This window comes from Rhodanobacter sp. sgz306013, from assembly GCF_057031145.1.
In genome coordinates, this window is record NZ_JBXCIJ010000002.1 from 1 (window position 1) to 111,193 (window position 111,193).

General features: G+C 67.9%; 108 protein-coding genes, 1 tRNA gene and 1 pseudogene (1 of these 110 cut by a window edge). 56 read left to right on the forward strand and 54 right to left on the reverse strand.

Annotation, left to right across the window (positions count from 1 at the left end):
- The coding region (locus AC2EWF_RS04995; RefSeq protein WP_483638267.1) for a hypothetical protein at positions 1-196 on the forward strand (196 nt) is incomplete at its 5' end.
- Between the two features lie 539 nt (positions 197-735).
- Here the strand turns inward: AC2EWF_RS04995 and glmS are convergent.
- The 5 genes from glmS to AC2EWF_RS05020 all read right to left on the reverse strand — a co-directional run bounded on the left by glmS (position 736) and on the right by AC2EWF_RS05020 (position 5,981).
- Complete coding sequence (gene glmS, locus AC2EWF_RS05000) at positions 736-2,565, reverse strand: glutamine--fructose-6-phosphate transaminase (isomerizing) (RefSeq protein ID WP_483638268.1); 1,830 nt, start codon at positions 2,563-2,565, stop codon at positions 736-738.
- Positions 2,566-2,668: 103 nt separating this feature from the next.
- Positions 2,669-4,039, reverse strand: a complete 1,371-nt coding sequence (locus AC2EWF_RS05005; RefSeq protein WP_483638269.1) for a pyridoxal-phosphate dependent enzyme — start codon at positions 4,037-4,039, stop codon at positions 2,669-2,671.
- 174 nt (positions 4,040-4,213) lie between these two features.
- Positions 4,214-4,441, reverse strand: coding sequence for an HP1242/YdcH family protein (locus AC2EWF_RS05010; RefSeq protein WP_483638270.1), 228 nt, complete (start codon positions 4,439-4,441; stop codon positions 4,214-4,216).
- Positions 4,442-4,725: 284 nt separating this feature from the next.
- Positions 4,726-5,334: a hypothetical protein gene (locus AC2EWF_RS05015; RefSeq protein WP_483638271.1), complete on the reverse strand. Its 609-nt coding sequence runs from the start codon at positions 5,332-5,334 to the stop codon at positions 4,726-4,728.
- Positions 5,331-5,981 (reverse strand): DUF4398 domain-containing protein, encoded by a 651-nt coding sequence (locus tag AC2EWF_RS05020; protein WP_483638272.1) that lies wholly within the window; start codon positions 5,979-5,981, stop codon positions 5,331-5,333. Before AC2EWF_RS05020 ends, AC2EWF_RS05015 begins: the two co-directional genes overlap by 4 nt.
- An 82-nt stretch (positions 5,982-6,063) precedes the next feature.
- On the opposite strand from AC2EWF_RS05020, the gene AC2EWF_RS05025 reads away from it, so the two are divergent.
- A complete protein-coding gene (locus AC2EWF_RS05025) occupies positions 6,064-7,188 on the forward strand; it encodes a PilT/PilU family type 4a pilus ATPase (RefSeq protein WP_483638273.1) in 1,125 nt (374 codons plus the stop codon).
- A 194-nt stretch (positions 7,189-7,382) separates the two neighbouring features.
- Here the strand turns inward: AC2EWF_RS05025 and maiA are convergent, their stop codons facing one another.
- Positions 7,383-8,045 carry a maleylacetoacetate isomerase gene (maiA, locus tag AC2EWF_RS05030; protein ID WP_483638274.1) on the reverse strand — a complete coding sequence of 221 codons (663 nt, stop codon included), beginning with the start codon at positions 8,043-8,045 and terminating at the stop codon, positions 7,383-7,385.
- Between the two features lie 116 nt (positions 8,046-8,161).
- Between maiA and AC2EWF_RS05035 the strand changes: the two genes are divergently transcribed.
- Both AC2EWF_RS05035 and AC2EWF_RS05040 read left to right on the forward strand, forming a co-directional pair.
- Positions 8,162-9,343 carry a phosphoglycerate kinase gene (locus tag AC2EWF_RS05035; protein ID WP_483638275.1) on the forward strand — a complete coding sequence of 394 codons (1,182 nt, stop codon included), beginning with the start codon at positions 8,162-8,164 and terminating at the stop codon, positions 9,341-9,343.
- Positions 9,343-9,975 carry an HAD hydrolase-like protein gene (locus tag AC2EWF_RS05040; RefSeq protein WP_483638276.1) on the forward strand — a complete coding sequence of 211 codons (633 nt, stop codon included), beginning with the start codon at positions 9,343-9,345 and terminating at the stop codon, positions 9,973-9,975. Before AC2EWF_RS05035 ends, AC2EWF_RS05040 begins: the two co-directional genes overlap by 1 nt.
- A 143-nt stretch (positions 9,976-10,118) precedes the next feature.
- Here AC2EWF_RS05040 and tkt read toward each other — a convergent pair whose 3' ends face one another.
- A complete protein-coding gene (tkt, locus tag AC2EWF_RS05045; protein ID WP_483638277.1) occupies positions 10,119-12,119 on the reverse strand; it encodes a transketolase in 2,001 nt (666 codons plus the stop codon).
- A 254-nt stretch (positions 12,120-12,373) separates the two neighbouring features.
- Between tkt and AC2EWF_RS05050 the strand changes: the two genes are divergently transcribed.
- Positions 12,374-12,985: an outer membrane beta-barrel protein gene (locus AC2EWF_RS05050; RefSeq protein WP_483638278.1), complete on the forward strand. Its 612-nt coding sequence runs from the start codon at positions 12,374-12,376 to the stop codon at positions 12,983-12,985.
- A gap of 243 nt (positions 12,986-13,228) precedes the next feature.
- Positions 13,229-13,822, forward strand: a complete 594-nt coding sequence (locus AC2EWF_RS05055; RefSeq protein WP_483638279.1) for an outer membrane protein — start codon at positions 13,229-13,231, stop codon at positions 13,820-13,822.
- Positions 13,823-13,916: 94 nt separating this feature from the next.
- On the opposite strand, the gene AC2EWF_RS05060 is transcribed toward AC2EWF_RS05055, so the two are convergent.
- From AC2EWF_RS05060 to AC2EWF_RS05100, 9 genes are all read right to left on the reverse strand, one after another.
- Positions 13,917-14,921 (reverse strand): class I fructose-bisphosphate aldolase, encoded by a 1,005-nt coding sequence (locus tag AC2EWF_RS05060; RefSeq protein ID WP_483638280.1) that lies wholly within the window; start codon positions 14,919-14,921, stop codon positions 13,917-13,919.
- Positions 14,922-15,050: 129 nt separating this feature from the next.
- Positions 15,051-15,491 carry an energy transducer TonB gene (locus AC2EWF_RS05065; RefSeq protein WP_483638281.1) on the reverse strand — a complete coding sequence of 147 codons (441 nt, stop codon included), beginning with the start codon at positions 15,489-15,491 and terminating at the stop codon, positions 15,051-15,053.
- A gap of 36 nt (positions 15,492-15,527) precedes the next feature.
- A complete protein-coding gene (locus tag AC2EWF_RS05070; protein WP_483638282.1) occupies positions 15,528-16,079 on the reverse strand; it encodes a hypothetical protein in 552 nt (183 codons plus the stop codon).
- 32 nt (positions 16,080-16,111) lie between these two features.
- Positions 16,112-17,584 carry a pyruvate kinase gene (pyk, locus tag AC2EWF_RS05075; protein WP_483638283.1) on the reverse strand — a complete coding sequence of 491 codons (1,473 nt, stop codon included), beginning with the start codon at positions 17,582-17,584 and terminating at the stop codon, positions 16,112-16,114.
- A 111-nt stretch (positions 17,585-17,695) separates the two neighbouring features.
- Positions 17,696-18,514 (reverse strand): S1/P1 nuclease, encoded by an 819-nt coding sequence (locus tag AC2EWF_RS05080; RefSeq protein ID WP_483638284.1) that lies wholly within the window; start codon positions 18,512-18,514, stop codon positions 17,696-17,698.
- A gap of 51 nt (positions 18,515-18,565) precedes the next feature.
- Positions 18,566-21,808 carry an efflux RND transporter permease subunit gene (locus AC2EWF_RS05085; RefSeq protein WP_483638285.1) on the reverse strand — a complete coding sequence of 1,081 codons (3,243 nt, stop codon included), beginning with the start codon at positions 21,806-21,808 and terminating at the stop codon, positions 18,566-18,568.
- Positions 21,805-22,905, reverse strand: coding sequence for an efflux RND transporter periplasmic adaptor subunit (locus AC2EWF_RS05090; protein WP_483638286.1), 1,101 nt, complete (start codon positions 22,903-22,905; stop codon positions 21,805-21,807). The genes AC2EWF_RS05085 and AC2EWF_RS05090 overlap by 4 nt, the downstream gene beginning before the upstream one ends.
- 18 nt (positions 22,906-22,923) lie before the next feature.
- Positions 22,924-23,136, reverse strand: a complete 213-nt coding sequence (locus AC2EWF_RS05095) for a YgaP family membrane protein (RefSeq protein ID WP_483638287.1) — start codon at positions 23,134-23,136, stop codon at positions 22,924-22,926.
- A gap of 31 nt (positions 23,137-23,167) precedes the next feature.
- On the reverse strand, positions 23,168-24,454 hold the full coding sequence (locus AC2EWF_RS05100) for an NAD(P)/FAD-dependent oxidoreductase (RefSeq protein WP_483638288.1): 1,287 nt from the start codon (positions 24,452-24,454) through the stop codon (positions 23,168-23,170).
- A gap of 165 nt (positions 24,455-24,619) precedes the next feature.
- On the opposite strand from AC2EWF_RS05100, the gene AC2EWF_RS05105 reads away from it, so the two are divergent.
- Positions 24,620-24,991: an ArsR/SmtB family transcription factor gene (locus AC2EWF_RS05105; RefSeq protein ID WP_483638289.1), complete on the forward strand. Its 372-nt coding sequence runs from the start codon at positions 24,620-24,622 to the stop codon at positions 24,989-24,991.
- Here the strand turns inward: AC2EWF_RS05105 and AC2EWF_RS05110 are convergent.
- On the reverse strand, positions 24,937-25,821 hold the full coding sequence (locus tag AC2EWF_RS05110) for an MBL fold metallo-hydrolase (RefSeq protein WP_483638290.1): 885 nt from the start codon (positions 25,819-25,821) through the stop codon (positions 24,937-24,939). The two genes, AC2EWF_RS05105 and AC2EWF_RS05110, sit on opposite strands and share 55 nt — an antisense overlap.
- Before the next feature lie 77 nt (positions 25,822-25,898).
- On the opposite strand from AC2EWF_RS05110, the gene AC2EWF_RS05115 reads away from it, so the two are divergent.
- Positions 25,899-26,339: a beta-lactamase hydrolase domain-containing protein gene (locus AC2EWF_RS05115; RefSeq protein ID WP_483638291.1), complete on the forward strand. Its 441-nt coding sequence runs from the start codon at positions 25,899-25,901 to the stop codon at positions 26,337-26,339.
- Between the two features lie 98 nt (positions 26,340-26,437).
- The gene (gap, locus tag AC2EWF_RS05120) at positions 26,438-27,439 is read left to right on the forward strand and encodes a type I glyceraldehyde-3-phosphate dehydrogenase (RefSeq protein WP_483638292.1); all 1,002 of its coding nucleotides are present in this window, start codon (positions 26,438-26,440) and stop codon (positions 27,437-27,439) included.
- A gap of 115 nt (positions 27,440-27,554) precedes the next feature.
- Here the strand turns inward: gap and fdxA are convergent, their stop codons facing one another.
- A complete protein-coding gene (gene fdxA / locus AC2EWF_RS05125) occupies positions 27,555-27,878 on the reverse strand; it encodes a ferredoxin FdxA (RefSeq protein ID WP_483638293.1) in 324 nt (107 codons plus the stop codon).
- A 178-nt stretch (positions 27,879-28,056) separates the two neighbouring features.
- Between fdxA and ccoN the strand changes: the two genes are divergently transcribed.
- The 8 genes from ccoN (at position 28,057) to AC2EWF_RS05165 (ending at position 34,663) form a co-directional block, all read left to right on the forward strand.
- Positions 28,057-29,520 carry a cytochrome-c oxidase, cbb3-type subunit I gene (gene ccoN, locus AC2EWF_RS05130; protein WP_483638294.1) on the forward strand — a complete coding sequence of 488 codons (1,464 nt, stop codon included), beginning with the start codon at positions 28,057-28,059 and terminating at the stop codon, positions 29,518-29,520.
- A 218-nt stretch (positions 29,521-29,738) separates the two neighbouring features.
- Positions 29,739-30,386, forward strand: coding sequence for a cytochrome-c oxidase, cbb3-type subunit II (gene ccoO, locus AC2EWF_RS05135; protein WP_483638295.1), 648 nt, complete (start codon positions 29,739-29,741; stop codon positions 30,384-30,386).
- Complete coding sequence (locus AC2EWF_RS05140) at positions 30,383-30,565, forward strand: cbb3-type cytochrome oxidase subunit 3 (protein WP_483638296.1); 183 nt, start codon at positions 30,383-30,385, stop codon at positions 30,563-30,565. The genes ccoO and AC2EWF_RS05140 overlap by 4 nt, the downstream gene beginning before the upstream one ends.
- Positions 30,562-31,473 carry a cytochrome-c oxidase, cbb3-type subunit III gene (gene ccoP, locus AC2EWF_RS05145; protein WP_483638297.1) on the forward strand — a complete coding sequence of 304 codons (912 nt, stop codon included), beginning with the start codon at positions 30,562-30,564 and terminating at the stop codon, positions 31,471-31,473. The genes AC2EWF_RS05140 and ccoP overlap by 4 nt, the downstream gene beginning before the upstream one ends.
- Positions 31,474-31,537: 64 nt before the next feature.
- On the forward strand, positions 31,538-31,678 hold the full coding sequence (locus AC2EWF_RS05150) for a hypothetical protein (protein ID WP_483638298.1): 141 nt from the start codon (positions 31,538-31,540) through the stop codon (positions 31,676-31,678).
- A complete protein-coding gene (locus tag AC2EWF_RS05155) occupies positions 31,675-34,065 on the forward strand; it encodes a heavy metal translocating P-type ATPase (RefSeq protein ID WP_483638299.1) in 2,391 nt (796 codons plus the stop codon). The genes AC2EWF_RS05150 and AC2EWF_RS05155 overlap by 4 nt, the downstream gene beginning before the upstream one ends.
- Entirely contained in the window at positions 34,062-34,259 is a 198-nt protein-coding gene (gene ccoS / locus AC2EWF_RS05160) for a cbb3-type cytochrome oxidase assembly protein CcoS (RefSeq protein ID WP_483638300.1), read from the forward strand. Before AC2EWF_RS05155 ends, ccoS begins: the two co-directional genes overlap by 4 nt.
- The gene (locus AC2EWF_RS05165; RefSeq protein ID WP_483638301.1) at positions 34,256-34,663 is read left to right on the forward strand and encodes a group III truncated hemoglobin; all 408 of its coding nucleotides are present in this window, start codon (positions 34,256-34,258) and stop codon (positions 34,661-34,663) included. Before ccoS ends, AC2EWF_RS05165 begins: the two co-directional genes overlap by 4 nt.
- Before the next feature lie 88 nt (positions 34,664-34,751).
- On the opposite strand, the gene tpx is transcribed toward AC2EWF_RS05165, so the two are convergent.
- The 5 genes from tpx to AC2EWF_RS05190 form a co-directional block, all read right to left on the reverse strand.
- Positions 34,752-35,252 carry a thiol peroxidase gene (tpx, locus tag AC2EWF_RS05170; RefSeq protein ID WP_483638302.1) on the reverse strand — a complete coding sequence of 167 codons (501 nt, stop codon included), beginning with the start codon at positions 35,250-35,252 and terminating at the stop codon, positions 34,752-34,754.
- Between the two features lie 22 nt (positions 35,253-35,274).
- Complete coding sequence (locus tag AC2EWF_RS05175) at positions 35,275-35,727, reverse strand: CopD family copper resistance protein (RefSeq protein ID WP_483638303.1); 453 nt, start codon at positions 35,725-35,727, stop codon at positions 35,275-35,277.
- Between the two features lie 9 nt (positions 35,728-35,736).
- Positions 35,737-36,975 (reverse strand): NnrS family protein, encoded by a 1,239-nt coding sequence (locus tag AC2EWF_RS05180; protein WP_483638304.1) that lies wholly within the window; start codon positions 36,973-36,975, stop codon positions 35,737-35,739.
- Positions 36,976-37,052: 77 nt separating this feature from the next.
- Complete coding sequence (locus tag AC2EWF_RS05185; protein WP_483638305.1) at positions 37,053-37,814, reverse strand: helix-turn-helix domain-containing protein; 762 nt, start codon at positions 37,812-37,814, stop codon at positions 37,053-37,055.
- Positions 37,815-37,929: 115 nt separating this feature from the next.
- Positions 37,930-38,706: a ferredoxin--NADP reductase gene (locus AC2EWF_RS05190; protein WP_483638306.1), complete on the reverse strand. Its 777-nt coding sequence runs from the start codon at positions 38,704-38,706 to the stop codon at positions 37,930-37,932.
- A 204-nt stretch (positions 38,707-38,910) separates the two neighbouring features.
- Here AC2EWF_RS05190 and AC2EWF_RS05195 point away from each other — a divergent pair, with 204 nt between their 5' ends.
- The 5 genes from AC2EWF_RS05195 to AC2EWF_RS05215 all read left to right on the forward strand — a co-directional run bounded on the left by AC2EWF_RS05195 (position 38,911) and on the right by AC2EWF_RS05215 (position 43,184).
- Complete coding sequence (locus AC2EWF_RS05195; RefSeq protein WP_483638307.1) at positions 38,911-39,669, forward strand: TMEM175 family protein; 759 nt, start codon at positions 38,911-38,913, stop codon at positions 39,667-39,669.
- A 40-nt stretch (positions 39,670-39,709) separates the two neighbouring features.
- Positions 39,710-40,702 carry a tRNA dihydrouridine(20/20a) synthase DusA gene (dusA, locus tag AC2EWF_RS05200; RefSeq protein ID WP_483638308.1) on the forward strand — a complete coding sequence of 331 codons (993 nt, stop codon included), beginning with the start codon at positions 39,710-39,712 and terminating at the stop codon, positions 40,700-40,702.
- Positions 40,703-40,784: 82 nt separating this feature from the next.
- Positions 40,785-41,117 (forward strand): PepSY domain-containing protein, encoded by a 333-nt coding sequence (locus AC2EWF_RS05205; RefSeq protein ID WP_483638309.1) that lies wholly within the window; start codon positions 40,785-40,787, stop codon positions 41,115-41,117.
- Positions 41,117-41,809, forward strand: a complete 693-nt coding sequence (locus AC2EWF_RS05210; protein ID WP_077483026.1) for a response regulator transcription factor — start codon at positions 41,117-41,119, stop codon at positions 41,807-41,809. Before AC2EWF_RS05205 ends, AC2EWF_RS05210 begins: the two co-directional genes overlap by 1 nt.
- Positions 41,775-43,184, forward strand: a complete 1,410-nt coding sequence (locus tag AC2EWF_RS05215) for an ATP-binding protein (protein ID WP_483638310.1) — start codon at positions 41,775-41,777, stop codon at positions 43,182-43,184. Before AC2EWF_RS05210 ends, AC2EWF_RS05215 begins: the two co-directional genes overlap by 35 nt.
- An 81-nt stretch (positions 43,185-43,265) precedes the next feature.
- On the opposite strand, the gene AC2EWF_RS05220 is transcribed toward AC2EWF_RS05215, so the two are convergent.
- Positions 43,266-43,604, reverse strand: a complete 339-nt coding sequence (locus tag AC2EWF_RS05220) for a hypothetical protein (protein WP_483638311.1) — start codon at positions 43,602-43,604, stop codon at positions 43,266-43,268.
- Positions 43,605-43,783: 179 nt separating this feature from the next.
- Between AC2EWF_RS05220 and AC2EWF_RS05225 the strand changes: the two genes are divergently transcribed.
- The 8 genes from AC2EWF_RS05225 (at position 43,784) to AC2EWF_RS05260 (ending at position 51,427) form a co-directional block, all read left to right on the forward strand.
- A complete protein-coding gene (locus AC2EWF_RS05225) occupies positions 43,784-44,773 on the forward strand; it encodes a biotin--[acetyl-CoA-carboxylase] ligase (protein ID WP_483638312.1) in 990 nt (329 codons plus the stop codon).
- Positions 44,770-45,519 carry a type III pantothenate kinase gene (locus tag AC2EWF_RS05230; RefSeq protein ID WP_483638313.1) on the forward strand — a complete coding sequence of 250 codons (750 nt, stop codon included), beginning with the start codon at positions 44,770-44,772 and terminating at the stop codon, positions 45,517-45,519. The genes AC2EWF_RS05225 and AC2EWF_RS05230 overlap by 4 nt, the downstream gene beginning before the upstream one ends.
- Positions 45,520-45,552: 33 nt before the next feature.
- A complete protein-coding gene (locus AC2EWF_RS05235) occupies positions 45,553-46,227 on the forward strand; it encodes an SPOR domain-containing protein (RefSeq protein ID WP_483638314.1) in 675 nt (224 codons plus the stop codon).
- 42 nt (positions 46,228-46,269) lie between these two features.
- A tRNA-Thr gene (locus AC2EWF_RS05240) sits at positions 46,270-46,342 on the forward strand.
- 76 nt (positions 46,343-46,418) lie between these two features.
- Positions 46,419-47,333: an arginase gene (gene rocF / locus AC2EWF_RS05245; RefSeq protein WP_483638315.1), complete on the forward strand. Its 915-nt coding sequence runs from the start codon at positions 46,419-46,421 to the stop codon at positions 47,331-47,333.
- A gap of 32 nt (positions 47,334-47,365) precedes the next feature.
- Positions 47,366-48,715: a tryptophan--tRNA ligase gene (locus AC2EWF_RS05250; protein ID WP_483638316.1), complete on the forward strand. Its 1,350-nt coding sequence runs from the start codon at positions 47,366-47,368 to the stop codon at positions 48,713-48,715.
- A gap of 10 nt (positions 48,716-48,725) precedes the next feature.
- Positions 48,726-49,073: a hypothetical protein gene (locus AC2EWF_RS05255; RefSeq protein ID WP_483638317.1), complete on the forward strand. Its 348-nt coding sequence runs from the start codon at positions 48,726-48,728 to the stop codon at positions 49,071-49,073.
- Positions 49,074-49,192: 119 nt separating this feature from the next.
- Positions 49,193-51,427, forward strand: coding sequence for a DUF5916 domain-containing protein (locus AC2EWF_RS05260; protein ID WP_483638318.1), 2,235 nt, complete (start codon positions 49,193-49,195; stop codon positions 51,425-51,427).
- 6 nt (positions 51,428-51,433) lie between these two features.
- Here the strand turns inward: AC2EWF_RS05260 and AC2EWF_RS05265 are convergent, their stop codons facing one another.
- The 5 genes from AC2EWF_RS05265 to hppD form a co-directional block, all read right to left on the reverse strand.
- On the reverse strand, positions 51,434-51,817 hold the full coding sequence (locus tag AC2EWF_RS05265; protein WP_483638319.1) for a VOC family protein: 384 nt from the start codon (positions 51,815-51,817) through the stop codon (positions 51,434-51,436).
- 73 nt (positions 51,818-51,890) lie between these two features.
- Positions 51,891-52,877: a fumarylacetoacetate hydrolase family protein gene (locus tag AC2EWF_RS05270; protein WP_483638320.1), complete on the reverse strand. Its 987-nt coding sequence runs from the start codon at positions 52,875-52,877 to the stop codon at positions 51,891-51,893.
- Between the two features lie 68 nt (positions 52,878-52,945).
- On the reverse strand, positions 52,946-54,238 hold the full coding sequence (hmgA, locus tag AC2EWF_RS05275) for a homogentisate 1,2-dioxygenase (protein ID WP_483639113.1): 1,293 nt from the start codon (positions 54,236-54,238) through the stop codon (positions 52,946-52,948).
- Between the two features lie 5 nt (positions 54,239-54,243).
- On the reverse strand, positions 54,244-54,657 hold the full coding sequence (locus AC2EWF_RS05280) for an endonuclease domain-containing protein (RefSeq protein WP_483638321.1): 414 nt from the start codon (positions 54,655-54,657) through the stop codon (positions 54,244-54,246).
- A 52-nt stretch (positions 54,658-54,709) separates the two neighbouring features.
- Complete coding sequence (gene hppD, locus AC2EWF_RS05285; RefSeq protein ID WP_483638322.1) at positions 54,710-55,804, reverse strand: 4-hydroxyphenylpyruvate dioxygenase; 1,095 nt, start codon at positions 55,802-55,804, stop codon at positions 54,710-54,712.
- A gap of 330 nt (positions 55,805-56,134) precedes the next feature.
- On the opposite strand from hppD, the gene AC2EWF_RS05290 reads away from it, so the two are divergent.
- Positions 56,135-56,599, forward strand: a complete 465-nt coding sequence (locus AC2EWF_RS05290; RefSeq protein ID WP_483638323.1) for a MarR family winged helix-turn-helix transcriptional regulator — start codon at positions 56,135-56,137, stop codon at positions 56,597-56,599.
- Between the two features lie 143 nt (positions 56,600-56,742).
- On the opposite strand, the gene AC2EWF_RS05295 is transcribed toward AC2EWF_RS05290, so the two are convergent.
- Both AC2EWF_RS05295 and AC2EWF_RS05300 read right to left on the reverse strand, forming a co-directional pair.
- Positions 56,743-58,251, reverse strand: coding sequence for a peptide MFS transporter (locus tag AC2EWF_RS05295; RefSeq protein WP_483638324.1), 1,509 nt, complete (start codon positions 58,249-58,251; stop codon positions 56,743-56,745).
- 65 nt (positions 58,252-58,316) lie between these two features.
- A complete protein-coding gene (locus AC2EWF_RS05300) occupies positions 58,317-59,165 on the reverse strand; it encodes a tryptophan 2,3-dioxygenase (protein ID WP_483638325.1) in 849 nt (282 codons plus the stop codon).
- A gap of 272 nt (positions 59,166-59,437) precedes the next feature.
- Between AC2EWF_RS05300 and pdhA the strand changes: the two genes are divergently transcribed.
- The 5 genes from pdhA (at position 59,438) to AC2EWF_RS05325 (ending at position 65,088) form a co-directional block, all read left to right on the forward strand.
- A complete protein-coding gene (gene pdhA / locus AC2EWF_RS05305) occupies positions 59,438-60,523 on the forward strand; it encodes a pyruvate dehydrogenase (acetyl-transferring) E1 component subunit alpha (RefSeq protein WP_483638326.1) in 1,086 nt (361 codons plus the stop codon).
- Between the two features lie 3 nt (positions 60,524-60,526).
- Entirely contained in the window at positions 60,527-61,507 is a 981-nt protein-coding gene (locus AC2EWF_RS05310) for an alpha-ketoacid dehydrogenase subunit beta (RefSeq protein ID WP_483638327.1), read from the forward strand.
- A 169-nt stretch (positions 61,508-61,676) separates the two neighbouring features.
- Complete coding sequence (locus AC2EWF_RS05315) at positions 61,677-63,041, forward strand: dihydrolipoamide acetyltransferase family protein (RefSeq protein WP_483638328.1); 1,365 nt, start codon at positions 61,677-61,679, stop codon at positions 63,039-63,041.
- Between the two features lie 889 nt (positions 63,042-63,930).
- Complete coding sequence (locus tag AC2EWF_RS05320) at positions 63,931-64,392, forward strand: YehS family protein (protein WP_483638329.1); 462 nt, start codon at positions 63,931-63,933, stop codon at positions 64,390-64,392.
- A gap of 207 nt (positions 64,393-64,599) precedes the next feature.
- The gene (locus tag AC2EWF_RS05325) at positions 64,600-65,088 is read left to right on the forward strand and encodes a DUF456 domain-containing protein (RefSeq protein ID WP_483638330.1); all 489 of its coding nucleotides are present in this window, start codon (positions 64,600-64,602) and stop codon (positions 65,086-65,088) included.
- Here the strand turns inward: AC2EWF_RS05325 and trhA are convergent.
- Positions 65,085-65,747: a PAQR family membrane homeostasis protein TrhA gene (gene trhA / locus AC2EWF_RS05330; protein ID WP_483638331.1), complete on the reverse strand. Its 663-nt coding sequence runs from the start codon at positions 65,745-65,747 to the stop codon at positions 65,085-65,087. The two genes, AC2EWF_RS05325 and trhA, sit on opposite strands and share 4 nt — an antisense overlap.
- Positions 65,748-66,111: 364 nt before the next feature.
- Here trhA and AC2EWF_RS05335 point away from each other — a divergent pair, with 364 nt between their 5' ends.
- The 4 genes from AC2EWF_RS05335 to cls all read left to right on the forward strand — a co-directional run bounded on the left by AC2EWF_RS05335 (position 66,112) and on the right by cls (position 70,468).
- On the forward strand, positions 66,112-66,762 hold the full coding sequence (locus tag AC2EWF_RS05335; protein WP_483638332.1) for an energy transducer TonB: 651 nt from the start codon (positions 66,112-66,114) through the stop codon (positions 66,760-66,762).
- Positions 66,763-66,943: 181 nt separating this feature from the next.
- Positions 66,944-67,522, forward strand: a complete 579-nt coding sequence (locus tag AC2EWF_RS05340; RefSeq protein ID WP_483638333.1) for a cupin domain-containing protein — start codon at positions 66,944-66,946, stop codon at positions 67,520-67,522.
- Between the two features lie 22 nt (positions 67,523-67,544).
- Positions 67,545-68,909 (forward strand): FAD/NAD(P)-binding protein, encoded by a 1,365-nt coding sequence (locus AC2EWF_RS05345; RefSeq protein WP_483638334.1) that lies wholly within the window; start codon positions 67,545-67,547, stop codon positions 68,907-68,909.
- A gap of 182 nt (positions 68,910-69,091) precedes the next feature.
- Complete coding sequence (cls, locus tag AC2EWF_RS05350) at positions 69,092-70,468, forward strand: cardiolipin synthase (protein ID WP_483638335.1); 1,377 nt, start codon at positions 69,092-69,094, stop codon at positions 70,466-70,468.
- 1 nt (position 70,469) lies between these two features.
- On the opposite strand, the gene AC2EWF_RS05355 is transcribed toward cls, so the two are convergent.
- On the reverse strand, positions 70,470-70,841 hold the full coding sequence (locus AC2EWF_RS05355; RefSeq protein WP_483638336.1) for a hypothetical protein: 372 nt from the start codon (positions 70,839-70,841) through the stop codon (positions 70,470-70,472).
- Between the two features lie 79 nt (positions 70,842-70,920).
- On the opposite strand from AC2EWF_RS05355, the gene pncA reads away from it, so the two are divergent.
- Positions 70,921-71,562 carry a bifunctional nicotinamidase/pyrazinamidase gene (gene pncA, locus AC2EWF_RS05360; RefSeq protein WP_483638337.1) on the forward strand — a complete coding sequence of 214 codons (642 nt, stop codon included), beginning with the start codon at positions 70,921-70,923 and terminating at the stop codon, positions 71,560-71,562.
- A gap of 6 nt (positions 71,563-71,568) precedes the next feature.
- Here the strand turns inward: pncA and AC2EWF_RS05365 are convergent, their stop codons facing one another.
- Positions 71,569-71,757 (reverse strand): CPXCG motif-containing cysteine-rich protein, encoded by a 189-nt coding sequence (locus tag AC2EWF_RS05365; protein ID WP_483638338.1) that lies wholly within the window; start codon positions 71,755-71,757, stop codon positions 71,569-71,571.
- Positions 71,758-71,856: 99 nt separating this feature from the next.
- On the opposite strand from AC2EWF_RS05365, the gene AC2EWF_RS05370 reads away from it, so the two are divergent.
- Positions 71,857-72,126, forward strand: coding sequence for a hypothetical protein (locus AC2EWF_RS05370; RefSeq protein WP_483638339.1), 270 nt, complete (start codon positions 71,857-71,859; stop codon positions 72,124-72,126).
- Here AC2EWF_RS05370 and AC2EWF_RS05375 read toward each other — a convergent pair.
- Together AC2EWF_RS05375 and AC2EWF_RS05380 are read right to left on the reverse strand one after the other, a co-directional pair.
- Positions 72,090-72,566 (reverse strand): putative toxin-antitoxin system toxin component, PIN family, encoded by a 477-nt coding sequence (locus AC2EWF_RS05375; RefSeq protein WP_483638340.1) that lies wholly within the window; start codon positions 72,564-72,566, stop codon positions 72,090-72,092. The two genes, AC2EWF_RS05370 and AC2EWF_RS05375, sit on opposite strands and share 37 nt — an antisense overlap.
- Positions 72,566-73,285, reverse strand: a complete 720-nt coding sequence (locus tag AC2EWF_RS05380) for an HAD family hydrolase (protein WP_483638341.1) — start codon at positions 73,283-73,285, stop codon at positions 72,566-72,568. The genes AC2EWF_RS05375 and AC2EWF_RS05380 overlap by 1 nt, the downstream gene beginning before the upstream one ends.
- A gap of 111 nt (positions 73,286-73,396) precedes the next feature.
- On the opposite strand from AC2EWF_RS05380, the gene AC2EWF_RS05385 reads away from it, so the two are divergent.
- Entirely contained in the window at positions 73,397-74,233 is an 837-nt protein-coding gene (locus AC2EWF_RS05385) for a DUF4377 domain-containing protein (protein WP_483638342.1), read from the forward strand.
- 47 nt (positions 74,234-74,280) lie between these two features.
- On the opposite strand, the gene AC2EWF_RS05390 is transcribed toward AC2EWF_RS05385, so the two are convergent.
- The 3 genes from AC2EWF_RS05390 to AC2EWF_RS05400 all read right to left on the reverse strand — a co-directional run bounded on the left by AC2EWF_RS05390 (position 74,281) and on the right by AC2EWF_RS05400 (position 76,523).
- Entirely contained in the window at positions 74,281-74,655 is a 375-nt protein-coding gene (locus AC2EWF_RS05390) for a YciI family protein (RefSeq protein WP_483638343.1), read from the reverse strand.
- A 75-nt stretch (positions 74,656-74,730) separates the two neighbouring features.
- Positions 74,731-75,654, reverse strand: coding sequence for a M14 family metallopeptidase (locus AC2EWF_RS05395; RefSeq protein WP_483638344.1), 924 nt, complete (start codon positions 75,652-75,654; stop codon positions 74,731-74,733).
- Between the two features lie 251 nt (positions 75,655-75,905).
- Positions 75,906-76,523, reverse strand: a complete 618-nt coding sequence (locus AC2EWF_RS05400) for an OmpH/Skp family outer membrane protein (RefSeq protein WP_483638345.1) — start codon at positions 76,521-76,523, stop codon at positions 75,906-75,908.
- A gap of 388 nt (positions 76,524-76,911) precedes the next feature.
- Here AC2EWF_RS05400 and AC2EWF_RS05405 point away from each other — a divergent pair, with 388 nt between their 5' ends.
- The 6 genes and pseudogenes from AC2EWF_RS05405 (at position 76,912) to AC2EWF_RS05430 (ending at position 82,737) form a co-directional block, all read left to right on the forward strand.
- Positions 76,912-78,105 carry a serine hydrolase domain-containing protein gene (locus AC2EWF_RS05405; protein WP_483638346.1) on the forward strand — a complete coding sequence of 398 codons (1,194 nt, stop codon included), beginning with the start codon at positions 76,912-76,914 and terminating at the stop codon, positions 78,103-78,105.
- A 214-nt stretch (positions 78,106-78,319) separates the two neighbouring features.
- Complete coding sequence (locus AC2EWF_RS05410) at positions 78,320-78,787, forward strand: Hsp20 family protein (protein ID WP_483638347.1); 468 nt, start codon at positions 78,320-78,322, stop codon at positions 78,785-78,787.
- A 238-nt stretch (positions 78,788-79,025) separates the two neighbouring features.
- Positions 79,026-79,510 (forward strand): annotated as a pseudogene (locus AC2EWF_RS05415) (Hsp20/alpha crystallin family protein).
- Positions 79,511-79,890: 380 nt separating this feature from the next.
- On the forward strand, positions 79,891-81,177 hold the full coding sequence (locus AC2EWF_RS05420) for a glycoside hydrolase family 2 (protein ID WP_483638348.1): 1,287 nt from the start codon (positions 79,891-79,893) through the stop codon (positions 81,175-81,177).
- 197 nt (positions 81,178-81,374) lie between these two features.
- Entirely contained in the window at positions 81,375-81,914 is a 540-nt protein-coding gene (locus AC2EWF_RS05425; protein WP_483638349.1) for a DinB family protein, read from the forward strand.
- A gap of 193 nt (positions 81,915-82,107) precedes the next feature.
- Complete coding sequence (locus tag AC2EWF_RS05430; RefSeq protein ID WP_483638350.1) at positions 82,108-82,737, forward strand: GntR family transcriptional regulator; 630 nt, start codon at positions 82,108-82,110, stop codon at positions 82,735-82,737.
- Between the two features lie 135 nt (positions 82,738-82,872).
- Here AC2EWF_RS05430 and AC2EWF_RS05435 read toward each other — a convergent pair whose 3' ends face one another.
- Positions 82,873-84,018 carry an alpha/beta fold hydrolase gene (locus AC2EWF_RS05435; RefSeq protein WP_483638351.1) on the reverse strand — a complete coding sequence of 382 codons (1,146 nt, stop codon included), beginning with the start codon at positions 84,016-84,018 and terminating at the stop codon, positions 82,873-82,875.
- Positions 84,019-84,370: 352 nt separating this feature from the next.
- Between AC2EWF_RS05435 and AC2EWF_RS05440 the strand changes: the two genes are divergently transcribed.
- The 3 genes from AC2EWF_RS05440 (at position 84,371) to AC2EWF_RS05450 (ending at position 86,997) form a co-directional block, all read left to right on the forward strand.
- The gene (locus AC2EWF_RS05440) at positions 84,371-84,514 is read left to right on the forward strand and encodes a benenodin family lasso peptide (protein ID WP_483638352.1); all 144 of its coding nucleotides are present in this window, start codon (positions 84,371-84,373) and stop codon (positions 84,512-84,514) included.
- A 99-nt stretch (positions 84,515-84,613) separates the two neighbouring features.
- Positions 84,614-85,249, forward strand: a complete 636-nt coding sequence (locus AC2EWF_RS05445) for a lasso peptide biosynthesis B2 protein (protein ID WP_483638353.1) — start codon at positions 84,614-84,616, stop codon at positions 85,247-85,249.
- A complete protein-coding gene (locus tag AC2EWF_RS05450) occupies positions 85,249-86,997 on the forward strand; it encodes an asparagine synthase-related protein (protein WP_483638354.1) in 1,749 nt (582 codons plus the stop codon). Before AC2EWF_RS05445 ends, AC2EWF_RS05450 begins: the two co-directional genes overlap by 1 nt.
- On the opposite strand, the gene AC2EWF_RS05455 is transcribed toward AC2EWF_RS05450, so the two are convergent.
- Positions 86,982-89,117: an Atxe2 family lasso peptide isopeptidase gene (locus tag AC2EWF_RS05455; protein WP_483638355.1), complete on the reverse strand. Its 2,136-nt coding sequence runs from the start codon at positions 89,115-89,117 to the stop codon at positions 86,982-86,984. The genes AC2EWF_RS05450 and AC2EWF_RS05455 overlap by 16 nt on opposite strands.
- Positions 89,118-89,181: 64 nt before the next feature.
- Positions 89,182-91,581, reverse strand: coding sequence for a TonB-dependent receptor plug domain-containing protein (locus AC2EWF_RS05460; RefSeq protein ID WP_483638356.1), 2,400 nt, complete (start codon positions 91,579-91,581; stop codon positions 89,182-89,184).
- A 537-nt stretch (positions 91,582-92,118) separates the two neighbouring features.
- On the opposite strand from AC2EWF_RS05460, the gene AC2EWF_RS05465 reads away from it, so the two are divergent.
- On the forward strand, positions 92,119-92,487 hold the full coding sequence (locus tag AC2EWF_RS05465; RefSeq protein ID WP_483638357.1) for a helix-turn-helix domain-containing protein: 369 nt from the start codon (positions 92,119-92,121) through the stop codon (positions 92,485-92,487).
- A gap of 167 nt (positions 92,488-92,654) precedes the next feature.
- Here the strand turns inward: AC2EWF_RS05465 and ssb are convergent, their stop codons facing one another.
- The 4 genes from ssb to acnD form a co-directional block, all read right to left on the reverse strand.
- Positions 92,655-93,179 (reverse strand): single-stranded DNA-binding protein, encoded by a 525-nt coding sequence (gene ssb / locus AC2EWF_RS05470; RefSeq protein ID WP_483638358.1) that lies wholly within the window; start codon positions 93,177-93,179, stop codon positions 92,655-92,657.
- Positions 93,180-93,478: 299 nt separating this feature from the next.
- Positions 93,479-94,663, reverse strand: a complete 1,185-nt coding sequence (prpF, locus tag AC2EWF_RS05475; RefSeq protein WP_483638359.1) for a 2-methylaconitate cis-trans isomerase PrpF — start codon at positions 94,661-94,663, stop codon at positions 93,479-93,481.
- A gap of 28 nt (positions 94,664-94,691) precedes the next feature.
- Positions 94,692-95,276, reverse strand: a complete 585-nt coding sequence (locus tag AC2EWF_RS05480) for a 2'-5' RNA ligase family protein (protein WP_483638360.1) — start codon at positions 95,274-95,276, stop codon at positions 94,692-94,694.
- Positions 95,273-97,867, reverse strand: a complete 2,595-nt coding sequence (acnD, locus tag AC2EWF_RS05485) for a Fe/S-dependent 2-methylisocitrate dehydratase AcnD (RefSeq protein WP_483638361.1) — start codon at positions 97,865-97,867, stop codon at positions 95,273-95,275. Before acnD ends, AC2EWF_RS05480 begins: the two co-directional genes overlap by 4 nt.
- 227 nt (positions 97,868-98,094) lie before the next feature.
- Here acnD and AC2EWF_RS05490 point away from each other — a divergent pair, with 227 nt between their 5' ends.
- Complete coding sequence (locus tag AC2EWF_RS05490; RefSeq protein WP_483638362.1) at positions 98,095-98,382, forward strand: hypothetical protein; 288 nt, start codon at positions 98,095-98,097, stop codon at positions 98,380-98,382.
- Entirely contained in the window at positions 98,379-98,636 is a 258-nt protein-coding gene (locus tag AC2EWF_RS05495) for a hypothetical protein (RefSeq protein WP_483638363.1), read from the forward strand. The genes AC2EWF_RS05490 and AC2EWF_RS05495 overlap by 4 nt, the downstream gene beginning before the upstream one ends.
- Here AC2EWF_RS05495 and AC2EWF_RS05500 read toward each other — a convergent pair.
- Together AC2EWF_RS05500 and AC2EWF_RS05505 are read right to left on the reverse strand one after the other, a co-directional pair.
- A complete protein-coding gene (locus AC2EWF_RS05500; RefSeq protein WP_483638364.1) occupies positions 98,620-101,793 on the reverse strand; it encodes a TonB-dependent receptor in 3,174 nt (1,057 codons plus the stop codon). The two genes, AC2EWF_RS05495 and AC2EWF_RS05500, sit on opposite strands and share 17 nt — an antisense overlap.
- 156 nt (positions 101,794-101,949) lie before the next feature.
- Positions 101,950-102,213, reverse strand: coding sequence for a transposase (locus AC2EWF_RS05505; protein ID WP_483638365.1), 264 nt, complete (start codon positions 102,211-102,213; stop codon positions 101,950-101,952).
- A gap of 427 nt (positions 102,214-102,640) precedes the next feature.
- Between AC2EWF_RS05505 and pdxR the strand changes: the two genes are divergently transcribed.
- Positions 102,641-104,119 (forward strand): MocR-like pyridoxine biosynthesis transcription factor PdxR, encoded by a 1,479-nt coding sequence (gene pdxR, locus AC2EWF_RS05510; RefSeq protein ID WP_483638366.1) that lies wholly within the window; start codon positions 102,641-102,643, stop codon positions 104,117-104,119.
- A gap of 31 nt (positions 104,120-104,150) precedes the next feature.
- Here the strand turns inward: pdxR and AC2EWF_RS05515 are convergent, their stop codons facing one another.
- From AC2EWF_RS05515 to kdpB, 6 genes are all read right to left on the reverse strand, one after another.
- Positions 104,151-104,843, reverse strand: coding sequence for a response regulator (locus AC2EWF_RS05515; RefSeq protein WP_483638367.1), 693 nt, complete (start codon positions 104,841-104,843; stop codon positions 104,151-104,153).
- On the reverse strand, positions 104,840-107,527 hold the full coding sequence (locus tag AC2EWF_RS05520) for an ATP-binding protein (protein ID WP_483638368.1): 2,688 nt from the start codon (positions 107,525-107,527) through the stop codon (positions 104,840-104,842). The genes AC2EWF_RS05515 and AC2EWF_RS05520 overlap by 4 nt, the downstream gene beginning before the upstream one ends.
- 16 nt (positions 107,528-107,543) lie before the next feature.
- Complete coding sequence (gene kdpC / locus AC2EWF_RS05525) at positions 107,544-108,122, reverse strand: potassium-transporting ATPase subunit KdpC (protein ID WP_483638369.1); 579 nt, start codon at positions 108,120-108,122, stop codon at positions 107,544-107,546.
- A gap of 73 nt (positions 108,123-108,195) precedes the next feature.
- Positions 108,196-109,011, reverse strand: a complete 816-nt coding sequence (locus AC2EWF_RS05530) for a TorF family putative porin (RefSeq protein WP_483638370.1) — start codon at positions 109,009-109,011, stop codon at positions 108,196-108,198.
- A gap of 58 nt (positions 109,012-109,069) precedes the next feature.
- Positions 109,070-109,282, reverse strand: a complete 213-nt coding sequence (locus AC2EWF_RS05535; protein WP_483638371.1) for a hypothetical protein — start codon at positions 109,280-109,282, stop codon at positions 109,070-109,072.
- Positions 109,283-109,335: 53 nt separating this feature from the next.
- On the reverse strand, positions 109,336-111,193 hold the 3' portion of the coding sequence (gene kdpB / locus AC2EWF_RS05540; RefSeq protein WP_483638372.1) for a potassium-transporting ATPase subunit KdpB. It continues 215 nt past the right edge of the window; only the last 1,858 of its 2,073 coding nucleotides appear in the window; the start codon falls outside the window, past its right edge; its stop codon occupies positions 109,336-109,338.

The following is a 111,193-nucleotide window of genomic DNA, read 5'->3' on the forward strand; positions in this document are numbered from 1 at the left end:
CGACCGATACGTACGAAAACATGCCAAGCTGTTGGACGTCGGGGCTGCGCATCGGATCAAGCGGTCAGTGATTGAGAGCGTCTATGACCGCGGCGATGCGCGGAGGTTTCTCGACAGCCTGCTAGAGGTCTGCCCCGCCTATAACCTGATCCTGCTTGGTGGCATCGGGGAATGGCGGAAACCATCGCTGACCTGAGTAAAGACGAAAGACGCGTGTCCACAGGGCAGAAAATCGCGTCCAACGGCCATCGTCTCAAAGCAGTGCACATGGGAAGATCGGCACGGCGCAGCGCTTCTCAGCAGCCGGTTAGGATTCGCATTTGATGCCTCCCAGCCATCAGACGCATTGACGTTGCCTCCAAGCCAGTTGGGAAGGTAACCGACGAAGCACCTCCCCAAGGTACTGGCGCAACTGCGTATACAGCGTGCGGCGTCGACACTTAGGGACGAACACCACGCGACACAAGCATCCCTACTGCGTGTGATTCAAGCTCTCGTACTCGTCCATCGGGACTATCCGTTTCGTGTGCTTGGCGGCTCACGTTCGGAGTTTCCCCCGATGGACTCCCGGATTTGTCAAACATCTACGGCCTCCCGGACAGAGCCTGTGGGACTCCCGTGCTGATCTAGCAGCAGCCGCCAGTTCGCAACTTTATTGTCCAAGATCCAACTTTATTGTCCGGGATGGAACTTTATTGTCGGTAGACACCAGGCGCGTACCGCAGTGCAGGCGACTCACTCCACAGTGACGGACTTGGCGAGGTTGCGCGGCTGGTCCACGTCGGTGCCGCGCAGCACGGCGACGTGGTAGGCGAGCAGTTGCAACGGCACGGTGAACACCGCTGGAGCGATGAAGCTGCCGCCGCCGTCGATGCGCAGCAGGTGGCCGCGCGCGGCGTTGCCGTCCATCGGCGCGTCGCTGTCGGCGAACACGATCAGCTCGCCGCCGCGGGCGCGCACTTCCTGCAGGTTGGACTTCAGCTTGTCCAGCAGCGGGCCGTTCGGCGCCACCGCCACCACCGGCATGTCCTCGTCCACCAGTGCCAGCGGGCCGTGCTTGAGCTCGCCCGCGGGATAGGCCTCGGCGTGGATGTAGGAAATTTCCTTGAGCTTGAGCGAGCCCTCCAGCGCCACCGGGAACTGCGCGCCACGGCCGAGGAACAGCGCGTGGTGCCGCGGGATGAAATGCTCGGCCAGTTCCACGATCTGCGGTTCCAGCGCCAGCGCGCGCTCGATCACCCGCGGCAGGGACTGCAGCTGCGCGCACAGGTCGGCGTGGCGCGCATCGTCCAGCCCGCGCTGCCGTGCCAGCCGCAGGGACAGCAGCGCCAGCGCGGCGAGCTGGGTGGTGAACGCCTTGGTCGACGCCACGCCGATCTCGGGGCCGGCGCGCGTCATCAGCTTGAGGTCGGCCTCGCGCACCACCGAGGATTCGGGCACGTTGCAGATCGCCAGCGTGCCAAGGTAGCCGCGGCGACGCGACTCGCGCATCGCGGCTAGGGTGTCGGCGGTTTCGCCGGACTGCGAGATCGCCACGAACAGCGTGCCCTCCGGCACCACCGCCTCGCGGTAGCGGTACTCGCTGGCCACTTCGACGGCGACCGGCAGGCGCGCGTATTCCTCGATCCAGTATTTCGCCACCATGCCGGCGTGGTAGCTGGTGCCGCAGGCGACGATGTGCACGCCGCGCACCTTCGCCAGCAACTCGTCGCCGCCCACGCCGAAGATGTTCGGCAGCACGCCGTGCGCGCCCAGGCGCGACTCCAGCGTGTCGGCCACCGCACGCGGCTGCTCGAAGATCTCCTTCTGCATGTAGTGGCGGTATTCGCCACGCTCCACCGCGTCGGCGGACAACTCGCTCTCGTACACCGAGCGCTCGACCGGACGGCCGTCGAGGCCGAACACCTGCACCTGATCGCGGGTGATCTCGACGACGTCGTCCTCGTCGAGATGGATCATCCGGTTGGTGACCTGGATCAGCGCCTGCGCATCCGAGCCGAGGAAGTGCTCGCCGATGCCAACGCCCACCAGCAGCGGTGCGCCGCGCCGCGCACCCACCACGCGGCCGGGTTCGTCGCGGCTGATCACGGCGATCGCGTAGGCGCCTTCCAGCCCGCGCACCACGGCCAGCACCGCCTCGCGCAGGGTGAGGCCGCCGGCAAGGCGTTCCTCGATCAGCGCGGCGATCACCTCGGTGTCAGTCTCGGAAGTGAACACGTGGCCGCGCGCCTTGAGCTCCTCGCGCAGGCTGGCGTAGTTCTCGATGATGCCGTTGTGCACGATCGCCACGCGGCCGGCGACATGCGGGTGCGCGTTCGCCTCGTTCGGCTCGCCGTGGGTGGCCCAGCGCGTGTGCGCGATGCCGGTGCCGCCGGGGAACGGTGCGGCGAGGTACTGCGCTTCCATCTCGCGCACCTTGCCCTTGGCGCGCACGCGATGGATTTCGCCGCCCTCCAGCACGGCCAGGCCGGCCGAATCGTAGCCCCGGTATTCCAGCGCCTTGAGGCCGGCGATCAGCAGGGGTGCCACGTCACGCTGGGCGGCGGCGGCGACGATTCCACACATGACGGAAGCTCCTGGTTGGTTGGCGCAGGCCGGGCGGGCCGACGCAGACGGCGACTGTGCCGCGCCCGCGTTTCATTCCGCTTTCGACACGCCCCGGAAGCGTTCAGTTCACCTTGCGGCGCAACCAGTTCAGCAAGTCGATGCGGGTGATCAGGCCCATGAACTGTTCGCCGTCCATCACGATCGCCACGTGGCCGCGCTCGAACACCGGCAGCAGCGATTCGATCGGCGAGCGCACGTCGAGCATCTGCAGGTCGGTGATCATCGCCACCGACACCGGATCGCGGAACCGCGTCTCGTCGGCGTGCACGTGCAGCAACACGTCCGACTCGTCGACGATGCCCACCAGCTTGTTGCCGTCCATCACCGGCAGCTGCGAGACGTCGTACAGCTTCATGCGTGTGTAGGCGGTGATCAGCAGCTCGTTCGGGCCGATCACCACGGTGTCGCGCTTGGCGAACGGGCGCAGCAGAAGGTCGCGCAGGTCGCCGTGCTGCTCACGCTCGAGGAAGCCGTTGTCCAGCATCCAGTAGTCGTTGTAGAGCTTGGACAGGTACTTGTTGCCGGTGTCGCAGACCAGGGTCACCACGCGCTTCGGCGCGGTCTGCTCGCGGCAGTACTTCAACGCCGCGGCCAGCAGGGTGCCGGTGGAGGAACCGCCGAGCACACCCTCCTTCGCCAAAAGTTCGCGCGCGGCGAGGAAGCTCTCCTTGTCGGAGATCGCATAGGCCTTCTTCACCCGCGAGAAATCGCTGATGGTCGGCAGGAAATCTTCGCCGATGCCTTCCACCAGCCAGCTGGCCGACTTGGTGGAGAGCGTGCCCTCGTTGATGTACTGGGCGAGGATGGAGCCGACCGGATCGGCGAGCACCATCTCGGTGTGCGGCGACGTCCGGGCGAAGTACTGCGACAGGCCGGTCATGGTGCCGGACGAACCGCAGCCCACCACCACGGCATCGACGCGGCCGTCCATCTGCTCGAGGATCTCCGGCCCGGTGCTCTCGATGTGCGCGCGGGGATTGTCCGGATTGCCGAACTGGTTGATGAAATACGCGCCGGGCGTCTCGCGGGCGATGCGCTCGGCCATGTCCTGGTAGTACTCGGGATGTCCCTTGGCCACGTCGGAGCGGGTGAGCACCACTTCGGCGCCCATCGCCTTGAGGTTGAAGATCTTCTCGCGGCTCATCTTGTCCGGCACCACGAGAATCAAGCGATAGCCCTTGGCCTGCGCCACCAGCGCGAGGCCAAGCCCGGTGTTGCCGGCGGTGCCTTCGACCAGGATCGCGCCGGGCTTGATCTTGCCGGCCCGTTCCGCACCCTCGATCATCGACAGGCCGATGCGGTCCTTGATCGAGCCGCCGGGGTTCGCGCTCTCCAGCTTCAGGAACAGCTCGCACGGCCCGGTGTCGAGTCGCTGCGCGCGCAGCATCGGGGTGTGGCCGATCAGTTCGAGAACGCTTTGCTGCACCGTCATGGGGGCTCCGTCGCATGGCTGGCCGGCGCGCGCCAGCGCAACCGGGAAAAGCCCATGATAGCCGAGCGTTGCGAACAAGCCGGGCAGAAACGGGCCCGGCAGAAACGTCGCGGCCCCGGCGATCTTCCTGGGCGGAAGCTTGCCGGGGCCGTCGGGATCAGGGATCGCGGAGATTCAGCTGGAAAGCTGGCGGCGGCCTTCCCACATGCGCTCCAGGCGCGTCTTGGCGTGCAGCTTTTCCTTCTTCATGCAGGAAAGGGTGACGTCGTCCAGCGGCAGCACGCCGATCTCGGCGTCGTGCACCTTGCTGTCGAGTTCCCGGTGGTGCTGATACAGGCGGCGGAATTCCGCATCCGCCTTCATCAATGCCTCGACGTCATCACGCTGCTGGTTTTCGAACATGATCCAACCTCCTCGTGAGTGAGCATGCGGGCGCAGGAACGCGCCCCTCCGCCGGATCCGATCCGTGCGCGCACGCTCTCGCCCGCCCGAACCGGCTGAGCGGTTGCGGGCGGAACGCTGGCGAGGGAATGGTGCATGGTTCGGACCGGCGGGCATGGAGCGGAACGGCTCCATGGGGTTGACCCTACTCCCCGCGGAAAAGTGCCGCAAGCCTTCGCATCAACGACCGCGGCGAGTTGCCGCGGCGTTGTGAAATCCCCATGAAATACTGTCGGAACAGCTTGTTACGGCTTGCCGCCGCCCTGCTGCATCTGCGCACGCATCGCCTTGGCGGCCTTGGCCGCCAGTTCGGCCTCGCGCTTGGCGGCCCGGGCCACCCGGCTCTGCGCCTCGGCCAGCCTCTTGGCCTTGGCCGCCTCGGCCTGGGCCTGCTCGGCGGCCTGCGAATAGGCCTCGCCCTGCTCCTGCAGGCGCTGCGCCTCTTCCTGCGCCATCTGGTACTGCAGCCGCTGGCGCTCCAGCTCGCGTCGTGCCGTCTCGGCGTCGCGGCGGGTGTTCTCCAGCTGGATCTGGTCATGCTCGCGGTCGAGCTGGGCCAGCTTCAGCTGGGCGTCCTGCAACTGGGCGGAAGCCCGGGCCAGGTCCACCTGTCGCTCGGCGATGTACAGCGCATGCGGCCGTTCTTTCGAATCGGCCTGCGCCAGCTGACTGATCGCGTTGCGCGCCAGCGCCTGTTCGGCCTGGGCGTAGTTGCCCAGTACCGGATCGCTCGCGAGCTGGTTGAGGTTGCCGGTCAGCCGGCTCACATCGATGTCGTCCCGGCGCGCCTGCGCGGTGCCGACGATGCCGAGCGCCATCAGGCTGGCGGCCATCAGGGTGGCGACGCGCTTCATGGCTGGCCTCCCACGGGCTGGAAGCCCTGCGTTGCGTTCGAATCCTGGCCCTGCTGAGGCGGGCTCTGCGCGGGCACGGTCTGGAAACCCTGCCCGGACGGCGGCGCCGACAGCACCGAGGCCGGGGGCGCCGGCATGTCCTCCAGCGGCGCGGCGGGCGGCAACGCCGCCGAGCCGGCCGGGGCGGGAGCCGAACCGGCGGTGGCCGGCATCGGCAGCGGCTTGGCGAACTCCGCCGCCGCCGCCGCCGCGGCCTGTGCGCCCTGCTCGCGCAACTCGGCGTTCGCGTTCATCTTGGACTGGATCTTCGCCCGCGCCGCACCGAGGTTGGCCTTCACCCGCGCCAGCTCGGCATCCGCCCGCGATTCGGCGGCCAGGTCGGCCGCCTGCGCGTACTTGCGGGCGGCCATCGCGCCCTGTGCCTGCTGGAACTTGTCCTGGGCGAAGCCCAGATCCACCGGGTCGTAATCGGCCGCGCCGGCGTCACGCGCGGCCTGCAGCTGCGACTGCGCCAGGTTCATCGCCTCGTTCGGCGGGGGCACGCTGGCGCAGCCGGCCAGAACCAGCAGGGTGGCCAGAGCCAGCCAGCGCGCGGGCTTCCGCGAGCGCGTCGGACGTCCGGCCGACGAAAGGGAGATGTGCACCATCACGCATTCCTGATTAAGCTTCTACGCGTATTGTGGGCGTGCACAATCGCTCATTGCAACGAGCACTGATAGGGGATTCGGCGTGGATATCGGTTACTTCCTCAAGTTGATGGTCGACAAGGGCGCCTCGGACATGTTCCTGTCCACCGGCGCCCCGGTGAACATCAAGGTCGAGGGCAAGCTCTACCCGCTCGGCAACACCGGGCTTCCGGGCGGCATGGTCAAGAAGATCGCCTACTCGCTGATGGACGAGGGCCAGGTGCCGCAGTTCGAACGCGACCTCGAACTCAACATGGCGCTGGCGGTGAAGGAAGCCGGGCGTTTCCGCATCAACGTGTTCAAGCAGCGCGGCGAAGTGGGCATGGTGATCCGCGCCATCAAGAGCGAGATTCCCAACGTCGAGCAGCTGCAGCTGCCGCCGATCTTCCGCGACCTGATCATGGAGCCGCGCGGGCTGATCCTGGTGGTGGGCGCCACCGGCTCGGGCAAGTCGACCACGCTGGCCTCGATGATCGACCATCGCAACACCAACTCCGCGGGCCACATCCTCACCATCGAGGACCCGATCGAATACCTGCACCGGCACAAGCGCTCCATCGTCAACCAGCGCGAGGTGGGCCTGGACACGCACACCTACCACGAGGCGCTGAAGAACGCGATGCGCGAGGCGCCGGACGTGATCATGATCGGCGAGATCCGCGACACCGACACGATGGAAGCGGCGATCTCGTTCTCCGAGACCGGCCACCTCTGCCTGGCCACGCTGCACTCCAACAACGCCGACCAGACGCTGGAGCGCATCCTCAACTTCTTCCCCGAATCGGCGCACAAGAACGTGCTGATGAACCTCGCGCTGAACCTGCGCGCGGTGATCAGCCAGCGCCTCGTAGTAGGCAAGGACGGCCGTCGCATACCCGCGGTGGAAGTGCTGCTGAACACCCCGCTGATCCGCGACATGATCCGCCGCGGCCAGATCCACGAGGTGAAGGAGGCGATGGACCGCAGCCTGCAGGACGGCATGCAGACCTTCGACCAGTCGCTGTACCGGCTGTACAAGGAAGGCCGCATCGAACTGGAGGAGGCGCTCAACAAGGCCGACTCGCGCGACGGCCTGGCGCTGAAGATCCGCCTCGCCGAGGGCGGCGGCAGCTCGGACAGCAACGCGCTGATGGGCGGCAGCAACGATCCCTACGGCATGGGGTTCTGACAGGCCGCCGCAAGCGGCCTGTCAGAAGCGGGCCACGGATGGCCCGCACGTCAGCCAATCGCTGCGCGATTGGCTGACGGAGCCGGGATCGACGACCAATCGATCCCGGCGAGTCATGAGCGTGCAGGACTGCACGCTCATGACATCAGGCAAGCCGTTTTGCTCTGCTATCCGCCGACAGCATGCGACAGCCGCTACGGCGCCGGCGCATCCGCCTGCGCCTCGGGCGCCGCGTCGCGGAACGCCTCCAGCTCCTGGCAGGCGGCGTCTATGCGGACGAGGGTGGGATAGTCGTCCAGCGGCAGCTTCCAGCGCCGCGCGTTGTACACCTGCGGCACCAGGCAGGCGTCGGCCAGTCCCGGCGTGTCGCCGTGGCAGTAGCGGCCGGTGGCCGCGTTGCCGGCCAGCATGGCCTCCAGCGCGGTGAAGCCGATGGCGATCCAGTGCCGCGACCATGCGCCGCGCTGTGCTTCGTCGACGCCCAGCTCGCGTTCCAGGTATTGCAGCACGCGCAGGTTGCCCAGCGGATGGACGTCGCAGGCCACCAGTTGCGCCAGCGACCGCACCCGCGCGCGGCCGCGCGCGTCGGCCGGCAACAGCGGCGGTTCCGGGCGGGTTTCCTCCAGGTATTCCATGATCGCCAACGACTGCGTCAGCACCCGTTCGCCGTCGCGCAGGCTGGGCACCAGCTGCTGCGGGTTCATCGCCGCGTAGCCCGCCGCATGCTGCTCGCCGCCGTCCTTCACCAGGTGCACGGGCCGGCTTTCCCAGGGCAGGCCCTTCAGCCCCAGGGCGATGCGCACGCGATAGGCGGCACTGGAGCGCCAGTAACCGTACAGCACGAGACCGGTAGCCATGGTGCAATCCCCCCCGCGGAAAGTCCGCAGTGTAATTTGCATCGCTCCCGGGCGGGTCGGACAATACGGGGTTGCTGCCGTCTCGGCAGCCCTTTCCGAACCACGGGAGTTCCCACGTGTCCGTCACCCGCATGAGCGACCTCGACCTCCACGGCCAGCGCGTGCTGATCCGCGAAGACCTGAACGTGCCGATCGACGACCACGGCCGGATCACCTCCACCCAGCGCCTCGATGCCGCCCTGCCTACCATCGCGGCCGCGCGCGATGCCGGCGCCAGGGTGATGGTGATGTCGCATCTCGGCCGACCCAGGGAAGGCCAGTTCGACGAGGCCTCCTCGCTCGCTCCGGTGGCCGCGTGGCTGGGCGAGCGGCTCGGCAAGCCGGTGCGCCTGGTGCGCGACTACCTCGACGGCGTGGACGTCGCCGACGGCGAGGTGGTGGTGCTGGAGAACTGCCGCATGAACGTGGGCGAAGGCAAGGACGACGAGGCGCTGTCGAAGAAGTATGCCGCGCTGTGCGACATCTTCGTCATGGACGCCTTTGGCACCGCGCATCGCGCCCAGGCCTCCACCCACGGCGTGATCAGATACGCCCCTGTCGCCGCCGCCGGCCCGCTGCTGTGCGCCGAACTGGACGCGCTGGGCAAGGCGCTGGAGCATCCGGCGCACCCGCTGCTGGCGATCGTGGCCGGTTCCAAGGTATCCACCAAGCTAACCCTGCTGGACAACCTGATCGGCAAGGTGGACCAGCTGATCGTGGGCGGCGGCATCGCCAACACCTTCATCGCCGCACTCGGCCATTCGGTGGGCAATTCGCTGGTCGAGCCCGACCTGATCGACGCCGCGAAGAAGGTGCTCGCCGACGCCAGGCGCCGCGGCGCTGAGGTGCCGCTGCCGGTCGACGTGGTGGTGGCGCCGGCATTCTCCGCCAATGCACCGGCCACGGTGAAGGCCGTGGACGCGGTGCAGGACGACGAAATGATCCTCGACATCGGCCCCGAGACCGCACGCCGCTACGCCGAGCTGATCGCCAGGGCCGGCACCGTGGTGTGGAACGGACCGGTTGGCGTGTTCGAGTTCGATGCGTTCGGCAGGGGCACCGAGACGCTGGCCCGCGCGATCGCCGCCTCGCCGGCGTTTTCGATTGCCGGCGGTGGCGACACGCTGGCCGCCGTGGACAAGTACGGCATCGCCGACAAGGTGTCCTACATCTCCACCGGCGGCGGCGCGTTCCTGGAATTCCTCGAGGGCAAGGAACTGCCCGCGGTGGCCGCATTGAAGGCCCGGGCCGCGAAGTAATGCTCTGCCTGTTCGACCTCGATGGCACGCTGATCGATTCCGAACCGGGCATCACGGCCTGCATCCGGCACGCACTGGCCAAGCTGGGCGTGCCCGCTCCCGCCGACCTGCGGCCGTGGATAGGGCCGCCGCTGCGGCACAGCTTCGCGCCGTTGCTCGGCCACGACGCCGAACGCATCGAGGCGGCGGTGGATTACTACCACGAGCGCTTCGCCACGCTGGGCTGGCGCGAACATGCGGTCTACCCCGGCATCCCGGCGGCCATCGGGCGGCTGCAGGCGGCCGGTCACGCCATGGCCGTGGTCACTAGCAAGCCCGAACGCCACGCGCGGCCGATCATCGAGCACCTGCCGTTCGGCAAGGCATTTGCGCGACTGTACGGCCCCGACCCCTCCAGCCCGCACAGCGAGAAGGCATCGATGATCGCTGCCGCCCTGGCTGATTTCGGCGCGTCGCCCGGGCAGGTCGCGATGATCGGCGACCGCCGTTTCGATGTCGAAGGGGCGGTGGCGAACCGCGTACGCGGCATCGGCGTGCTGTGGGGCTTCGGCAGCCGCGAGGAGCTGGAGCTGGCGGGTGCGCACGAACTGGCGCGCGATCCGCAGCATCTCGCCGAGTTGCTGGCAGCCTAAGCCGCCACGCCTGAGAGCGCGCACCCCACACGGTGGCCTTTGGCTTCGCTCAAGCGCCAGAGCCATCGCGCACAGGGTGCGCTCCTACGGTAAACAAGAACGCCGCGGAAATTCCGCGGCGTTCTTGTCCTGGGACGCGTCAATCAACTGGCGACACGCTTCACAGCATCGACGACGTTGGCCACGGTGAAGCCGAAGTACTCGAACAGCTGCTCGGCCGGCGCCGAGGCGCCGAAGCCGGTCATGCCGATCACCTCGCCGTCCAGCCCCACGTACTTGCGCCAGAAATCGGCGATGCCCGCCTCCACCGCCACGCGCGCACGGCACCAGCCGGGCAGCACGCCTTCGCGATATTCCACCGGCTGCGCGTCGAAGATCTCGGTGCACGGCATCGACACCACGCGCACCGGCACGCCCTGCTGGGCCAGCGTGCGCGCGGCCTCCATCGCCAGCTCCACCTCGGAGCCGGTGGCGATCAGGATGGCCTTGAACTTCGTGTCGGCCGGGTCGGACAACACATAGGCGCCGCGCGCGATGTCGGCCAGCTGCTGCGCGTTGCGCTGCTGGTGCTTGAGGGTCTGGCGCGAGAACACCAGGCAGGACGGGCCGCCCCTGCGCTCGATCGCCGCCTTCCAGGACACCGCCGACTCCACCGCGTCGCAGGGGCGCCATACCCGGTTGTTCGGGATGTAGCGCAGGCTGGCGAGGTGCTCCACCGGCTGGTGGGTCGGCCCGTCTTCGCCCAAGCCGATCGAGTCATGGGTGTAGACGTGGATGGAGTGCGCAGGGATCAGCGCACTCATGCGCACCGCGTTGCGCGCGTAGTCAGAGAACACTAGGAAGGTGGCGTCGTAGGGGATGAAGCCGCCGTGCAAGGCGACGCCCGTACCGATCGCGGTCATGCCGAACTCGCGCACGCCGTAGTGCATGTAATTGGCGTTCGGGTTGGTCTCGGTGACGCTGACCGAGCCCTTCCAGATCGTGAGGTTGGAGCCGGCGAGATCCGCCGAACCGCCCACCAGTTCCGGCAGCAGCGGGCCGAATGCGTCCAGCGTCATCTGCGAGGCCTTGCGGCTGGCCACGTCGGGGCCGTCGGCCTGCAGCTTCTCGACCCAGGCCTGCGAGGCGGCCGCCCAGTTCTCCGGCAGCGTCCCGGCGAGGCGGCGCTGCAGCTCGGCGGCAAGCTCCGGATTCGCCCTAGCGTAGTCGGCAAACAGCGCGTTCCACTCAGCCTCGTGCTTCGCACCGGCGGCCTTGGCGTCCCAGCCGGCGTAGATCTCGGCGGGGATCTCGAACGGGGCGTAGCGCCAGTCCAGCATGTCGCGCGCGGCGGCGACCTCGTCCTTGCCCAGCGCGGCGCCGTGGCTGGATTCCTTGCCTTCCTTGTTCGGCGCGCCGAAGCCGATGATGGTCTTGCACATCACCAGGCTCGGCTTGCCGGTCTCGGCCTTGGCGGCGGCCAGCGCGGCCTTGATCTTCTCCGCGTCGTGGCCGTCCACGTCACGGATCACGTGCCAGCCGCAGGCCTCGAAGCGAGCCGCAGTGTCGTCGGTGAACCAGCCCGGCACCTCGCCGTCGATGGAGATGTTGTTGTCGTCGTAGACCAGGGTGAGCTTGCCCAGCTTCCAGGTGCCGGCCAGCGAGATCGCCTCCTGCGAGACGCCTTCCATCAGGCAGCCGTCGCCGCAGAACACCCAGGTGTGGTGGTCGACCACGTTGAAGCCGGGGCGGTTGAAACGCTCGGCCAGCACCTTCTCGGCCAGCGCGAAGCCCACGCCGTTGGCGATGCCCTGGCCCAGCGGCCCGGTGGTGGTTTCCACGCCCACCGTCTCGTGCGCCTCGGGGTGGCCCGGGGTCTTGGAATGCAGCTGACGGAAACGCTCCAGCTCGCTCATCGGCAAGTCGTAGCCTGTCAGGTGCAGCAGCGCGTACTGCAGCATCGAGCCGTGGCCGTTGGAAAGCAGGAAGCGGTCGCGGTTGAACCACTTCGGGTTGGCCGGATTGTGGCGGTGGAAGTCGTTCCACAGCACTTCGGCGATGTCGGCCATGCCCATCGGCATGCCCGGATGACCGGAATTGGCCTTCTGCACAGCATCCATGGCGAGGGCGCGCACGGCGTTGGCAAGTTGGCGGCGGGTGGGCATCGGCGTTCTCCGGGGCAGGCGGCAGCGAAAAACAGGCATTGTCGCCGATCCGCCCGAAGCTGTCGCGCCGCCATCGCGGACGAGCCGACCCGTGTCTTGACATTAACCTGCACTTAATTCTGAACTTATCGGTATTGAATTCCTTCAGCCGGCGCGCCGTTCAATGCCCCGGCGCCGCCCACGAGCGGTTGCCGAGCCGCGGCATCACCTTTCCCCGAGGCGCCGCGGACTGACCATAACAAGAGGAATTCCCCATGAAAAAGACAGTGCTCGCTCTCACCCTGGCTGCCGCCGGCTTCGTCGCCGTCCCCGCCGCCTTCGCCCAGGACCAGGCCCCGGCCGCCGCCAATGCCCAGCAGGGTTGGTACGTCAGCGCCGACGCCGGCTATGCCAATGTCAGCAAGGGCTCTTATGACGACGGCAAGTTCGCCGGCGGCGTGAAGGGCGGCTACCGCTTCGCCATCACCCCCGCGACCTCGCTGGGGGTGGAAGTGGGCTACCAGTGGCTGGGCCGGCTGTCCGCCCAGAGCCAGTACGCCGACCAGATCGCCGGCAACAGCAAGTCCAAGCTGCGCGGCAGCACGGCCGGCGTGGATCTGCGCTACAGCTTCAACCCGAACTGGTACGGCGAGCTGCGCGGCGGCCTGTTCTATGCCCAGGGTGAAGGCATCACCAGCGGGGCGAACCCGGAATTCCGCCAGTACAACCGCACCAAGTACTACGCGGGTGCAGGCGTGGGCTACAACCTCAGCCAGAACTGGAGCCTGGGTGCGAACTACGACTACTACGCGGGTTCCGACAACGGCGAGCAGCGCGTGCAGCTGGCCACCAGCAAGTACTCGCTGAGCGCCGAATACCGCTTCTGAGTCGTTTCGACGCTTGCCCGGCCTGATCCGGAACGGGCGGAACCTTGCCGCCCGTTCCTCTTTCCGATCAGTAGCTTGTCTGGATAATTAATCGCCACTTAATAGTGAACTAACAAGTATTGAATCTTTTTGGATGCGCAACCATCCAAGGAAGGTGCCCGGTGATTTCCCCAGCGCCAGGCACGCGCCGCCGCTCCATTCCCCAGGACCGGCCGCCGCTTTCCCAATAACAGGAGACTCTCCATGAAAAAGACCTTGATCGCCCTCGCTCTCGCCTCCGCCGGCATGCTGGCCATTCCCGCCGCCTTCGCGCAAAGCGCGCCGGCCGACAACGGCGGCTGGTTCATCAACGGCAACGTGGGCCGCACCGCCATCGACAAGGGGCCGTACAACGGCCACGACACCGGTTATGCGCTGAACGGCGGCTACCGCTGGTCGTTCACGCCGAACTTCTCGCTGGGCGCCGAGGTGGGTTACAACGACCTGGGCAACATCCGCGCGAAGAACATCTTCAACAGCTCGCCGGTGATCGCCCCCGGCAAGTCCCAGCTGCACGGCTGGACCGCCGGCGCGAACGCCCATGTCGATCTCAGCCCGAACTGGTACCTCAGCGGCCGCGCCGGCCTCTACAGCTGGACCGGCCACGGCATGAGCAACGATGTCAACCCGATCAACAAGGGCCTGAGCGACAACAGCTGGTACGCCGGCGCCGGTGTCGGCTACAACATCACGCAGAACGTGAGCGTGGGCCTGAACTACGACTACTTCGACGCGAAGAAGCACAATGTCGACCTCAGCACCGACATGATCTCGGCCAGCGCGGAATTCCGCTTCTGATCCGACGATCCATCGAGGCAAAAGCAGAACGGGCGCCGCGAGGCGCCCGTTCTTTTTCGAATCGCGATTCCGGTCGACCGCGGGAATGCAACCTTCAGCCGTTCCAGCGGCCCAGCGCGGCCAAGCCGTTGTCCCTGGCACGGGCGTGCACGGTCTTCTGCGCCTCGGCGTAGTTGGCATTCATGTCCTTCGCCCACAGCTTCAGCGCGGCCTGCTGCATGGCGCGGCCGTAGGAGAACGACAGCGGCCACGGATGCGGGCCGATGCGGTTCATCGCATTGAGGTGGGCGGTCGACTGCTCGTCGGTCTGGCCGCCGGAGAGGAACACGATGCCGGGCAGCGAAGCGGGCACACAGGTCTTCAGCACGCGCACGGTCGCCTCGGCGACTTCCTCGACGTCGGCCTGCTCGGAAGAATCCTTGCCCGGTATCACCATGCTGACCTTCAGGATGGTGCCTTCCAGCATCACGTTCTGTTCGTACAGCGCGTTGAACAGGCTGCGCAGCACCGCCTCGTGGACCTCGTAGCTCACCTCGATGCTGTGGTCGCCGTCCATGATCACTTCCGGCTCGACCATCGGCACCAGGCCGGCTTCCTGGCACAGCGCGGCGTAGCGGGCCAGCGCGTGGCAGTTCGCCTCGATCGCGGTGGAGCTGGGGTTGTCCTCGGAGATGTTGATCACCGCGCGCCACTTGCAGAACTGGGCGCCCAGCCGGGCGTACTCCTCCAGGCGCGGACGCAGGCCGTCCAGGCCCTCGGTGACCACGTCGCCGGGGAAGCCGGCCAGCGGCACCGGGCCCTTGTCGACCTTGATGCCGGGAATGATGCCGGCCTTCTTCATCACCTGGGTGAACGGCACGCCGTCCTTGGTGGACTGCCGGATCGTCTCGTCGTAGAGGATCGCGCCGGAGATGTGTTCGTTCAGGCCCGGCGTGGTGAGCAGCAGCTCGCGGTAGGCGCGGCGGTTCTCCTCGGTATTCTCGATGCCGACGGCCTCGAATCGCTTCTTGATGGTGTTGGTCGACTCGTCGATGGCGATGATGCCCTTGCCGGGGGCAACCATGGCGAGGGCTACGCTTTCGAGATCTTCAATACTCATGACGGCTCCGTACAGCGAGGCGATACCGGCCCGCTCGGGGTGGGCGCCACCCCGGGCCGGGGCAGCATGGTTAAAGCCGCAGATTATAACGGAACCGCCAGGACCCGCAGGACCGGCCCCGGGCGAGGCTCAGTGGCCGTAGCCGGGCAGCTTGCAGGCGTCCATGAGCTTCTGCCGCGCCGCCGCATCGTCCGGCGAGTTGAACGGCACGATGTAATAAGTCGCGATCGGCTGCCCGATCTTGTTGGTCAGCGAGGGCCCGTAGCGGAAGTTCTTCACTGCGGACAGCGCGGCGGAACCGAGGTCGCTCTTGGGTTCCACCTTGGCCACTTGCACATGCATCGGCACCCCGTCGGAGCCGATCTCGTAGGTCACCGCGACACAGCCGGGCTTGGTGAGGTTCAGCCCCGAATTGGGCATGTCGACGTTCACCTTGGTGTTGAGCCGGATCCAGTAGTGGTACAGATCCTGCGGATCGACCTTGTTCGCCTGCGCCAGTACCGGCGTGGCGCAGGCCAAGGCCGAGACCAGCAGCAGGGGACGGATCAGGCGACGGGCGCACGGGTTCATGGCGGATGCTCCGTTGGAGTTGGGGACGACGACAGTCTAGTCGCGCGGCGTGATCCCGTCGTCACCGGCTGCCTCCGACCGGACCGGATGGGCACGCAGGCGCCATATCAAGCCCGCAAACCCGTGAGCACCCAGCATCAGCGCGAGACCGCCTGCCGTCTGCACGAGATAGAAAATCAGCCAGTGCCATTCCGCCACCGGCAGCAGGCCGGTGGATGGGTCGGCCAGCCGGCTTTTGAAAAACAGCATGGAGAGGCCGTGCCCAAGGCAGCCCGCCACGCCCGACACGACCAGGATCGCGCCGGTCACGGCCAACGCCACTGTCATCAGAGCATCGGCGCTCAGTCCGATCTCGAGTGATTCGTGACCACGCTGACCGACGGCCCAGCCGGCGAGGATGCCTGGCCACAGCCAGAGCGCTCCCGCCACCAGCAGACCGAACAGGGCGAGCAGCACGGCATCGAGTGCGAACCCGCCTTCCGGCGACTGCCACAGGAACACCGGCAAGCGCTCGAATAACCCAACGGCCATCAAGACCGCGCCCAGACGAACGGCAACGCACAGTACCGTGTAGAGCGTGGTCTTCACTGCCATTCCCCGTGCCGCTGCGTACGCAACGGTCAAAGATCGCGCAAGCTGTCCACCGCGCCGCCCGCGCCCACCGCCAGCAGCTTCAGCGTATTGGTCCCGCCCACATGGCCCACCCGGTCGCCGTAGGTGATGACCACGCTATCGCCCTCGGCCAGCTTGCCCTGCCCGAACAGCAGGCGCACCGCGGCGCGGGTGGCGGAAGCCATGCTCTGGTTCTCGCCGTGGCTGAACTCCACCGCCCGCACGTCGCGCAATACCTGCATGCGCCGCCGCGAGGCGGAGAACGGCGACAGGCCGTAGATCGGCACGGCACTGCGGTAGCGCGACAGCCATTGCGCGGTGGCGCCGGATTCGGTGAGCGCCACGATCGCGCGCACGCCGAGCTGGCCGGCCAGCACCATCGCGGCCAGGGCGATGGCCTGGTCGGTACGGCTGAGCCGGGGGCCGCCGTTGACCAGGTCCTCCTTCGGCTCGAACTGGCGCTCGGCGCCCAGGCAGATGCGCGCCATCGCGGCCACCGCCTTGTCCGGATGGGCGCCGGCGGCCGTTTCCTCGGACAGCATCACTGCATCGGTGCCGTCGATCACCGCGTTCGCCACATCCAGCACCTCGGCGCGGGTTGGGATCGGCGAGCGCACCATCGACTGCAGCATCTGCGTGGCGGTGATCACCGCGCGGTTGCGCTGCACCGTCTCGCGGATGATCTTCTTCTGCAGTCCGGGCAGCTCGGCGTCGCCGATTTCCACACCGAGGTCGCCACGCGCGACCATCACCACGTCGGAGGCATCGATGATCTCGCCCAGCACGGGGATCGCATCGGCGCGCTCGATCTTGGAAACCAGCGCGGCGCTGCCGCCGGCCTCTTCCAGCAGCCGCCGCGCCTGGTGCATGTCCTCGGCCGAGCGCACGAAGGAAACGGCGAGAAAATCCGCGCCGATCTCGGCGGCCAGCTTGATGTCGGCCTTGTCCTTGTCCGACAGCGCGGAGACGGACAGCCCGCCCCCCTGGCGGTTGAGGCCCTTGCGGTCCGACAACTTGCCGCCCACCAGCACGGTGCAGCGGATCTCGGTGCCGGCCACCTCGTTCACGGTGAGTGCGACCAGGCCGTCGTCCAGCAGCAGCACGTCGCCGGGCCGCACGTCCTGCGGCAGGCCCAGGTAGCTCACGCCAACGCGGCTGATGTCGCCGGGCGGCGCATCGGCGCGGCAATCCAGCACGAAGGGCTGGCCGACCTCGAGCTGGATCGGGCCGCTAGCGAACTTCTCCACGCGGATCTTGGGGCCTTGCAGGTCGGCCAGCACGCCCACCTCGCGGCCGGCGGCGGCGGCCGCGGCCTTCACCGCGGCGGCGCGGGCGCGGTGGTCGTCCGGCTGGCCGTGTGAAAGATTGAGGCGAACGACGTCAACGCCGTTGGCGATGATGCTCTCGAGCATGCCCGGCGCGTCGGTGGCGGGGCCCAGGGTGGCGACGATCTTGGTGCGGCGTAGCGGCGTATTGGTCATGCGGGGGCCTGATGGGCTATGGACGTCTGAATGCGGTCAACTGCCGTGGAGGCTAACAGATGCCGGACGCCGCGCCAGCCTGCATTCGTATGTAATGCTTCGTCCAATGTCTCAGTTCGTCAAAGCGAGGTTGAGCACCTCGGCCAGCCGGCGCCCGGCGATGCGCAGCCGGTTCTCGGCCTGCGGCAGCTCGGCGTCGACGTAGGCCTGGCCGATCGTGTGGCCGCCCGGATAGAAGCCCGGCCGGGCGGTGATGCGGCAGGACTCTTCAGCCCACTGTGCGTAGGGATCATCCAGCGGCGCGATCGGCGGTGGCAGCGACACCGGGCCCTCGGCGTCGAGTTTTGCCGCGTACGCCTGCCAGTCCAGGCCGCGCGTCTTCAGCATGCCGGAGTCCCAGACCTTGTGCAGGTTGCTGCCCTTGCCCTCGAACTGCACCTGGTACTTGTTGCCGCCGAGGTCGTCGCGGTAGCCCGCGTGCAGCGGCTGGTGCTCGTCGCCCATGAAATGCACCACGAATTTCAGCGCTTCGAGGCGGGCCGCATCCGGCTGGGACTTGTCTCCGAGGATCGCCACGTAATGCGCCAGCCCACCCACCACGCACTCGCCGTCGCGGCAGTCGCGCGGCGGCACGTAGTCGCAGCCCGGGCCGCCGCGAAAGTTGATGTAGTGCAGCTTGCGCGTCTGCTGCCACAGCGCGGCCTGTGCCGGATCGTCCTGGATCTGGTCGGCCCAGCTGGCGACGTCGGCCAGCTGGGTGGTGTGGTCCGCCGCCAGCAGGCGCTCCACCTCGGCCTCGGCGGCAGGGCTCAGGTGCCGCTGCGCCAGCGCAGCGACGATGCTGTGGCCCAGCGGACCCCAGGCCTGGGCGGCGGGAGCGAGGAACACGGTACAGAGGACGGCGGCAAGCAGGCGGCGGCGGAACGGCACAGGGGAACACCTCGGCGGTCGGGGACCGCCTATCCTGCCACCATCCTGCACTCACGCATCGGCCGGAAGTCCCGCCGGCACCCGCCGCGACAGCCACGCGTAGTACAGCAGCGGGATCACCGCCAGCGTCAGCACGGTCGACACCAGGATGCCGAAGATCAGCGACACGGCCAGGCCCTGGAAGATCGGATCGTCGAGGATGAAGAAGCCGCCCAGCATCGCCGCCAGCGCGGTCAGCATGATCGGCTTGGCACGCACCGCCGCCGCGTCGACCACGGCGTCGGCCAGCGGCCGCCCGGCAGCCAGGGCATGGTTGACGAAGTCGATCAGTAGGATCGAGTTGCGCACGATGATGCCGGCCAGCGCGATCATGCCGATCATCGACGTGGCGGTGTACTGCGCGCCGAACAGGGCGTGACCGGGCATGACGCCGATCACTGTGAGCGGGATCGGCGCCATGATGATGAGCGGCACCAGATAGCTGCGGAACTGCCCCACCACCAGCAGGTAGATCAGCACCAGCCCGCCGAGGTAGGCCAGCCCCATGTCGCGGAAGGTTTCGTAGGTGATCTGCCATTCGCCATCCCATTTCACCGCCACGCCGGTGGTGTCCGCCGGCTGGCGGATGAAGGACTGGGACACGGACTGGCCGTCGAGCCTGGCGTGCGCGAGCTTGCCCACCAGCGCGAACATGCCGTAGAGCGGGCTGTCGGTGCTGCCGGCGTCATCGCCGGTGACGGTGGCGTAGGGCAGCAGGTCCTTGTGGTAGACGGCATCCTCCCAGCCCGCTTCGTGCACGCTCGCCACCGCCGAGAGCGGTACCAGGGCCCCGCCCTGGGCGCGCACGCGCAGGGCCAGCAGCCGATCCATGCCGGCCTGGTCGCCGGCGGGCAGGCGCAGGCGCACCGGCACGGCACGGCGGGCATGGCCGTCCATGAGATAGGTGGCGTCGTCGCCGGACAGTGCGGTGCGCAGGGCCTGCACGACAGCCGCCTGGCTGAGGCCCAGCCGCGCGGCGCGCTCGCGGTCTACCGTCACCACGGCGCGCGGCGCGTCGGCTTCCTCGCTGGTGTCCACGTCGACGATGTCGGGGTCGGCGCGGAACATCCGTTCCAGCTGCAGCGCCGCCGTGCGAATGGCGCGCGCGTCCGACCCGTAGACCTCGGCGACGATGGGCGCCATCACCGGCGGGCCGGGCGGCACTTCCACCACCTTCAGCGAGGCGCCGTAGCGGGCCGCGATCTTCGCCAGCGCGGGGCGCGCCGCCAGCGCGATCTGGTGGCTCTGGCGGTGGCGCGCGTCCTTGTCCACCAGGTTCACCTGCAGGTCGCCGACCAGCGGTCCCTGGCGCAGGTAGTACTGGCGCACCAGGCCGTTGAAGGTGATCGGCGCGGCGGTGCCGGCGTAGCCCTGCCAGTCCTCGACCTCGGGAATCGCGGCCACCTGTGCGGCCAGCTCGTGCAGCAGCTGGTCGGTGCGCTGCAGCGTGCTGCCCGCGGGCATGTCCACCACCAGTTCGAATTCGCTCTTGTTGTCGAACGGCAGCATCTTCAGGATCACCACCCGGGCCACCACCAAGCCCACCGAGCCCAGCACCAGCAGGCCCATCCCGGCGAACAGCAGGCGCCGTCGACGACCTGCGCGCGCGCCTTCGAGGAACGGCCGCAGCACGCGCTGGAACAGGCGCAGCGTCCGGCCGCCCGCGGCCTCGTGCGCGGCGACGCCCGCCCCGCCCGTTCCCTCATGCGCGTGGCGGCGCAACAGGCGCAGCGCCAGCCAGGGCGTCACCACCAGCGCCACCGCCAGCGACAGCAGCATGCCGGCCGAGGCGTTGATCGGGATCGGCCGCATGTACGGTCCCATCAGCCCCGACACGAAGGCCATCGGCAGCAACGCGGCGATCACCGTGAAGGTGGCCAGGATGGTGGGACCGCCCACTTCGCTCACCGCCTCGGGGATCGCCTCGCGCAGGCTGGTACCGCCCAGCGCCATGTGCCGATGGATGTTCTCCACCACCACGATGGCGTCGTCCACCAGGATGCCGATGGAGAAGATCAGCGCGAACAGCGAGACGCGGTTGATGGTGAAGCCCATTGCCCACGACGCGAACAAGGTCAGCGCCAGGGTGATGATCACCGCGCTGCCCACCACCACGCCCTCGCGCCAGCCCAGCGCGAACACCACCAGCAGCACTACCGACAGTGTGGCCAGCAGCAGGTGCAGCAGCAGGCTGTCGGCCTTGGCGGTGGCGGTCTGGCCGTAGTCGCGGGTCACCGCCACATGCACGCCGGCGGGTATGTCGGTGTTGCGCAACGCCTGCAGCCGCGCGCGGATCGCCGTGGTGATGTCGGCGGCGTTGCTGCCAGCCTTCTTGGCGACAGCGATGGTGACGGCCGGTGCGTTGCCGGTGGCCGGGCCGGGCTTGCCCGCGGGAGTGCCGAACCAGGCGTAGCTGGCCGGCAGGTCGGCGCCGCGATGGATGCTGGCCACGTCGGAGAGATGCACGGGCGCGCCGTCCTTGAGGCCGATCACCAGGTTCGCCACGTCGCCGGCGCTTGCGAGGAAGCTGCCCGCCGTGACCGGCAGGTCGCGGTTGGCCGCCACCTGGTCACCGGCCTGCGCCACCACGTTGGCGGCCTTGAGCGCGTTCACCAGGTCGCCCACGCCCATGCCGTAGGCGGCGAGCTTGCCGGGATCGAGCTCCACCACCACGGCGCGCTCCGGCGCACCGATGGTGTACACGTCGCGCGTGCCGGGAACACGCTTGAGCTCCGTCTCCAGCGTGCGCGCCACCTCGGCGAGCTGCACCGGGCCGGTGTCCGGACGGTCGCTCCACAGCGTAAGCGCCATCACCGGCACGTCGTCGATGCCCATCGGCCGCACCAGCGGCTGGCCCACGCCGAGGCTCGCGGGCACGAAGTCGCGGTTCTGGTAGATCTGGTTGTACAGCCGCACGATGGCGGTCTGCCGCGGCACGCCCACTTCGTATTCCACCGTGAGCACGGCCACGCCGGGCCGGCTCACCGAATAGACGTGCTTCACGCCCTGCAGCTCGGAGAGCTTCTGCTCCAGGGGATAGGTCACCAGGTTCTCGACGTCGTGCACCGAGGCGCCGGGGAACGGCACCGTGACGTTGGCCATGGTGACGTCGATCTGCGGCTCTTCCTCGCGTGGCGTGATCGCCATCGCGGCCAGGCCGAGCAGCAGCGCCGCCAGCGCCAGCACCGGGGTCAATGGCGAGGACTGGGAGATGCGCGCGATGCGTCCCGCGAAGGACAGGCCCGGCGCGCTCACGGCGTCCCCTTGCCGCGCTGGGCGATCAGCCAGCGTGCGGCAGCATCGGGATCGGCGGCGATGCGTTCGCCGGCTGCGAGCCCCGCCAGCACCGTCGCGCGGTCGCCCTGCACGTCGCCGACGCGCAGCTGGCGCAGCGACACGTCGTGGCCGCCGACCACGTACACGCCGGTCAATTCGCCACGCTGCACCAGCGCGCTTGCGGGTACCGACAGCGGGCCCACGCCGGCAGCCTGGCCCGCGTCGGCACCGGCGAAGGCGAGCTTGACCGTCATGCCCGGATACAGGCCGCGGGTGCCGGGCGGCAGTTCCAGCCGCACCGCCACCGTGTGCGTCGCCGGGTCGGCCACCGGAAACACGGTGAGCCTGGAGGCCGTGATGCGGCGGCCGCCGTCGGCCAGCACCTCGGCGTGGCCCCGGTTGCGCAGCGCCTCGGCCACCGCCTGTGGCAGCTTCGCTTCCACGCGCAGCTGCGCGAGCGAGGCGACGGCGATGAGCTGCTGCGGGAACGGCGGACCGGCCACCGCCTCGCCCACCTGTACGTAACGCTTCGTGACCACGCCGTCGAACGGCGCGCGCACCACGGTGTAATCCTGCTGGGCACCCACCCCGCGCCACTGCTGCTGTGCGGCGTCGAGCTGCGCCTTGGCGGCATTGCGCTCGGCCGACGCCTGGTCGTACGCGGCCCTGGAAACGTAGCCCTGCGGCAGCAACGCCGCGTAACGCCGGTAATTCGCCTCGGCCACCACCAGGGTCGCCTTGGCCGCGGCGATCTGCGCCTGGGCGGCACGCTGGGCGGACAGCTGCTCGACGTCGGTGAAGCGCACCAGCACGTCGCCCTGCTTCACCGTGTCGCCCACGTCGTACGGCAACGCCAGCACGCGGGCATTGGTCTGCGCGGTGAGCACCGCCGCGTCGACCGCCTCCACCGTGCCGTCCCAGCGTTGCTGGCCAGACGCGGTGCCTGCGGCCACTGTCAGCGTGGCGAGGGGCGGTGCGTCGGCATGGCTGGCGGCGGGCACGGCCGGCCGGCCGCCGCAGGCAGCCAGCATGGCGGCCAGCAGGATAGGGACGAACTGCGGGAGGGCGTATTTCACGGCGCGGTTCCGGTGCATTCAGGAGCGGCGCGGGAAGGCGCAGCCGGGCTGCATGCCGAACCGGGCGAGGATGCGCGCCAGCGGGCAAAAGCCGCTGAAGGAAGACTGCAGCAGGTTGGCGCCCACGAACACCGCCAGCCACAGCCAGTACGGCGAGACGAAGTACGCCAGCGCCACGCTGGCAAGGATCATGGTTCCGGCAAAGCCGAGGACGGCGCGGTCGATGTTCATGGAATTGCTCCGGTTGGTCTGGTGTCGCGGGTCAGCGTTGCCCCGCATCCTGTTTCAGCGCGGCGATGCGCAGGAACTTCAGCACCGCGCGCTCGTAGATCGGATGGGTGTTGCCGGTGCGCACCTTGCGCAGGTGGTAGCGCTCGAACGCCAGCTTGGCCAGGTGCACCCATCGGCCCATGCGCGTCCAGGTCACGTTGCGCGGCGGGATCTGCGGCAGCGCCACGAACGCCGCGCCTGTGTCGCCCATGTCGGCCAGGCAGACCGCGTTCCAGGTGGCACGCGCCTCTGCCGGCTTGCCGGCCAGGTCGTCGCGCAGGTTTGCCGCGATCGCGCTCACCATCGACTCGATCATGAAGCCGGTCTTTGGCGCGCCGGTGGGCACCGGCGTGGCTTCCACCGGCGGGATCGCCACGCACACGCCGGCGGCGAACACGTTGCGCCAGGCAGGGTTGCGCTGGTGCTCGTCGATCAGCACGAAGCCCCGCGGATTGACCAGCCCCTCGACGCCGCGCACGGCGGGAATGCCGGTGAAGGCAGGCAGCAGCATGGCGAGCGCGAACGGCAGCTCGCGGGCCTTCGCGGTGCCGGCGGCGTCCAGTTCCTCCAGCAGCAGCTTGCCGGGTTCCGCCGCGGTGACGCGTGCGTTGGCCACCCAGCGGATGTCTCGCTCGCGCAGCGCCGATTCCAGCAGGCCCTTCGAATCGCCCACCCCGCCCAGCCCCAGGTGGCCGATGTAGGGCTCGGGAGTGACGTAGGTGATCGGCACGCGGTCGCGCAACCGGCGCCGGCGCAGATCGGCGTCGACGATCATCGCGAATTCGTAGGCCGGGCCGAAGCAGCTGGCGCCGGGCGCCGCGCCGACCACCACCGGGCCGGGCCGCTCCAGCAGGGCCTGGTAGGCCTGCCAGGTTTCCTCCGCGTGGCCGCCGGTGCAGATCGAATGGGTGTGGCCGCCGCCAGGCCCCAGGCCCGGCACCTCGTCGAAGGCCAGCCGCGGGCCGGTGGCGATCACCAGGTAGTCGTAGGCAAGCTCGCGGCCATCCGCCAGACGCAGCCGGTTCTGCGCCGGCTCTACCGCCGTCGCCGGCACGTCGACGAAATGGATGCCATGGCGGCGCATCGGCTCCGCCACCGCTACCCGGATCTGCTCCGGCTTGCGCCAACCCACGGCGACCCAGGGATTGGACGGGGTGAACTGGAAATACGGCCCGTCGCCGACCAGGGTCACCTCGTGCGCCGTTCCCAGCGCCGCCTTGATTTCGTACGCGGCGGCCGTGCCGCCGAGTCCCGCGCCCAGTATCACGATCTTCGCCATGACGCATTCCTCCTCGCCGATCCCAGCATGGGCCGATGTCCGTGCCGGTCGCTGATGCAGGTCAATCAGCGCTTTCTAAAAACATATCTAAATTAGATTTATCTTAATTAGATGATTGTGCTAAAGTCAAGCACCGAAACCATGGGATCCGTTCCAGAGGGCGCCATGCCGACACCCGCCAAGCACGACCTGACCGCCATGCGCGAGCGCGCCGAGGAGGCGTCGCGGCTGTTGAAGGCGCTGGGCAATCCGCAGCGCCTGCGCGTGCTGTGCCTGCTGGTGGAGCAGGAAATGTCGGTGGGTCAGATCAACGAGCAGTTGCCGGACCTGAGCCAGTCGGCGCTGTCGCAGCACCTGGCCAAGCTGCGCGACGAAGGGCTGGTAAGCACCCGGCGTGAATCGCAGACAATCTGGTACGCGCTCGAGCACGGGCCTACCGAGCAGATCATCGCCACGCTCTACGACATCTATTGCGCCACGGATCAGGCGCCGCTGTGCGCGCCGCCGTCGCGCAATCGCACCGGCAGCCGCAAATAGCTTGTGCCGTTGGACTCCGCCGGCGGCAGCCGCCCGGCGCGGATATTGACCTGCAGCGCGGGCCACAGCAGCCGCGGTACCGCCAGCGAAGCGTCGCGCCTGGTGCGCATGGCCACGAACGCGGCTTCGTCGATGCCTTCATGCAAGTGGATGTTCTGCGCGCGCTGCTCGTCGATCGGGATTTCCGCACGCGCCGTGACGCCGGCCGGCGGGTAATCGTGGCAGAGGAACATTCGCGTCGCCGGCAGGCCATAGAGCCGCTGCACCGAGTGGTACAGCGCGTGCGCATCGCCGCCCGGAAAATCACAGCGCGCCGAACCGCTGGCCGGCGAGAACAGCGTGTCTCCCACGAAGACCGCATCGCCGATCAGGTAGCTCATGCTGTCCGGGGTATGCCCCGGCGTGGCCAGCGCCTGTACCGGCAGACTGCCGATGTGCAGCTGCTCGCCATCGGCCAGCAGGCGATCGAACTGCCTGCCGTCGGCGGCCAAGGCGTCGTCGTCCAGGTTCAGGCGCTCCTTGAAGGTTTGCTGCACGCCAACGATGCCCGCGCCGATCGCCACCCGCGCACCGGTGCGTTCGCGCAGCCAGGCCGCGGCCGACAAGTGGTCGGCGTGTGCATGGGTTTCCAGTATCCACTCGATGCGCAGGTGCGCGGCCGCGGCCGCCGCCAGCAGCTTCGCCGCGCTCTCGCCGCGCACCTCGCCGGAGGCCGCGTCGAAATCCAGCACCGGATCGATCACCGCCGCGGCCGCATCGCCCGGCGCATGCACCAGGTAGGTCCAGGTGGCGGTGTCCTCGTGACGGAAGGGGATGACGTTCGGCTGCATGGTCCGTGGCCTGGGATGCTTGACAATTACATTAGTTTTTTCTAATTTAAAAGTCAATCCGATCCCGCGTACCCGCCATGACCGACTATCTGCCCAACCAGCGCTGTCCGGAAACCCGCCTGTTCTGCGGCGGCCAGCCCGACGAAACCCAACTCGCCGAATTCGCCACGGCCAACCCAGGCGGCTGCGTGATCAACCTGCGTCCGGCGGCGGAAACCCAGGGCTGGAACGAAGCCGCCGTGGCCCGGCACCTGGGTCTCGCCTACGTGCATATCCCGGTGGCTGGCCCGCAGGACCTGACCCGCGCGAACGCCGAAGCCCTCGCTGCAGCGGTCGAGGCCCACGGCGGTGCGCCGATGCTGGTCCACTGCGCCAGCGGCCAGCGCGCGGCCGCGCTGCTGGCGCTGAAAGCCGGCTGGATCGACGGCCGCCGCATCGAGGACGTGCTGGCCACGGGCAGGTCGGCCGGCCTGACCTGGCTGGAACCGCACGTGCAGGCCGTGCTGTCGGCGCCTTGAGCCCACGGACCGCTGCAGGACGCTTCGGCTAGAATGCGCATTTCGGCGGCCGCTCCCGACCGCCACGTGCCCGTCATCGAACCGGAGGAAATGTCCCCATGACCATCAAGGTCGGCATCAACGGCTTTGGCCGCATCGGTCGCAACGTGCTGCGTGCAGCGGTGCAGAACTTCGGCAAGGACATCCAGATCGTGGGGATCAACGACCTGCTGGAGCCGGACTACCTCGCCTACATGCTGAGCTACGACTCCGTGCACGGCCGCTTCAAGGGCGAAGTGTCGATCGAGAACGGGCAGCTGGTGGTCAATGGCAACCGCATCCGCCTCACCCAGGAGCGTGATCCGGCCAACCTGAAATGGAACGAGGTGGATGCCGACGTGGTGATCGAATCCACCGGCCTGTTTCTCACCAAGGAAACCGCGCAGAAGCACCTGGACGCCGGCGCGAAGAAGGTGATCCTGTCCGCGCCGTCCAAGGACGACACGCCGATGTTCGTCTACGGCGTCAACGACAAGACCTACAAGGGCGAGGCGATCGTCTCCAACGCCAGCTGCACCACCAACTGCCTGGCCCCCATTGCCAAGGTGATGCACGACAAGTGGGGCATCAAGCGCGGCCTGATGACCACCGTGCACGCCGCCACCGCCACCCAGAAGACGGTGGACGGCCCGTCCAACAAGGATTGGCGCGGCGGCCGCGGCATCCTGGAGAACATCATCCCCTCCTCCACCGGCGCAGCGAAGGCCGTGGGCGTGGTGATCCCCGAGCTCAACAAGAAGCTCACCGGCATGAGCTTCCGCGTGCCGACCTCGGACGTCTCGGTGGTCGACCTCACCTGCGAGCTGGAGAAACCCGCCACGTACGCGGAGATCTGCGCGGAGATGAAGGCGCAGAGCCAGGGCGCGCTGAAGGGCGTGCTGGGCTACACCGAGGACAAGGTGGTGGCCACCGACTTCCGCGGCGAGACCTGCACCTCGGTGTTCGACGCCGAGGCCGGCATCGCGCTGGACTCCACCTTCGTGAAGCTGGTGAGCTGGTACGACAACGAGTGGGGCTACAGCAACAAGTGCCTGGAAATGGTGCGCGTGGTGGCGAAGTAAGGCTGAATCTGCGCGATCGTCCCTGATCGCGAACATCAAACAGGCGGCCATCCATGGCCGCGCTCTTCAAAGGGAAAAGCCCGCGAAAGCGGGCTTTTCCGTCTCCCCTGCTTTCCTAGCGTTTGAGCAACGGCAGTTTGTCGGGCACGCCATCCCATTCCGGAGCGCCCGCCAGCGCAGGCTTCTTCGCGGTGATTACCGGCCACACCTTGGCCAGCTCGGCATTCAGCGCGAGGAAGCCCTCCTGCCCGGCCGGCACGTCGAGCTCGGGGAAGATCGCGCCCACCGGGCATTCCTCCACGCACAGCGTGCAGTCGATGCATTCGTCCGGGTCGATCACCAGGAAGTTCGGCCCTTCGTGGAAGCAGTCCACCGGGCACACCTCGACGCAGTCGGTGTGCTTGCAATTGATGCAGTTCTCGGTGACGACGTGGGCCATGGGACACAGCTCCGACCGCAGGTTGCGCGCCCGCACAGCATCTTCCGCCGCAGCGGCGCCGGCCATGACCTGGATCAGGGCGCCGCGCCATAGGCAGATTGCCGCAGCATGTTGATCCAGGTCAGCGCGACGCGCGCGGGCCCCCAGGAGAATGCGCGCACCGAAACCGGGGACATCCATGCCCAATACCGAGTACTACAACGACAAGGTTGTACGCCAGTTCCTGCTCGCTGCCGCGGTGTGGGGTGTCGTCGGCATGTCGGTGGGCGTATACATCGCCGCCGAGCTGATGTGGCCTGCGCTGAACTTCGACCTGCCCTGGATCACCTTCAGCCGGCTGCGCCCCGACCACACCTTCGGCGTCATCTTCGCCTTCGGCGGCTCCGCGCTGATGGGCACCTGCTACTACGTGGTGCAGCGCACCGGACATGCCCGGCTGGCCTTCGACCGGCTCGCCGGCTTCACGTTCTGGGGCTGGCAGATCGTCTGCGTGCTGGCCATGGTGTCGATGCCGCTGGGCCTCACCACCAGCAAGGAATACGCCGAGCCGGAATGGTGGATCGCGCTGTTCACCGCGGTGGTGTGGGTGTGCTTCGGCGTGGTGTTCTTCGGTTCCCTGGCGCGCCGGCGCATCAAGCATATCTATGTGGCGAACTGGTACTACGGCGCCTTCATCATCGCGGTGGGCCTGCTGCACGTGGTCAACCACCTGTCGCTGCCGGTGTCGTGGACCAAGTCCTATCCGATCTACTCGGGCACCGTCGACGCGATGGTGGAGTGGTGGTACGGCCACAACGCGGTGGCGTTCTTCCTCACCGCCGGCTTCCTCGGGATGATGTACTACTTCGTGCCGCGCCAGGCGCAGCAGCCACTGTGGAGCTACCGCTTCTCCATCGTCAATTTCTGGGCGCTGATCTCGGTCTACATGTGGGCCGGCTCGCACCACCTGATGTACACCGCCCTGCCCGACTGGGTGCAGTCGGTGGGCATGGCGTTCTCGCTGGTCCTGCTGATGCCGAGCTGGGGTTCGGCGGCGAACGGCCTGCTCACCTTCAACGGCTCCTGGCACAAGGTGAAGAGCGACCCGGCAGTGAAGTTCATGGTGATGGCGCTGGTGTTCTACGCCGCCGCCACCTTCGAAGGCTCGATGATGGCGATCAAGACGGTGAACTCGCTGTCGCACTACACCGACTGGACGATCGCCCACGTGCACTCCGGCTCGCTGGGCTGGGTGGCGATGATCACCATCGGTTCGCTGTACGCGATGGCGCCGCGCGCGCTGGGCCGGCCGGCGATGCATTCGGTGCGTGGCATGAACGTGCACTTCTGGCTGCACATGGCCGGCACCCTGCTGTACGTCGGCGCGATGTGGACTGCCGGCGTCACCGAGGGCGAGATGTGGCGCGCCACCCTGCCCGACGGCTCGCTGAAGTACGGCTTCCTGGACAGCCTCATCGCGGTCAAGCCGATGTACCTGGTCCGATGGCTGGGCGGCGTGCTGATCCTCTCGGGCATGTGGGTGATGGCGTGGAACCTGTGGCACACCGCCGCCGATGCCCGTGCCCGCATCATCAAGCCGATCCCGGTGCCGATCCCGGAGCCGGAACCCCACCAGATCCCGGCGCCGTTGGCTGCTGTCTGATGCGCTCGTCCGTGATCGCTGTTCCAACCGGCTTACCGCTGCGCATAGGCAACTCGATCCCGCAAGTCCACCAGCGGCCATCCATGGCCGCACGGGTCCACCTTGTGCGCTCGTCCGTGATCGCTGTTCCAACCGGCTTTCCGCTGCGGACAGGCAACTCGATCCTGCAAGTCCACCAGCGGCCATCCATGGCCGCACTCTTCAAATAGAACTCAATCATGGCCTACAGGCATTTCGAAGCGATCGAGAAGCACGCCGGCCTGCTCGGCATCGGCATCGCGATCATGGTTTCGCTGGGCGGACTCGCCGAGATCACCCCGTTGTTCGTCGAGGCGCATTCGCTCAAGGCGCCGCCGAACGTGCATCCGTACGATCCGCTGCGGCTGGCGGGCAAGGACGTCTACGTGCGCGAGGGCTGCTACCTCTGCCACTCGCAGATGATCCGCGCGCTCCGCTTCGAGACCCAGCGCTACGGCCACTACTCCACCGCCGAGGAGTCGGTCTACGACCGGCCGTTCCAGTGGGGTTCCAAGCGCACCGGGCCGGACCTCGCCCGCGTGGGCGGCAAGTATTCCGACGACTGGCAGCGCATGCACCTGATGGACCCCCGTAGCGTGGTGCCACAGTCCAACATGCCCGGCTACCCCTGGCTGGCGAAGGCCGGCATCGACGGCGCCGACATCCAGGCGCGCATGCGCGTGCTGCGCAAGCTGGGCGACCCGTACAGCGATGCCGACATCGCCGCCGCGCCGGAGGCCGTCAGGGGCAAGACCGAGATGGACGCACTGATCGCCTACCTGCAAGGCCTGGGTATCAAGAACGAACCGGTCGCCGCGACGCCGGCCAGCGATGGAGGCGCGCCATGAGTCCGTTCTGGGGCCACCTGGCGGGCGTGATGATCGTGCTGATGATGCTGAGCTTCGTCGGCATCTGGATCTGGGCCTGGCGCAAGTACCACAAAGCCGTATTCGACCGGATGGCGCAGCTGCCGATGCAGGACGACGACCCGCCCGCCGACGACGCGACAGGGGAGAGGGCGCGATGAGCACCGGCTGGTCGTTGTGGGTGATGTTCCTGGTGGTGCTGAATCTCGGCATCACCTTCTTCCTGTTCCTGTGGGGGCCGCGCGCGAAGATCCCCACCCGGCCCGACGGCACCAGCGGCCACGTGTGGGCGCACGGCGTGCTGCGCGAAGGCGTGCGGCGGCTGCCGATGTGGTGGCTCGTGCTCTCCGGCGCGATGTTCGTGGCCGCCTTCATCTACCTCCTGCTCTACCCCGGCTTCGGCAACCGCAAGGGCACGCTGGGCTGGACCTCGCACGGCCAGCTGGCCGGCGAGCAGGCCGCCAACGAGGCGAAGCTGGAGCCGCTGATGCAGCGCTTCGCGCTGTACGCGCCCGAGCAACTGGCCGGCGACCCTGCCGCACAGCAGCTCGGCAAGGTGCTGTTCGAGGACAACTGCGCGGCCTGCCACCAGCGCAGCGGCAAGGGCAACCAGCAGCTCGGCGCACCCGACCTCACCGACCAGGACTGGCTGTACGGCGGCAGCGGCAAGGACATCACCACATCGATCCATGACGGCCGCGCCGGCGTGATGCCGCCCTGGGCAAGCCTTGGCGAGGGCACCGTGAAGAACCTTGCGCAGTACGTCCTCGGCCTCTCCGGCTCGCCACACGACGCGAAGATGGCGGCGGCGGCCGAGCCCATCTTCAAGGGCACCTGTGCGGCCTGCCACGGCCCCGACGGCAAGGGCAACCAGGCACTGGGGGCGCCCAACCTCACCGACCACATCTGGCTGCACGGCGGCACGCTTGCAGACATCACCAAGACCATCCACGACGGTCGCCAGGGCCACATGCCGAACTGGGACAAGCGCCTCAGCGCCGGGCAGATCCACGTGCTGGCAGCCTATGTCTACCACCTGTCGCATCCCGATGTCGGTGCCGCGGACTGAACCGTCGCGAACCAGGGCCGGCGGGCCTTGGTACCGGCAGCCGGTCTTATGGCTGGGCATTGCCGTGTTCATCGCCTCGCTGGCGGGCTGCGTGTGGATCATCGTGGCGAGCGCGCGCAGCGCCGACATTCCGCTGGAAACGCCGCACACCGTGTTCGGCGTGCCCGCCAGCGCACGCAGCAGCCACCGCGCAGCCACGCCATGAATGCGCACGCCGTCTGGGCCCATCCGCTGCTGCTCGCCCAGGTACTACGGCCGCGGCGCGACGGCCGCAGCGAAGTGGCGCTGCGCGTGGACGCGCTGACCGAACCGCGCCGCGCACTGGCGCTCGAGCAGGCGATCCGGGCCTTGCCCGGCATCGAGCGCGTGGCCATCCTGCCCGCCGCCAGGCGCCTGCGCGTGGTGTGGGACGCACGCCGGCTCTCGCTGGAGACCCTGGTGGAACGCTGCGCGGCGCTGCATTGCCCGGCCCAGCCGTTGCCCCACGACGATGCCGACGACGTCCGCGCTGCCGAACTGCACGACGCGCTGAAGCGCCTGCTGGTCGCCGGCATGTGCATGATGCAGGTGATGGCCTATGCCTTGGTGATCTACCTTGGCGCGGTCGACTTCGTTGATTTCACCACTCGCGGCCTGTTCCGCTGGCTGGGCTTCCTCACCGCCGTCCCGGTGGTGGCCTATTCCGCCAGGCCCTTCTTCGCGGGCGCCGCGCAGGCGCTGCGCGAACGCCGGCTCGGCATCCACCTGCCGGTGGCGCTGGCGGTGGCGCTGGTATTCCTCGCCAGCGCGTTCAACACGCTGCGCGGCGCGGGCGAAATCTACTTCGACTCGGTGAGCATGTTCGTGTTCCTGCTGCTGGCCGCACGCTACGTGGAGTTGCGTGCGCGCCACCATGGCCATGCGCAGGGCGACGCCGCGATCGACGCCGCCCCGTTGCTGGCGCAGCGCATCGCCGCCGACGGCACGCTGGAAACCGTACCCGCGCTGACGCTGCACGCCGGCGACCGCGTGCACGTCGCCGAAGGCGCCACCGTGCCCGCAGACGGCGTGCTGGAAGCGGATTCGGCGCGGCTGGACGAGGCCCTGCTCAGCGGCGAATCGCGACCCGTCCTGCGTCACCGCGGCGAACGCCTGGTGGCTGGCAGCGTCCTGCTGGACGGACCGGTACTGCTGCGCGTGGAACACGGCGGCGAGGCCACCGCGGTGGCGCGCATCGGCGCGCTGGCCGCCCGCGCACGCTCAGCCCGCAGCTTCGCCATGGCCGGCGACCGCGACATCGCCCGCTTCGTGGCCCGCGTGCTGCTGCTCACCGCGCTCACCGCGCTGGGCTGGCTGCTGGTCGATCCCGCGCGTGCGTTCGACGCCGCGCTCGCCGTGCTGGTGGTGGCCTGCCCCTGCGCGTTCGCGCTCACCGCGCCGGCCGCGTTCACCCGCGCGCTGAACGCACTGGCGCGCCGCGGCGTGCTGGTCACCGACAGCGCCGCGCTAAGGCGGCTGGCGCAGGTCGACACCGCGCTGTTCGACAAGACCGGTACGCTGGGCGTGCCGCGGCTGGAACTCGCCGGCATCGAACCACTGCGCGGCGACACACGCGAGGAAGTGCTGGCGCTGGCCACCGCGCTGGCCCGCGAAAGCTCGCATCCGCTGGCCCGCGCACTCGCCGATGCCGCCGGCCGGCTGGTTCCCCCGCGGCAGGCCGAACGGGTCGAAGCCGTGGCCGGTGCCGGGCTGCGCGGCGTGGTAGCCGGACGCGCGCTGCGCCTTGGCCGCGCCGACTTCGCGCTGGGAGCCTGGGCGGCAGAAACGTTCGAGGCGAAAAGCCCTCTGCGCGAGGACAGATTTTCGACGATTCGCCGGCCCATAGCTGTCGCTATGGGCCAAGAAACGGCGGAAATATGGACCGCGCAGAGGGCTTTGCAGTCCGGACGGCTTCTGCCGCCCAGGTTCCCAGGCCACGCGCTGGCCCCCGAACGCCAGCGCGACGCCCTGCTGCTGGCCGACGCGGAAGGCTCCATCGCCGTCTTTCGCCTCGCCGAGCGCCCGCGCCACGACGCCCAGGCCACGCTGGACGCGCTGCGCACCGACGGCATCACGCCCTGCATCACCAGCGGCGACGCACCCGAGCGCGTGGCCGCCCTGGCCGGAATGCTCGGCATCGCCGACTGGCGCGCGCGCCAGAGCCCGGTCGACAAGCTGGCCCGGCTGCGCGAGCTGCGCGCCCAGGGCCACGTGGTGCTCGCGGTGGGCGACGGCAGCAACGACGCGCCTATCCTTGCCGGCGCCGACGTCTCCGCCGCGCTGGCCGGCGGCACCGGCCTGGCCCAGGCGCAGGCCGACCTGCTGCTGATGGACGATGGCCTCCATGGCCTCGCCCGCGCCCGCAGCATCGCCGGCGAGGTGCAACGCATCGTGGCAGAGGGCCGGCGCTGGTCGCTGGCCTACAATCTGTGCGCGGTTCCGTTCGCCGCCTTCGGTTACGTCCCGCCGTGGCTGGCAGGCATCGGCATGTCGCTCAGTTCGCTGGCGGTGGTGCTGAACGCGTTGCGCGCAGGCCGCGACGGCAACGGACCGCGACTGGAGCTCGGTGCATGAACATCCTGCTGGTGCTGATCCCGGTGACCGCCCTGGTGGTGGTCGTGGGCGTGGCGCTGTTCTTCTGGGCGGTGAACCATCAGCAGTTCGACGACCTCGACACGCCCGGCATCCTGCCGCTGCTGGACGAGCCCGCCGCAGACGCAACGATGCCTCCGGACGAAGACCCGACAGGCACGACAAGCAAGCCATGAGCACGCTCGAAGAAACCCGCATCGCCGCGCTGGTCGACCGCTTCTACGACAAGGTGCGCGCCGATCCCGCGATCGGTCCGATCTTCAACGCCGCCGTGCACGACTGGCCCGAGCACAAGGCGTTGCTCACCCGCTTCTGGTGCTCGGTGGCACTGGGGGCGCAAAGCTACCGCGGCAACCCGATGGCCGTGCACCGCGGCCAGCCCGCGATCCGCGCGGTGCACTTCGCGCGCTGGCTGGAGCTGTGGCGCGAGACCACGGGCGAAGTGCTGGACGAAGACGATGCCGCACGGATGCAGGACTACGCCGACCGCATCGGCCGCAGCCTGCGCATGGGCATGGGGCTGCCTGAGCGGCTGGACGCGCGGCCACTCGGCATTCCGGTGGTGGGCACTCGCTCCTGAGTCGCATTTTCTGCGGCATCGCGCATGACTCAGCCCGCCGGTCATCCGACGGGCTGACTCAGTTCGGCGGGTTGTGCCGGCGGGCCGCTCAGCCCAGCGCCTTCAGCGCCGCGTCGTAGTCCGGTTCATGCGTGATCTCGTCCACCAGCTCCGCGTGGATCACCTTGTCGTGGGCGTCCAGCACCAGCACCGCACGGGCGGCCAGGCCGGCGAGTGGGCCGTCGGCGATCGCCACGCCATAGTCGCGGAGGAACTCGCGCCCGCGCATCAGCGACAGCATCTGCACGTTCTGGATGCCCTCGGCGCCGCAGAAACGACCCTGCGCGAATGGCAGGTCGGCGGAAATGCACAGCACCACGGTGTTGTCGAGCTTCGCGGCCAGTTCGTTGAAACGGCGCACCGAGGCGGCACACACACCAGTGTCCACGCTGGGGAAGATGTTCAGCACCTTGCGCTTGCCGGCGTGGTTCGCCAGCGTGACCTCGGACAGGTCGCCGCCGACCAGGCGGAACGCCGGCACCTGGCTGCCGGGGGCCGGGAAACTGCCGTCGACGCGTACCGGCTGACCCTTGAAATGGACTGTGGACATGGCAAACCTCCGGGGAAAGGGCCTACAAGTAGAACATGGTCTTGGCCAGAAAGACGATGGCCGCCATCAGGGCCAGCACGATGCGGTGCGTATGGCGAAAGCGGCAGGCGCCCATCCTCCCGCGCGCACCCGCCCCCACCGCATTGACGAACACGCCCAGCACGCCTAGCGCGAGCACCAGCTTCAGCAGCAGGAACCAGCCGAAGCGCGTCGTGCCGATGCAGCGGATGCCGTTGCAGCGCAGGTCGAACAGCATGCCGCCGCTGACGAACAACACCAACACCACGAACGGCATGTAACGGCGCACCCGCGCCATCACCGCGGACTCGATCTGCTGCATGACGGCGATGTCGAAACGCCTGTGCAGCGCCTCCAGCGCGAACACCTCGAACGCTGCCGCGCCCACGAACACGATGGCGCAGACCAGGTGCGCCAGCACGATCCACGGGTAAAACGGCGCGATCAGCTCCTGCACGAAGCGCCCTCAGCCCGGCCTGCCGTCGGCGCGCGGCGTGAGGTAGATCCACGCCGACCGCAGAACCCACGGCAGGAACGCCAGCAGCCAGCCCGCGCCGGCGATCACCAGCCACAGATAACGGTCGCCGCCCAGCTCGGCGCGGATGCGCACGAACGCCACCAGCTGCAGCAGCACGAAGCACAACCACGGCACCGGGTGCATCCGCAGCGGGCGGCCGGAATGGCCGTGGGTGACGCGGGTCACCATCGCCACCAGCATCGAGCCGAAGAAGCCGATCGCCAACGCGTGCAGCGGCGCCAGCCCCAGCACGGTCCTGCCGTCGGTCGCCCGCACCAGGTCCTGCACGCAGAACAGCACGAAGGCGACCGGCAGCCAGGTGAAGGCGATATGCAGCACGCCGAGCAAGCCCGGGTGCAGACAGCGCCATGGCCTCCACATCAGCCAGTGCGTGGCGAACAGCGCGGCCAGCGGCAGGTCGCACGACCACAGCCATTGCGGCAGGCCGGCCCAGTCCAGCAAGGCGTGCGCCAGCAGCAGCGCCCACGCCACCGGGAGGCTCCACGCTGGGCGCCACATCGCATAGCCGGCCACCACGTTCTTGCTGAAGAACGGCAGCATGCGATGGCAGACCGTGAAGTACACCGGCAACAGGAAGCCGAACGTGCCCAGCTTCACTGCCAGCCACGGCACGTCAGGCGACACGCCGGGCACCAGCAGCCAGGCGAGGAACAACAGCAGCCCCAGCGTGCCCACTCCGAACGCCGCGAGGCAGGACCAGCCGTGCCGGTTGCGGTCCGCCGCCTTCGCCAGCACGCCGGCCAGCGTGCTCGCGCCCGCCAGGTACCCGGCCAGCATCAGCAGCATGCCCAGCTTCAGCAGCAGCGGCAGGCCGAGCAGGCCCAGCGTGCCCAGCACGTAGCCGCCCAGTACGCCGCCCGCCACCGGCAGGTAGCGCCGTGGCGGCACCGGCGGCCCGTCCATCCAGCGCGGGAAGGTGGTCATCAGGAAGCCGAACATAAAGAGCGGGAACAGGCCGTACTGGATCAGCATGGCGTGCCCCCATACCGGCGGTATCGTGGGCTGCGGCCAGTGCGCCCAGCCGAAACGCAACGAAGCCAGCTCCAGCGTCCACCAGGTCATCGTCAACAGCACCGCCACGGCGCCGGCAAGGAACAGGGGCCGGTGCGGCGCGGCCGCCAGCAGGGCGGCGGGGTCGTTCGCGGCGGCGGAGGTCGGAGCGTCCATGGAAACCCGGCAATGAAGACCGTTCCCATGCTGGCAGGGGACACGCGACTCGGCCCTGACCTGGATCAGCCCCTGCCCTACTCCGGCAGCAGGCTCGCGCCGAGTTCGCGCAGGGCGTCCTCGCGCAGCAGCACCAGTTCGCGGCCTTCCAGCGCGATCAGCCCCTGGCTGCGGAACCGCCCCAGCACCCGGCTCACCGTCTCGGCAGCCAATCGCAGGTAGTTCGCGATGTCGCCGCGCGACATGCTGAGGTGGAAGCGCGCGGCATGCAGGCCGCGCGCCGCGTAGCGCGACGAGAGGTCGATCAGGAACGCCGCCATGCGCTCGTCCGCACTGTGGTCGCCTGCCAGCAGCGACACCGCGCCCAGCTCCTTGCTGATCAGCCGGAACAGGTGCTGCTGCACTGCCGGCTGGCGCGACGCCAGCGCGCTCATCGCTGGGAAGGAGAAGCGGCAGAACTGCGTGTCTTCCAGCGCCACCGCGTCGCAGGGGAAATGCTCGGGATAGATCGCGTTGAGCCCCACCACCTCGCCGGGCAGGTAGAAGCCCAGCACCTGCTCGTTTCCGTCGCGATCGAACATCCGCGTCTTCACCGAGCCGAAGCGCACCGCATAGATCGCACGGAACGGATCGCCGGTGCGGAACACATGTTCGCCTGCGCGGAACGGCCCAACGTGCTCCACCAGGCAGTGCAGTTCGAGCAACTCAGGCTTGCCGTAGCCCACGGCGACGCAAGCCTCGGCGAACGCGCAGCTGGAACAGAATCGCGTGGCATCGCCGTCGTCGGCGATCGCCTGGGGCACCAGGCGCAATCGTCCGGTCGGGGGGCTTGGTGGCATGGTGGCTCGCACCGTGTGGGTCGGCATGGGGTTGACCCGTGCATGATACGCATGCCGTCGCGGCGCCGCGAGTTTCTGCGGCGACACGCCACTGCCGAAGGGACATGCCCGCCGGCTATTTCTCCACGAACGCGCGCTCGATCACGTAATCGCCCGGCTCGCGGGTGCGCGGCGAGGCCTGGAACCCGCGGCCGTCGAGCAGGGCGCAGAGGTCGTCCAGCATCGCCGGGCTGCCGCACAGCATCACGCGGTCGGTATCCGGGCTCAGCGGCGGCAGGCCGGTGGCTTGGCTCATCATGCCGTCGGCGATCGCATCGGTGATGCGGCCGCGGTTGCGGAACGGCTCCCGCGTCACGGTGGGGTAGTAGACCAGCTTCTCGCGGACCAGCTCGCCGAGGTACTCGTGCCGCGGCAGCTCGTGTTCGAGGTACTGCGCGTAGGCCAGGTCGTCGACGCGACGCACGCCGTGGGCCAGCACGACCTTCTCGTAGCGCTCGTAGGTGTCAGGGTCGCGGATGATGCTCATGAACGGCGCCAGCCCGGTGCCGGTGCCGAGCAGGTAAAGATGCTTGCCAGGCTTGAGGTCGGTGAGCACCAGGGTGCCGGTGGGCTTGCGCGTCACCATCAGCGGATCGCCAGGCTTCAGGTGCTGCAGGCGCGAGGTGAGCGGGCCGTTCGGCACCTTGATCGAGAAAAACTCCAGGTGTTCCTCCCAACTGGCGCTGGCGATCGAGTAGGCACGCATCAGTGGACGGCCCCCGCTCTCCAGCCCGATCATCACGAACTGCCCGCTGTCGAAGCGGAAGCCGGGGTCGCGCGTGGTGCGGAAGGAAAACAGCGTGTCGTTCCAGTGCTGCACGTCGATCACGTGCTCGGTCGCCATGGCTACCATGATTCGTCGTCTCGATTTCGGGCCGGGGAAAAGCGCGCCGCCGCACATGGCGTCAGCGGTACTCGCGTGGGAAGGCGGCGTGCCGGTGAACACTGGCGAGTGGCCGCGCGGGGTCGCGACCGCCCGCCATTTTACGCGATCCCGGCCATCGCCGCCGGCCATGTTCTCCGGCATCATGTGGGCGGTCCGGGAGGGGGAGCGAAGATGGAACCGAACGCCGCACCAGCCGTGCGCGAACATCACGTCCACCAGCGCCATTTCGACCGGCTGGTGATGCTCGCCGACGGAGTGTTCGCCATCGCGTTGACCCTGTCGGCCGTAGAACTGCGACCGGAAGCCAAGCCCGGCCAGAGCCTGCTCGAAGTATGGGGCGTGCCGCTGCTGGTGTATTTCTTCAGCTTCTACCTGATCGCTGGCGTGTGGTATCAGCATCGCCGCGCCATGGCGCAACTGCGCCGCATCGACACGCCGCTTACCGTGCTCACCATGCTGCTGCTCAGCCTGGTGGCGCTGGTGCCGGTGCTGATCCGCAACATGATCGTCAACGGCACCCTTCAGGAAGTTCACGGAGTTCCGCTGGGAGTGGGGCTCCACGCGATGGTGGCTGGCGGCAAACTGCCCGGCGTTTTGCCGGCAAATTACGCGGCTCCTGCGTTCAAGACGGTGCTCGTGTTCTCGACGAACGGACTCCTGCCGTACGCACTCATCATGCTGTTGATCCAACTCTGCCTGGCTACGGCCTGGGGTTACGCGGCTTTCATCGCCAGGCTGGCGCCAGACATGTTGCCCGCCCGCGCCAGGGCGTGGCTGCTGCACGACCTGTTCTTCACCATGATCTGGGCCACGCTTGCGGTGTGGGTGCTGCGCGTGCTCTGGCTGGCCGCAGCCCTGCTTGTGGTTGTCGTGCTTTTGCGCATCGTCGAGGGACGTATGCGACGCATGGCAGCCATTGCCGAAGGCTGATTTCCATTGCGCCATGCCAATACGGGACAATGGCGGTCTGATGAACGCCGTTGCCCCGACCCTGCATCCCGAAGCCTGGCGCCTGTCCGTCGCCCCGATGATGGACTGGACCGACCGGCATTGCCGCTATTTCCATCGCCTGCTCTCCCCGCATGCGCGGCTGTACACCGAGATGGTGACCAGCGCCGCGCTGGTGCGCGGCGGGCAGCTGCGTCTGCTCGAACACAGCCAGGAGGAGCACTCGGTGGCGCTGCAGCTGGGCGGCAGCGAGCCGGCAGAGCTGGCCCAGGCGGCGCGCTTCGGCGCGGCGGCGGGCTATGACGAGATCAACCTCAACGTGGGTTGCCCGTCCGACCGCGTGCAGTCCGGCCGCTTCGGGGCCTGCCTGATGTATGAGCCTGGATTGGTGGCCGACTGCGTGAAGGCGATGCGCGACGCCGTGAGTGTGCCGGTGACGGTGAAGTGCCGCATCGGCGTGGACGAACAGGATGACTACGCCGACCTGCAGCACTTCACCGAGACCATGCTGGACGCCGGCGTCGAGGTGCTGGTGGTGCATGCGCGCAAGGCCTGGCTGCAAGGCCTGTCGCCGAAGGAGAACCGCGAGATCCCGCCCCTGGACTACCCGCGCGTGCACCGCCTCAAGCGCGAGTTCCCGGAACTCCTGGTGGTGATCAACGGCGGCATCACCACGGTGGCGCAGGTCGAGGCGCAGCTGGCCGAGCTGGACGGCGTGATGCTGGGACGGGCCGCCTACCATGATCCCTGGCTGCTGGCCCGGCTCGAACACGCGCTGTACGGCTCGCCGCTGCCCGGTCGGGAGGATGTGCTGCAGCGCCTGCGCCCCTACGTCGAAGCCGAGCTCAGGCGCGGTACCGCGCTCAAGCACATCACCCGGCACCTGCTCGGCCTGTACCAGGGCGAACCGGGTGCGCGCGGCTTCCGCCGCGTGCTCAGCGAAGGCGCGCACCTGCCCGGCGCGGGCTGGGGGCTGATCGAAAAGGCGCTGGCGCCGCTGGCCGCCGCCGCGTGACAGCGGTCGCCCGTCCGGTCACTATTCAGCCCTGCTCGCCCAAACTGAACGGCCAGAGACAGATCGTGGTCGAAGCATGCCGATGAAGGCCAACCGAATCCTCCCGCGGCTCGCACCGCTGGCGCTGCTGCTGACGCTGGGCACGAGCCCGGCGGCATGGGCGCAGGCCAGGCCGAGGGACCTCAGCCTCAGCGAGGCCGTGGGCCGGGTGCAGCAGGAAACCAACGGCCAGGTGCTGTCGGCCGACTCGGTGCGCCGGGACCGCCGCACCGAGTACCGCATCAAGGTGCTCACGCCGCAAGGCCACGTGCGGGTGATGACGATTCCCGCGAGCGGCGGCGACAGTATCCGGCCAACCTCCCCGTCAACCCGCAACCCGCCCGCCCGGCGTCCCGGCGGCAAGGAGAAACACTGATGCGCATCCTTCTGGTGGAAGACGAGGCCCCGCTGCGCGAGACGCTGGCGGCGCGACTGAAGCGCGACGGCTTCGCCGTGGACGCGGCGCAGGACGGCGAAGAGGCGCTCTACCTCGGCCGTGAGGTGCCGTTCGACCTCGCCATCATCGACCTGGGCCTGCCGAAGATGTCCGGCATGGAGCTGATCAAGGCGTTGCGCGAGCACGGCCAGCGCTATCCGGTGCTGATCCTCACCGCGCGCGGCGGCTGGCAGGACAAGGTGGAAGGCCTCAAGCAGGGCGCTGACGACTACCTGGTCAAGCCGTTCCACGTCGAGGAGTTGCTGGCCCGCATCAACGCGCTGGTGCGCCGCGCCAGCGGCTGGTCCAAGCCGGTGCTGGCCTGCGGCCCGATCAAGCTGGACACCACCGCGCAGACGGTGACGGTGGAGGGCAAGATCGTCGACCTCACCAGCTACGAGTACAAGGTGCTGGAATACCTGATGCTGCACGCCGGGGAACTGGTCTCCAAGGCCGACCTCACCGAGCACATCTACCAGCAGGATTTCGACCGCGACTCCAACGTGCTGGAAGTCTTCATCGGCCGCCTGCGCCGCAAGCTGGACCCGGAAGGCGCCCTCAAGCCCATCGAGACCGTGCGTGGACGCGGATACCGCTTTGCCATCCCCCGCACCGACGGCGACGACGAGTGAGCCCGCGCCGCGCCGCCCGCTGTCGCTGGCGGCGCGCTCGGCCATCACCACCGGCTTCGTGCTGGCCGCCTTCCTCGGCCTGGTCGGCGTGGTCATGTATGTGGCCAAGCAGCAGAGTGCACTGAACACCCTGCAGGATCGGCTGCGCGACGCCGCCATCGCCGACATCATCACCCATACCGACGCCAGCCGAGACGGCCGCCTTCTGCCGCCCGATTCGCCGCCGCAGAAGTTCTCCCAGCCCGGCTCCGGCCTCTACGCGCTGATTCTCGGGCCGGATGGCTACCACTGGGAATCCACCTCGGCAATCGGGCACGACTTCCGCTTCCTCAAGCCGCTGCCGGCGGGCGAGCACGTATTCAACGGCCCGGTCGACACCCGCATGGGCCGGCTCTACTACTACGCGATCGGGGTGGCGTTCGACTTCCCGGGCCGCAAGTCCACCCCCGCCACCATCATGGTGGCGCAGACCGAGCAGCAACTCGAAGGCGAGAACGCGGTGTACCGGCGCACGCTGGTGCTGTGGCTGTCGGTGCTGGGCGTGATGCTGATCGTGCTGCAGCTCCTGCTGCTGCGCTGGAGCCTCACTCCGCTGCGCAAGGTGGCCAGCGACATGAGCCGGGTCGAGCTCGGCGACAGCGACCACCTGGACAGCCAGTACCCATTGGAACTCACCGGCCTCACCGAGCGCATCAACGCCTTCATCGACAGCGAGCGCGAACAGCGCACGCGCTACCGCCACACCCTCGCCGACCTGGCGCACAGCCTGAAGACGCCGCTGGCGGTGATCCGCTCGCAGCTCGAATCGGCCAGCGACGAACCCACCCGGCGCGGCGTGCTCGACCAGGTGCGCCGCATGGACGAGCTGGTCGCCTACCAGCTGGCGCGTGCCGCCACCTCGGGCCGGCAGACCTTCGCCGCCGCGGTGCCGATCGCCAGCCACGCCGAAGACCTGGTGCAGAGCCTGGAGAAGGTCTACGCCGCGAAGAACGTGCTGTGCGAATTCGACATCGCCGACGGCGCCTCCTTCCATGGCGAGCTGAACGACCTGCTGGAACTGATGGGCAACCTGCTTGAAAACGCGTTCAAGTGGACGCGCCACCACGTGCTGCTGGTCGTGCAGAAGCAGCCGCAACCGGGCCGCGGTCGCCCCGGGCTGCTGATCAGCGTGGAGGACGACGGCCCCGGCATCGCGGCGGACAAGATCGAGAAGGTGCTGCAACGCGGCGTGCGCGGCGACGAGCGCGTGCAAGGCCATGGCATCGGCCTCTCCATCGTGCAGGACATCGTGCGCGCCTACCGCGGCGAGTTGACGGTGGATCGTTCGCCCGATCTGGGCGGGGCACGCTTCAGCGTGAAACTCCCGCCCGAGTAGGAGCTCACCTTAGTGCGCGAATGCCTTGGCTTCAGGTTTGGCCCTGGTCGACGCCGGGGCCATCGCGCACGGGGTGTGCGCCTACTGGATGGAACCGGGCAACAGCGACTGCCAGCCCAGGGTGGCTGGCCGGGCACTGGTGGGGGCGGAGATGCGCCCGCCGTGTTCGCCGCCGCCGGTCGTGCTGTGGCCCTCGGTGTCGCTGGCGTCGCTGTCGCTGCCGTGCCGGGACGAGGAAGGGCAATCGCGGTTGAGGCCCAAGGCATCGCCGCCACTGGTGCTGCCGGAGTCGTGGGCACTGCTGTCGGCGGTATTGTGGCTGCCTGCGGTGATGTCACGGGCATCCATGTCCGTCGCCATGGCGCTGCCCATGCCGGCCAGGCCGATCAGGCAAGCGATCATCCAGTATCTGGCACTCATGGCATGCAACCCCTTGATCCACAAGCGAGGCGTTCGATGGTCGCAGAAATGCGCCGGCGCTGCCAGTGCCACTGCCGCCGGTTGCGGCAGCCAGCTAGAATCCGGCGGATGCGTGCGACTCTCTCCTTTTCCTGCCGCCATCCCGCCACCGCTCAGGCCAGCTTGCGGGCGGCTCGCTGATGCAGCCGGCCGAACTGCTGGCCGAGCTGGCCGCGGGCAGCCCGCTTTCAGGCGTCGAACTGGCCGCCAGGGCCGGCGTGACCCGCGCCGCGATATGGAAGCAGGTCCAGGCGCTGCGCACGCGTGGCGTGCCGATCGAGGCCAGCGGCGCGGGCGGCTACCACCTGCCCTGGCCGATCCAGTTGCTGGACGCCACGCGCATCCAGGCCGCGCTGCCCGCCACCGTCGTCAAGCGGCTGGGTGCGCTGGAAGTGCATTGGGAGCTGGACTCCACCTCCAGCGAACTGCTGCGCCGCAGCGCCACGGCACCGGATCTCAGCATGGTGCTCGCCGAGGCGCAGAGCGCCGGCCGCGGCCGACGCGGCCGCGCCTGGCTGTCACCGCCGGGAATGAACCTCTATCTGTCCTGCCTGAAGCGCTTCGACAGCGGCTTCGCCGCGCTGGCGGGGCTGTCGCTGGCGATCGGCGTGATCGTGCTGCGCACGCTGGAATCGATGGGCATCGCCGGCGCCGGCCTGAAATGGCCGAACGACGTGCTGGCCGCCACGCCCGGCCAGGCACCCGGCAAGCTGGCCGGCATCCTGGTCGAGCTCAGCGGCGAATACCAGGGACCGTGCGCCGCCGTGATCGGCATCGGCCTCAACCTGCGCCTCACCGAAGCGCTGCGCACGCAGGCCGGCCAGCCGGCTTGTGATCTCGCCACGCTCGCCGGCGGGACGCCGCCTGACCGCAACCGCACGGCGGCCGCGCTGATCGCCGCCCTGGCCACGGGCCTCGCGCAATGCGAGCGCGACGGCTTCGGCGCCTTCGCCGACGAATACGCCCGTCACGACCTGCTGCGCGACCGGCCGCTGCGGCTGAGCGGCGCCGGTGGCGAGCGCGACGGGACCGGCGCCGGCGTCGATGGCCGCGGCGCCCTGCTGCTGCGCCTGCCCGATGGCGAACTGCAACGTATCGACAGCGCCGACGTCACGGTGCGCCGCGCATGAAACATGCGAGCAGGCTCTTGCTCGACCTTGGCAACACCCGGCTGAAATGGGCGCTGCATCGGGATGGAGGCTGGCGCGCCAACGGCGCGGTGGCGTGGGACGACGACGTGGCGGGGACGCTGGCCGACGCCTGGTCGTCGCAGCCCCGGCCGGAGGCCGTGTTCGGCGCTTCGGTGGTCGACGCGCCACGCGAGGTCCTGGTCGCCGCCTGCGTTGCCGACGCCTTCGGTCGCGAACCGCGTTGGCTGCGCACGCCGGCCGAAGCCTGCGGCGTGCGCAACGCGTATGCCGAGCCGCAAAAGCTGGGCGTGGACCGCTTCCTCGCCATGGTCGCCGCCCGCGCCGACGGCCTTGCGCCCTGCGTGCTCGCGGGCGCAGGCACCGCGCTGACCCTGGACGCGCTGGCCGCCGACGGCCGCCACTTGGGCGGCCTGATCGCGCCGGGGCCGCGGCTGATGCAGCAATCCCTGCTCGGCGCCACCGCGCAGGTGCGGCCTGCGCACGCAGGCACGATCGTCGAGGCGGCCGACAACACCGCCGATGCCGTGGCTTCCGGCTGCTGGCTGGCGGCGGCGGCGCTGGTCGAACGCTTCGCGGCACGCATGGCGCCTGCCTTGGGCGGTGCACCGGCGCTGCGCCTCGGTGGTGGCGACGCGGAGGCGCTGCTGCCCCTGCTCACGGTGCCGGCACGGCTTGCCCACGACAGCGTGCTGCACGGACTGGCGGCATGGGTCGCGGCACAATAGCCGGGCGCCACTGGTGCAAATGACGGGGGATCGATGTTCCTGCGATTGCTGTTCGTGCTGCTGGTCATGCTCAATATCGTGGCGGCCGCCTGGTTGCTGCTCGGCCAGCCGTACGCGCACGTGCCGCCGCCCACCGACCCGGGCGTGGCCGAACTGCACCTGCTCTCCGAATTGCCCGCGCCGACCGCACCCGCGACGACCGCCGACCGCGTCGCCGCCCCTGCGCCCGTCCCGGCGAAAGCGGATGCGCCTGCCCAGCTGCGTTGCCTCACGCTGGGCCCGTTCGCCACGCCGCACGACCTGCAGCAAGCCCGCAATGCGCTGGCGCCACTCACCGCGCGCATGCGCTCGCGCCAGGAGCAGGTCGCCCAGTCCCGCAGCTGGTGGGTCTACCTGCCGGCGCCGGGCAGCCGTGCGCAGGCACTGGCGCTGACGCGTCAGCTGGCCGCGCGGGGCCTCAAGGATTACTTCGTGGTGGGCGGCGGCGACCAGCCCAACACAATCTCGCTGGGCCTGTTCAGGGACCAGGACAACGCGCGCAAGCGCCGCAACGACGTCACCGCCGCCGGCTTCCCAGCCCGCATCACCGAACGCACCGAAAGCGCACCGCAATACTGGCTCGACCTGGTGGCCGACCGCAGCGGCTTCGACTGGCGCAGCCGCATCCGCATCGACGGCGTGGGCTCCCACAGCACCAGCTGCTTTTGAGAGCCTGCCCGGCGGTTCATCCCTGCTAGAATCCCGCCCCACGCCGGCATAGCTCAGTTGGTAGAGCAACTGATTTGTAATCAGTAGGTCGCGGGTTCGATTCCTGCTGCCGGCATACCCCCGAAGCGGCCACGTCGCAGCCGACCCGTTACACTCGGTGGCTGCAAGTCATCGACGTGGACACAGGCAACATGAGCAAGCAGACGATCGCCCTGGTGGGCGTGCCCACCGACATCGGCGCCGGGCATCGCGGCGCCTCGATGGGACCGGAGGCGCTGCGCGTGGCGCAGATCGCGGAAAGGCTGCGCGCGCGCGGGCTCGAAGTGTCCGACCGCGGCAACCTGCACGGGCCGCTGAACCCTTGGCTGCCGCCGGTGGACGGCTACCGCCACCTGGCCGAGGTGACCGCGTGGAACAAAGCCGTGCATGCGGCCATCTACGACGAGCTGGCGCAGGACCGGCTGCCGATCATGCTCGGCGGCGACCATTGCCTTGCGATCGGTTCGGTCAGTGCAGTGGCACGGCACTGCCGCGAGCGGGGCAAGAAACTTCGCGTGCTGTGGCTGGACGCGCACAGCGACTTCAACACCGCGCAGGCCACGCCCTCCGGCAACATCCACGGCATGCCGGTGGCCTGCCTGTGCGGCAACGGCCCGGATGCGCTCACCGGCATCGGCGGCCATGCGCCGGCGGTGACGCCCGACGTGTTCCGCCAGATCGGCATCCGCTCGGTGGACGAGGGCGAGAAGCGCCTGGTGCGCGAGGCGGCCGTGGACATCTACGACATGCGCCATATCGACGAGGTGGGCATGCGCCGCACGATGGAGGAGGCGCTGGCGGGGATGGACGCGCGCACCCACCTGCACGTGAGCTTCGACGTGGACTTCCTCGATCCGGTGATCGCACCGGGCGTGGGCACCACGGTGCGCGGCGGCCCGAACTACCGGGAGGCGCAGCTGTGCATGGAGATGATCGCCGACTCGGGCCGGCTCGGCTCGCTCGACATCGTCGAGCTGAACCCCGCCTTCGACAAGCGCAACCAGACCGCGAGACTCGCGGTGGACCTGGTCGAATCGCTGTTCGGCAAATCCACCCTGATCCGTTGACGCACAACGCCCCGACACCACCAGCGAACGACATGCAGACCCGAGTCCTCACCGGCATCACCACCACCGGCACCCCGCACCTGGGCAACTACGCGGGAGCGATCCGCCCCGCAATCGCCGCCAGCCGGCGCATGGACGTCGACGCGTTTTTCTTCCTCGCCGACTACCACGCGCTGATCAAGAGCGACGACGCCGCCCGCATCGAGCGCTCGCGGCTGGAGATCGCGGCGACCTGGCTGGCCGCGGGGCTGGATCCCGCACGCGTCACCTTCTACCGCCAGTCGGACATTCCCGAGATCCCGGAGCTGACCTGGTTCCTGACCTGCGTCACCGCCAAGGGCCTGCTCAACCGCGCACACGCCTACAAGGCGGCGGTGGACAAGAACACCGAGGCGGGCGAGGACCCGGATGCCGGCGTCACCGCAGGCCTGTACATGTACCCGGTACTGATGGCCGCCGACATCCTCGCCTTCGATGCGCACAAGGTGCCGGTGGGCCGCGACCAGATCCAGCACCTGGAGATGGCGCGCGACATCGGCCAGCGTTTCAACCACATCTACGGCCGCGACTTCTTCGTGCTGCCCGAGGTGCAGATCGAAGAAGAGGTGGCCACGCTGCCGGGCCTGGACGGCCGCAAGATGTCCAAGAGCTACGACAACACCATCCCGCTGTTCGCCGGCGGCGCGAAAGCGCTGCGCGAGGCGATCATGCGCATCGTCACGGACTCGCGCGCGCCGGGCGAGCCGAAGGACCCGGACGGCTCCGCGCTGTTCACGATCTTCCGCGCTTTCGCGGGCGAGGCCGAGAGCGCGGCATTCCGCCAGGCGCTAGTCGACGGCCTCGGCTGGGGCGAGGCCAAGCAGCAGACGTTCGAACGCATCGAGGCCGACGTGGCACCGATGCGGGAACGCTACGACGCGCTGATCGCCAGGCCCGACGAAATCGAAGCGATCCTGCGCGAAGGCGCGGCCAAGGCGCGTGCGATCGCCACGCCCAAGCTCGCCGCAATCCGCGAGGCGATCGGGCTGCGCTCGATGGGCACGGCGCCGGCCGCCAAGGCGGGCAAGCCTTCCGCCGCCGCCAAGGCCAGCAAGGCACCGCGCTTCGCCAGCTTCCGCGACGGCGACGCCGGCTTCCGCTTCCGCCTGTTCGCCGCCGACGGCGAGGAACTGCTGCTCTCGATGCCGTTCGCCGACCCCAAAGCCGCCGGCGCGCTGCAGCAGCGCATCCGCCAGCTGGGCCAGGCCGCCGTGCTGCGCGAGGACGGCGACGCGCTGGTACTGGAGCTGGATGGCGAGGCCGTCGCCCGCACCCCGCAGTCCGGCGACGAACTGCTCGCGCGACTGCGCGAAGCGCTGGAGCTACTGTCCGCGCAGGACTGACGAGGCCCCGATGCGCTACCTCGCCCTGCTGCTGCTCGCGCCTTGGCTGCTGATCCTCGGCTGGGCCTATGCGAGCTATCCCAAGTCGCTGCCGCGCACGCCGGCGCGCCGTCTGTTCGACGCGCTGGCCTTGCTGCTGGCTTTCGCCGCCGCGACGTATGCCGGCCTGCTCGGTTTCGACGCGGTGCAACTGCCGCCGCCAGACCAGGCAGGGCTGCGCAGCAGCGGTGCGATCTGGCAGCAGGTGCTGCCCGCGCTGTGCGGCTATGGCGCTTTTGCCGGCGTACTGGCGCTGGCCCTGCCGCTGCGCGCGCGGCTGTGGCGTCGCTTGCCGCGGGTGCCACCGCCGGAAACGTGACTTCCGGCGGTCGCGGGCATCCAAACCCCTGGCGCAAGCTGCGCATCTGATTGCCGGGCGAATCCCTCGCCCGGCGCGCGCACCCCCGGCGCGCCCCGACCGATGCGGACTCTCCCGACATGCGCCTGGCATGCCTGCTGTTGCTCGTCCTCGCTGTGCTGTCGTCACCCGCTTTCGCGGTAACCATGGATGGCCATATCCACCCCGCCGAATGGCGGGGCGCACTGCACATCGCCGATTTCCGCCAGACCCAGCCGCTCACCGGCAAGCCGGCAACGCTGCCAACCGAGGCCTGGGTGCTGGCCACGCAGCAGGGCCTGGCGGTGGCGTTCCGCTGCACCCAGCCACCCGGCGTGACGCGCAGCACCCAGCAGGTGCAGCGCGATTTCGAAGACCAGGTCGACCGGGTGAACCTCATCGTCGACTTCAACGGCGATGGCCGCACCGGCTACAACTTCACGGTCAGCTACAGCGGCGGCGTCTACGATGCCGTGGTCACCAACGAGAGCAACTTCAACAAGGACTGGGACGGTCTCTGGCAATCCGCGGTCAGCCACGACGCACAAGGCTGGACGGCGGAGATCCTGGTGCCCTGGTACACCGCGCCGATGCGCCACGGCCGCGATGGCAAGCGCGTCGTCGGCCTCTATCTGGATCGCGTGGTGGCCACCACCGGCGAGCGCGACGCATGGCCGGTGGCCAGCTACCAGCGGGCCCGCTTCCTCTCCGATTTCCGGCGCGTCAAGCTCCCGCAGTACCGCCAATCGCTGCTCGCGGTCACGCCCTATATGTCGGGCGTGTACGACAACGTGCACGGGCGCAGCCGGCTCACCGAGGGCGCCGACATCTTCTGGAAGCCGAACGGCCAGTTCCAGCTCACCGCCACGCTGAACCCCGACTTCGGCGAGGTGGAAAGCGACGATCTGGTGGTGAATTTCGGCGCCACCGAAACCTACTACAGCGACAAGCGGCCGTTCTTCACCGAGAACCAGGGCATCTTCGACTTCGGCCTGCTCGACGACAACAGCCAGCTGGTCTACACGCGTCGCGTCGGCGGTCCGGCGGACGATGGCCACGGCGTGAGCAGTATCGACGGCGCGGTCAAGCTCAACGGCAGCGTGGGCGGCACCAGCTACGGCCTGCTCACCGCCGACGAGGCCGGCGCCGACGGGCGTCGGTTCAGCGCCGCGCGGCTGGTCCACGACTTCGGCACGCAGAGCCTCGGCCTGATGCTCACCGACGTAGACCATCCCTGGCTCGGTCGTGATGCGCGCGTGGCGGGAATCGACGACCACTGGCATCCCACCGCTGGTGTCACGGTAGCCGCCAACGTGGTGGGCAGCGACATCGCGCAGGACGGTCGGCATACCCACGGCAGCGGCGCCACACTGCTGGTCGACGCCCATCACGGCGATGGCTGGCGCGAGCAGTGGGCCGCGATGCACTTCAACCAAGGGTTGCAGGTCAACGACTTCGGCTACCTCGAACGCAACGACCTGAACTACGCGCACTGGGAAGTGCGCAAGCGCGACACCGCCCTGTCGCCCGACTCGATCTACAGCTCGCACGACTGGCACGTACGCGTGGACGCGCTCGACGATACGAGTGGGCTGAACCTTCGACGGCAGTTCCGGGTGTTGCGCGACAGCGACCTGCGCAACGGCGCCACCGAGAAAGTGCAGCTCAACGTCAACAGCGCGGCATGGGACGACCTGCTGACCCGCGGCCACGGGGCGCTGTTCCTGCCACCGACCTTCGACCTGTTCTACAAGTACGTCACGCCGCGGCATGGCGCGCTGGCCTACAAGCTGGTCGCGGAATCGCTGAGCGGCGGGTTGGCCGGCAACCGCAGCGTCGGCTACGACGTGGAGTTCATCCCGACGTTCTATCCCAGCGACACCTTCAACCTCTATGCCGGCCCGTACTACGAGCACCAACCCGACTGGCTGGTATGGCAGCACGACAACCTGATCGGCCGCTTCGACGAGCACACGCTCGAACTGCTGGCCGGGTTCGACTGGAGCATCGGCACGCGGCAGGAGCTGCGCATGAAGCTGGAGGGGCTCGGGCTGGATGCGCACATCCGCGGTGCCTACCGCGTCGGTGGCAACGGTCGGACGGTCGCCAGCAACGACCCGGTGAGCAACCTTGGCGTGCGCAACATGGGGCTGCAGATCCGCTATCGCTATCAGCTCGCGCCCTTGTCCTACCTGTACGTGGTGTATGCGCGCGGCGGCTACGTCATGGACGACTACGTGCAGGACAACGGCGTACGCAACATGTTCGAGCAGAGCTTCTCGCTGCGCAACGACGAGCAACTGCTGGTCAAGCTGGACTACCGCTTCAGCATCTGAACCGGGTCAGCCCCAGCGGTTGAGGTGCGGGCCGAACGCGCCGCGCTGCCCTCGCACGATGCAGAAGCGTTGCCCGCTGGGCGCCTCCATCACCCACCAGCGCTCGCGTACGAAGGCGATGCGCTTTGCGCCAAGGCGCTCCAGCCGCGCGACCTCGGCGTCGAGGTCGTCGGTCTCGATGTCCAGGTGCACGCGGCTCTCGTGGTCGACCTTCTGCAGCAGAATCAGCGGCTCGTCGGCGGCGGTGCGCAGCTCGGCGTAGCGGCCGTCGCCGTCTTGGTCGGGCGTGACGATCGGTTTGCCCAGCGCCTCGCTCCAGAATTTCGCCGCACCGCCCAGATCGTCGACCCTGCAGTCCAGGACCAGGGCACACAGGCGGCTGTGATGCATGAGACACCTCGCGAGGGAACGGCGGCGCCCAGTGTGCGCCGGGATGCGGGCCGACGCATCCTTCGTGCCGCGGTCAGCGCGCCAGCGGTGCGATGCGCTGCTCGATGGCGCCGAAGATCGACGCGCCGGCCTTGTCGGTGATCTCGATGCGCAACGTGTCGCCGTACTTCAGGAACGGCGTGCTGGGCTTGCCGTCGCGCAGCGTCTCCACCGTGCGCTGCTCGGCGAGACAGGAGGCGCCCTTGGAGGTGTCCTGGTTGGCGATGGTGCCGGAGCCGACGAGGGTCCCGGCGGTGAGCGGACGCGTCTTGGCCGCATGCGCCACCAGCTGGGCGAAGCTGAACTGCATGTCCACGCCGCATTCGGCTTCGCCGAACCACTGGCCGTTGAGCCAGGTGCGCATCGGCAGGTGGAGCTTCTCGCCCTGCCAGGCGTCGCCCAGTTCGTCCGGCGTCACCAGCACCGGCGACAGCGCCGAGCGCGGCTTCGACTGCAGGAAGCCGAAGCCCTTGGCCAGCTCGCCCGGGATCAGCCCGCGCAACGAGACGTCGTTGACCAGGCCGACGAGCTGGATGTGTCCGGCCGCCTCGGCGGGTGTGGCCGCCATCGGCACATCGTCGGTGACCACGACGACTTCGGCCTCGAGGTCGATGCCGTACTCCTCGCTGGGCACCACCACCGGATCGCGCGGACCGAGGAAGCCGGCGCTGGTGGCCTGGTACATCAGCGGGTCGGTGTAGAACGAGGCCGGCACCTCGGCGCCGCGCGCCTTGCGCACCCGCTCCACGTGCGGCAGGTAGGCGCTGCCGTCGACGAATTCGTACGCACGCGGCAGCGGCGAGGCCAGCGCCGTCATGTCCAGCGCGAACCCGCCGACGGCCTTGCCGGAGTTCAACTCGTCGGACAAGGCATTGAGGCGGGGCGCCACGTTCGACCAGTCGTCCAGCGCCGCCTGCAAGGTGGCGGCGATGCCGGTGGCCTTCACCGCGATGCCGAGGTCTCGGCTGACCACGATCAGCGTGCCGTCGCGGCCGCCTTCCTTCAGGGAACCCAGTTTCATGCTTTGCTCCGCGGACCCGGGCGATCGCGCCGGCCCCTTCGTTCTCGGTTGATTCGGTGGCGTACTGCCTAGTTGCCAGTGAAATGCTTGCGGATGCCCTGCCAGCACTCGTGGTAGTTCGCCTGCAGCTCCTTCGATTCCAGCGCCTGCCGGGTCGGATGGAGTACGCGGCGCGTCTCGAACATGAAGGCCATGGTGCCGGTGATCACGTCGGGCTGGGACAGGTCGCGCGTCGAGGCCTTCTCGTAGGTCGCCGCATCCGGGCCGTGGCCGCTCATGCAATTGTGCAGCGAAGCGCCGCCCGGCACGAAGCCCTCGGCCTTGGCGTCGTAGGCGCCGGCGACCAGGCCCATGAACTCGCTGGCGATGTTGCGGTGGAACCAGGGCGGGCGGAAGGTGTGCTGGGCCACCAGCCAGCGCGGCGGGAAGATCACGAAATCCATGTTGCTCACGCCCGCGGTGTCGCTGGGCGAATGCAGTACCAGGAAGATGCTGGGATCCGGGTGGTCGTAGCTGATCGAGCCGATCGTGTTGAAGCGGCGCAGGTCGTACTTGTACGGCGCGTAGTTGCCGTGCCAGCCGACCACGTCCAGCGGCGAGTGGTCGATCCGCGCGCGCCACAGGTTGCCCTGGAACTTGGCCACCAGTTCGAAGTCGCCTTCCATGTCTTCGTAAGCGGCGACCGGCGTGAGGAAATCGCGCGGATTCGCCAGGCCGTTGCTGCCGATCGGTCCGAGGTCCGGCAGGCGCAGCAGCGCACCGAAGTTCTCGGCGATATAGCCGCGCGCGGCTTCATCCAGCAGCTCCACGCGGAAGCGCACGCCGCGCGGGATCACCGCGATCTCCAGCGGTTCCAGCTCGATCACGCCGAACTCGGTGGCCAGGCGCAGGCGCCCCTGCTGCGGCACGATCAGCAACTCGCCGTCGGCGTCGTAGAAGTAGCGGCCCTGCATCGAGCGGTTCGCCGCGTACATGTGGATGCCGACGCCCGACTGCTCCGCCGCGCCGCCGTTGCCGGCCATGGTGACGATGCCGTCGACGAAGTCGGTGGGCGCGCCGGGCAGCGGCAGCGGATTCCAGCGCAGCTGGTTCGGGCTGGCCGGCACTTCGTCGAAACGGTTGTGGAAGCAGCCGGGCGCCATCGCCTCGAACGGCTGGTGCATCGCCGCCGGCCGGATGCGGTACAGCCAGCTGCGCCGGTTGCTGTGGCGCGGCGCGGTGAACGCGGTGCCCGACAGCTGCTCGGCATACAGGCCGTGTGCCGCCCGCTGCGGCGAGTTCTGCCCTTCCGGCAGTGTGCCGGGTACGGCCTCGGTGGCGAATTCGTTAGCGAAGCCGGATTGGTAGTTGGAGGAAGCCATCGCGCTCATCGCTCTTCGCCTTGGAACCCCTCTCCCTCCGGGAGAGGGGTTGGGGTGAGGGTTCGGTTTTCAGCAGCGCCGAGGATTGCCTCAAGCACCGCTTCCGTCCGTCGCAGGACGTCATTGTCCCAGTAACGCAAGACTTTCAGGCCGTGGGATTCAAGGAAACGGGTGCGAACCTGGTCGACTGCCTCACCATGCTGCGAACCGTCCAATTCCATGACCAGCTTCCTCGCTTCGCAATAGAAATCCACGATATACGGCGGGATCGGGTGCTGGCGACGGAATTTCAGGCCGTTCAACCGACCGCCGCGCATGCGATACCAAAGCAGCTGCTCTGCTTCCGTGGACGCTTGCCGCAAGCCGCGCGCATGACCACGTGTGCTGCTCGGCAATGGCGGCTTGATGCGTCCTGGCATGACCGTACCCTCACCCCAACCCCTCTCCCGGAGGGAGAGGGGTTCAAAAACCTTACAGCACGCCGCGCTTCATCTGGTCGCGTTCGATGCTCTCGAACAGTGCCTGGAAGTTGCCTTCGCCGAAGCCCTCGTTGCCCTTGCGCTGGATGATCTCGAAGAAGATCGGGCCGATCGCGTTCTGGGTGAAGATCTGCAGCAGCAGGCGCTGCTTGGTCTCCGGGTCGGCGTCGATCAGGATCTTGTTCCTGCGCAGGCGCGGCACGTCCTCGCCGTTGTCCGGGATGCGCAGGTCGACCACGTCGAAATAGGTGTCCGGCGTATCGAGGAATTCCACGCCCTGCGCGCGCATCGCCTCCACCGTGTCGTAGATGTCGTCGGTGAAGCAGGCGATGTGCTGGATGCCCTCGCCCTTGTAGGCGTCGAGGTATTCGTTGATCTGGCTCTTCGGATCGGTGGACTCGTTGAGCGGGATGCGCACGACGCCGTCCGGTGCGGTCATCGCTTTCGAGACCAGGCCGGTCTTGGCACCCTTGATGTCGAAATAGCGGATCTCGCGGAAGTTGAACAGCTTCTCGTAGTAGGCCGACCACTTGGCCATGTTGCCGTAATACAGGTTGTGCGTGAGGTGGTCGATGAAAGTGAGGCCGTAACCCTTCGGGTTGGCCGCGGCGCCCTCGACCGGTGCGTAGTCGTCGCCGTAGATGCTGCCGCGGTCGCCGTAGCGGTCGACCAGGTAAAGCATGCAATCGCCGATGCCCTTGATCACCGGCGCATCCACCGCCTTGCTGGCGGTCTTGTACTCCACCGCCTCGCCGCCGTTCGCCAGCACCGCTTCGAGCACCGTGCCGGCGGGCCTGGTGAAGCGGATCGCGAAGCCGCAGGCGCTGGGGCCGTGCTTCGCGGCGAAGTCGGCCGCGAAGGAATCCGGATCCTCGTTGACCAGGAAGTTCACGTCGTTCTGGCGGTACACCGTGATCGCGCGGTGCTTGTGCTTCAGCACTGCACTGAAACCCATCTGGCGGAACAGCGCATGCAGCTCGTTGGCACGGCCGGCGGGGGCGGCGAATTCGACGAACTCGAAGCCGTTGATCCCCATCGGGTTCTCGAACGTTGTGACCTGCATGCCGAGGTTGGGCTGGGCGTTCATGGGATTTCTCCGACGGGCTACGATGGGGGAAGCTTTTTTTGTGAAAAATGCGGCCATGGATGGCTGCCGCCATGACTCTCGCGGTCATGGACGACCGCACAAGCCGAGCCAGTGATGCTTTTCGCACAGCAAACGCTAATGTGGTGCTTGCGCCTGGTGAAAAGAGCAGCCATGGACAGCTGTTTCTCGACTCTCGCGAGCATGGACGACTGCACTGGCCATGCCGCAGCCAGGGTTGGCCGTCCGCATGACTTTCCTGGTCATGGATGGCCACGCCAGCCAAGCCCAATCATGGTTTCAACTGTAACCATTTGCAAGGAACCCCGCAGCATGCCCGCCGGACGCCACCCTGACCACGCCCCGCTGGAGCTGGAGCGCTTCGTGCCCTACCAGCTGTCGATCGTGTCCAACACGGTCAGCCAGGCGATCGCCGACGACTACCAGGCTCGCCACGACCTGGGCGTCACCGAATGGCGCGTGATGGCGGTGCTGGCCCGTTTCGACGGCCTCTCCGCACGCGAGGTGGCCGAGCGCACCGCGATGGACAAGGTGGCGGTGAGCCGCGCGCTGGCGCGCCTGGTGGCTGCCGGACGGGTGCGCCGCCACACCCACGCCAGCGACAAGCGCCGCTCGGTGCTCGGCCTCACCGCCGCGGGATGGAAGATCCACGACGAGGTGGCGCCAATGGCACGGCAGCGGGAGCGGGAATTGCTGGCGCGGCTGGCACCGGAGGAGCAGGCGTGGCTGCGGCGGATACTGGACAAGCTGATGCCGCAGGATCCAGCGAAAAGCTGACGAGCGCCTTTATCGATGTCCCGGGACAGGGCTCCTGCCCTGCCCGGGACTCGCCTTATCCGTGCGCAGCCCGGACAAGGCTCCGTCATGCGCGCATCCGCGCGCATGACGACGGGCCATCCATGGCCCGGACTCGGCTCCGGCTACTTCACTCCGTGCATGAGCTTGTTCACCAGCGGCGCGATCAGCAGCAACACCACGCCCGCCCCCAGCAGCAGCCAGAAACTGAAGGTGAAGCCGCTCAGCGCCGCGGCGGCGGTGAGCCCGTGCGCGCCGGCGACGCGGCTGGCGAACAGGCCGGAGAGGTTGCCTCCCACCGCCAGCGAGAGGAACCAGCCACCCATCGCGAAGCCGACCAGCTTCGGCGGCGCCAGCTTGGTCACCATCGACAGGCCGATCGGCGACAGGCACAGCTCGCCCAGCGTCTGCATCACGTAGCACATCACCAGCGGCCAGAATGGGATCAGGCCGTTCGCGCCGAGCAGCTTCGACAACGCATACACCAGCACCAGGAAGCCCAGCGCGTTGAACAGCAGGCCGAAGCCGAACTTGCGCGGGATCGACGGCTCGAGCCGGCGCTTGTCCAGCCAGCCCCAGACCAGCGCCACGACCGGCGCGAACACGATGATCGACAGCGGGCTCACCGACTGGAACCAGCCCACCGGGAAGGTCCAGCCGCCGAACATCTGCCGGTCCACCAGGTTCTCGGCGAGGAAATTGAAGGTGGTGCCGAGCTGGTAATAGAACATCCAGAACAGCACGTTGAACGCGAAGATGATCAGCATCGCGATCACCCGGTGCGTCTGCACGCGGCCGTGCTGCGCCGCCTCCACCAGCAGCATGGCCGCTACCACCACGAACAGCAGCCCCAGCACCCACTGCAAGCCGGTGGCGCCGATGCCCGAAAGCAGCCAGTACACCACCGGCACCGCCACGATCACCCCCGCGAACACCCACAGCACGCGCAGGCGGCTTTCCGCGCCGGGCAGCGGCCGGCCCACGCCCTTGAGCTGCCTGCGCCCGAACCAGAACCACAGCAGGCTGAGCAGCATGCCGATGCCCGCGGTGATGAACACCAGCCTGAAATTCTGCTGCACCGGCGTGTCGGTGAACTGCGCGGCCATCCAGCCGGTCAGCAGCGGCGCGATGAAGGCGCCGGCGTTGATGCCCATGTAGAACAGGGTGAAGCCGCGGTCGCGCCGCGGGTCGTCGCGGCCGTAGAGCTGGCCCACCATCGATGAGATGTTCGGCTTGAACAAGCCGTCGCCCACGATCACCAGCGACAGGCCCAGCAGCAACAGCAGGCGCGACGGCACCGCCAGCGCGAACAAGCCCACGGCCATCACCGCGGCCCCCAGCAGGATGGTGCGCTGGTAGCCGATCACCTTGTCCGCCACCCAGCCGCCGAAGATGCCGGTGCCGTAGATGAGCGCGGTGTATGCGCCGAAGATCGCGCTGGCCCAGGCCTGGCCCGAGCTGTCGCCGTGGTAGAACTGCGCCACGATGTACAGCGCCAGCGCCCAGCTCACGGTGTAGAACGCGAAGCGCTCCCAGAACTCGGTCATGAACAGCATCCACAACGGGCGCGGATGGCCGAACAGCTGCGGATAGTCCGGCGTGGCGCCGTTGCCGGCCTCGATGGTCTGGCTCATGCGTTCCCCTTATGGTGGATGCCGCTACACGCGCAACATGGATGGATGGTAACGACCCCGGGCCCTCATGTGCCCAGCACCGTGCGCACGTCGAGCAATTCGGGGAAGAAGCTCAGGTCCAGCGCCTTCCTGAGAAAGCCCACGCCCGACGAGCCGCCGGTGCCGCGGCGATGGCCGATGATGCGCTCCACCGCCTTCATGTGGCGGAAACGCCAGAGCTGGAAACTCTCCTCGATGTCCACCAGCGTCTCGCACAGATGGAACTCGGCCCAATGGCTTTCCGGCGCCTCGTAGATGCCGCGGAACACCGGCAGCAGCGCCTCGCTGAACTGCCACGGCCGGGTCACGTCGCGCTCGAGCAATTCACCCGGCACCCCGTGGCCGCGCCGCGCCAGCCAGCGCAGCACTTCGTCGTACAGGCCCGGCGCCTCCAGCGTGTCGCGCAGGCCCGCCTGGACCGCCGGGTCATGGGCGAACACAGCCAGCATGTCGGCGTTCTTGTTGCCGAGCAGGAACTCCACCGTGCGGTACTGCGCCGACTGGAAGCCGGAGGAGGGCCCCAGCGCGTCGCGGAAGGCCAGGTACTCGTGCGGGGTCATCGTCTCCAGCACTGCCCACTGCTCGAACAGCTGGCGCTGGATCTGCTTTACCCGCGCGAGCACCTTGAGGCAGGGGTCGATGCGGTCGCCGCGCAGGAACCCCAACGCCGCACGCAGTTCGTGGATTGCGAGCTTCAGCCACAGCTCGGCCACGTGGTGCTGCACGATGAACAGCATCTCGTCGTGGTACGGCGGATCGGACACCGGTTTCTGCGCAGACAGCAAGGTATCCAGGTGCAGGTAGCCGGCGTAGGTCATGCGCCCCTGCAGGTCACGCTCGATACCCGCCTCGAGTTCGCGCTGATTGTCCGTCATGGTTGATCGCGGCCGTCGAAAGCGTGCATGTTAACCGCTGATGACGCGCGGCCCACAGACGCGGCGGCGGCGCCATTTTTTGCGGACCGCCGTACCCTGCCGCATGCTGCGGCGTACCTTGCGACGCAACATGCCTGCCTGCTATCTATGTACGGCTTTTCCCGGCCGTTTTGGTCGCCACGGCGGTCATGCGGCAAGGGATCTTCGCGCGTCAGGCCCCACTGGATGGGCCGCCGCCCCCACTTCCCCATTCGTCCAATCGGGAGCGAGTCGTGTCCATCGCCGCCAAGTTCGAAATCGAATACTTGCAATACCTCGATGCCGAGGGCAAGCAGGTCCGCAAGGATCTGCCCGCCTTCGCCAAGGACCTCGACCACATGGTCGAGCTGTACAAGCTGATGATGTCGACGCGCGTGTTCGACGCCAAGTCGGTGGCGCTGCAGCGCACCGGCAAGCTGGGCACCTACGCCAGCTGCCTCGGCCACGAGGCCGCCCACGTCGGCATCGGCAGCGCGATGAAGCCGGAAGACGTGCTGGCGCCGAGCTATCGCGAATACGGCGCCCAGCTGTACCGCGGCGTGCAGCCGCGCGAGGTCTACATGTACTGGGGCGGCGACGAGCGCGGCAACGACTACCAGAAGGAACCGGCGCGCCACGACTTCGCCTGGTCGGTGCCGATCGCCACGCAGTGCCTGCATGCCGCCGGCTCCGCGCTGGCCTTCAAGATCCGCGGCGAAAAGCGCGTGGCCGTCTGCACCATCGGCGACGGCGGCTCCTCCAAGGGCGACTTCTACGGCGCCATCAACATCGCTGGCGCGCAGAACCTGCCGCTGGTGGCGGTGATCGTGAACAACCAGTGGGCCATCTCGGTGCCGCGCAAGATCCAGTCCGGCGCGCCCACGCTGGCGCAGAAGGGCATCGCCGCCGGCCTGTACTGCATCCAGGTCGACGGCAACGACATCATCGCCGTGCGCAAGGCGATGGAGGACGCGCTGGAGCGCGCCCGCAACGGCGAAGGCGGCAGCGTGATCGAAGCGGTGACCTACCGCCTGGGCGACCACACCACCGCCGACGACGCCCGCCGCTACCGCGGCGAGCAGGAAGTGAAGGACGCCTGGGCGAAGGAGCCGATGAAGCGCCTGCGCGCCTGGCTGGTGGCCAAGGGCGTGTGGGACGACGCGAAGGAAGAGGCCTGGAAGGCCGAGTGCGACGAGTGGATGGACAACGAGGTGAACGCCTACCTCGAGACCAAGACGCAGCCGGTGACGGCGATGTTCGACTACACCTTCGCCGAAGTCCCCGCCGATCTCGCCAAGCAGCGCGATCTCGTCCTCTCGTACGAAAACAAGGGTCACTGAGTCATGGCACAGATCACACTCATCGAGGCCGTCACCCAGGCGCTCGCCTATGAAATGAAGCACGACGACAGCGTCGTGGTGCTGGGTGAGGACGTGGGCGTCAATGGTGGCGTGTTCCGCGCCACCCAGGGCCTGCAGGAAAAGTTCGGCGAATTGCGCGTGATCGACACGCCGCTGGACGAAACCACCATCGCCGGCGTCACCGTAGGCATGGCCGTGCAAGGCATGAAGCCGGTGGCCGAAGCGCAGTTCGAGGGCTTCATCTACCCGATGATGGAGCAGATCGCCTGCCACGCCGCGCGCATGCGCAACCGCACCCGCGGCCGCCTCACCGTGCCGGCCGTGTGGCGCGCACCGTGGGGTGGCGGCATCCGTGCGCCGGAGCACCACTCCGAGGCGAACGAGCACCTCTTCACCAACATCCCCGGCCTGCGCGTGGTGCTGCCCTCCTCGCCCGCGCGCGCCTACGGCCTGCTGCTTGCCGCGATCCGCGATCCCGATCCGGTGATCTTTCTCGAGCCCAAGCGCATCTACCGTCAGTACAAGGAAGAAGTGCCGGACGACGGCGAGGCGCTGCCGCTGGACGTGTGCTTCGTGTTGCGCGACGGCACCGACGTCACCCTGGTGACCTGGGGCGCGCAGGTGAAGGAAACGCTGGAAGCCGCCGACGAGCTCGCCAAGCAGGGCATCAGCGCCGAAGTCATCGACGTCGCCACGCTCACCCCGCTGGACTTCGACACCATCGCCGAGTCGGTGCAGAAGACCGGCCGCTGCGTGATCGTGCACGAGGCCCCCAAGACTGCCGGCTTCGGCGCCGAGATCGCCGCGCGCGTGGCCGAGGAATGCCTGTACGACCTGCTCGCGCCGGTCGAGCGTGTCACTGGCCCCGACACCCACATCCCCCTGTTCCGCCTGGAAATGAAGTATCTGCCCAGCGTGGAGCGCATCGTCGAAGCCGCACAGCGCACACTGGCGGTGTCGTAATCCCTTCTCCCCTCCGGGTAGAAGCTGCCCCGGAGGGGCGGATGAGGGGCAAGGCTTGCGGCAAGGCTCATCGAAGCGTCTTTCGATGAAACCAAAGGCAAGCCCTCCCCTCACCCCAACCCTCTCCCCGCAGGGGAGAGGGAGCAAATTCCAACCTGGAAGCTCACTCATGGCCGACATCAAGACATTCCACCTGCCCGACCTCGGCGAAGGCCTGCCCGACGCCACCATCGTCGAATGGCACGTGAAGGAAGGCGACTACATCAAGCTCGACGCGCCGCTGTGCTCGATGGAAACCGCCAAGGCGGTGGTCGACGTGCCGTCGCCGTACACCGGCACGGTGAAAAAGCTCCATGGCGCCCCCGGCGACATCATCGAGACCGGCGCCGCGCTGGCCGATTTCGAGCCTGACGCCAACGCCAAGCAGCGCGCCGAGGCCGAGGCCACCGGCCACCACCACGGCCCGAAGAAGGCCGAGGCGCCCGCCCCGGCGCCGGCATCCGCGCCCGCGGCCAAGGCCGCCACCGCCGACCGCGAGGACGAAGGCACCGTGGTCGGCGCGATGGTCAGCGGCAACACCGTGCACGTCGAACAGGCCGCCAGCATCGGCGGCGTCAAGGCCGTGCCGGCGGTACGCGCGCTGGCCAAAAAGCTCAAGGTCGATCTCGCCCGCGTGCGGCCAACCGGCGCCGACGGCGTGGTCACCCTGCAGGACGTGAAGAACGCCGCCGCCAACGGCAGCGCCCCGCTGGGCGCCGCGCCGGCCCGTGCCGTGCCCGCATCCGCCGGCCGCCACCTTGCGCCGGAACTGCCCGAGCCCGGCCCGGCGCCTTCGCGCACGCCGGTGTCGCAGGCCGGCAAGCCGGTGCGCACCGCGCCGCCGAGCGTGCAGGCCAGCGGCCAGCCCGAGCAGCTCAAGGGCGTGCGCCGCAACATGGCGCGCGTGATGGCCGAGGCCCACGCCAACGTGGTGCCCACCACCCTGGTGGACGACGCCGACCTGCACGCCTGGATCGGCAAGCAGGACATCACCGCTCGCCTGATCCGCGCCATCGTCGCCGCCTGCAAGGCCGTGCCGGCGCTCAACGCCTGGTTCGACGGCAAGAACCTCACCCGCACCCTGCATCCGCAGGTGGACATCGGCATCGCCGTGGACACCGAGGACGGCCTGTTCGTGCCGGCCCTGCGCAACGCCGACGTGCTCGACGGGGCCGGCATCCGCGCCGCGATCAAGCGCCTGCGCACGCAAGTGGAAGACCGCAGCATCCCGGCCTCGGAACTGTCCGGCTACACCATCAGCCTCAGCAATTTCGGCATGTTCGCCGGCCGCTACGCCACCCCGGTGGTGGTGCCGCCGACCGTCGCCATCATCGGCGCCGGCAAGCTGTGCCACGACGTGGTGGCGGTGATGGGCGGCATCGAGGTGCATCGCCGCATGCCGATCTCGCTGACCTTCGACCACCGCGCCGCCACCGGCGGCGAGGCGGCGCGCTTCCTCAAGGCGCTGCTGGATGATCTGTCGCTGCCAAACTGAGGCGGCTTGAACACGGGGCGCCTGCGGGCGCCCCGTTTGTTTTGCACAATCGCTGGCGCATGTCGCCTGCCGCTAACGACAGAGCGGTTTCGGCCGCCTGCAGGCGCCCGAGTTACGTTCTCTCGCTTGCCCGAGAGAAAGTAACCAAAGATGAGGGGCACCCCGATGGCGCGCCCTCCAGGCATCCTGCCTTCCGGGTGCGCGGGTGGGTGGCGGGTTTTTTCGACGGGACTCCCGTCCCGGCGAAAAACTGGCTCGCATCCCTGCGAGCCATCCTGCGGACTTTCCGCCCCCCACCCGCCGCGCCATAGGGGCCCCGGGCAGAGCAGCGCGCTCCCAGCGCGCAGAAGCAACAGCTTCCCACCCCAGCCCTCCCCTGCACGCAGGGGAGGGGGACCGGTGAGCTGCAAGCTGGCGGCGCTCTGCTGTTGCTGTTGCTTCTGGCACGCACGATGCGCACCCGCTCTTCCGGGGCCCCTGGGCGGCGGTGAGGCGGGGACGAGAAGGCCGCGCAGCGGGCGAGACCAGGGATGGTCTCGCCTTTTCGCGCGGGCAGGAGCCCGCTCGAAAAGCCCGGCCACGCCTCACGGACTTGCCAGGCACGACGCCCGGCAAGCGCCAACCGGGGTGGCCTTCTCTTTTACTCCGGGCATCCTGCCCTTCGCCCTTCGGGTCGGCTTCGCCGTTCACGCGCGCTCCAGGCGCGCGTGTGGTTACTTTTCTCTTGGCCACGCAAGAGAAAAGTGACTCGGCCACCGACAGGTGGACGAAACCGCTTTGAATCTTGCGAACACGTAGAAGCAAAAGCCTCTCTACCGCCAGCGGGTGGAAGAGCAAGAACCACCACTTGATGCAAACGGCGCTCACAGCCACCCGATAGAATGCCCGCATGATCAACAACGACGTTCTGCGCAGCGTGCGCTACATGCTCGACCTGCCTGACGGCAAGCTCGCATCCATCGCCGCGCTGGCCGGGCTCGCGGTGCCGCAGGGCGATATCGACGCCTACCTGAAGAAGGACGACGAGGCCGGCTACCGCGACTGCCCCGACAAGGTGATGGCGCATTTTCTCGACGGCCTGGTGGTGCACCTGCGCGGCCGCGACGAGAACCGCCCGCCCCTGCCGGTGGCGAAGCGCGTCAGCAACAACCTGGTGCTGAAGAAGCTGCGCGTGGCGTTCGAGCTGCGCGATGAAGACCTGCACGCGATCCTCGCCGCCGCAGGTTTCCCGCTGTCGAAATCCGAACTGACCGCACTGTTCCGCAAGCCCGAGCATCCCAACTACCGCCCCTGCGGCGACCAGCTGCTGCGCCACTTCCTGCGCGGCCTCACCCAGCGCCTGCGCGGTTGAAGAGCGCGGCCACGGATGGCCGCCCGTGTGATTCTCGCAATCATGGATGATCGCAAAGATCAGTATTGAAAAGTGCGGCCATGGATGGCCGCCCGTTTGATTCTCGCGATCATGGATGATCGCAGGGATAAAGGCTGAGTGCGGCCACGGAGAGCCGCCCATGTGATTCCGCGATCAGGGACGGTCGCAAAGACCAAAGGACCATCCATGCTGTTCGACACCGTGTTCTACACCCTGGGCGCGCTGCTGATCGTGGGCGGCCTGGTCGGCGCGATCCTGCCCTCGCTGCCCGGCATCCCGATGGTGTTCGGCGGCATCTGGCTGGTCGCCGCGGTGGACGATTACCGCCACCTCGGCCTGTGGTGGCTGCTGCTGATCGGCGCGCTGGGTGCCGCGGGCGTGCTGGTGGACTTTGTCGCCGGCACGCTGGGCGCGAAGCGCGTCGGCGCCAGCAAGCGTGCATTGTGGGGCGCCTCGCTGGGCACCCTCGTCGGCATGTTCTTCGGCGTCCCCGGCATCCTGCTCGGTCCGTTCATCGGTGCGCTGCTCGGCGAACTGTCGTCGGGTACCAGCGTGCTGCGCTCCACCCACGTCGGCATCGGCACGTGGCTCGGCCTCCTGCTGGGCGCGCTGGTGAAACTGGTGATCTCGCTGGTGATGGTGGGGCTGTTCGGCTTCGCGATGCTGGTCGGCTAGGCGGCTGCCGGCAGCACGTACAGCAGCACCGCGAAGTAGTGCAGCACGCTGCCGGCGAGTACGAAGGCGTGCCACAGCGTGTGCTGGTAAGGCAATTTGCGCCACAGGTAGAACGGCACGCCCAGCGTGTAGGCCACGCCGCCGCCGATCAGCAATGCCATGCCACCCGCCTGCAAATGCGCGACCAACGGCTTGAACGCCAGCATGCCGATCCAGCCCATGCCCACATACAGCAGCACTGCGAGCCTGCGGTAGCGGCGGAACCAGCCCAGCTCCAGCACGCTGCCCACGAAGGCCAACGCCCATACCGCGGCGAACAGGCTCCAGCCCCAGGCGCCCGGCAGCGCGATCAGGGTGAACGGCGTGTAGGTGCCGGCGATCAGCAGGTAGATCGCGATGTGGTCCAGCGTGCGCAGGAGCGGCTTGGCCGCGGGCACGGGCACCGCGTGGTACAGCGTGGACGCGGTATACAACAGGATCAGGGTGACGCCGTACACCGCGCTCGCCGTCACCGCGCGCGCATCGCCGCGCAGCGCCGCAAACGCCACCACGGTGGCAAGCCCGCCGATGCTCAGCACGATGCCGAAGCCGTGCAGCAGGCTGCTGGCGAGTTCATCGCCGCGGCGATAGCGCGGCAGGGCGGCGAGGGCGGCGGTCATGGCGACTCCAGCGGGAGCATCGGTCTCGCACCATAGCGGCAGCGCCCGCGCTTGCCTACCGTGGTTCGTACGCCCGCGCGTTTGATAAGCGCCGCAGCGGCGTGAATCCTGCCTTCACCGGGCCTGCACGCCGCGTCGATGCCGGCGCGCCCACGCTGCGCGGGCGGGTGCAACCCCATCCCCTGCCATCCGCATTCCGCCCCGCCTCCCCGCGGGGCTTTTTTTGGTGGACGTTTGGCCGTCCACTTGCGGGACCACAAGCACAGGCATACGCTCAGGCCGCGCTTGCGACATTCCCCCCTGCACCGCGTGCAGGGTCGCCGGCGCCACAACCCGAAAACCGAAAGCCGTCAGGAGGTCGCCCATGTCGTCCGCTAGCCTGGCTGTTGCTGTTCGCCCCCACCCCGAAGCCGCGCGCGTCGTCGCGCTCAGCGCGGCCATCGCGTTGAACCTTGCCGCCCTGCTGATCCTCACCCGCCCGCTGGCGCCACAGGTGCTGGCCTTGGCGCACTCGCTGACCACCGTGCCGAGGGTGGTGTTGATCGAGCCGCCACCCAAGGTGCCGCCGCCCCCGCCGATCGAACTAAAGCCGCTGCCGCATCCCCTGGTCGCACCGGTGCACGTGCTGCCACGCCCTCGCGCCGCGCCGCCGGCAGTGGCCCCCATCGTCGAAGGCACGCAACCGATGCCGACAGTGGCACCACCCCCTGCGGCACCCGCGCAAACCGCCATTCCGGTCGAGGTGACCCTGGCCTACCGTTCGGCGCCGCTGCAGTTCCCCGCGCAGGCCCTGCGCCTGCGCATGCAAGGCACCGTGCTACTGCGCGTGCTGGTGGACGAGAACGGCGCACCGGTGCAGGTCGAGGTCGAACACGGCAGCGGCTACGCCGTGCTCGACCGCAGCGCGCGCGAACAGGTGCTGGCGCACTGGCGCTTCCAGCCGGCGACGGTGGACGGCCACGCGGTGCGTGCCTGGGCACGCGTACCGGTGAGCTTCGTGCTGCACGACCTGTGACGGGGCGCGGGCCCGGCGATCCATGTCGACCGGGCCCGCTCGCGGCTATCGCCATGGCCTGGCGCACCTGCAGGTGCTGCGCCACGGAACACGCGCGGGCGTGCGGCGACACCGCGCCGTCTTACGGTCGTTTAACGATGCGCATGCTCCACTTGGCCGCCTTGGCAATGCCGGGTTCCGCATGGGCAAGTACACGCACAGCTTGAAAACCTTGCGCGACATCGCGCTCGAATACGGCCGCGTTGAGCTCCCCGATCTGGCCGCGATGGCGCGCGAACTCGGCAGCGTGGTGCACCGGGATGCTGCCGCGCTGTCCGCACGACTGGCTTCGTTGCGCCGGCGCCGGCGCCAGGATGGCCGCTGGCTGCTGGCGGAGCGCGGGCATCCGGCGCTGCGCGTGCTGGTGACGGCCTGCGCCCCCGGCCAGCGCATGCCACTGCTCGACCATGCCGACCGCTGGGGGCTGGAGCTCACCCTGCACGGCGCGCTGGAATGGCAGTCGTACCGCCGCGACCCGCACAACGGCGAACTGAGTGCGCTGGGCCGCAACTGGCTGGGCCCGGGCGACGCCAGCTGGTTCGAGCGCGACGCCGGCCTCGCGCACCGCTGCCGCAACCTGTCGCGGCACGACATTGCGTACACCTTGCACGTCTACGGCGGCGAACTGCCTGACCATCACGCCGGCGAGACGTGCGAGGATGTGTCCGCATGGATCGCGCAGGTGCAGCGCGGCGTGCTCGCCAGCCAGCCGGCAAGCTGACCCTCCCGCTCCGGAGCAACGCATGTATCGACGTGTCGCCATCATCGGCGGCGGCGCCGCGTCCGCCGCGCTGCTCGGCGAGCTGCTGGAACGCCAGTCGCCGCAGCCGCTGCATCTGGACTGGTACGCCGGCACCAGCACGCCGGCGCGCGGCGTGGCCTACGCCACCCGTTCCGACCGCCACCTGCTCAACGTGCGTGCGGCCTCGATGGGCATGTTCGCCGGCAAGCCGCAGGGCTTCCTCGACTACGTGCAACGCGAGGATCCCTCCGTCGCCGGCACCGACTTCCTGCCGCGCCGGCGCTACGGCGACTACCTCGAGGCGGAGGTGGCGCGCGCGCTGGCGCTGGGCAAGGTGCACGGCCACGACGTGCAGATCGTGCCGTTCGCCGCCGACGCCGTAGTGCCCGAGGCCGACGGCGTCACCGTGTTCCGCGGCGAGGAAGGCCGCCGCGTGGACGCCGCGGTGCTGGCGATCGGCGCGCTGCCACCGCAGCCACTGACCGGCGTCGACGCCGGCGCGCTGGCCAGCGGCCGCTACGTGGTGGATCCCTGGCCGTTGCTGGCCGCGCCGCCCGCCGGATCACCCGCCCACGTGGCGGTGATCGGCCTGGGCCTCACCGCCGCCGACGTGCTGCTGGAGCTGGCCGCGCACTGGCCCGCCACCCGCTTCACCGCGATCTCGCGCCATGGGCTGCTGCCCGAGCCGCACCTGCGCAGCACCGCGTTGCCCAGCGGCGACAGCGGGGAGCTGATCGAGGCCATGCGGGATGCGCCGGAGGTACGCCGCTGGCTGCGCCTTCTGCGCGAGGCGATCGCGCAGGAAGAAGACTGGCGCAGCGTCATCGACAGCCTGCGCCCGCACACCCCCGCGCTGTGGGCCACGCTGACGCCGGAGCAGCGCCAGCGCTTCCAGCGCCACGCACGCTGGGCCTGGGAACGTGCGCGCCACCGCATGCCGCCAGCGGTGGCTGACGGTCTCGCCGCACTGGAGCAGACGGGTCGCCTGCGCCGCAGGCGCGGCCATGTGCATCAGGTCGCGCCCGATGCCGACGGCCTGCGCCTCAAGCTGCGCCCGCACGGCGGCGGTACGCACGAGCTGCTGCACGCGGACCTGGTGGTGCAGTCGGTGGGCATGGATTTCGACGTGGCGCACACGCCGCATCCGCTGATGCGCCAGCTGGTGGTCAACCGGCACGTGCTGCCCGACCCGCTGGGGCTGGGCTGCCAGGCCACGCCGCAGGGACGGCTGCTGCACGGAGGCGGCGCCTGGCCGCGGCTGTTCGCCATCGGCAGCCTGTTGCGCGGTACGCTGTGGGAGTCCACCGCGATGCCGGAAATCCGCCAGCAGGCGCGCGCCGTGGCCGACCAGTTGCTGGCGGATTAGGGGCGTGGGTGGTGGGAAACATCCGGGGCGGAACGACTGCCATGCGCGGGTAGATTTTCGACGCGTCACCGCCCCATGATGGCTCCGCGGGGCGAGAAGCCGCGGAAACATGCACCGCATGGCGAGCTTCGCAGCCCGGACGATTTCTACCGCCCTCGCTCCTGACACGCACCCGGGATCGCATGACTCTCAGCCTGATCGGCGCCATCGTCCTGTTGCTTCACGCGCTCGGTATCCTGGCCGCCGCGCACGCGCTGATGCACACGCGCACGCCGCAGGGCACGATCGCCTGGGTGCTCGGCCTGCTGCTGCTGCCCGAGCTCACCCTGGTGCCCTACCTGTTCCTGGGCGCGAGCCGCTTTCACGGCTACCTGCGCAGCCACCACAGCGCCGCGCCCCGCGCCCGCCCGGTGCCAGCGGATGACGGCGGTGGGCGCTACGCCGCGATGGTGGCTATGCAGGGGCGGCCGTTCCGCGAAGGCCACCGGCTGCAGCTGCTGGTCGACGGCGACGCCACCTTCGACGCCATCCTCGGCGCCATCGCCGGCGCGCGGCACTCCGTGCTGGTGCAGTTCTTCGTGTTCCACGACGACGGCCTCGGCCGGCGCATGCAGCAGGCGCTGCTGGAACGCGCCGCCGCCGGTGTGCGCGTGTGCGTGCTCTACGACGGCGTGGGCAGCCATGACCTGCCGCGCCGCTATGTGGAGGCGCTGCGCGCGGGCGGCGTGGCGATCCACCCCTTCGCTACCCACCGCTGGCGCAACCGTTTCCAGCTCAACTTCCGCAACCACCGCAAGATCGTGGTGGTGGACGGCGAGCGCGCCTACGTCGGCGGTCTCAACGTGGGCGACGAATACCTCGGCCTGAAGCCGCCGCTGGCGCCGTGGCGCGACACGCACCTGGAAATCCGCGGCCCCGCGGTGGCCGACCTGCAGCAGCTGTTCGCCGACGACTGGCTGTGGATCACCGGCGCGCCGCCGCCGCTGCATCCGGCGCCGGCCGCGGTCGGCGATGCGCGCGTGCTGGTGGTGGCGAGCGGACCGGCCGACCCGCAGGAAACCGGCTCGCTGTACTTTGCCGCCGCGATCAACGCCGCGCGACGGCGCGTGTGGCTCACCACGCCCTACTTCGTGCCCGACAGCGCAGTGCGCGCCGCACTGCGGCTGGCCGTGCTGCGCGGCGTGGACGTGCGCGTGCTGATCCCGGCGCGCCCCGACCACCGCACCGTGTTCCTCGCCTCCACCCTGCATGCCCACCACGCGCTGCGCGGCGGCGTGCGCGTGTTCCGCTACCAGCCCGGCTTCCTGCACCAGAAGGTGCTGCTGGTCGACGACGACTGCGCCGCGGTGGGCAGCATCAACCTCGACAGCCGCTCGTTCCGCCTCAACTTCGAAGCCAGCGCGCTGGTGCTGGACCACGGCTTCGCCGCCGAAGTGGAGGCGATGCTGCGGACCGACTTCGCCCGCGCCCGCGAGGTGGACGCGGGCGAATACCTCGCCGCGCCCTACCTGCGCCGTGTGGCGATGCACGTGGCGCGGCTGTTCGACCCGATCCTGTGATTCAGCGTCGGCGCCAGTGCCCGCCGCAGACCACCCAAGCCACGAACACCCCGGCCGCGGCGCCGAGCAGCTCGCACAGCACGCGGGTGCCCATGCCGTCGGGGTCGTGCACCTCGGCCAACTTGGCCTGCAGCAGCTGCAGCGACTGCAGCCGTGCGTAGTTGAAATAGAACAGGTTCCACGCGTCGACACGGGCGCTGAGCACCAGCGCCAGGAAATACGCCCAGCCGATCCGGCGCGCATCGCTCCAGCCGTTGCGGCGCCCCAGCCAGTGGAACAGCAGGTACAGCACGGCACCGGCCACGAGGCTGATCGCGCCGGCCTCGATGCCACCGGTCCAGCCATAGCCCATCCACGATTGGTCGAAGTTCATCGCGCCCTGTTCCCGCCTGCATCAGCCTGCATTATGCCTGCACGCTAGACTGCCGCCTTCCTTCACGCGCAGGCTCGCCATGTCCTCCGCCACCCGTGAACGCACCGCCCTGATCGTGGTCGACCTGCAGCCGGACTTCATGCCCGGCGGAGCGCTGGCCTGCCACGAGGGCGACGCGATCGTGCCGGGCATCGCCCGCCTGCTGCGCGCGCGGCGCTACCGCCACGTGGTCGCGACCCAGGACTGGCACCCGGCCGCCCACGCATCGTTCGCCAGCGCGCATCCGGGCACGCAGGCATTCGGGCAGATAGAGCTGCACGGCCAGCCACAGACGCTGTGGCCGGACCACTGCGTGCAGGGCACGCCGGGCGCCGCGCTGCACCACGGCGTCGACTGGACGGCGGCGGACCTGATCCTGCGCAAGGGCAGCGACCCGCAGGTGGACTCCTACAGCGCCTTCCGCGAGAACCACGGTCCCCGCGGCATGCGCCCCGCCACCGGCCTCGCCGGCTGGCTGCGCGAACGCGGCGTGGAGGAAGTGCTGGTATGCGGCCTGGCGCGCGACGTCTGCGTGCTGTGGACCGCGCAGGACGCGGTGGCCGCGGGCTTCCGCGCCGGCCTACTGTGGGAGCTCAGCCGGCCGGTGACGCCGGCGGGCGACGCAGCTACCCGGATTGCGCTGCAGGCGCAAGGCATCGCCCTGGTCGATCCCGGCGACTGAGCGCCATCAAGCCTCGTCTTCGCGCGCCGCCTGCACCCGCGGCACGCCCTCCGCGTCGAAAGCCACCGCCAGCGCGATGGGTTTGCAACACACGGCGCAGTCCTCGATGTAGCACTGGTCGTCCACCGATTCGTCCAGCCGCAGCTCGATGATCTCACCGCAGTACGGGCAGTCGATGCGATACGGCACGGTCATGGCAGGCTCCCGCAATCGCGACACGCGCAAACTGCCACACCTCGTGTCGACGCAGCGCGTACACTGTCCCCCCCCCCCGCAACCGCCCGGATCACCACGATGGCCGAACGCGAATTTCCGGATTACACCGTGCGCTCCGGCGCCAGCCTGGAGGGTTCGCGCTACACCGCGTGGCTGGCGGTGGTGCCGCACGACCACGGCTTCCCCGTGTACTACGCGATCTGCGAGAACCGCAGCTTCCGCCAGCAGGACGTGGCCGAACGCGCCGCCGACGAGGCGCTGGCCGCGGTCCTGGCACTGGAGGAGGACGGTGCGCCGGTATTCCCCGAGGACTACACCGGTTTCGCCGACAAGGCAGCTGACGAGTAAAGCTGCGCCCACGCCTGCGGCGTGAGGATGTCGAAGCCGTGCCCGCGTCGCGTGCGCCGCGCCAGCCTCAGCAGTTCGCGGTCGCGGCTGAACAGCCACTGCGCGCCGCAGGCCGTGGCCAGTTCGAGGAACTTCTGGTCGTCGGGATCGCGGCAATGCGGTAGCCCGGGCGCCGCGGGAACACCGCCGCGCTCCGTATCCGGCAACCGGCGCAGCTGCGCATCGCAGGCAGCCGACGCCTCCGCCTGACGCGCCGCGTCCAGCGCCAGTTGCGGGTACGCCAGCACCGCCAGCCACTCGGCGCGGCAGGCCTCGTCGGTCACCGCCTCCATCGCGCCGGTGCGCAACGCTTCGCGCAAAGCCATGCATCCTGCATCGCCGAACACGAACAGGTCGAGGCAGACGTTGGTGTCCAGCACCACGCGCGTTGGCGGCGCCATCAGGCCGCCGCCAACGCGTCCAGTTGCGCCAATGCCGCGGGAATCCCCGCCGCGTCCGCCACGGCGCGCATGCGTGGCGCGGTGGCGGCGTCCATGCCGTGCTCCAGCTCATGCGCCCAGGTCACGTGGTACGGCATGTGCACGCCCCAGCCGCCGAGGCGCAACACCGGCTCGATGTCCGAACGCAGCGAGTTGCCCACCATCGCGAACTCGTGCGCCGCGATACCGAACTCGTCGAGCAGGCGGCGGTAGGTGGCGGCGTCCTTTTCCGAGACGATCTCGATACGGCGGAACAACCCGGCCAGCCCCGATTCGGCCACCTTCTTCTCCTGGTGGAACAGGTCGCCCTTGGTGACAAGCACCACCGCATGGCGCGCGGCCACCGCCGCCACCGCCTCGCGGATGCCGGGCAGCAGTTCCACCGGATGCTGCAGCACGCGCTTGCCGATCGCCACGATGCGGTGGATGTCCCGTGCGCCGATGCGTCCCTCGCTTAGCGCGATCGCGGTTTCCACCATCGACAGTGTCATGCCCTTAGCGCCATAGCCGAACAGCGCGAGGTTCTGCCGCTCGGTAGCCAGCATGCGCGCATGCACCGCCTCGTCGGCAAGGTCGGCGTAGGCACCCACGATGGCGGCGAACTCGGCATTCGCATCGCGGTAATAGTCCTCGCTGCGCCACAGCGTGTCGTCGCCGTCGAAACCGACCATCTTCAGCATGGCTGCCCCGTTGTGCCTGAATTTCAGAGAAGTACCGCATTATCCGCGACATGGCCACCACACGGGGTATGACATAAGCTCGCGGCGTTGCGCCCTCACGGAGAGAACCCCATGCGCGTCCATCCGTTGTTGCTGTCGCTGGCCCTCGCCGCCTGCGCTGTCGTGCCGGTCGCCAGGGGGGCCCAGGCGACGGCGCCGGGCGGCGCGACACCGGGAACCGCGCCCGGAACTGCATCGGGCGCCACCGTGCCGGATGCCGCGCTGCTCGGCGGCTACCACTGGCAGCTGACACAGGCGACCAATCGCTACGGCCAACGCATCGACGCGCTGTTCGTGCGCCCGCTCAAGCCATTGCAGCTGGACTTCGACGGTAACCGCGTCAGCGTGCGCAACGGTTGCAACGGCATGGACGGCAACTACCGCATCGTGAACGGGCAACTCGTGGTCGGGCCGATGACCCACACCATGATGGCCTGCGCCGATTTCGCGCTGAACCGGCTGGACGGCCTGATCGGCCTACGCCTGAGCGTCAGGCCCGCGATCACCGTCACGCGCAGCGGCGGCACCCCGCTGCTGCACCTGCACACCGCCGCCGGCGATAGCCTGGTCTTTACCGGCCTGCCCACGCCCGAGACCCGCTACGGTGGTTCCGGCGTCACCGAGTTCCTGGAGGTGTCACCGCAGACCGTGCCGTGCAACCACCCGCGGATGTCGAGCCCGCAATGCCTCGACGTGCGCGAAGTGCATTACGACGCGAACGGCCTCAAGACCGGCACGCCCGGCAACTGGCACGTGCTGCTGCACGGGATCGAGGGCTATACGCACCGGCCCGGCGTGCGCAACGTGCTGCGCGTGCAGCGCTATAGGGTGCAGCACTCGCCCGCCGGCGCCCCGACGGACGCCTACGTGCTGGACATGGTGGTCGAGTCGGAGCTTGTCCGGCACTGAGAGCCTGTCACGGTCTCCCCGTGGCTCGCGCGGCTTCGCCGGGGCAGTCAGGCACCCACGCGCCGGCGCACCGCGTCGAAATCGCGCACTGGGCGCACCTCGATGCAGCCGGTCTGCGCCCACGGCAACTCGGCAGCCATGCGGATCGCCTCTTCCTCGCTGTCCGCCTCGACCAGGTTGAAACCGGCGAGGTATTCCTTGGTCTCCGCGAACGGGCCGTCCAGCACGAAGGTCTTGCCCGCGCGGATGCGCACCGATTTCGCGGTGGCCGGCGCCTCCAGCTGCTGCGCGTCGAGCAGCTTGCCCCGCTCGCGCTGCTCATCCGCGTGGGTGATGCACGCATGCATGCGCGTGTCGAATTCGCCCGGCGGCAGGGCCTCGAGAAGGCTGTCGTCGCTGTAGACCATCAGCAGGTATTTCATGGCGGGCTCGCGTCGCTGTGGCGGGGGAAGCGTGATGCTCGCACAGATCCCGCGCCGATGGCTGACAGCACTGCGTCAGGGATGCGCCAGCGCGTAGTCGATCGCCCCGCACACCGCCGCCGCCTGTGCGTCGTTGCACTGCGCCGGCGTGGCGCGCGGACTGTCGGGATAGACCTCGGTGGTGGTGCGATAACGCGCGTCGGTGATGCCAGCGCACAGGCCGAGTTCGCGGCAGGCGTACTCGATCACGCCCTGCGCCACCACCGGCGAGCCGATGATGGTGCCGTCGGGGTCGGCCGGCGCGATATGGGTGACCCGGGCCACCGCCGCGATCACCGCCTGCTGGAACGCGGGCTCCGGCCGCGCGCTGTCCGCGCACAGGTAGAAGCCGTCGGGGATGGTGCCTGGCTCGAAGCGCTTGCCGTCGCGCGCCGCCAGCGCGGGGCGGAATTCGCTCTCGTCGCTGTCGGTGGTTTCGTGCAGGTCGATGTGCATGCGCACCTGGTCGCGCAGCGGCGCCAGCAGGCGCCACAACGCCGCGGATTCCTGCGCAGGGCTGTGCTCGCGGAAATTGCGGTTGGGGTCCAGCGCGTCGGGGTTCCAGCGATGGATGCGCTCGTAACCCCAGGGGCTCACGCAGGGCACGCACAGCAGGTTGATGCGGCCGGCGTAGCGCGCCGCGTCGCGTTCGAGGAACTGCAAGGCGCCGTGTACGCCGCTGGTCTCGTAACCGTGCACGCCGCCGGTGACCAGCATCACGGGCAGGGCCGCATTCCAGTCGCGGCTCTTCACCGCGTAGAGCGGGTAGTGCTCGGGCGCGTAGTCCAGCCGGCCGTATTCGCTGACGTCGAAGTGCGCGCGCAGTGCCTCGATGCGGCTCACCACTTCGTCCGCGTAGCTGCGCCTGCGATCCTGCCGCGTGCGCCATGCGGCGACTTCGGCCGGGCCCCATGGCGTGCCGGGATTGCCAATGGGATAGGCGGAAACGCTGCGGGTCATGGGGGGCTCGACTCAAGGGAAGGGGGCGGCAACTTTAGCATCCGCCTTGTCTGGCCCTTGCCCGCCACCCCAACCATGCTCCCTCTCCCGCCGGGAGACCGGCAGGGTCGCAGGTGACCCTGCTTCGGGGAGCGCCGACGGAGGCGACGTGAAGGGCCACGCCCGCAGGAAACCCGTCCTCGATGGGACAAGGAAACGGCCGCCGCGCGGGGACGGCAGCCGTCTCGAATTCGCGACGACGCTCCTGGAAATTACTTCGCGGGAGCTGCCGGCGCAGGCTCCAGATTGAAGTTGAGGCTGGTGATCCTGCCGTCCAGGCCGCGCACCACGTCGCCAGTGAGGTCGTTGGTGGCGTTGCCGCCCAGCACCGCGTCGCGGTTCAGCAGCAGACCGCAGTGGTGGCTGGTATAGCTGCTGGCGACGATGGGCTGGGCCTGCTCGCCGATCTGCTGCATCACCTTGCTGCGAGTGAGCTGGATGCGCTGGTCGAGCTCGTTCGCCTGCGCCTGGAAACCCTGCATGCGCTGCTGCAGTGCGTGGCCTTGCTGCTGGCGTTGCGCCTCGGTGAGCGTGGACGATTTCTGCTGGAAGGCCTGGATGTCGGCATCCAGCGGCTTGCGCTGGTTTTCCAGCAGCGACTGCTGCTGCGTCGCCAGCTGCTTCAGCCGCTCGCTCGCCGCCTGCCCCACCTTGGACTGCGCAAACACCGCCTCGCGCGACAGCATGCACACGCCGGCCACCGGGTTGCCCTCGAGCTGATTGGCGGTGGCGGCAGGCGTGGTGGCGGCCTGGGCCGGCGCCACGGGGGCCAGGGAAAGACCAGCGGCGGCGGCCAGTGCAGCGACGAGCAGGGGACGATGCATGTTCATGTGGGATATCCGTGGCTAGGCTTGGGGGTCCCGTGGGCAGGCATGACCCACGGCAGTGCATCAGCATACTCGCAGGCGCTGGCTGACTGACGGCTGGAGGGGGCACTGCGAGGCCGCCACCCCCGACCTTTCCCCGGCAACCGGGCCGACCTGCTGTCCGATGACCTCTGCGACGCCTTGTCGATGCCGGCCTACGGCGTCCCGTTCCTGCTGCAGGCCTTTCTGCTGGCACCGGGGTGGTGATGGTTCCGGCGCCGGGTGATCCGCAAATCCCGCCACCTCGGCGCAAGCTAGCCGGAAACTGTCCCGGGCATTCTTTCGAGGTTCCTATCCCCGCACCGGTGTGCCTTAATCCCATCCTTCCCTGTTGCCGCGAGCGGAGTGGACCATGGCTCTGCGCTGGATCGCCTGCCTGCTGCTCCTGCTGAGCGCCGACGCCTGGGCCGGTGGCCCCGTCGCCACCGTGCGTGTCGCCTTCGACCGCCACGGCATCACCGCCGTCCGCGTGCACGGTTATGCCGACCGGGCCACCGGCCGCGCGGTCACCGCGGACGACCCGGTGCGCATCGCCTCGATCTCCAAGCTGGTCACCACGCTGGGCGTGATGCGGCTGGTGGAGGCGGGCAAGCTCGACCTGGATGCGGACGCCTCCACCCTGCTCGGCTGGCGGCTGCGCAACCCGGCCTTCCCGGATACGCCGATCACCCTGCGCCTGCTGCTGTCGCACCGCTCCAGCCTCACCGACGCGGCCGGCTACTGGCAGACCCCGCTGGGCGGCGAGCTGCGCGACATCGTCGCGGATCCGCGCGCCTGGGATACGGAACACGCACCGGGCAGCTACTTCCACTACACCAACCTCAACTTCCCGCTGGTGGCGCAGATCATGGAGCGCGCCACCGGCGAGCGCTTCGACCGGCTGATGGCGCGCCTGGTGCTGCGCCCCCTGGGCATTACAGCCTGCTTCAACTGGGCGCTGTGCAGCGACGCCAGCGCCGCCCGCGCGGTGGTGCTGTACGACGCCGACGGCAAGCCGGTGAAGGACGACAACCACGGCCGCAAGCCCATCTGCCCGGTGACGCCGGCCAGCGACGGCAGCTGCGACCTGTCGCGCTGGCGCGCCGGCACCAACGGCGCGTTGTTCTCGCCGCAGGGCGGCCTGCGCATCTCCGCCAGGGGCCTGGCGCGCATCGGCGAGCTGCTGCTCGGCAACGGCAGCATCGACGGCAAGCGCCTGCTCACGCCCGGCTCCATCCAGGCGATGATCGCCCCCGAATGGCAATACCGCCCCGGCGACGGCCTGACCTGGGAGGAAGACGGCGGCGACGTCGACCCGGGCTTCTTCTGCCGCTACGGCCTCGCCGTGCAGACGCTGGCCACGCCGGTACAAGGCTGCCGCGACGACCCGTTCGGCGACGGCGTGGCGCGCGTGGGCCATTCCGGCTCCGCCTACGGGCTGCAGGCCGGCCTGTGGGTGGACCGCAAGCGCGGCACCGGCGTGGTCTGGTTCGCCACCGGCATGCCGGACCGGCGGCTGGGCGGCAAATCGGCGTTCAGCGCGGTGGAAGAGCGCCTGGCGCATTAGCCGAACACCCCTTCGGACAGCCTTGCCACAGCCGCCCCGGGACCTGGATTTTTCAGCCGTATGGATGGCTAAACAAGAGCTGAAAACGGGGTCTTGAAAAGTGTTTTCCAGCGCATAGAATGCTGCGCGCCGGGCGCTACGGGTCCGGCTGGCCGCGACCGTTCGCGGCGCGGCGAATAGTCCTTTTCCATGTTGCTCTCATGAGGATATGGCCATGCGCACTGTTCTTGATTTTTCGCCCCTGCATCGCTCCAGCATCGGTTTCGAGCGCATTTTCGGCTTGCTCGAAGCGGCTCAGGCACAACCGTCCGACAACTGGCCGCCCTTCGACACCATGAAGCTCTCCGAGGATCGCTACCGCATCAGCATGGCAGTGGCGGGCTTCAAGCGCGACGAGATCGATATCTCCCAGCAGGAGAACCTGCTCGTCATCAAAGGCGAACGCAAAAACGACGTCGAGGGCGAATACCTGCATCGCGGCATCGCCTGCCGCCCGTTCGTCCGCCGCTTCGAACTGGCCGAGCACGTCCGGGTCACGGATGCCCATCTCGCCGACGGCCTGCTGAACATCAGCCTCAAGCGTGAACTGCCCGAAGCCATGAAGCCGCGCCGGATCCAGATCAATACTGATGAGGCGACGCTGGCAAAAGTCCGGCAGATCGAGCAACAGGCGGTTGCCTGATTCCCCCGCAGCCGTTCCGCGTCGCACGACGCGGAACGGCTGCGGATGCAGCTTTCGCCTGCGCGCCCCCCTGTCACTGCGCGCAGGCCTTTTTTTCTCAGCGCTCGCACGACGGCCCGATCATGACGGCCCGGCAGGGTGGCGCCGTCGCAGCCGGCGTCGACCGCCAGCGCTCACGACACACCGGCCGGCGGCTGCCGTTCGCTGACGGCAACCGTCCGCCGCGGAGGTTCTTGCCATGAACAGCAAATCGATACGTACGCCCGATTGGCCGAGCCACTCGCCGGCGCAGGATCCGATCAAGCAACTGTTCGACAGGGTTTTCGAGGGCGGCCTTTTCCAGAGTGCCTCGTCCGACGATTCCTCGGTCGTCACCAGCCAATGGGTTCCCCGCGTCGACTCAAGGAAGAGGCGCACCGGTTCGTCCTCTATGCGGACATCCCCGGCGTCGAACCGGATGCGATCGAGGTGCAGATGGACAAGGGGATGCTCACCATCAAGGGCGAGCGCAAGGCCGAGGTCGAGCAAGGCACCGAGCAGTTCACCCGTGTCGAGCGCCGCTACGGGGCGTTTCACCGGCGCTTCGCCCTGCCCGACAGCGCGGACCCGGACGGCATCACCGCCACCGGGCGCAACGGCGTGCTGCAGATCGCGATACCGAAGCGCCCTGAAACCACGCCGCGCCGCATCCGGGTAGGCAAGGCGGGCGCCGACGCGCCCTGATGCGCCGAATGCCCCCGGGCCGGTCCTGCGGGAGGGGCGCTGGAGACTGCGCCCCTCCCGCAGGGTCCGGAATGGCCGAGGCTTTAGGCATCCAGCCTTGCTCCCCGGAAGCGAACCCGCCGCGCGTATCGCCCGCACTCCTCGATGCCCGCAACGATGATCGACACGGGGTCGAGGAGCAGGCACGGCATGCATGCGTTGCCAGGACCCCGGTGAATCAGCGGACCCGTCGCGGGCAAGCCTGATCCGGCAGCAGCACGAAGCCGGCCCCAGGCGAATCAATGGCGACGGCAGGTGCCGCAGGCACGCGCCAGCCGCCATGCACCGCTGTCGGCTCCTGCAATAATGCGTACCGCCTCCGGAAAACGGTACCGCCGACCGTGCCATCGATCGACGCGACACAACGCAAGCTGATCGTCGGCATCGTCGTGGCGACGCTGCTGGCCCTCGCCGTCGTGATCGCCGATCTGGCGAGCGGCGGCCGGCCTGATCCGCAGCCGCTGCGCGCCGCCGCCACCTTGCTCGACGGCTCCTGGCGCTTCCATGTCGGCGACGACCCGCGCTGGGCGAACGCCGACGTGGACGACAGCGGCTGGGAGACGGTCGACCTGACCGCCGCGCCCGGCAGCCACGACGGCGACGTGGGCCTGCCCGACTACGTGGGCGGGTGGATGGCGCACGGCCATCCCGGCTACCACGGCTACGCCTGGTACCGGCGCGCGGTGACGGTGCCGGCAGGACACGCGTCGTGGGACCTCCTCGGGCCTACCCTCGTCGAGGACGGCTACGCGTTGTACTGGAACGGCCGGCTGCTGGGCGGCTCGGGACGGCTCGGTGCCCACCCGCGCGTCGTCGGCACGCGGCCGCTGCAGTTCGCCTTGCCTGCCGATGCGGCAGGCACCCGTGGCGTGCTCGCCGTGCGCACTTACATGGACCCCGGCTCGGCCAGCAGCGCCGATGGTGGCGGCATGCATACCGCGCCCATCCTGGCGCCGCGGCCGATCAGCGATGCGCTGCACCGCGTGCAATGGCAGCGGACCATCGCCGGCTATATCGTCGAGGTGGTCGAGCCGCTCGCCATGCTGGCCCTCATCGGCCTGGCGCTTGCGTACGGGTCACGCAGCAGCCGCCAGGGTTTCCTGGCCTTTGCCTGCATCGCGCTGGTGCTCATGGCGACCTCGCGCCTCGACAACGCGATCGTGTCCTGGACCGACCTGTTGGACCTGACCACCTATGCGTGGCTGGGCTCGGTACTGTGGATACCGACGGTGGCCGCCTGGACATGGGCATGGAACCGCTGGTGCCCGCGTCCGTGGCGCAGCATCGATGCGGCGGCGCTGGCGCTGGCGATTGCCGGGACCGTCGGCGTCGCGATCCATTCGTCCCCCTGGATCCGCGCCAGCCGACCAGCATCGATCGCGCTGTTCGTGGTGATCGGCGTGCGCATGCTCCGCAGCGGCCCGCTGCGCGTCCTGGCGCTGGTCACGCTGGCCTCGGTCGTGGCCGCGCTGTTCGGCGGCGAGCTGCTCGACACCATCGGCGTACCGGGCATCTGGTTCCCGTTCGGCATCGGCGTATCGCGAACGCAGTACGTCTACGCCATCGCCCTTCCACTGCTCGGCTTGCTGATCGTGCGCACCGTGCTGCCAAAGCAAACGCCGCGATAGGCCGGGCGGCGATGCCGCATCGGCGCGATGCGCGTTGCGCGCCTCCGGCGTACAGGCTCAGGCCTGCAAGCCCGCATCCGCTGCGGCGGCTCCGTTGCGCCGAAGCTTCCCCCTCGATACCCGGGTGCGCAGGCCGACAGTGGCCTCACCCCGCACCAGCCGCTACCTTTCCGCCTTTCCACCTGCGGTGAAGCTCCATGTCCCTCAAGGCCGATTTCGAACTGATGGCCCGATACAACCAGTGGATGAACGCGCGCCTCTACGCGCAGGCCGCGACGCTGGACGAGGCGGAGCTGCGCGCGGACCGGGGGGCGTTCTTCGGTTCCATCCTGGCGACGCTGGCGCACATCCTCGCCGCCGACATGCACTGGCTGAAGCGTTTTGCCGCCGCGATGCCGAGAATGGCTTCGCTGGACCCCGTGCGCGCGCTGCCGCTGCCCGCACTGGTCCGCGGCAACGTATCTCCCGAGTTTGCCGGCCTGCAGGCGGATCGGGCGGCGATGGACGCGACGATCCTCGCGTTCACCCTCGAAGCCGACGACGCGCTGTATGCGCAGCCGCTGCGCTACACCAACAGCGCCGGCGAGCCCCACACCAAGCCGGCCGGGCTGGTGCTGCGACACGTGTTCAACCACCAGACCCACCATCGCGGCCAGGTCACCACCTTGTTCAGCCAGTTGGGCATCGACGTCGGCGTCACCGACCTGTCGGCCTTGATCCCGGAGTGCGACGGCTGAGCGGAGGGCACGCCGGGGCTCTTATTCTGGCCACTCGACAAGCCATTTCTTTGGGGAAACGAAGCCATCCGCACCCGATTTCGTGACCCAGTTTTGGGATCTGGGTCCCTTTTTGCGCAAAAACATACGATGATCGGCAAGTTCTTGTAGTTCCGGTGCAGGAGTCAACCATCCGCCGGCAGGGAGTCCAGCCATGGATGCGACCCACTCCAAGAGTGCATTCGTGTACGGACAGGTCAGGCGCGCCCTGCGGGCCGGGCGCTACGCACCCGGGCAGCGGATCGACCCGGCCACGCTTGCCGCCGAGTTCAACACCAGCCCCACGCCGGTCCGGTTCGCCCTGTACCGCCTGGTCGGCGAAGCCCTGGTGGCGGACCACGCCCGCGCGGGACTGCACGTGCCGTTGCTCACCGAAGTCGCGCTGCGCGACCTCTACGACTGGATGGAACGCCTGTTGCTGATGGCATGCGATATCGGCGTGGCGCCCGCCGCACAGGAAACCGGGGCGCTGGATATCGCATCCGCCAACAGTGACCTGGTCAAGCCGACATGGCATTTGTTCGACGCGATCGCCCGCGCGACCGCCCATCGATCCCTGCACCATGCCGTGAAGCAGGCCAACGACCGGCTGGCACCGATACGCTGGGCCAAGCAAGGGTTGCTGGAGCACGGCGCCGAAGAGCTTGCGGAACTGGATCGGCACTGGCAGGCGCGCGACATGCCGGCCCTGAAGTCCGCACTGCGCAGCTACCACGAACGCCGCAAGCAATTCGTCCCGAGCATCGTGGCCCTGCTCAACGACCGCAGCGACTCCCTGCGTTAGCGCGCCAGCGGCGCATTCCGGCACGCTTCGACCCGCACGCCGTTGCCCACTGGGGCGCCTGGCCGCGGCACCGGGTCGTGCCCTGCACGCCGGCATCGGGCCCAAAGGGAGTCCGTCGGCCGGAGCCACGCGCGCCTAAGGCAACTGCTCCCCAAACGCAGTCATGGCGCTTACCACCTGCGTGGGGTTCGACAGGAACAGGAAATGGTGGCCGTAGGGTATTCGCACGATCTTCGCCGACGGCTGCTGGTGCAGGAGCGTGGCGATCTCCTGCTCCTGCATGCGCGTGTGCATCTCGTCATCCGCCTGGCGTTTCGCCGCATCTTTGCCGGCAGGCAGATCCGACACGCGTGGGACGGGAACGATGGCGAGGATGGGTACGCTTGGGGCGCGGAAACGCCTTTCGCCTTCAAGCATGGCGTTGTAGACGAACGCCGGGGCCTTCTGTTCCCCGACGCCGCCGGTGGCGGTGGTCGCAAACGTCTGGCGTATCTCGTCCTCGGGTATGACGCCGCCGAGCTGCGCGGAAACGAAGCAGCGAAACGCCGGGAAACTGGCCAGGTCCCTGGGCGTCGGGCCGGGCGACGCCGCGCCCGCCGCGCTTGCGTCATCCGCGGCTATCGCCGCCAGTTCGCTGCGAAGGCTGCGCTGCAGCACGGAAACGTCGCCCAGCAGCGCGGTCATCGGCGACTTGTCCACCGGGTTGTCGCGCATGCGCGCGATCTGCGCAGCCAGGCGATCCAGGTCGGGAAGATACGCCCCCCGATCCGGATCGTAGACCGCGTACTCGTGTGCGGCATCGAGGTAGATCAATCCGGCGATCTCGCCAGGGTAGCGCGCCCCTATCGCGCTCAATTCCTCGCCGGCGATCGAGTGGCCGGCGAGGATGGGGCGATGGATGCCGAGCGCCTTGATGACGGCCATGACGTCGTCGGCCAGCCGATCCGCATCGTAGCCGCTCCGGGGCACCGACGATGCGCCGAAGCCACGTCCGGTCATGCCGTACACGTGAAAATGCCGCGCCAATGCCGGGGCGATCGCATCGAACACGTGCGCCGTGTTGCCCAGGCCCGGCAAGAGCACGAGAGGCCGCCCGGCTCCGCCCCAGTCGAGCACCTCCAGCCGTACTCCCTTCGCCACGGAAACAAACCGCCGGTGGTAGCCGGCGCTTTCCAGCCGGAGAGTCGACGCGGTCGTCGAGCAAGCGATGGCCGCTGAAGCCGCAGGCACGAAGGCCATGCCCAGGATGACCACCACCCACGCCCTGCGGATTGCCGGCATCTCGCACTCCTTGACTACACGTGTAGCCACACTACCGCGCAGCTACACGTGTAGTCAACGTGTCTTGGGTTATGTCGGCACGCCAAGCCGGACGCGCCTGGAAGCGGCATACCGGGTCTCCCCAGCCAACACCCGCCAGGTATGCAGCGTCCGCCGGATTCGATGTTAGGCCCGGGCACAATCCGCAAGTCGGTCGAGCACCGTAGATCAGGCAGGCCCGCATGACGGGAGACGCATCACGCCGGGGAAGAATTATCGGCTGACAACGCAGTAATCATTTGAAAATCAAAAAATCCGGCTCCTACGCTGGCGTTGTCATGGGTCTGCCATGACGCAACCGCAGGAGACTGAGATGAACACGAACGAGAACATCCGCAACCAGCAGGACGATGTCATCGAGCTCGGCGTCGCCAGTGTGGAGACGCAGGGCAGCAGCGGCTTCACCGAGGGGGCCGGGACCGGCCTTCCGATGATTCCCGGCATTTCCGAGGAGTAATCACTCCAGGGTGCGCACCTTGGTGCGCACCCCCTTCGGGGACAGGCGATGTGCTACCAACTCAGAGAGGAACTTTGGTGCTGCGATGTCGACGGGCACATGATCTTTCTCGACATCGCGCATGACCGGTACTTCAAACTGACCGGCCCGCTTGAGAAGGCCATGCGCCGCTTCCAAGCGCATGAAGATGTTGCTTCCCAGCTATTGGAAGATCTCGCGGCCGCACGGATCCTGGTCGAAGTCCCGGACTCGGAAGCGCGCGCCACCGTAGCGACCATCCAACGCCCAACCCGCAGCGCCATCGAGCAACCTGCCACGCCCGCAGGTCGCCAACTCGGCATCGCCATCGTCTTCGAAGTCATGGCGACCGTCTGGTCGACTCGTCGCCAATTGAAAGTTCGCTCACTCAAAACGAACCTCGACGAAGCCTGCGCATACCGCGACAGCAAAACAGGCGCGCTGGAGATTTCCGCAGCCGCCGCGCTTGAGGAGAGGCTGCTCCAGGCCAACCAGCAATTCGCTCGCGCGCGCCGCTACGTGCCTATCGATCCGATCTGCCTGCTGGATTCCCTGGCCCTGCTCCGGTTCTTTTCGCGACGTGGATTGCCGGCAAACATCGTCTTCGGCGTGACATCGGAGCCATTCACAGCGCACTGCTGGGTACAAGCCAACGACATCGTCTTGAACGAAACACTCTCCGACGCCAACGCGCACACTCCCATCCGGATGATCTGATGAACGGTCGCTACATCATTCTGCTCGGCACAAGATGGAGCCGGAGTGCCGACGACACGCTCCAGCTGGACAGGCGCCTGCTCGCCGCGGGAATGGTCTGCAAACTTGAGTCAGCCTCGGCCAGGGTCTTCGCTTCCTCTGATGTGCCTGCTGTTGACATACCCGATCACGGCCTGCTGATCGGCCAGGCTTTCACCAAGGACGGCCAGCCCATCCCTCAGCGCCTGGATATAGATCGGCCAGTGCGGGAGCTCACTACTCGCATGCTGCAGGACACGTGGGGCAACTATCTCGCCATCCTTATCGACCGTGACAACAGTTCGGCAATCACCTTGCTGCGCGATCCTTCAGGTGCCGTGCCATGCGTCTATTCGCTGGCCGATGGCGAAGGCTTCATCACCTCGGATATCGGCCTTGCCGTCGAGCTGGGACTCTATCGCCGTGAAGTGAACTGGCAGGCTGTAGCGCACAGCCTCAACTTCCCCTACCTGAAGACAGCGCGTACGGCGTTAAAGGATGTCAGCGAGCTGCTTCCGGGTTGCGAGCTGACCTGCCGGGGAAGGGACGTTTCAATTCGTCCCGCGTGGTCGCCGTGGCGCTTCGTGGAGAAGGGCACCAGGCACGAGGATCTTCACGCGGCCGCCCAAGACGTCCGAGCCGCCGTATCCGGCGCGGTCAGAGCGCTATCCACGATGGACGACAGGTTCGTGGTCGAGCTGTCGGGCGGACTGGATTCCTCCGTCGTCGCCGTCTGCCTGCACGACGCGTCGCTGCGCGCCAGCTTCTGCACGCTGGTCATGCCCGTGGCCGGAACCGACGAGCGCCCCTACGCCCGTCTGGTGACGGATGCGCTGGGCCGGGAACTCTTCCCGGTAGAGGTCGGGTTCGAACATGTCCGCTTCGAATTTCCCGTGCCGCGCTCGTCCGTCATTCCTGCAGTCGGAATTCTGCAGAACGCCGTCAACGAGGCCTGGGAGGCAACCGGCGACCGGTATGGCGCGCACAGCTTCTTCTCGGGTGGAGGCGGCGATACCGTCTTCTGTTACCTGAAGACCGCGGCTCCCGCCGCCGACGCCTTCATGGAGCGCGGCGTAACGACAGGCATCGCCGCCATCGGCAACCTCGCAGCCCTACACCAATGCACGGTCTTCAAGGCCGGCCGATTGACTCTGAAGAAGCTCATGCAGCGGCCGCACACAGCCTGGAAAGAAGACCGCACGCTGCTCAACCCAGCCTGCGTGGCAGCCGTGTCGGAGCCTCATCCCTGGATGAGCGGTCCATCGAACGCCCTGCCCGGAGATCGCGAGAAAATCCACGACCTGATCGGGACTCAGCTATTCAGGGATGCCACACCCCGCGGCGCGAGACGCTCCATGCACTTTCCGCTGCTGTCCCAGCCCGTCATGGAGGCATGCCTGAAAGTCCCGACCTGGATGTGGATCGCCGAAGGACGAAACCGTGCCGTCGCCCGCCAGGCTTTTGCCGACCGTCTGCCGTACGGCATCCTCCACCGGCGCAGCAAAGGCTCGTACACCGGGTACATGGCCGCCATCTGTACATCTAACAAGCCGACGATGCGCGAGTTCCTCGAGGAGGGTCAGCTGTGCGCACACGATTTGCTCGACCGCTCCGCATTGGCGAATTTCTTCGCAAGAGAACTTGCACCAAGGGATCTGTCGTTTCTCCGCATCTTCGACCTGTGCGCAGCCGAGAACTGGGCGCGCCAACAGGATCAGGGCGCACCGTGAGCCTCCGTGCCGGAACGATGCGTCGCGGCCTTACTCTTCATCGCACGCCAGATGCGGTACTGCCCGGCCTTGTCCGGGCTCGAATCTTCGAACCCCTGCAGCCAGAAGCGGAACCAGTCGACGTTGCGCTCGTACACGGCCAGCTTGTGCCTGGGCTGGAACTTGATATGGCTCTCGTCCGGGAACACGTAGATATCCGCCTGGTGCCTGCGCATCAGCGGGAGCGCATAATCCAGCGTCATCCGGTATTCCTGCTCAGGCAGCTGGAACAGGATCGGCGCCTTGATCTTGTCGAGCTGATACGCGGGCGAAATCTCCCTCCACCGCTTTGGCGTTTCGTCTGGCGCACCAAGTTGCCACACCTCCCGAAGAGTGGAACGAAAGGCACCCCGTAAGCTGTTGAACAGGTAATAGGTTGGCGTCACCGAGATGCCACTGACGGACGCGGCAGTCACTACATCCGAATGGGCCAGCGTCCACAGCGTCACCTCGCTGCCGTAGCTAAGTCCGCCCATGCCAATGCGCGTTCGATCGATGCGCCCCTCGGCGGACAGGAGCTTCACAACGCTCTCCACGGCTGCAAGTCCCTGGTCATAATTGGCGACGAAATCAAGCCGCATCACCGGGTAAGCATTGATGCAAAGCGCCGATATGCCATCTTCGGCCAAGGTAGCGAGCGGCCACTCGTCACCTAGCCCGCCGCGCAAAAATCCGTAGCAATCGTAGAACGTCGCGAACAGCGGAGGCGGCCGACCTGTACTCGCCCCCCGCGCCTGGAATAATTGACCGCTGAACTCCCGGCCCTCCTTGTCATTCCAGCGAATCAGCCTTGCCGGCACTGTCGCCGCGATGTCTTCCTCCAGCCTTTTATTAGGTTCGAAAAGAATTTGGCGATGGCCGCTCTTCACATCAATCGCTTCGAGACGCGGCGGACGATCTGCTTCGGCCGCGACGCACACCAAAGTATCGGTCGACAACGCGCAAGGAATGTCCCAGTAGCGCTGGCTACCGCTGACAAGCCCGTCGGAAACCACAATCGGCCGCACCGCATCTGTTACAACATTCCATCCGTAGATCGACTGCGTACGTCCCTTGTGAAAGTCAACGGCCGTGAACAGGACCTCGTCGCTGCCAGGCCGCCACTGGACAGCCGTGATGTACTTGTCGTGGCATAGCTCAGCCATGCACCGGACCGGGTACGAAGCGTACCTGTCCGGTAACATGGCTAGCTCGACTTGCCGGCTCATCAACAGCCCCTTCTCCTTCTTTCCCGACATCAGCACCGCGATGCGTCCATCGCGCGAACTCTGGGCTATCTTGGTCGGCGCCGCCGGGAGATGCGGCGACAGATCGGCCGCCTTTAGCGGGTGCAGCGGTAGTTCCAATGCAGGCAAGTCCCTGGTTGCCATCGTTGCCAGATCGACAGCCTTCCAGCAGTTCGATGCCTTCGCCAGCAATGGACCAGTCGAGAACCAATCTCCTATGAATCGCTGCGTGGCCGGTCGCCCCTCTAGCTTGCTCGACCGGAACAGTCCGGCGGCAATATTCACCGTGTCGTCGATGCGGATGCCTCGGTCGTACTCGGATTCTTCCGCGCCGACGACCTCTTCCCGGGTTGCGCCGACGCTGTAGGTAAGCGTTTGCCCATCACCGCTCAGCATGAAATCCCGCACGTCCGCCAGATCAGACGTTACTGCACGCCCCCCGGAACCATCCGCTGCCGCGCGCCAAACGGAGACACGGCCATTGAGGCGGGCCCGATAGTAGATCCACCGCCCATCCGGCGACCAGATGGCCGGCGATGGCAACACGACTCCGCTGACGTACTCACGCAATGGCGCACCTCCATCCGCCACACGAAGCGGCGAAGATTTCCCATTCAGGGCCTGTACGTACCACGCGGTGTCGTACGTGTTGCGTACCATCGATGCTTGCTCGGTCCGGAACGCCACGTGCCGCCCATCAGGCGAGATCACCGGGTTACCTAGATCGGTCACCTCCAGCAAGCGCCGCGGCGACACCGTTGCCGCCTGCAGCGCTCCGACGACGATCACACCAAGCACAACAAGTGCAAGCGTCGGAACCCAATGCGGGCGGCGCCTCCTGGTGGAAGCACTCATGCGCATACGTGCTGTCACAGCCGCTCGCAGGGTTGATCGATGAAAAAAATTCATGCCCCCTCCCCTACCAGTGCTTGGAAACCGAAACGCTTATGAAGCGTCCAATCGCCGAGTAGTTGGTGGCGTCGTACGGCACGTACGTCGCAAACGCCGAGGTATAAAGTGGAGGCTTGCGATTCAGCAGGTTCTGAACCGAGAGTCCGAGCGTCAGCCCCGAGAAGGCGGCGGCACGCTCGCCGACCTCGTAGTTAATCGCGATGTCCAGCGTAGTGAACGACGCCGTCTTCTCCGTCACCTCGGGAAGGCGGTTGGTTACTCCGCCGATATAGTTGACGAAGCCCGATGCGCTGAAGCCATTCGACGTCCAGGCAGCGCCGGCGCGGCCATGGAGCCTAGCCGGGTTGAAGACGGTGCCGGCGAGTGTTTGCTCGGGCTGTCCGGCGCTGGTTATCTGCGTGCTCTCAAGCCAGCTGGCCGATCCGCGTACCACCAACTGACTGCCATCAAGATCGAAGCGATACGAGCCCGACAGATCGAGGCCCCTTACCTGCTGTCGTGCGGCGTTCACGTATTGGTCGCGAATGATCGCTACCACCTTGCTCGGGTCGTAAGCCACGCCGGACAGGTTGTAGAAATTGCCGCCATAAACCGCGAAGAGCTGTTGAATCTTTTCGAGCGTCGGCGACCGATCCACGTAATCCCCATAGGCCGGATTGCTCAGCGCCTGCAGGTAGTTGACGGGCAAGACCACACGGTCGGTGTAGTCGATGTCGAACCAGCTCAGTTCGGCGTCGAGCTCCGGCAATGCCTCTGGATGGAAGGCCAACGAAGTCGTCCAGGTTCGTGCTCGCTCGGCCTGCAAGTCGGCATTGCCGCCATAGGACATCAGCACGGTTGCATCCGCGGAACTTCCGCCAGCCCCTACGGTGGAGGCCCTCCACAGATAGGCGTACTTATTTCCATAGAGCTGCGTAAGCGTCGGTGCCTTGAACGACCTCCCCCAGGAGGTCTTGAACGTGAAGTCGGCAGTGGGGTCATAGATCACACCGAGCTTCGGCGTCGTCACCCGGCCAAAACTGTCGTAGTCCTCGCCACGCATCGCCGCGCTGAATTCCAAGCGGTGTACGCCCGGGATACCCGAGGCGGGTGAAACGAACGGAACACTCAGCTCGGCGTAGGCAAACCGGACATTTTCATCGCCACCATAAGGGTTGCCGGAGACCTTCGGCACCTCATGGAATTCATACTCCCGCCCGCCGGTCCCAATGGCTAACTGTGCATCCCCTCCCCAAATCCGGAAAAGTGGACCTTCGGCGCCAATCTCCCAGGAGTGGCTGACGTTGTTGTAGTACTCAAGATCCTCGAGACTGACCCCAGTCTTCGCGATGAGCCGACGCGCGTAGATGTCATCGTCCTTGCCGTACGCCCCGCTCAAGGTGAGCGACCAGCCATGGCGAAGGGAGAACGCGATACTGGGCGACACCAGCGTGATCGATGCCTTCGGGCTGTAGCGGTAGTAAGAATCCGCCGTCAGACCGTAGTACTGCGTCATGTCACGCTTGGTCCTGAGTGCGTCAAGCTGCAGTTCGGCCACGTCGCCGATCGACTGGTGAACGCTGACCAGACCGCTACGCGAATCGCTGCCGTTATAGATCGTGTACGGCTCGATGAGATATTGAGTGTAAGCGCGCTGACGCGCATAGATGGGATCGGCACCGACGTCTTTGAAAGCCGCGATCATCCCACCGCTCGCCCAGGTAGCGCCGACTGTTGCGGAGTACTCACGCGTCGCCAGCCCGCCATCGGTCGCACCACCGTAGCGCGTCCCCAGGGTCACCCCGTTGAAGTCAGGCTTCAAGATCACGTTGGCCACACCGCCCACCGCGTCCGAGCCGTAGATGGCCGACGCACCGTCCGGGACGATTTCCAGGCGCTCCACCGCCTCCACTGGAATGGCACTGATGTCTACGGCCTGGGAGAACCCGTCATAGGCCAGGCGACGCCCATTAAGCAGTGTCAGCGATGCATCGGCTCCCAATCCGCGAAGGTTCAAGGCAGAGCCGCCGGTGAGATCTTGATTGCCGTTGCCGCTGGTAACACCGGTTACCCCTGGGTTTTGTCCGCCAGAGAAATTCTGCGGCACGCTGCGGATCACTTCGCCGAGGTCGGTGAAGCTCTCCTGCTGGATCTGTTCACTGCCGATGGTGATGACCGGCGATGGCGTGCTGCCACCGCGGATACGGGTACCGGTGACCGTTACGGCTTGCAGGTCCGTGGCCACTGGCGATGTGGATGTGTCCGTGGATTTCTTCGGGTGCTTCTTGGCAGGCGCGTTGTTCACCGGCGCCATACCCTGCTCCGTTGTGTCTTTCGTGGCGTCCTGGGCCGCAGCCCAATCACTCGCGCCGGGTGCGGCGATGAGCAAGGCGATGGAAATGGCGTTGCGTAGCGTGCTTGTCTTCATGCTGCGTCCCTCTCCTTGGTTAACCCTGTCCGCACGCGGATTTGCCTACGTGTCAGACTGAAAAAATCGTTTGGCGCGATCAGCCACGGGTACGGCAGGCATCGGCGGCAGAATGTCGCCGGCCAAGGGTCGACATCGCCGCGGCAACTCTGGGCGCGGACCACCAACATTCGTTACCGCGAACCATGGCCTCTCGCATCAGACCGATGAATAAGGCGCGCAAGCACGCCTGCCGCGGCCAGGCGGCCTCTTCGATTGCCTTGCCATGTTTTCCCCCTGCGCAAACCGCGATTGGACGGCTCGCCGATGGCGCCCCACCCTCAGGCAGGGAAGCTTCCCGTACCGGTTGGCGTTGGCGTACCCGCACCAACGCCGTTCATTCGTGTGCGAACCAAGAGCAACTCCGGCTTTGCCCGGCGGCATCACGCTAGGCTCATAAAATAGCAACTCTATTTTGCATTTGCAAGTGTAAATTGTCAAATGCGATTGGCCGGCTTGCAAGAATGGCCCGGGTCTCCGCAGTACTTCCTGGTTCGCATGCCTCGCCCCGTGCCTTATGCCGCTTTCGCCGACCGTCTGCAGCAAGCCTGCGACGAGGCAGGCGTGCCCGCTGGGCGCCAGCGCGTGGTCACGGTGGCCACGCATTTCGGCGTGGCCCGCGAAACGGCCAGACTGTGGTTCGCGGGATGCGCCCTGCCGGAGCTGCCGCGACTGATCGAGATCGCCGGGGAATACCGCTGCAGCCTGGACTGGCTGGCGATGGGGCGCGAAACGGCCATACGGATCGGCGAGCAGGCCTCTGACTACGAAGCGCTGTCGCCGCAGGAGCGCCGTGTGATCACGGCCATGCGTGGACTCACTGCGAAGCGCCGCGCGGGCTTGGTGGCGTTTCTGCACGAGCAGTGAGCTGCGGGACACGAAGAAGCCTTGGGCGCAAGCTCCCCAAGGTGCAGCTTGGACGAGTACTGAGAATGGAACTTGGCTCGAAAACGTCCATTTTTGAGAAAGAAAAAACCCCCGACGAATCGGGGGTTTATGGATGAAATTAGTACAGGAGCGGTCTTAGGTATGTCCTAGAACGGAATATCGTCGTCCTCGAAGCCACCGCTGCTGGCGGGTGCCGCCGGCGCCTGTGCGCCGCCGCCACGAGGCGGGTTACCGTAACCGCCGCCGCCGTAGTTGCCGCCGCCCTGCTGGCGCTGGCCGCCTTGCGGGCGCTCGCGCTGCTGGAAGCCGCCGCCGCCACCGCCTTCGCCGCCACCGGGGCCGCCGAGCATCTGCATGTCGCTGGCGACGATGTCGGTGGAGTACTTCTCCACGCCGCTCTTGTCGGTGTACTTCTCGGTGCGCAGCGAGCCTTCGATGTAGACCTGCCGGCCCTTTTTCAGGTACTCGCCCGCGATCTCCGCCAATTTGCCGAACATTTTCACGCGGTGCCACTCGGTGCGTTCCTGGCGCTCGCCGCTCTGCTTGTCGGTCCAGCTTTCGGAAGTGGCCACGCTCAGCGTGGCGATCGCGGTGCCGCTGCCGGTGTAACGCACCTCCGGATCGTTGCCGAGGTTGCCGACCAGAATGACCTTGTTGATGCCGCGTGCCATGGATTCGCTTCCTGGTTGAGCCGGCCGCACGTGAGGTTGGATTGCGGCCGGGGTGGGTAGAGGGAGCATCTTACCCTGCCGCCGCCCGGAAGCACGCGGCCGGCGCCGCGGGGCGCTGTCGGCCAGGGGCGATCCGGCCGCACGTTTCCAGCCCAGAGCCGGGCCGGCGCGCCGCGCCGCCATCACCGGCACGGTTCAGGCGTGCGTGCGCCGCCCGATTCGCGGGCAGGCGGAGCCCTTCCGCCAGGGCCCGCCGACGGGCCGGGCCGGCGCCTCTGCTGGGGGCCCGGCCCGCGGACTCAGCCCGCAGGCACGCGCACCCGGCCTTCCATCAGCACGCGCGCGCTGCGGCTCATGATCGCCTTGGTGACGGTCCACGTGCCGCCGGCCAGCGCCGCCTCCGCACCCACGCGCAACGTGCCCGAGGGATGGCCGAAGCGCACCGCGTTCCGCTCGCCGCCGCCGGCGGCGATGTTCACCAGCGTGCCCGGAATGGCCGCGGCGGTGCCGATGGCCACCGCCGCCGTGCCCATCATGGCGTGGTGCAGCTTGCCCATGGACATGGCGCGCACGAGCAGGTCGATGTCGCCCGCCTTCACGGGCTTGCCGCTCGATGCGACGTAGCCGGCCGGCCGGGCGACGAAGGCGACCTTGGGCGTGTGCTGGCGGGTGGCGATCTCGTCCAGCGACTGGATCAGCCCCATGCGCAGCGCGCCGTGCGCGCGGATGGTCTCGAACATCGCCAGCGCCCTGGCGTCGCCGTTGATCGCGTCCTGCAGTTCGGTGCCGGTATAGCCGATCGCGGAGGCCTCGACGAAGATCGTCGGGATGCCGGCGTTGATCAGGGTGGCCTTGAGCGTGCCGACGCCGGGCACCTCCAGATCGTCGACCAGGTTGCCGGTGGGAAACATCGCCCCGCCCGCGCTGTCTTCCTCTGCGGCCGGATCGAGGAACTCCAGCTGCACTTCGGCGGCGGGAAAGGTCACGCCGTCCAGCTCGAAATCGCCGGTTTCCTGCACTTCGCCGCCGGTCATCGGCACGTGCGCGACGATGGTCTTGCCAATGTTGGCCTGCCAGATGCGCACGGTGGCGACGCCGTCACGCGGCGGGCGCGCGGGATCGACCAGTCCGCCGGCGATGGCGAACGGGCCGACCGCCGCCGACAGGTTGCCGCAGTTGCCGCTCCAGTCGACGAAGGCCTTGTCGATCGCCACCTGGCCGAACAGGTAGTCCACGTCGTGGTCCGGCCGGGTGCTGCTGGACACGATCACCGTCTTGCTGGTGCTGGAGGTGGCGCCGCCCATGCCGTCGATCTGCTTGCCGTAGGGATCGGGGCTGCCGATCACGCGCATCAGCAAGGCATCGCGCGCGGCGCCCGGCACCTGCGCCGCCTCCGGCAGGTCCTGCAGGCGGAAGAACACGCCCTTGCTGGTGCCGCCGCGCATGTAGGTGGCGGGGATGCGGATCTGTGCAGCATGCGACATGGGAATCTCCGGAAGTGCCCGCGCTGCTTCAGAACAAGCCTGGCTGCGTGGCGGGGGGATCGATTTCGGGCAGCAACGGCCAACGGCCGATGATGTCGTAACGGTAAGGATGGCCACCACCGATGACGAGGCACAGCTCGTCGATGGTCCAGGCGACGGGTGGATCGAGCACGATCTTGTCCAGCGGCCCGGGGGCGCAGTAGCTCAAGGTCATATGCGGCGTCACGCCGGTGGCGATGTGGCCGAATCCTGCTTGCACGAGGTGGCGCTGAATCTCCTGCAGCAAGGCAGTGAACGCCTTCGGCACGCCACGCGCACGCATCGTCCAATGGGACCGGCCGGGCACGCCTGCCAGACCCTCGATGCGGTTGAAATGCAGCGTGCACGAGGCTGCGGAAACGGCTGCGCCCACCCGCAGCAACGCCGCACAGTCTTCATCGGTCGGCAAAAAAATGCGCTCGGAAAACGACTGATGCAGGTTCGCCAGTGCGAACAGCGCGCTTCCCAGGCGTTTATCCAGTCCGAACCGCTCCAGCAGAGCACCGATGTATTCCACCAGTGCCGGCGGCGGCATGGTCATGAGAAACAAACGCGGCTTCGCAATCCGACTCATGCCGCCTGCGACGCCTCGATGAAGTCCTGCGCGAAGCGCTGCAGCACGCCGCCGGCTTCGTAGATCGACACTTCCTCGGCGGTATCCAGCCGGCATGTCACCGACACCTCGACGCGCTCGCCGTTCCTGCGATGGATCACCAGCGTGAGGTCCGCCCGCGGCGTGCGCACACCGACCACATCGAAGGTCTCGCTGCCGTCGATGCCCAGCGTCTTGCGGTTGGTGCCCGGCTTGAACTCCAGCGGCAGCACGCCCATGCCGATCAGGTTGGTGCGATGGATGCGCTCGAAGCCCTCGGCCGCGATGGCCTCCACGCCCGCCAGCCGCACGCCCTTCGCCGCCCAGTCACGCGACGAACCCTGGCCGTAGTCGGCGCCGGCGATCACGATCAGCGGCTGCTTGCGCTCCATGTAGGTCTCGATCGCTTCCCACATGCGCATGACCTTGCCTTCCGGCTCCACGCGCGCCAGCGAGCCCTTCTTCACCTCGCCGTCGACCACGGCCATCTCGTTGACCAGGGTGGGGTTGGCGAAGGTGGCGCGCTGCGCGGTCAGGTGGTCGCCGCGATGCGTCGCGTACGAATTGAAGTCCTCTTCCGGCAGGCCCATCTTCGCTAGGTACTCGCCCGCCGCGCTGGTGGGCAGGATCGCATTGGACGGCGACAGGTGGTCGGTGGTGATGTTGTCGCCCAGCACCGCCAGCGGACGCATGCCGGTGAGCGTGCGCTCGCCCGCCAGGGCGCCCTCCCAGTACGGCGGGCAGCGGATGTAGGTGCTCTGCGCGCGCCAGTCGTACAGCGGCGCGGCGCGGGTGCCCCCGCGGCCGGTGCGGGCGAACATCGGCTCGTAGACCTTGCGGAACTGCTCGGGCTTGACGCTGGCCGAGACGATCGCGTCGATCTCCTCGTCGGTCGGCCAGATGTCCTTCAAGGTCACCGGCTGGCCGCTGGCATCGTGGCCGAGCACGTCCTTCTCGATGTCGAAGCGGATGGTGCCGGCAATGGCGTAGGCCACCACCAGCGGCGGCGAGGCCAGGAAGGCCTGCTTGGCGTACGGGTGGATGCGGCCGTCGAAGTTGCGGTTGCCCGAGAGCACCGCGGTGGCGTACAGGTCGCGCTCGATGATCTCCCGCTGGATCGCTGGGTCCAGCGCACCGGACATGCCGTTGCAGGTGGTACAGGCGAACGCGACGATGCCGAAGCCGAGCTTCTCCAGTTCCGGCAGCAGGTTGGCTTCTTCCAGATACAGCTGCACTGCCTTGGAGCCGGGCGCCAGCGAACTCTTCACCCACGGCTTGCGCGTGAGCCCGCGCGCGTTGGCGTTGCGCGCCAGCAGCGCAGCGGCGATCACGTTGCGCGGGTTGCTGGTGTTGGTGCAGCTGGTGATGGCGGCGATGATCACGGCGCCGTCGGGCATCTGCCCCGCTTGTTCTTCCCATTGGCCGGCGATGCCGCGCGCAGCGAGATCGGACGTGGGCAGGCGCTTGTGCGGGTTGGACGGGCCCGCCATGTTGCGCACCACCGAGGACAGGTCGAACGTCAGCGTGCGCTCGTACTGCGCATAGGCCAGCGTGTCGGCCCACAGGCCGGCGGCCTTGGCGTAGGTCTCCACCAGCCTGACCTGCTCATCGCTGCGGCCGGTGAGGCGCAGGTAGTCGAGGGTCTGGCCGTCGATGAAGAACATCGCCGCGGTGGCGCCGTATTCCGGCGCCATGTTGGAGATGGTGGCGCGATCGCCGAGGGTAAGGCTGGCCGCGCCTTCGCCGCGGAATTCCAGGTACGCGCCGACCACCTTTTCCTTGCGCAGGAACTCGGTGAGCGCCAGCACGATGTCGGTGGCGGTGATGCCCGGCTGGCGCTTGCCGGTGAGCTCGACGCCGATGATGTCCGGCAGGCGCATCCACGAGGCGCGGCCGAGCATCACACTCTCCGCCTCCAGGCCGCCGACGCCGACGGCGATGACGCCCAGCGCATCCACGTGCGGCGTATGGCTGTCGGTGCCCACGCAGGTATCCGGATAAGCCACCCCGTCCTGTACCTGGATCACCGGCGACATCTTCTCCAGGTTGATCTGGTGCATGATGCCGTTGCCCGGCGGGATCACGTCGACGTTCTCGAACGCCTGCTTGGTCCACTCGATGAAGTGGAAGCGGTCCTCGTTGCGGCGATCCTCGATGGCGCGGTTCTTCCTGAATGCATCCGGATCGAAGCCGCCACATTCCACCGCCAGCGAGTGATCCACGATCAACTGCACCGGCACCACCGGGTTCACCTTGGCCGGGTCGCCGCCGCGCTCGGCGATCGCGTCACGCAGGCCGGCCAGGTCCACCAGCGCCGTCTGGCCCAGGATGTCGTGGCACACCACGCGCGCCGGGAACCACGGGAAATCCCGCTCGCGCCTGCGCTCGATGATCTGCTTCAGCGACTCGGCGAGGATCGCCGGATCGCAGCGGCGCACCAGGTTCTCGGCCAGTACGCGCGAGGTGTACGGCAGCGTGTCGTAGGCGCCCGTCCGGATCGCCTCCACGGCGGCGCGCGCATCGAAATAGTCCAGCGACGTGCCGGGGAGGGATTGGCGGTAGGCGGTATTCATGGATGACAGGAACCTTGGAGTGAACGCTGGACTGATGTGTCAGCGGCACATTTTAGCGGGTGAAGGCCCCTTGCTTGAGGATTCCGGCGTGACAGCCATGCCGCCCCGGGCGCGCCACGCCCTGGCACGCCCTGGCCGGTCCGGAGAGCGGACCGTCCAGCCTGGTCACGCACGCCGGCTGGGGCAGGCACAGGCGCGAGCGCTGCCCGCACATCGAATCGCGCAGAATGTCCGGCTTTGCCGTGTTCAAGGCGCTGGCGCGGGAGCTGATCCTGATCGCCGGGCTGCCGCGCGGCGACGTTTCCCGGATTGGCGGCGGCCACCGCGCAGGCCCGGGGCCGCAGGTGGGCGCCTGCCCGATTTCCGCGGGCTGTGCTTCGATCCGGGCTGCCCTTCCCCGCACCGCATCCGGCGTGCAAGGCGCGGCCAGCGCGGCGCCGCTGCGCCAGCCCCTGCGGGCAGAAACATCGCGTGCTGGTCATTGCATGGTGACGCTGGCGGCACAGCGGCTTTGAATCCTGAAGAAGGCCAGTCACCCGAAGGTGAAGCTGCAGACCCGCAGGCCTTTTTACGTGGCGTGCAGCAGCACATGCTCGCCATCCACCGCGCCCTCGTACAAGGTGAAGCTGCGCGCGACGTGCATGCTGAAATGAACAAGGCCGCCGGTTTCCCGGCGGCCTTGTTCACCTGTTTGCCTCTCCCTGCCTCGTGCCACCGGTTCCCGACGACACGAGGCTTGAAGAAGATGCCGCTTACCAATCGTACTTGACGCTGAACGCCGCGTAGCGAGGCGCCTCGATGCCCCACGGCAGCTTGTAGGTGGAATCCGGAACGTTGCCATTGCCGGTGCCGCCGTAGAAGTCGCTGTAGGCCGTGACTTTCTGCTCGTTGAACACGTTGTGGACCTGCAGCTGGAAGCTCAGGTGCTTGCCCGCCCACTCCGGTATGTAGTTCACCGCCAGATTGAGCTGATGCGTCCATGGCGTGTGACCGGCATCGCCGGGACGCGACGGCACGCCACCGCACCAGTGGTAGTTCTCGCCGTACTGGATCGGGTCGGTCTGGGCAGGACCGAAGTAGCCAAGGCAGGTGATCGGCGCGCCGGACTGGATGATGTACGTGCCGCTGACCAGCCATTCCGGCGTGATGGCATAAGTGCCATAGGCCTTGAAGGTGTGGCGATGCGAATTGGGCAGTTCGCCGTTGGCGTACTGCATGACCTCCGGGAAGTCCCATGCCGTGGTGATCGAGCCGGAGGTGTGGCCGCCGGCGGCGCCCGAGGCATTGCTGATCTGGTGCGTGGCCGACTGGGTCGGCCCCTCCGTGGTGCCGTAGCTCTTGGAGAACACGTAGTCGATCTTGCCCATCCACTTGCCGTCCCACGGATGCTCCAGCGACTCCTCCAGGCTGTAGTACTTGCGGAAAGCCGCGGGGAAGCCGATCACCTTGCCAGCGGGACTTGCGACCGAGCCGGGATTCCAGGTGTAGGTCTTGTAGGTACCGTCATTCGCCAGGTAGCGCAGGGTATTGCTGCGACCCGGGTTGACCAGCACGTCGATTTCCGAGCTCAGATTGCTCGGATTGGCGTCCGGAGGAATGATCAGGTTGCCCGCGGCGTTGTAGAAGGACCCCGTGTCATCCACGATGTCCTTCATGTTCGAATACGTGGCCTGCGAGGTCCAGACCAGCGACTGGCCGAACGCATGGAACGCCTTCTGGAAGCCCAGTACGTATTCATCCTGGTACATCGGCTTCAAGTTGGCCGCAGCGACCACCTTCGGATCCTTCGGCTGGCCATACTCGCCGTCGGCGGAATAAGGAGTCGAAGTCGTCGGGACCTGGGTCAGGCCTTGCGGAATGCCGTTCGCGTCGATGGAGGAGTAGGTGTAATACAGATAGCTGAAGTTGTTGGACCCCGCCATGCGGGTACCCAGGCCGGAAGGCAGGGCGAGATAGTAGCGACCTGCATTGCCGTACAGCTTGGCGCTGCTGTCGCCGAAGATGTCCCAGCTGAAGCCGAGGCGCGGCGCCCACTGCGGCTTGGTCTGGCGCACGTAGGGCTGCATGTCGCCGTTGTAGTTGGTGAACTGGTCGTTGCGCAGGCCGAGGTTCAGCATCAGGTTCGGCGTGGCTTGCCAGTTGTCCTCGACGTACTGTGCCTTCTGCATCACCGTGAACGAGGCCACGCCGCCGTAATACACCTGTGCCGCGTAGTAGCCCGTCTGCCCGTTGGGGTACAGCGTCGGGCTGTAGGCGCACTGGCCGAGGCTGTTGCAGGCCATGTACTTGCCGTCGATGAGCGTGGCCGGCGCCTGGCCGTATTGCCAGTAGTAGCCCGGGCCGCCGGAGATCGCACCGTCGTTGATGTCCGTGCTGCGCTGGTTGTCGATACCGAACTTCAGGTCGTGGTTGCCCAACTTCCAGTCCAGGTCCACGCGGAGGTTGTTTTCCGTCGACTTATGGTCGGGCGAAGGCAGCGTGTTGGCGTAGTTGTTGGTGTTGCCGAAGCCCGGAACGGCAGGATTCTGGAACTGGGTCGTGACGAGGCCCGGCGTCAGCGGGTTAAAGCCGGGGTAGGCCTCCTGCTGGCTGAAGTACGTGCTCTTCATCTTGCCGCCCAGCACGCTCAGCGTGAGGTCGTTGGTGATGTACGAGGTGAACTTCAGGACATTGACGTCGAACTTGCTCGAATACAGCGGGTTGTTGATGGAGTTGAAACTGCCGATGCTGTTGTTGCCGTAGTTGTAGTTATAGGCGTTGTTGAACTGATCCATCACCTTGCTCTGGATATGGGTCAGTTCAAGCGTGTTGTTGTCGTTGATGTTCCAGTCCAGCTTGCCGTAGAACTTGGGCGACGTGCTGCCGTTGGTGTTGTAGTACGGCGAGAGGACGGAGCCGGTGGACTTGGTGTTGTCGTGCTGGGCTTCGGCCGTAAGGTAGAAGAACAGCGTGTCCTTGATCAGCGGACCGGAGAGATAGGCGTCATAGACCGTGGTCCAGCTGCTGTTGTGCTCGCGGTTCCTGTAGATATCGCCGTACTGCTGCCCCGGGGTGGTGACCAGCGGGTTGGCGAAGTGTTCGTTGTCGTAGCTGCTCTGCGCCCAGCTCGGCATCCACGTGGCATAGACGCCGGCATGGAACTCATTGCCTCCACGCTGTCCCACCTGGCTGATCACGCCACCAGTCGAACGGCCGTACTCGGCGCTGTAGCCGGAGGTGATGGTCTGCTGCTCGGCGATGGCGAAATACGGCAAGGCGACGCCGCCCGCGCCGCCGACCGGGTCGGTGGTATTGAAGCCGTTGATGTAGTACGCGTTCTCCACCACCGAATCGCCGCCGAAGGAGATCAGCGGGGTGCCGCCGGGGCCCGTACCCAGCACGGCGTTGCCACCGGCCGTACCCGGTGCCAGCAAGGCAATGGACTCGGCATTGCGCGCCACGGGCAGGACCTTGAGGTCTTGCGAGGTGATCACCGACGTCTGGCGGGTCGAGGACACGTCGATCGCCGGAATCGAGTTGGCCGTAACCGTGATGCTTGAAAGGTTCTGTACGTTCTTGCCGGCTTCGGCAGCGGCGGTGAACGGCACCTGCGAACCGCCGTTCACGCTGACCTGCACGTGGTCGTGCGAGGCGATCACAGCGCCGTTCTGCATCAGCGACACGGTGTAATCGCCCACCGGGAGGCTACTGGCGGTAAAGCGACCACTGCTGTCGACCGGCACTTCGCGGGTGAATCCGGTCTGATTGTTGACAACCCTGACCGTTTCGCCGGTCGCGATCGGCGCCGTGCCGAAAATGGTGCTGGTGGTGGACTGTGCCAGCGCCTGTCCGGTCATGCCGGCAGTCGCAGCGATGGCCAAGGCCAGCGCCGTGTGGCGCAGGCGCGCACCATGCAACGGTGAATTACGGAAACTTGCGATATTCATTAATCGACTCCCCAGCTTTTGCGTGAACAAAAGTCTCGGCCTCACAAGCCGACGACCCCAAAAAATTTCTTTCCCGCAATTGGAAACATCCGCGCAAACAATGGCAAACAAGCCTGTCGCCCGCACGGCCAAGAACTTTCGGCACCGGCATGCCAGCTACGCGTGATTAACTCCGGTTTTTTCGAGAAGACGGGAAGCAATGCTGGCGAGCGTGTCGCGCTCAACCGCAAGCTTTCGCACGCAAGCCTGCAACTGGTCGATATCGCTCGGACGCGCCTTGCCGCAACGAAAGCGACGCACCCAGACCCGGACGACCTCGCTGCGCAAACCCAGCTGCAAGGCTGCTTCGCGCGTGCTCAGACGTTGCTTGACCACCAACCGGATGGCCTCGTCCTTTAGCTCGTCCGGATAGAACTTCATGCGCATCCATCAATCTCCATCGCTGCATCGCGCGGCCGGCGCAACGCAATACTTTCCGAGTCGCCGTATCTATCCGAACCAGGTCGACGAAATGCCTTCCGGTACTTCCGATGGCCATTCCTTTAAGTCGACCATCTGGTCACATTAAATAAACATTTGCATCCTTTACAGAACCAATCGGCAACAAGTGAACATGACCAATGCCCAGATCTCACGCTGAATCGGCCATATCCAGCACGCGGCCCCATGTGCCTAGTGGCACATGACGGAACATTCAGGTGATGCAAAACAGGACAACCGCGCATCCCGCTCCCCGGCGGAATCCGGATATTTCAATTTTCAAATCGTCAAACGTCCTTGTTCGGCGTAGCGACATCGCTGGCATAACCAATTTCAAGGAAGCATCCATAACCAATCTGGAGGCGACATGTTTCTCGAACTCGATGGGCATGGCCCGCAATACAGTCAGCTGACTCGCGCGATGAAGTCGGCCATCCTCAGCGGCCGGCTGGCGGCCGGCGCCCGGCTGCCGCCCACCCGTACGCTGGCCGAGGAACTGGGGCTTTCGCGCATCACGGTGCTGACGGCCTACGAACAGTTGCGTGCCGAGGGCTACATCGTCGGCCGCGTGGGCTCCGGCAGTTACGTGAGCATGTCGCGCACCGATCCCATGCCGCCGCAACAGGCGCCGAACCGGTCGATCGCCCCGCTGACGCGCTACGCGAAGCGTGCGCGGCAGCTGGTGGACTGGTCGATTCCGGCCAGGCATCGCGACTGTCGCCTGGACATGCAGTACGGCCGTCCACAGGTGAATCCCACGCTGGGCACCCTCTGGGGACGCGAACTCGCCTGGGCCGCGACGCACACCAGGCTCGAATACAGCAACGTCCAGGGGCTACCGGTCCTGCGCGAACAGATCTGCGACCATCTGGCCCGGCGCCGCGGGATCCGCACCTCGCCGGACCGGATCCTCATCGTCAGCGGTACCCAGCAGGCGATCGCCCTGGCCACGCGCGTGCTGCTGGACGAGGGCGACGAGGTGGCCATCGAGGAACCGCATTATTTCAGCGCCTGGCAGCAATTCGGTGCTCATGGTGCTTCGCTGCTGACCATTCCCACGGACCAGGACGGCCTGGTCTGCAGCGCCTTGCCAAAGCAGGCGCCGCGCCTGGTGATGGTCACCCCATCCCATCAGTTCCCCGCCGGCCCGACGCTTTCCATGGCGCGCCGGCAAGAGCTGCTGCGCTACGCAAGAGCCGGAAACTGCTGGATCATGGAGGACGACTACGACGGCGAGCTGCGTTACGAATCACCTCCACTGCCGGCCCTGCGCTCGCTCGACGACGACGACCGGGTGGTCTATGTCGGCACCTTCTCCAAGGTGATGTTCGGCGCGTTGCGGCTTGGTTACATGGTGCTGCCGGAAGTGCTGTGCGACGACTTCATCAACGCCAAGTACCTGTGCGATCGCGGCAGCCCGGCGGTCCCGCAGGCCGCCCTCGCGCATTTCATGGAGAACGGCGGCTTCGATCGCCACCTGCGCTTCATGACCAGGGAGCTGAACTCGCGGCGCCGGGAGCTGATCGCCGGACTGCAGCAGCACGCCGGTGATCGCGTGTGGATCGCGGATGCACATGCCGGTATGCACATCACCGCCTGGCTGCCCGGCTACGACCACGCGCAGGTCGACGCGCTGATCGCCGACGCGCGCGAACGCGGACTGGGCCTGTACTCGATCGCGCCGCACTACCGGGAGCCGCCGGCCATGCCCGGCCTCATCCTCGGCTACTGCGGCCTGTCCAAGGCGCAATTGCGCGAGGCGATGCAATTGTTCGGCGAATGCCTGGATGCAGTCGATGCCGCCGCGGCGCAGGCAGCCCCCCCGGCACGGCGCAGGCACGCATGAACCGCCGCGCCGTGCCCGGGCCGCGCCATGCTCAACCCAGGAAGCGGTAGCCCACGCCCGGCTCGGTCTTCAGCCAGCGCGGCTGGGCCGGGTCGTCGCCCAGCTTCTGGCGCAACTTGCCGATCACGATGCGCAGGTACTGGCTGTCGCCGGTATGGGTGGGGCCCCACACTTCGCGCAGCAGCTGCGGTTGGGTCACCACCCGACCGGCGTGGCGCAGCAGCAGCGCCAGCACGGCGTACTCCTTGCGGGTCAGCGCCAGCTCGGCGCCGTCCAGCCGCACTTCGCGGCGCTGCAGGTCCACGCTGAGGCGGCCGTCGTCCCAGCGCGGCGGCGCTTCCGGCTCGCCGGCCGGGCGCTGGCGCAACAGCGCACGCAGCCGCGCCATCAGCTCCTGGATGCCGAAGGGCTTGGTCACGTAGTCGTTGGCGCCGGCGTCCAGCGCGCGCACCTTCTCGGTCTCGGCGTCGCGCACCGACAGCATCAGCACGGGCGCTCGGCTCCACTGGCGCAGCTCGGCCAGCACCTCGTGGCCGTCGCGGTCGGGCAGGCCGAGGTCGAGGATCACCAGGTCCGGACTGCCGGTGGCCGCCAGCGCCAGGCCCTCGGCGGCATTCGCGGCGAGCAGCACCTGGTAGCCCTCAGCGCGCAGGCCTATGTCGAGGAAGCGGCGGATCTGCGCTTCGTCGTCGATCACCAGCACGCGCGGTGCGGAAACGGTCATGGTTGCGTATCGGGCGGCGGCGGCAGCGGCAGGTTGATGCGGATGGTGGTGCCCGGACCGTCGCCGGGCAAGGCCTCCACGCTGCCGCCGTGCGCGCCGATCATGCCGCGGCAGATCGCCAGGCCCAGGCCGGTGCCCTGCGGCGCGCGGTCGCCGCGGGCCACCGAGTAGAACATGTCGAAGATGCGCGCCCGCTCCTCCTCCGGGATGCCGGGGCCGCGGTCGGCGACGTCGATCAACAGGCGCTCGCCGGCGCCGTGCACGGCGATGCGCACGGCCTCGCCGGGCGGCGAGAAGCGCGCGGCGTTCTCCAGTATGTTGAACAGCGCCTGCTCGATCAACGCCGGATGCACGTACAGCAGCACGGTATCGGGCGGCAGCGCGGTATCCACGCGCAGGTCCGGGAACAGTTTGCGCAGGCGCGCCACCGCGGCCGCGACGATCTCGGCCACGTCCACCCAGTCGCGGTTTAGCTTGAGCGTGCCGTGGCCCAGGCGGGTCATGTCGAGCAGGTTCTGGATGTAGCGGTCCAGCCGCTGCCCCTCGCCCAGGATCGCCTCCAGCAGCTGGCTGCGCTCCTCGGAAGGCAACTGGTCGCCGTAGCTGGAAAGCGTGCCGGCGGCGCCGATCATCGAGGCCAGCGGCGAGCGCAGGTCGTGCGAGACCGAGGACAGCAGCGCACTCCGCAGGCGCTCGGTTTCGCCCTGCACGCGCGCGCTCTCCAGCTCGTCGGCCAGCCGCGCCCGGTCCAGCGCCTGGCCGATGTCCTGCGCCATCGCCAGCGCGAGGCTGCGCCGCTCGGGGCCGGGTTCAGCGGCACCGGTGGCAAAGCGCAGGGCGGCCACGCCGAGGCGGTTGTCCTCGCCGCCCAGCGGCAGGGTCCAGCAGCTGGCCGCGTTGATGGTGTCGGTGTAGCGGCCAGCCGGCTCGGCGTGCTGCTCGCTCCAGTCGGCCGCGGCCAGGTCCTGCATGCTCAAGGTCATGCCGCGCGGCGAGGCGGCCATGGCCTGCAGGCGTTGCGAGGCGTCGCGGGCCAGGATCGCCACCTGCGCGTCCAGCGCCTTCGCCATGGCCTGCGCACCCACGTTGCGCACGCCCTCGGCGTCGGCACTGACGGCAAGCCGTTGCCCCAGCGCGAGCAGGGCGCGCGAGCGCACCTGCGCGGTGCGCAACGACATTACCTGGCTGGACAGCCGCGTCGCCAGCCGGCTGCATATGAGGGCCGCCACGAAAAACAGCACCACCGCCAACAGGTCATCGAAATTGGCGATTTCCAGGGTGAAGCGCGGCGGAGCGAAGAAATAGTTGTACGCCAAGAAGCACAGCGCGGCCGTATAGACGGCTACCGCCATTCGCGTACGGACCGCCACCGCGATGACTGCGGTCAGGAAAATCAGCGACAGGTTCGCCACCGACAGGTAGCGATAAACAAAGTAGGAAATCGCGGTTGCCACGGCGACCGCCAGCGTGGCCTGGAGGTAATCGTCGCGCCGGGAGCGCGCACCATGCGCCAGATTCAGCCGCCTCCGCGACTTCGCCCGCTCGACCGGGGTGGCGATGATCGCCAGCTCCAGGTGCGCCCCCCGGCGCAGCAGCTGCTGGGTGAGCGAGCGGCCGAGCATTCGCGCCAGCGGCCGTTCGCGGGTGCGGCCCAGGATGATCTGGCCCACGCCTTCGCGGTCGGCGTGCGCGAGCAGCTCGTCGGCAACGGAGTGGCCGCGCAGAACGATGGCCTCGCCGTCCAGCCGGCGCGCCAGCCGCATGGCAGCGTCCACCCGCTCCTGCCGGGCCGGGTCGCTGGCGCCGCCGGTATCGACGTAGACGACGCTCCACGGCGCGCCGCGGCGTTCGGCGATGCGTCGCGCCACCCGCACCAGGTATTCGCTCTGCGCATGACCGTCGATCGCCGCCAGCACGCGGCGGCGTACCGGCATCGCACCGCCGCGCGCCAGCATGTGCTCGCGCAGGTCGCTCTCGACGTGACTGGCCACGGTCTCCACCGCCAGCTCGCGCAGCGCGGCCAGGTTGGTGGGCGAGAAGAACGCGTCCAGCGCGGCGGCGGCCGTCTCGGGCACGTAGACCTTGCCCTGCTTGAGCCGTTCGATCAGCTCGCGCGGCGGCAAGTCGATCAGCATGATGTCGCGCGCGCGGTCGAGGAAGGCGTCCGGCACCGTCTCGCGCACGGTGACGCCGGTGATCCGGCGCATCTGGTCGTTGAGGCTTTCCAGGTGCTGCACGTTGAGCGCGGTGTACACCTCGATGCCGGCGTCGAGCAATTCTGCGATGTCCTGCCAGCGCCGCTCGTGCCGGCCGCCGGGCAGATTGCGGTGCGCCAGCTCGTCGACCAGCAGCACCGCCGGCCTGCGCGCCAGCGCGGCGTCGAGGTCGAACTCGGTGAAATCGCGCTCGCGATAGCGTACGGCACGGCGCGGCAGCACCTCCATGCCTTCCAGCAAGGCCGCGGTTTCGGCGCGGCCATGGGTTTCGACCAGCCCCACCACCACGTCCACTCCCTGTCGCTTCAGCTCGCGGGCGGCCGACAGCATGGCGTAGGTCTTGCCCACTCCCGGCGCGGCGCCAAGGAACACCTTGAGCCGGCGATGCTGCTCGTCCTGCACCGTGCTCAGCAGGGCGTCGGCGCGGGCCTGGCGGTTGTCGTTCTCGGTCATGGGCGGTCGCGGCATGGAAGGCCGCCGTACCTTAGCGCTTCTGCAGGGCGTCCAGCGCCAGGTTGAGCTGCAGCACGTTCACCCGCGGCTCCCCGAGTACGCCGAATTGCCGCCCGCGGGTGTGCGCCGCCACTTGCGCGGCCACTTCCGCCGTGGACAGGCCGCGCAGGCGCGCCACCCGCGCCACCTGGTACTGCGCGGCAGCCGGGCTGATCTCGGGATCGAGGCCGCTGGCGGAGGCGGTGACCAGGTCCACCGGCACCGGCGCGGTATTACCGGGATCGGCGGCGCGCAGCGCGGCGATGCGCTGCTTCGCCGCTTCGACCAACGCCGGGTTGGTCGGGCCGAGGTTGGAGCCCGACGAGGACCCGCCGTTGTACGGATTGGGCGTGGTCGCCGAAATCCGCCCCCAGAAATACTTCGGATCGGAGAACTCCTGGCCGATCAGCCCGGAGCCGACCGCCTTGCCGTCCTTCACGACCAGGCTGCCGTTGGCCTGCCCGGGGAACAGCACCTGCGCCAGGCCGGTGACCAGCAGCGGATAGGCCACGCCGGTGACCACGGTCAGCAGCACCAGCATCAGAATGGATTGACGCAATAGCTTGCTCATAGGGGACTCTGTGTCTGGAAGGCGCGGCCGCGGAGGGCCGCTGGTTGATCGTTGCGAGCGGGAACCGACCGCATCAGAACGTTCCCTGCAGCATCACGAAGCCGCGCGTGCCACCGACGTTGCGCACGTCGTTGGCGTTCATGAAGCTGCTGGTGCGGCGATAGAAGCGGTCGTTGGTGGCGTGCGTCACGCCCACGCTGGCCGACCAGTGCGCGGAGAACTGGTCCTTCAGCGTGGCGCCGAAGTCGGCGTAGTCGGGATTGCGCGTGCCGTAGGCGTTCGGCGCGGCCAGCGCGGTCGTGTAGTGGGTGTAGCCCGCATGCAGCGCTAGGCTCCAGGCCGGGCCGAACGGGAAGCTGGCGTCCAGCTGCGTGTAGCTCGTGCCCTTGGAATTGCCCCGGAAACCCTGCTCCACGTCGGCGCCGAAGTAGTCGGTCAGCGCGTAGTTGTACTTCAGCGTGAACTGCTTCCAGCTCAGCGCGGCGTTGGCCTCGCCGGTATTCAGCGAGCGCGACGGCAGGGCCGCCTTGTCCAGGTTGGCGCCGGGATAGACGTAGCCGTAGAGGCCGGCGCGCCAGGACCAGTCGTTGTTGATGGAGGCGCCGTAGCTGGCATAGAGATCCAGCTCCATCGAGCCGCCCGGATAGCTGTTCTCGCTGATCGCCGAACCCCAGAAGCCCGCGGCGAAGCCGTTGGCGAGCGCGAGGTCGGCGCCGCCCTGCACGGCCGGATGCCCCCAGGTCTGGGTCAGGCCACGGAACATGTAGTCGGAAACCACGGCCACGTTGCCGGTGACCGTGGTGGAGGGCGCGTCGGCGGCGCGCGCCGCGGGCATGCAAGCGGCCAGGGCAAGTGCGGTGAACGGAAGAAGGAGGGTGGCGATTTTCATGGAGGACTCCGCGCCGGGCAGCGTTGCCGCGGCGCAATCGATGGAAAACATGGGACGGTCAGATGCCCGCGTAGCCGCCGAGCTCGTAATCGTCCCGGTCGCTCGACGAAGCCGCCGTGCCGGCTGGCTCCGCCTCCCGCGAACCGTCGCTGCGCCGGCAGGAGGGCAGCGCGATGACGACGTCGCAGGCGGAATCGTTCGCCGACAGGCGCAGTTCCATGTCGGGGTGTTCTGCGTCGGGCAAAGAGACGAAAAGCTTGAGGGTTTGCATGCGTGAAGCTCCGAAGGGGGTACCGGGCGCCCCGCAGGCGGGACGCCGCACGCTCAGGCCATGCCCAGCAGCACCAGCAGCATGTCGATCAGCTTGATGCCGATGAACGGCACCACGACGCCGCCGAGGCCGTAGATCAGCAGGTTGCGCCGCAGCAGCGCGCCGGCACCCAGCGCGCGGTACTTCACGCCCTTCAGCGCCAGCGGGATCAGGAACACGATGATCAGCGCGTTGAAGATCACCGCGGAGAGGATCGCGCTCTGCGGCGTGGCCAGGCGCATCACGTTGAGCGCGTTCAGTGCCGGGTAGGTGGTGGCGAACGCGGCCGGGATGATCGCGAAGTACTTGGCGATGTCGTTGGCGATGGAGAACGTGGTCAGCGAGCCGCGGGTGATCAGCATCTGCTTGCCGATCTCCACCACCTCGATCAGCTTGGTCGGGTTGGAGTCGAGGTCGACCATGTTGCCGGCTTCCTTGGCCGCCTGCGTGCCGGTGTTCATCGCCACCGCCACGTCGGCCTGCGCCAGCGCCGGCGCGTCGTTGGTGCCATCGCCGCACATCGCCACCAGGCGGTTCTCGGCCTGGATGTCGCGGATGAGCTTGAGCTTGGCCTCGGGTGTGGCCTCGGCGAGGAAATCGTCCACGCCGGCCTCCGCCGCGATGGCGGCCGCCGTGAGCGGGTTGTCGCCGGTGATCATGATGGTCTTGATGCCCATCTTGCGCATCTCGGCGAAGCGCTCCTTGATGCCGCCCTTGACGATGTCCTTCAGCTCGATCACACCCAGCGCGCCGAAGCCCTCGGCCACGATCAGCGGCGTGGCGCCGCGACGCGCGATGTCCTCGGCCATGGTCTTGACCAGCGGCGGCAGATGGCTGCCGGCGGCGTCGAGGTAGCACTCCACGGCGTCCAGCGCACCCTTGCGGATGCGCCGACCTTCCACGTCCACGCCGCTCATGCGGGTCTGCGCGGTGAACGGCACGAAATGCGCCTGCAAGGCTTCCAGCGAATGCTCACGCAGGTTGAAGCGCTCCTTCGCCAGCACCACCACGCTGCGGCCTTCCGGCGTCTCGTCGGCCAGCGAGGCGAGCTGGGCGGCCTCGGCCAGCGCGCGCTCGTCCACGCCGGGCGCGGGGTGGAAGGCCACCGCCTGGCGGTTGCCCAGGGTGATCGTACCGGTCTTGTCGAGCAGCAGCACGTCGACGTCGCCAGCGGCCTCGACCGCGCGTCCGGAGGTGGCGATCACGTTGGCGCGGATCATCCGGTCCATGCCGGCGATGCCGATGGCCGAGAGCAGTGCGCCGATGGTGGTGGGAATAAGGCACACCAGCAGTGCGGTCAGCACGGTCAGCGTAATCGGATTGCCGGTGCCGGTGGCCTGCACGCTGTAGATCGAATACGGCAGCAGCGTGGCGCAGGCGAGCAGGAAAATCAGCGTGAACTTGGCCAGCATGATGGTCAGCGCGATCTCGTTCGGCGTCTTGCGCCGCGCGGCGCCTTCCACCATCGCGATCATGCGGTCCAGGAAGCTCTCGCCCGGATTGCTGGTGATGCGCACCACCAGCCAGTCGGACAGCACCCGCGTGCCTCCGGTGACCGCGCAGCGGTCACCGCCGGATTCGCGGATCACCGGTGCGGATTCGCCGGTGATCGCGCTCTCGTCCACGCTGGCCGCGCCGACCACCACATCGCCGTCACCCGGGATCTGCTCGCCGGCCTCGACCAGCACGTGGTCGCCGCTGCGCAGGTCGGCGGAGGAGACCACCGCGACAGCGGCCTCGCGTGTCGGGCCGGCCAGCTTCTTGGCCACCACGTCCTTGCGCGAGCTGCGCAACGCGTCCGCCTGCGCCTTGCCGCGCCCCTCGGCCAGCGCCTCGGCGAAATTCGCGAACAGCAGGGTGAACCACAACCAG

Excerpts from the sequence above, each read along its gene's own strand:
- glmS (WP_483638268.1), bottom strand. The coding sequence starts at position 2,565 with ATGTGTGGAATCGTCGCCGCCGCCGCCCAGCGTGACGTGGCACCCCTG.
- AC2EWF_RS05005 (WP_483638269.1), bottom strand. The coding sequence starts at position 4,039 with ATGACGGTGCAGCAAAGCGTTCTCGAACTGATCGGCCACACCCCGATG.
- AC2EWF_RS05010 (WP_483638270.1), bottom strand. The coding sequence starts at position 4,441 with ATGTTCGAAAACCAGCAGCGTGATGACGTCGAGGCATTGATGAAGGCG.
- AC2EWF_RS05015 (WP_483638271.1), bottom strand. The coding sequence starts at position 5,334 with ATGAAGCGCGTCGCCACCCTGATGGCCGCCAGCCTGATGGCGCTCGGC.
- AC2EWF_RS05020 (WP_483638272.1), bottom strand. The coding sequence starts at position 5,981 with ATGGTGCACATCTCCCTTTCGTCGGCCGGACGTCCGACGCGCTCGCGG.
- maiA (WP_483638274.1), bottom strand. The coding sequence starts at position 8,045 with ATGGCTACCGGTCTCGTGCTGTACGGTTACTGGCGCTCCAGTGCCGCC.
- AC2EWF_RS05040 (WP_483638276.1), top strand. The coding sequence starts at position 9,343 with ATGCTCTGCCTGTTCGACCTCGATGGCACGCTGATCGATTCCGAACCG.
- tkt (WP_483638277.1), bottom strand. The coding sequence starts at position 12,119 with ATGCCCACCCGCCGCCAACTTGCCAACGCCGTGCGCGCCCTCGCCATG.
- AC2EWF_RS05050 (WP_483638278.1), top strand. The coding sequence starts at position 12,374 with ATGAAAAAGACAGTGCTCGCTCTCACCCTGGCTGCCGCCGGCTTCGTC.
- AC2EWF_RS05055 (WP_483638279.1), top strand. The coding sequence starts at position 13,229 with ATGAAAAAGACCTTGATCGCCCTCGCTCTCGCCTCCGCCGGCATGCTG.
- AC2EWF_RS05060 (WP_483638280.1), bottom strand. The coding sequence starts at position 14,921 with ATGAGTATTGAAGATCTCGAAAGCGTAGCCCTCGCCATGGTTGCCCCC.
- AC2EWF_RS05065 (WP_483638281.1), bottom strand. The coding sequence starts at position 15,491 with ATGAACCCGTGCGCCCGTCGCCTGATCCGTCCCCTGCTGCTGGTCTCG.
- pyk (WP_483638283.1), bottom strand. The coding sequence starts at position 17,584 with ATGACCAATACGCCGCTACGCCGCACCAAGATCGTCGCCACCCTGGGC.
- AC2EWF_RS05095 (WP_483638287.1), bottom strand. The coding sequence starts at position 23,136 with ATGAACATCGACCGCGCCGTCCTCGGCTTTGCCGGAACCATGATCCTT.
- AC2EWF_RS05100 (WP_483638288.1), bottom strand. The coding sequence starts at position 24,454 with ATGGCGAAGATCGTGATACTGGGCGCGGGACTCGGCGGCACGGCCGCC.
- AC2EWF_RS05105 (WP_483638289.1), top strand. The coding sequence starts at position 24,620 with ATGCCGACACCCGCCAAGCACGACCTGACCGCCATGCGCGAGCGCGCC.
- AC2EWF_RS05110 (WP_483638290.1), bottom strand. The coding sequence starts at position 25,821 with ATGCAGCCGAACGTCATCCCCTTCCGTCACGAGGACACCGCCACCTGG.
- AC2EWF_RS05115 (WP_483638291.1), top strand. The coding sequence starts at position 25,899 with ATGACCGACTATCTGCCCAACCAGCGCTGTCCGGAAACCCGCCTGTTC.
- gap (WP_483638292.1), top strand. The coding sequence starts at position 26,438 with ATGACCATCAAGGTCGGCATCAACGGCTTTGGCCGCATCGGTCGCAAC.
- fdxA (WP_483638293.1), bottom strand. The coding sequence starts at position 27,878 with ATGGCCCACGTCGTCACCGAGAACTGCATCAATTGCAAGCACACCGAC.
- ccoN (WP_483638294.1), top strand. The coding sequence starts at position 28,057 with ATGCCCAATACCGAGTACTACAACGACAAGGTTGTACGCCAGTTCCTG.
- ccoO (WP_483638295.1), top strand. The coding sequence starts at position 29,739 with ATGGCCTACAGGCATTTCGAAGCGATCGAGAAGCACGCCGGCCTGCTC.
- AC2EWF_RS05140 (WP_483638296.1), top strand. The coding sequence starts at position 30,383 with ATGAGTCCGTTCTGGGGCCACCTGGCGGGCGTGATGATCGTGCTGATG.
- ccoP (WP_483638297.1), top strand. The coding sequence starts at position 30,562 with ATGAGCACCGGCTGGTCGTTGTGGGTGATGTTCCTGGTGGTGCTGAAT.
- AC2EWF_RS05155 (WP_483638299.1), top strand. The coding sequence starts at position 31,675 with ATGAATGCGCACGCCGTCTGGGCCCATCCGCTGCTGCTCGCCCAGGTA.
- ccoS (WP_483638300.1), top strand. The coding sequence starts at position 34,062 with ATGAACATCCTGCTGGTGCTGATCCCGGTGACCGCCCTGGTGGTGGTC.
- AC2EWF_RS05165 (WP_483638301.1), top strand. The coding sequence starts at position 34,256 with ATGAGCACGCTCGAAGAAACCCGCATCGCCGCGCTGGTCGACCGCTTC.
- tpx (WP_483638302.1), bottom strand. The coding sequence starts at position 35,252 with ATGTCCACAGTCCATTTCAAGGGTCAGCCGGTACGCGTCGACGGCAGT.
- AC2EWF_RS05180 (WP_483638304.1), bottom strand. The coding sequence starts at position 36,975 with ATGGACGCTCCGACCTCCGCCGCCGCGAACGACCCCGCCGCCCTGCTG.
- AC2EWF_RS05185 (WP_483638305.1), bottom strand. The coding sequence starts at position 37,814 with ATGCCACCAAGCCCCCCGACCGGACGATTGCGCCTGGTGCCCCAGGCG.
- AC2EWF_RS05190 (WP_483638306.1), bottom strand. The coding sequence starts at position 38,706 with ATGGTAGCCATGGCGACCGAGCACGTGATCGACGTGCAGCACTGGAAC.
- AC2EWF_RS05195 (WP_483638307.1), top strand. The coding sequence starts at position 38,911 with ATGGAACCGAACGCCGCACCAGCCGTGCGCGAACATCACGTCCACCAG.
- dusA (WP_483638308.1), top strand. The coding sequence starts at position 39,710 with ATGAACGCCGTTGCCCCGACCCTGCATCCCGAAGCCTGGCGCCTGTCC.
- AC2EWF_RS05205 (WP_483638309.1), top strand. The coding sequence starts at position 40,785 with ATGAAGGCCAACCGAATCCTCCCGCGGCTCGCACCGCTGGCGCTGCTG.
- AC2EWF_RS05210 (WP_077483026.1), top strand. The coding sequence starts at position 41,117 with ATGCGCATCCTTCTGGTGGAAGACGAGGCCCCGCTGCGCGAGACGCTG.
- AC2EWF_RS05220 (WP_483638311.1), bottom strand. The coding sequence starts at position 43,604 with ATGAGTGCCAGATACTGGATGATCGCTTGCCTGATCGGCCTGGCCGGC.
- AC2EWF_RS05225 (WP_483638312.1), top strand. The coding sequence starts at position 43,784 with ATGCAGCCGGCCGAACTGCTGGCCGAGCTGGCCGCGGGCAGCCCGCTT.
- AC2EWF_RS05230 (WP_483638313.1), top strand. The coding sequence starts at position 44,770 with ATGAAACATGCGAGCAGGCTCTTGCTCGACCTTGGCAACACCCGGCTG.
- AC2EWF_RS05235 (WP_483638314.1), top strand. The coding sequence starts at position 45,553 with ATGTTCCTGCGATTGCTGTTCGTGCTGCTGGTCATGCTCAATATCGTG.
- rocF (WP_483638315.1), top strand. The coding sequence starts at position 46,419 with ATGAGCAAGCAGACGATCGCCCTGGTGGGCGTGCCCACCGACATCGGC.
- AC2EWF_RS05250 (WP_483638316.1), top strand. The coding sequence starts at position 47,366 with ATGCAGACCCGAGTCCTCACCGGCATCACCACCACCGGCACCCCGCAC.
- AC2EWF_RS05255 (WP_483638317.1), top strand. The coding sequence starts at position 48,726 with ATGCGCTACCTCGCCCTGCTGCTGCTCGCGCCTTGGCTGCTGATCCTC.
- AC2EWF_RS05260 (WP_483638318.1), top strand. The coding sequence starts at position 49,193 with ATGCGCCTGGCATGCCTGCTGTTGCTCGTCCTCGCTGTGCTGTCGTCA.
- AC2EWF_RS05265 (WP_483638319.1), bottom strand. The coding sequence starts at position 51,817 with ATGCATCACAGCCGCCTGTGTGCCCTGGTCCTGGACTGCAGGGTCGAC.
- AC2EWF_RS05270 (WP_483638320.1), bottom strand. The coding sequence starts at position 52,877 with ATGAAACTGGGTTCCCTGAAGGAAGGCGGCCGCGACGGCACGCTGATC.
- hmgA (WP_483639113.1), bottom strand. The coding sequence starts at position 54,238 with ATGGCTTCCTCCAACTACCAATCCGGCTTCGCTAACGAATTCGCCACC.
- AC2EWF_RS05280 (WP_483638321.1), bottom strand. The coding sequence starts at position 54,657 with ATGCCAGGACGCATCAAGCCGCCATTGCCGAGCAGCACACGTGGTCAT.
- hppD (WP_483638322.1), bottom strand. The coding sequence starts at position 55,804 with ATGAACGCCCAGCCCAACCTCGGCATGCAGGTCACAACGTTCGAGAAC.
- AC2EWF_RS05290 (WP_483638323.1), top strand. The coding sequence starts at position 56,135 with ATGCCCGCCGGACGCCACCCTGACCACGCCCCGCTGGAGCTGGAGCGC.
- AC2EWF_RS05295 (WP_483638324.1), bottom strand. The coding sequence starts at position 58,251 with ATGAGCCAGACCATCGAGGCCGGCAACGGCGCCACGCCGGACTATCCG.
- AC2EWF_RS05300 (WP_483638325.1), bottom strand. The coding sequence starts at position 59,165 with ATGACGGACAATCAGCGCGAACTCGAGGCGGGTATCGAGCGTGACCTG.
- AC2EWF_RS05310 (WP_483638327.1), top strand. The coding sequence starts at position 60,527 with ATGGCACAGATCACACTCATCGAGGCCGTCACCCAGGCGCTCGCCTAT.
- AC2EWF_RS05315 (WP_483638328.1), top strand. The coding sequence starts at position 61,677 with ATGGCCGACATCAAGACATTCCACCTGCCCGACCTCGGCGAAGGCCTG.
- AC2EWF_RS05320 (WP_483638329.1), top strand. The coding sequence starts at position 63,931 with ATGATCAACAACGACGTTCTGCGCAGCGTGCGCTACATGCTCGACCTG.
- AC2EWF_RS05325 (WP_483638330.1), top strand. The coding sequence starts at position 64,600 with ATGCTGTTCGACACCGTGTTCTACACCCTGGGCGCGCTGCTGATCGTG.
- trhA (WP_483638331.1), bottom strand. The coding sequence starts at position 65,747 with ATGACCGCCGCCCTCGCCGCCCTGCCGCGCTATCGCCGCGGCGATGAA.
- AC2EWF_RS05335 (WP_483638332.1), top strand. The coding sequence starts at position 66,112 with ATGTCGTCCGCTAGCCTGGCTGTTGCTGTTCGCCCCCACCCCGAAGCC.
- AC2EWF_RS05340 (WP_483638333.1), top strand. The coding sequence starts at position 66,944 with ATGGGCAAGTACACGCACAGCTTGAAAACCTTGCGCGACATCGCGCTC.
- AC2EWF_RS05345 (WP_483638334.1), top strand. The coding sequence starts at position 67,545 with ATGTATCGACGTGTCGCCATCATCGGCGGCGGCGCCGCGTCCGCCGCG.
- cls (WP_483638335.1), top strand. The coding sequence starts at position 69,092 with ATGACTCTCAGCCTGATCGGCGCCATCGTCCTGTTGCTTCACGCGCTC.
- AC2EWF_RS05355 (WP_483638336.1), bottom strand. The coding sequence starts at position 70,841 with ATGAACTTCGACCAATCGTGGATGGGCTATGGCTGGACCGGTGGCATC.
- pncA (WP_483638337.1), top strand. The coding sequence starts at position 70,921 with ATGTCCTCCGCCACCCGTGAACGCACCGCCCTGATCGTGGTCGACCTG.
- AC2EWF_RS05365 (WP_483638338.1), bottom strand. The coding sequence starts at position 71,757 with ATGACCGTGCCGTATCGCATCGACTGCCCGTACTGCGGTGAGATCATC.
- AC2EWF_RS05370 (WP_483638339.1), top strand. The coding sequence starts at position 71,857 with ATGGCCGAACGCGAATTTCCGGATTACACCGTGCGCTCCGGCGCCAGC.
- AC2EWF_RS05375 (WP_483638340.1), bottom strand. The coding sequence starts at position 72,566 with ATGGCGCCGCCAACGCGCGTGGTGCTGGACACCAACGTCTGCCTCGAC.
- AC2EWF_RS05380 (WP_483638341.1), bottom strand. The coding sequence starts at position 73,285 with ATGCTGAAGATGGTCGGTTTCGACGGCGACGACACGCTGTGGCGCAGC.
- AC2EWF_RS05385 (WP_483638342.1), top strand. The coding sequence starts at position 73,397 with ATGCGCGTCCATCCGTTGTTGCTGTCGCTGGCCCTCGCCGCCTGCGCT.
- AC2EWF_RS05390 (WP_483638343.1), bottom strand. The coding sequence starts at position 74,655 with ATGAAATACCTGCTGATGGTCTACAGCGACGACAGCCTTCTCGAGGCC.
- AC2EWF_RS05395 (WP_483638344.1), bottom strand. The coding sequence starts at position 75,654 with ATGACCCGCAGCGTTTCCGCCTATCCCATTGGCAATCCCGGCACGCCA.
- AC2EWF_RS05400 (WP_483638345.1), bottom strand. The coding sequence starts at position 76,523 with ATGAACATGCATCGTCCCCTGCTCGTCGCTGCACTGGCCGCCGCCGCT.
- AC2EWF_RS05405 (WP_483638346.1), top strand. The coding sequence starts at position 76,912 with ATGGCTCTGCGCTGGATCGCCTGCCTGCTGCTCCTGCTGAGCGCCGAC.
- AC2EWF_RS05410 (WP_483638347.1), top strand. The coding sequence starts at position 78,320 with ATGCGCACTGTTCTTGATTTTTCGCCCCTGCATCGCTCCAGCATCGGT.
- AC2EWF_RS05425 (WP_483638349.1), top strand. The coding sequence starts at position 81,375 with ATGTCCCTCAAGGCCGATTTCGAACTGATGGCCCGATACAACCAGTGG.
- AC2EWF_RS05430 (WP_483638350.1), top strand. The coding sequence starts at position 82,108 with ATGGATGCGACCCACTCCAAGAGTGCATTCGTGTACGGACAGGTCAGG.
- AC2EWF_RS05435 (WP_483638351.1), bottom strand. The coding sequence starts at position 84,018 with ATGCCGGCAATCCGCAGGGCGTGGGTGGTGGTCATCCTGGGCATGGCC.
- AC2EWF_RS05440 (WP_483638352.1), top strand. The coding sequence starts at position 84,371 with ATGAACACGAACGAGAACATCCGCAACCAGCAGGACGATGTCATCGAG.
- AC2EWF_RS05445 (WP_483638353.1), top strand. The coding sequence starts at position 84,614 with ATGATCTTTCTCGACATCGCGCATGACCGGTACTTCAAACTGACCGGC.
- AC2EWF_RS05450 (WP_483638354.1), top strand. The coding sequence starts at position 85,249 with ATGAACGGTCGCTACATCATTCTGCTCGGCACAAGATGGAGCCGGAGT.
- AC2EWF_RS05455 (WP_483638355.1), bottom strand. The coding sequence starts at position 89,117 with ATGAGTGCTTCCACCAGGAGGCGCCGCCCGCATTGGGTTCCGACGCTT.
- AC2EWF_RS05460 (WP_483638356.1), bottom strand. The coding sequence starts at position 91,581 with ATGAAGACAAGCACGCTACGCAACGCCATTTCCATCGCCTTGCTCATC.
- AC2EWF_RS05465 (WP_483638357.1), top strand. The coding sequence starts at position 92,119 with ATGCCTCGCCCCGTGCCTTATGCCGCTTTCGCCGACCGTCTGCAGCAA.
- ssb (WP_483638358.1), bottom strand. The coding sequence starts at position 93,179 with ATGGCACGCGGCATCAACAAGGTCATTCTGGTCGGCAACCTCGGCAAC.
- prpF (WP_483638359.1), bottom strand. The coding sequence starts at position 94,663 with ATGTCGCATGCTGCACAGATCCGCATCCCCGCCACCTACATGCGCGGC.
- AC2EWF_RS05480 (WP_483638360.1), bottom strand. The coding sequence starts at position 95,276 with ATGAGTCGGATTGCGAAGCCGCGTTTGTTTCTCATGACCATGCCGCCG.
- acnD (WP_483638361.1), bottom strand. The coding sequence starts at position 97,867 with ATGAATACCGCCTACCGCCAATCCCTCCCCGGCACGTCGCTGGACTAT.
- AC2EWF_RS05490 (WP_483638362.1), top strand. The coding sequence starts at position 98,095 with ATGTCCGGCTTTGCCGTGTTCAAGGCGCTGGCGCGGGAGCTGATCCTG.
- AC2EWF_RS05500 (WP_483638364.1), bottom strand. The coding sequence starts at position 101,793 with ATGAATATCGCAAGTTTCCGTAATTCACCGTTGCATGGTGCGCGCCTG.
- AC2EWF_RS05505 (WP_483638365.1), bottom strand. The coding sequence starts at position 102,213 with ATGAAGTTCTATCCGGACGAGCTAAAGGACGAGGCCATCCGGTTGGTG.
- pdxR (WP_483638366.1), top strand. The coding sequence starts at position 102,641 with ATGTTTCTCGAACTCGATGGGCATGGCCCGCAATACAGTCAGCTGACT.
- AC2EWF_RS05515 (WP_483638367.1), bottom strand. The coding sequence starts at position 104,843 with ATGACCGTTTCCGCACCGCGCGTGCTGGTGATCGACGACGAAGCGCAG.
- AC2EWF_RS05520 (WP_483638368.1), bottom strand. The coding sequence starts at position 107,527 with ATGCCGCGACCGCCCATGACCGAGAACGACAACCGCCAGGCCCGCGCC.
- kdpC (WP_483638369.1), bottom strand. The coding sequence starts at position 108,122 with ATGAGCAAGCTATTGCGTCAATCCATTCTGATGCTGGTGCTGCTGACC.
- AC2EWF_RS05530 (WP_483638370.1), bottom strand. The coding sequence starts at position 109,011 with ATGAAAATCGCCACCCTCCTTCTTCCGTTCACCGCACTTGCCCTGGCC.
- AC2EWF_RS05535 (WP_483638371.1), bottom strand. The coding sequence starts at position 109,282 with ATGCAAACCCTCAAGCTTTTCGTCTCTTTGCCCGACGCAGAACACCCC.